Annotated in this window: 117 protein-coding genes (2 of these 117 running past the window's edge); 41 read left to right on the top strand and 76 right to left on the bottom strand. The window is 71.0% G+C overall.

Annotated features, from left to right (window positions below; translation table 11 throughout):
- The 5 genes from ligA to BLA60_RS25315 form a co-directional block, all read right to left on the bottom strand.
- On the bottom strand, positions 1-126 hold the beginning of the coding sequence (gene ligA / locus BLA60_RS25335) for an NAD-dependent DNA ligase LigA (protein ID WP_075135482.1). The gene continues 1,998 nt to the left of window position 1, outside the view; only the first 126 of its 2,124 coding nucleotides appear in the window; its start codon is at positions 124-126; the stop codon falls past the left edge of the window.
- A 9-nt stretch (positions 127-135) separates the two neighbouring features.
- Positions 136-831, bottom strand: coding sequence for a hypothetical protein (locus tag BLA60_RS25330; RefSeq protein WP_425427089.1), 696 nt, complete (start codon positions 829-831; stop codon positions 136-138).
- Positions 832-875: 44 nt separating this feature from the next.
- Positions 876-1,928, bottom strand: coding sequence for a methionine synthase (locus BLA60_RS25325; protein WP_281257478.1), 1,053 nt, complete (start codon positions 1,926-1,928; stop codon positions 876-878).
- A 20-nt stretch (positions 1,929-1,948) separates the two neighbouring features.
- Positions 1,949-2,335 carry a hypothetical protein gene (locus BLA60_RS25320; protein ID WP_075135481.1) on the bottom strand — a complete coding sequence of 129 codons (387 nt, stop codon included), beginning with the start codon at positions 2,333-2,335 and terminating at the stop codon, positions 1,949-1,951.
- 69 nt (positions 2,336-2,404) lie between these two features.
- Complete coding sequence (locus BLA60_RS25315) at positions 2,405-3,667, bottom strand: hypothetical protein (RefSeq protein WP_075135480.1); 1,263 nt, start codon at positions 3,665-3,667, stop codon at positions 2,405-2,407.
- Between the two features lie 32 nt (positions 3,668-3,699).
- Between BLA60_RS25315 and BLA60_RS25310 the strand changes: the two genes are divergently transcribed.
- On the top strand, positions 3,700-4,605 hold the full coding sequence (locus BLA60_RS25310; RefSeq protein ID WP_075135479.1) for a serine/threonine dehydratase: 906 nt from the start codon (positions 3,700-3,702) through the stop codon (positions 4,603-4,605).
- A gap of 10 nt (positions 4,606-4,615) precedes the next feature.
- Here BLA60_RS25310 and BLA60_RS25305 read toward each other — a convergent pair whose 3' ends face one another.
- A complete protein-coding gene (locus BLA60_RS25305; protein WP_075135522.1) occupies positions 4,616-5,506 on the bottom strand; it encodes an AraC family transcriptional regulator in 891 nt (296 codons plus the stop codon).
- Between the two features lie 196 nt (positions 5,507-5,702).
- Here BLA60_RS25305 and BLA60_RS25300 point away from each other — a divergent pair, with 196 nt between their 5' ends.
- Complete coding sequence (locus BLA60_RS25300) at positions 5,703-6,626, top strand: EamA family transporter (RefSeq protein WP_075135478.1); 924 nt, start codon at positions 5,703-5,705, stop codon at positions 6,624-6,626.
- Here BLA60_RS25300 and BLA60_RS25295 read toward each other — a convergent pair.
- Positions 6,541-7,173 (bottom strand): response regulator, encoded by a 633-nt coding sequence (locus tag BLA60_RS25295; protein ID WP_075135477.1) that lies wholly within the window; start codon positions 7,171-7,173, stop codon positions 6,541-6,543. The genes BLA60_RS25300 and BLA60_RS25295 overlap by 86 nt on opposite strands.
- Positions 7,166-8,332 carry a GAF domain-containing sensor histidine kinase gene (locus BLA60_RS25290; RefSeq protein WP_245812142.1) on the bottom strand — a complete coding sequence of 389 codons (1,167 nt, stop codon included), beginning with the start codon at positions 8,330-8,332 and terminating at the stop codon, positions 7,166-7,168. The genes BLA60_RS25295 and BLA60_RS25290 overlap by 8 nt, the downstream gene beginning before the upstream one ends.
- Before the next feature lie 146 nt (positions 8,333-8,478).
- Here BLA60_RS25290 and BLA60_RS25285 point away from each other — a divergent pair, with 146 nt between their 5' ends.
- Both BLA60_RS25285 and BLA60_RS25280 read left to right on the top strand, forming a co-directional pair.
- Positions 8,479-9,165, top strand: a complete 687-nt coding sequence (locus tag BLA60_RS25285; RefSeq protein WP_075135476.1) for an SDR family NAD(P)-dependent oxidoreductase — start codon at positions 8,479-8,481, stop codon at positions 9,163-9,165.
- On the top strand, positions 9,162-10,184 hold the full coding sequence (locus BLA60_RS25280; RefSeq protein ID WP_075135475.1) for an S-adenosylmethionine:tRNA ribosyltransferase-isomerase: 1,023 nt from the start codon (positions 9,162-9,164) through the stop codon (positions 10,182-10,184). Before BLA60_RS25285 ends, BLA60_RS25280 begins: the two co-directional genes overlap by 4 nt.
- Before the next feature lie 63 nt (positions 10,185-10,247).
- Here BLA60_RS25280 and BLA60_RS25275 read toward each other — a convergent pair whose 3' ends face one another.
- From BLA60_RS25275 to BLA60_RS25245, 7 genes are all read right to left on the bottom strand, one after another.
- Positions 10,248-11,570, bottom strand: coding sequence for a glycoside hydrolase family 10 protein (locus BLA60_RS25275; protein WP_075135474.1), 1,323 nt, complete (start codon positions 11,568-11,570; stop codon positions 10,248-10,250).
- 238 nt (positions 11,571-11,808) lie between these two features.
- Positions 11,809-13,365 carry a polyamine aminopropyltransferase gene (locus BLA60_RS25270; RefSeq protein WP_075135473.1) on the bottom strand — a complete coding sequence of 519 codons (1,557 nt, stop codon included), beginning with the start codon at positions 13,363-13,365 and terminating at the stop codon, positions 11,809-11,811.
- Positions 13,366-13,389: 24 nt separating this feature from the next.
- Positions 13,390-13,815: a DUF350 domain-containing protein gene (locus BLA60_RS25265; RefSeq protein ID WP_075135472.1), complete on the bottom strand. Its 426-nt coding sequence runs from the start codon at positions 13,813-13,815 to the stop codon at positions 13,390-13,392.
- 14 nt (positions 13,816-13,829) lie between these two features.
- Complete coding sequence (locus BLA60_RS25260) at positions 13,830-14,720, bottom strand: hypothetical protein (RefSeq protein WP_075135471.1); 891 nt, start codon at positions 14,718-14,720, stop codon at positions 13,830-13,832.
- Positions 14,717-15,136, bottom strand: coding sequence for a DUF4247 domain-containing protein (locus BLA60_RS25255; RefSeq protein WP_075135470.1), 420 nt, complete (start codon positions 15,134-15,136; stop codon positions 14,717-14,719). The genes BLA60_RS25260 and BLA60_RS25255 overlap by 4 nt, the downstream gene beginning before the upstream one ends.
- Positions 15,133-15,624, bottom strand: a complete 492-nt coding sequence (locus tag BLA60_RS25250) for a DUF2617 family protein (RefSeq protein ID WP_075135469.1) — start codon at positions 15,622-15,624, stop codon at positions 15,133-15,135. The genes BLA60_RS25255 and BLA60_RS25250 overlap by 4 nt, the downstream gene beginning before the upstream one ends.
- Positions 15,621-16,229, bottom strand: a complete 609-nt coding sequence (locus BLA60_RS25245; RefSeq protein WP_075135468.1) for a DUF4178 domain-containing protein — start codon at positions 16,227-16,229, stop codon at positions 15,621-15,623. The genes BLA60_RS25250 and BLA60_RS25245 overlap by 4 nt, the downstream gene beginning before the upstream one ends.
- A 65-nt stretch (positions 16,230-16,294) precedes the next feature.
- Here BLA60_RS25245 and BLA60_RS43565 point away from each other — a divergent pair, with 65 nt between their 5' ends.
- A complete protein-coding gene (locus tag BLA60_RS43565) occupies positions 16,295-16,438 on the top strand; it encodes a hypothetical protein (protein WP_154814567.1) in 144 nt (47 codons plus the stop codon).
- 14 nt (positions 16,439-16,452) lie between these two features.
- Here BLA60_RS43565 and mnmA read toward each other — a convergent pair whose 3' ends face one another.
- From mnmA to BLA60_RS25215, 6 genes are all read right to left on the bottom strand, one after another.
- A complete protein-coding gene (gene mnmA, locus BLA60_RS25240) occupies positions 16,453-17,541 on the bottom strand; it encodes a tRNA 2-thiouridine(34) synthase MnmA (RefSeq protein ID WP_075135520.1) in 1,089 nt (362 codons plus the stop codon).
- A gap of 94 nt (positions 17,542-17,635) precedes the next feature.
- Entirely contained in the window at positions 17,636-18,862 is a 1,227-nt protein-coding gene (locus BLA60_RS25235; protein WP_075135467.1) for a cysteine desulfurase family protein, read from the bottom strand.
- 126 nt (positions 18,863-18,988) lie between these two features.
- The gene (locus BLA60_RS25230; protein WP_075135466.1) at positions 18,989-19,864 is read right to left on the bottom strand and encodes a lysophospholipid acyltransferase family protein; all 876 of its coding nucleotides are present in this window, start codon (positions 19,862-19,864) and stop codon (positions 18,989-18,991) included.
- Entirely contained in the window at positions 19,861-20,634 is a 774-nt protein-coding gene (locus BLA60_RS25225; RefSeq protein WP_075135465.1) for a GNAT family N-acetyltransferase, read from the bottom strand. The genes BLA60_RS25230 and BLA60_RS25225 overlap by 4 nt, the downstream gene beginning before the upstream one ends.
- A 69-nt stretch (positions 20,635-20,703) precedes the next feature.
- The gene (locus BLA60_RS25220) at positions 20,704-21,669 is read right to left on the bottom strand and encodes an electron transfer flavoprotein subunit alpha/FixB family protein (RefSeq protein ID WP_075135464.1); all 966 of its coding nucleotides are present in this window, start codon (positions 21,667-21,669) and stop codon (positions 20,704-20,706) included.
- Between the two features lie 14 nt (positions 21,670-21,683).
- Positions 21,684-22,469 carry an electron transfer flavoprotein subunit beta/FixA family protein gene (locus tag BLA60_RS25215; RefSeq protein ID WP_075135463.1) on the bottom strand — a complete coding sequence of 262 codons (786 nt, stop codon included), beginning with the start codon at positions 22,467-22,469 and terminating at the stop codon, positions 21,684-21,686.
- 213 nt (positions 22,470-22,682) lie between these two features.
- Between BLA60_RS25215 and BLA60_RS25210 the strand changes: the two genes are divergently transcribed.
- The 5 genes from BLA60_RS25210 to BLA60_RS25190 all read left to right on the top strand — a co-directional run bounded on the left by BLA60_RS25210 (position 22,683) and on the right by BLA60_RS25190 (position 27,495).
- On the top strand, positions 22,683-23,522 hold the full coding sequence (locus BLA60_RS25210) for a DegV family protein (RefSeq protein ID WP_075135462.1): 840 nt from the start codon (positions 22,683-22,685) through the stop codon (positions 23,520-23,522).
- A gap of 34 nt (positions 23,523-23,556) precedes the next feature.
- Positions 23,557-24,321 carry a class I SAM-dependent methyltransferase gene (locus BLA60_RS25205; protein ID WP_075135461.1) on the top strand — a complete coding sequence of 255 codons (765 nt, stop codon included), beginning with the start codon at positions 23,557-23,559 and terminating at the stop codon, positions 24,319-24,321.
- A complete protein-coding gene (locus BLA60_RS25200) occupies positions 24,318-25,823 on the top strand; it encodes a 1,4-alpha-glucan branching protein domain-containing protein (protein ID WP_075135460.1) in 1,506 nt (501 codons plus the stop codon). Before BLA60_RS25205 ends, BLA60_RS25200 begins: the two co-directional genes overlap by 4 nt.
- A gap of 5 nt (positions 25,824-25,828) precedes the next feature.
- Positions 25,829-27,085 (top strand): glycosyltransferase family 4 protein, encoded by a 1,257-nt coding sequence (locus tag BLA60_RS25195; protein ID WP_075135519.1) that lies wholly within the window; start codon positions 25,829-25,831, stop codon positions 27,083-27,085.
- 65 nt (positions 27,086-27,150) lie between these two features.
- Positions 27,151-27,495, top strand: a complete 345-nt coding sequence (locus BLA60_RS25190) for a DUF4288 domain-containing protein (RefSeq protein WP_154814566.1) — start codon at positions 27,151-27,153, stop codon at positions 27,493-27,495.
- Here BLA60_RS25190 and BLA60_RS25185 read toward each other — a convergent pair.
- From BLA60_RS25185 to BLA60_RS25170, 4 genes are read right to left on the bottom strand one after another with little or no spacing between them, the layout of a single operon-like run.
- A complete protein-coding gene (locus BLA60_RS25185) occupies positions 27,465-27,770 on the bottom strand; it encodes a DUF6510 family protein (protein WP_075135458.1) in 306 nt (101 codons plus the stop codon). The two genes, BLA60_RS25190 and BLA60_RS25185, sit on opposite strands and share 31 nt — an antisense overlap.
- The gene (locus BLA60_RS25180; protein WP_075135457.1) at positions 27,767-28,480 is read right to left on the bottom strand and encodes an FAD-binding oxidoreductase; all 714 of its coding nucleotides are present in this window, start codon (positions 28,478-28,480) and stop codon (positions 27,767-27,769) included. Before BLA60_RS25180 ends, BLA60_RS25185 begins: the two co-directional genes overlap by 4 nt.
- Entirely contained in the window at positions 28,473-29,072 is a 600-nt protein-coding gene (locus BLA60_RS25175; protein WP_075135456.1) for a molybdopterin-dependent oxidoreductase, read from the bottom strand. The genes BLA60_RS25180 and BLA60_RS25175 overlap by 8 nt, the downstream gene beginning before the upstream one ends.
- A gap of 9 nt (positions 29,073-29,081) precedes the next feature.
- Positions 29,082-29,837 carry an acyltransferase gene (locus BLA60_RS25170; protein ID WP_075135455.1) on the bottom strand — a complete coding sequence of 252 codons (756 nt, stop codon included), beginning with the start codon at positions 29,835-29,837 and terminating at the stop codon, positions 29,082-29,084.
- Between the two features lie 69 nt (positions 29,838-29,906).
- Here BLA60_RS25170 and BLA60_RS25165 point away from each other — a divergent pair, with 69 nt between their 5' ends.
- A complete protein-coding gene (locus BLA60_RS25165; protein WP_075135454.1) occupies positions 29,907-30,866 on the top strand; it encodes a nucleoside hydrolase in 960 nt (319 codons plus the stop codon).
- On the opposite strand, the gene BLA60_RS25160 is transcribed toward BLA60_RS25165, so the two are convergent.
- From BLA60_RS25160 to BLA60_RS25145, 4 genes are read right to left on the bottom strand one after another with little or no spacing between them, the layout of a single operon-like run.
- Entirely contained in the window at positions 30,863-32,026 is a 1,164-nt protein-coding gene (locus BLA60_RS25160; protein WP_075135518.1) for a THUMP-like domain-containing protein, read from the bottom strand. The two genes, BLA60_RS25165 and BLA60_RS25160, sit on opposite strands and share 4 nt — an antisense overlap.
- Complete coding sequence (locus tag BLA60_RS25155; protein WP_075135453.1) at positions 32,023-32,973, bottom strand: class I SAM-dependent methyltransferase; 951 nt, start codon at positions 32,971-32,973, stop codon at positions 32,023-32,025. Before BLA60_RS25155 ends, BLA60_RS25160 begins: the two co-directional genes overlap by 4 nt.
- A 19-nt stretch (positions 32,974-32,992) precedes the next feature.
- Complete coding sequence (locus BLA60_RS25150) at positions 32,993-33,772, bottom strand: enoyl-CoA hydratase/isomerase family protein (protein WP_075135452.1); 780 nt, start codon at positions 33,770-33,772, stop codon at positions 32,993-32,995.
- A 42-nt stretch (positions 33,773-33,814) separates the two neighbouring features.
- Complete coding sequence (locus BLA60_RS25145) at positions 33,815-34,633, bottom strand: ABC transporter ATP-binding protein (RefSeq protein WP_075135451.1); 819 nt, start codon at positions 34,631-34,633, stop codon at positions 33,815-33,817.
- 84 nt (positions 34,634-34,717) lie between these two features.
- Between BLA60_RS25145 and glgX the strand changes: the two genes are divergently transcribed.
- Positions 34,718-36,826, top strand: a complete 2,109-nt coding sequence (gene glgX / locus BLA60_RS25140) for a glycogen debranching protein GlgX (RefSeq protein ID WP_075135450.1) — start codon at positions 34,718-34,720, stop codon at positions 36,824-36,826.
- Positions 36,827-36,842: 16 nt separating this feature from the next.
- Here glgX and glgP read toward each other — a convergent pair whose 3' ends face one another.
- Positions 36,843-39,398: an alpha-glucan family phosphorylase gene (gene glgP / locus BLA60_RS25135; protein WP_075135449.1), complete on the bottom strand. Its 2,556-nt coding sequence runs from the start codon at positions 39,396-39,398 to the stop codon at positions 36,843-36,845.
- Positions 39,399-39,539: 141 nt separating this feature from the next.
- On the opposite strand from glgP, the gene BLA60_RS25130 reads away from it, so the two are divergent.
- The 10 genes from BLA60_RS25130 to BLA60_RS25085 all read left to right on the top strand — a co-directional run bounded on the left by BLA60_RS25130 (position 39,540) and on the right by BLA60_RS25085 (position 53,288).
- The gene (locus BLA60_RS25130) at positions 39,540-41,507 is read left to right on the top strand and encodes an alpha-1,4-glucan--maltose-1-phosphate maltosyltransferase (protein ID WP_075135448.1); all 1,968 of its coding nucleotides are present in this window, start codon (positions 39,540-39,542) and stop codon (positions 41,505-41,507) included.
- Positions 41,508-42,088: 581 nt separating this feature from the next.
- A complete protein-coding gene (locus BLA60_RS25125) occupies positions 42,089-43,027 on the top strand; it encodes a zinc metalloprotease (RefSeq protein ID WP_075135447.1) in 939 nt (312 codons plus the stop codon).
- A gap of 159 nt (positions 43,028-43,186) precedes the next feature.
- Entirely contained in the window at positions 43,187-45,070 is a 1,884-nt protein-coding gene (treS, locus tag BLA60_RS25120; protein ID WP_075135446.1) for a maltose alpha-D-glucosyltransferase, read from the top strand.
- A complete protein-coding gene (locus tag BLA60_RS25115) occupies positions 45,067-46,380 on the top strand; it encodes a maltokinase N-terminal cap-like domain-containing protein (protein WP_075135445.1) in 1,314 nt (437 codons plus the stop codon). The genes treS and BLA60_RS25115 overlap by 4 nt, the downstream gene beginning before the upstream one ends.
- 67 nt (positions 46,381-46,447) lie before the next feature.
- Complete coding sequence (locus BLA60_RS25110) at positions 46,448-46,885, top strand: CBS domain-containing protein (RefSeq protein ID WP_075135444.1); 438 nt, start codon at positions 46,448-46,450, stop codon at positions 46,883-46,885.
- Positions 46,886-46,924: 39 nt separating this feature from the next.
- Complete coding sequence (locus tag BLA60_RS25105) at positions 46,925-47,215, top strand: ArsR/SmtB family transcription factor (RefSeq protein ID WP_075135443.1); 291 nt, start codon at positions 46,925-46,927, stop codon at positions 47,213-47,215.
- Positions 47,179-47,586: a VOC family protein gene (locus BLA60_RS25100; RefSeq protein ID WP_281257477.1), complete on the top strand. Its 408-nt coding sequence runs from the start codon at positions 47,179-47,181 to the stop codon at positions 47,584-47,586. The genes BLA60_RS25105 and BLA60_RS25100 overlap by 37 nt, the downstream gene beginning before the upstream one ends.
- Positions 47,587-48,089: 503 nt before the next feature.
- On the top strand, positions 48,090-50,282 hold the full coding sequence (gene glgB, locus BLA60_RS25095; protein ID WP_075135441.1) for a 1,4-alpha-glucan branching protein GlgB: 2,193 nt from the start codon (positions 48,090-48,092) through the stop codon (positions 50,280-50,282).
- A 60-nt stretch (positions 50,283-50,342) separates the two neighbouring features.
- Positions 50,343-51,746 (top strand): neutral zinc metallopeptidase, encoded by a 1,404-nt coding sequence (locus tag BLA60_RS25090; protein ID WP_075135440.1) that lies wholly within the window; start codon positions 50,343-50,345, stop codon positions 51,744-51,746.
- Positions 51,747-51,833: 87 nt separating this feature from the next.
- Complete coding sequence (locus BLA60_RS25085) at positions 51,834-53,288, top strand: neutral zinc metallopeptidase (protein ID WP_075135439.1); 1,455 nt, start codon at positions 51,834-51,836, stop codon at positions 53,286-53,288.
- Between the two features lie 24 nt (positions 53,289-53,312).
- On the opposite strand, the gene BLA60_RS25080 is transcribed toward BLA60_RS25085, so the two are convergent.
- Together BLA60_RS25080 and BLA60_RS25075 are read right to left on the bottom strand one after the other, a co-directional pair.
- Entirely contained in the window at positions 53,313-54,257 is a 945-nt protein-coding gene (locus tag BLA60_RS25080) for a tetratricopeptide repeat protein (protein ID WP_075135438.1), read from the bottom strand.
- Positions 54,258-54,316: 59 nt separating this feature from the next.
- Positions 54,317-54,613 (bottom strand): MTH1187 family thiamine-binding protein, encoded by a 297-nt coding sequence (locus BLA60_RS25075; protein WP_075135437.1) that lies wholly within the window; start codon positions 54,611-54,613, stop codon positions 54,317-54,319.
- A 78-nt stretch (positions 54,614-54,691) separates the two neighbouring features.
- Here BLA60_RS25075 and BLA60_RS25070 point away from each other — a divergent pair, with 78 nt between their 5' ends.
- On the top strand, positions 54,692-55,195 hold the full coding sequence (locus BLA60_RS25070) for a MarR family winged helix-turn-helix transcriptional regulator (protein ID WP_075135436.1): 504 nt from the start codon (positions 54,692-54,694) through the stop codon (positions 55,193-55,195).
- A gap of 46 nt (positions 55,196-55,241) precedes the next feature.
- Here the strand turns inward: BLA60_RS25070 and BLA60_RS25065 are convergent, their stop codons facing one another.
- Both BLA60_RS25065 and BLA60_RS25060 read right to left on the bottom strand, forming a co-directional pair.
- Positions 55,242-56,288 carry an ABC transporter permease gene (locus BLA60_RS25065; RefSeq protein WP_075135435.1) on the bottom strand — a complete coding sequence of 349 codons (1,047 nt, stop codon included), beginning with the start codon at positions 56,286-56,288 and terminating at the stop codon, positions 55,242-55,244.
- On the bottom strand, positions 56,285-57,199 hold the full coding sequence (locus tag BLA60_RS25060; protein WP_245812141.1) for an ABC transporter ATP-binding protein: 915 nt from the start codon (positions 57,197-57,199) through the stop codon (positions 56,285-56,287). The genes BLA60_RS25065 and BLA60_RS25060 overlap by 4 nt, the downstream gene beginning before the upstream one ends.
- Positions 57,200-57,236: 37 nt before the next feature.
- On the opposite strand from BLA60_RS25060, the gene pip reads away from it, so the two are divergent.
- The 3 genes from pip to BLA60_RS25045 all read left to right on the top strand — a co-directional run bounded on the left by pip (position 57,237) and on the right by BLA60_RS25045 (position 60,428).
- Positions 57,237-58,220 carry a prolyl aminopeptidase gene (gene pip, locus BLA60_RS25055; RefSeq protein WP_084735246.1) on the top strand — a complete coding sequence of 328 codons (984 nt, stop codon included), beginning with the start codon at positions 57,237-57,239 and terminating at the stop codon, positions 58,218-58,220.
- Positions 58,221-58,425: 205 nt separating this feature from the next.
- A complete protein-coding gene (locus tag BLA60_RS25050; protein WP_075135432.1) occupies positions 58,426-59,409 on the top strand; it encodes a LacI family DNA-binding transcriptional regulator in 984 nt (327 codons plus the stop codon).
- A complete protein-coding gene (locus BLA60_RS25045) occupies positions 59,406-60,428 on the top strand; it encodes a class I mannose-6-phosphate isomerase (protein WP_075135431.1) in 1,023 nt (340 codons plus the stop codon). The genes BLA60_RS25050 and BLA60_RS25045 overlap by 4 nt, the downstream gene beginning before the upstream one ends.
- A gap of 191 nt (positions 60,429-60,619) precedes the next feature.
- Here BLA60_RS25045 and BLA60_RS25040 read toward each other — a convergent pair whose 3' ends face one another.
- The 3 genes from BLA60_RS25040 to BLA60_RS25030 form a co-directional block, all read right to left on the bottom strand.
- Positions 60,620-61,198: a GrpB family protein gene (locus BLA60_RS25040; protein ID WP_084735245.1), complete on the bottom strand. Its 579-nt coding sequence runs from the start codon at positions 61,196-61,198 to the stop codon at positions 60,620-60,622.
- A gap of 386 nt (positions 61,199-61,584) precedes the next feature.
- Positions 61,585-62,529 carry a methylmalonyl Co-A mutase-associated GTPase MeaB gene (gene meaB / locus BLA60_RS25035; protein WP_084735244.1) on the bottom strand — a complete coding sequence of 315 codons (945 nt, stop codon included), beginning with the start codon at positions 62,527-62,529 and terminating at the stop codon, positions 61,585-61,587.
- Between the two features lies 1 nt (position 62,530).
- Positions 62,531-63,703 carry an acetyl-CoA C-acetyltransferase gene (locus BLA60_RS25030; RefSeq protein WP_075135429.1) on the bottom strand — a complete coding sequence of 391 codons (1,173 nt, stop codon included), beginning with the start codon at positions 63,701-63,703 and terminating at the stop codon, positions 62,531-62,533.
- Positions 63,704-63,828: 125 nt separating this feature from the next.
- Here BLA60_RS25030 and mce point away from each other — a divergent pair, with 125 nt between their 5' ends.
- Positions 63,829-64,272 (top strand): methylmalonyl-CoA epimerase, encoded by a 444-nt coding sequence (gene mce, locus BLA60_RS25025; RefSeq protein WP_075135428.1) that lies wholly within the window; start codon positions 63,829-63,831, stop codon positions 64,270-64,272.
- 540 nt (positions 64,273-64,812) lie between these two features.
- On the opposite strand, the gene BLA60_RS25020 is transcribed toward mce, so the two are convergent.
- Both BLA60_RS25020 and BLA60_RS25015 read right to left on the bottom strand, forming a co-directional pair.
- Positions 64,813-65,424, bottom strand: coding sequence for a TetR/AcrR family transcriptional regulator (locus BLA60_RS25020; RefSeq protein WP_075135427.1), 612 nt, complete (start codon positions 65,422-65,424; stop codon positions 64,813-64,815).
- A gap of 114 nt (positions 65,425-65,538) precedes the next feature.
- The gene (locus tag BLA60_RS25015) at positions 65,539-65,925 is read right to left on the bottom strand and encodes an SPW repeat protein (protein ID WP_075135516.1); all 387 of its coding nucleotides are present in this window, start codon (positions 65,923-65,925) and stop codon (positions 65,539-65,541) included.
- A 139-nt stretch (positions 65,926-66,064) separates the two neighbouring features.
- Between BLA60_RS25015 and ccrA the strand changes: the two genes are divergently transcribed.
- Positions 66,065-67,396: a crotonyl-CoA carboxylase/reductase gene (ccrA, locus tag BLA60_RS25010; RefSeq protein ID WP_211288837.1), complete on the top strand. Its 1,332-nt coding sequence runs from the start codon at positions 66,065-66,067 to the stop codon at positions 67,394-67,396.
- 56 nt (positions 67,397-67,452) lie between these two features.
- On the top strand, positions 67,453-68,517 hold the full coding sequence (locus tag BLA60_RS25005) for a coiled-coil domain-containing protein (protein ID WP_245812140.1): 1,065 nt from the start codon (positions 67,453-67,455) through the stop codon (positions 68,515-68,517).
- Between the two features lie 832 nt (positions 68,518-69,349).
- Here the strand turns inward: BLA60_RS25005 and BLA60_RS25000 are convergent.
- Genes BLA60_RS25000 through BLA60_RS24985 form a run of 4 tightly spaced genes read right to left on the bottom strand, consistent with a single transcriptional unit; the run spans position 69,350 to position 72,146 of the window.
- Positions 69,350-69,793, bottom strand: coding sequence for a nucleoside deaminase (locus BLA60_RS25000; protein ID WP_075135425.1), 444 nt, complete (start codon positions 69,791-69,793; stop codon positions 69,350-69,352).
- 18 nt (positions 69,794-69,811) lie between these two features.
- Positions 69,812-70,921, bottom strand: a complete 1,110-nt coding sequence (locus BLA60_RS24995) for an adenylate/guanylate cyclase domain-containing protein (protein ID WP_075135424.1) — start codon at positions 70,919-70,921, stop codon at positions 69,812-69,814.
- Positions 70,918-71,370 carry a universal stress protein gene (locus BLA60_RS24990; protein WP_075135423.1) on the bottom strand — a complete coding sequence of 151 codons (453 nt, stop codon included), beginning with the start codon at positions 71,368-71,370 and terminating at the stop codon, positions 70,918-70,920. The genes BLA60_RS24995 and BLA60_RS24990 overlap by 4 nt, the downstream gene beginning before the upstream one ends.
- 26 nt (positions 71,371-71,396) lie before the next feature.
- On the bottom strand, positions 71,397-72,146 hold the full coding sequence (locus tag BLA60_RS24985) for an alpha/beta fold hydrolase (protein WP_075135422.1): 750 nt from the start codon (positions 72,144-72,146) through the stop codon (positions 71,397-71,399).
- Positions 72,147-72,189: 43 nt separating this feature from the next.
- Between BLA60_RS24985 and hisC the strand changes: the two genes are divergently transcribed.
- Positions 72,190-73,242: a histidinol-phosphate transaminase gene (hisC, locus tag BLA60_RS24980; protein ID WP_075135421.1), complete on the top strand. Its 1,053-nt coding sequence runs from the start codon at positions 72,190-72,192 to the stop codon at positions 73,240-73,242.
- Between the two features lie 29 nt (positions 73,243-73,271).
- Here hisC and BLA60_RS24975 read toward each other — a convergent pair whose 3' ends face one another.
- Positions 73,272-73,565 carry a hypothetical protein gene (locus tag BLA60_RS24975; protein ID WP_075135420.1) on the bottom strand — a complete coding sequence of 98 codons (294 nt, stop codon included), beginning with the start codon at positions 73,563-73,565 and terminating at the stop codon, positions 73,272-73,274.
- A gap of 142 nt (positions 73,566-73,707) precedes the next feature.
- A complete protein-coding gene (locus tag BLA60_RS24970) occupies positions 73,708-74,016 on the bottom strand; it encodes a hypothetical protein (protein ID WP_075135419.1) in 309 nt (102 codons plus the stop codon).
- 35 nt (positions 74,017-74,051) lie between these two features.
- Between BLA60_RS24970 and BLA60_RS24965 the strand changes: the two genes are divergently transcribed.
- Positions 74,052-74,273: a zinc ribbon domain-containing protein gene (locus BLA60_RS24965; RefSeq protein WP_075135418.1), complete on the top strand. Its 222-nt coding sequence runs from the start codon at positions 74,052-74,054 to the stop codon at positions 74,271-74,273.
- A 35-nt stretch (positions 74,274-74,308) separates the two neighbouring features.
- On the opposite strand, the gene BLA60_RS24960 is transcribed toward BLA60_RS24965, so the two are convergent.
- Positions 74,309-76,087 (bottom strand): 3-hydroxyacyl-CoA dehydrogenase family protein, encoded by a 1,779-nt coding sequence (locus tag BLA60_RS24960; RefSeq protein ID WP_075135417.1) that lies wholly within the window; start codon positions 76,085-76,087, stop codon positions 74,309-74,311.
- 98 nt (positions 76,088-76,185) lie between these two features.
- Positions 76,186-77,166, bottom strand: coding sequence for a DUF3558 family protein (locus BLA60_RS24955; RefSeq protein ID WP_075135416.1), 981 nt, complete (start codon positions 77,164-77,166; stop codon positions 76,186-76,188).
- Between the two features lie 110 nt (positions 77,167-77,276).
- Here BLA60_RS24955 and BLA60_RS24950 point away from each other — a divergent pair, with 110 nt between their 5' ends.
- A complete protein-coding gene (locus BLA60_RS24950; RefSeq protein WP_075135415.1) occupies positions 77,277-77,903 on the top strand; it encodes a hypothetical protein in 627 nt (208 codons plus the stop codon).
- A 4-nt stretch (positions 77,904-77,907) separates the two neighbouring features.
- Here BLA60_RS24950 and nucS read toward each other — a convergent pair whose 3' ends face one another.
- From nucS to BLA60_RS24915, 7 genes are all read right to left on the bottom strand, one after another.
- Complete coding sequence (nucS, locus tag BLA60_RS24945) at positions 77,908-78,567, bottom strand: endonuclease NucS (protein ID WP_075135414.1); 660 nt, start codon at positions 78,565-78,567, stop codon at positions 77,908-77,910.
- 31 nt (positions 78,568-78,598) lie between these two features.
- Positions 78,599-79,366, bottom strand: a complete 768-nt coding sequence (locus tag BLA60_RS24940; protein WP_075135413.1) for an enoyl-CoA hydratase-related protein — start codon at positions 79,364-79,366, stop codon at positions 78,599-78,601.
- Between the two features lie 18 nt (positions 79,367-79,384).
- Positions 79,385-80,149, bottom strand: coding sequence for an ectoine/hydroxyectoine ABC transporter ATP-binding protein EhuA (gene ehuA, locus BLA60_RS24935; protein ID WP_075135412.1), 765 nt, complete (start codon positions 80,147-80,149; stop codon positions 79,385-79,387).
- Between the two features lies 1 nt (position 80,150).
- The gene (ehuD, locus tag BLA60_RS24930) at positions 80,151-80,810 is read right to left on the bottom strand and encodes an ectoine/hydroxyectoine ABC transporter permease subunit EhuD (protein WP_075135411.1); all 660 of its coding nucleotides are present in this window, start codon (positions 80,808-80,810) and stop codon (positions 80,151-80,153) included.
- The gene (gene ehuC / locus BLA60_RS24925; protein WP_075135410.1) at positions 80,807-81,589 is read right to left on the bottom strand and encodes an ectoine/hydroxyectoine ABC transporter permease subunit EhuC; all 783 of its coding nucleotides are present in this window, start codon (positions 81,587-81,589) and stop codon (positions 80,807-80,809) included. The genes ehuD and ehuC overlap by 4 nt, the downstream gene beginning before the upstream one ends.
- 12 nt (positions 81,590-81,601) lie before the next feature.
- Complete coding sequence (gene ehuB / locus BLA60_RS24920) at positions 81,602-82,498, bottom strand: ectoine/hydroxyectoine ABC transporter substrate-binding protein EhuB (RefSeq protein WP_075135409.1); 897 nt, start codon at positions 82,496-82,498, stop codon at positions 81,602-81,604.
- A 472-nt stretch (positions 82,499-82,970) separates the two neighbouring features.
- Positions 82,971-84,983 carry a protein meaA gene (locus BLA60_RS24915; RefSeq protein WP_075135408.1) on the bottom strand — a complete coding sequence of 671 codons (2,013 nt, stop codon included), beginning with the start codon at positions 84,981-84,983 and terminating at the stop codon, positions 82,971-82,973.
- 99 nt (positions 84,984-85,082) lie between these two features.
- On the opposite strand from BLA60_RS24915, the gene BLA60_RS24910 reads away from it, so the two are divergent.
- On the top strand, positions 85,083-85,364 hold the full coding sequence (locus BLA60_RS24910) for a hypothetical protein (protein WP_245812139.1): 282 nt from the start codon (positions 85,083-85,085) through the stop codon (positions 85,362-85,364).
- A gap of 168 nt (positions 85,365-85,532) precedes the next feature.
- Positions 85,533-86,063 carry a GNAT family N-acetyltransferase gene (locus BLA60_RS24905; protein WP_075135407.1) on the top strand — a complete coding sequence of 177 codons (531 nt, stop codon included), beginning with the start codon at positions 85,533-85,535 and terminating at the stop codon, positions 86,061-86,063.
- Positions 86,064-86,084: 21 nt separating this feature from the next.
- Here the strand turns inward: BLA60_RS24905 and BLA60_RS24900 are convergent, their stop codons facing one another.
- Both BLA60_RS24900 and BLA60_RS24895 read right to left on the bottom strand, forming a co-directional pair.
- Positions 86,085-86,729: a response regulator gene (locus BLA60_RS24900; RefSeq protein WP_075135406.1), complete on the bottom strand. Its 645-nt coding sequence runs from the start codon at positions 86,727-86,729 to the stop codon at positions 86,085-86,087.
- The gene (locus BLA60_RS24895) at positions 86,720-87,877 is read right to left on the bottom strand and encodes a sensor histidine kinase (protein WP_075135405.1); all 1,158 of its coding nucleotides are present in this window, start codon (positions 87,875-87,877) and stop codon (positions 86,720-86,722) included. Before BLA60_RS24895 ends, BLA60_RS24900 begins: the two co-directional genes overlap by 10 nt.
- 163 nt (positions 87,878-88,040) lie before the next feature.
- Between BLA60_RS24895 and BLA60_RS24890 the strand changes: the two genes are divergently transcribed.
- Entirely contained in the window at positions 88,041-88,706 is a 666-nt protein-coding gene (locus BLA60_RS24890; protein WP_154814565.1) for a DedA family protein, read from the top strand.
- A 3-nt stretch (positions 88,707-88,709) separates the two neighbouring features.
- Here the strand turns inward: BLA60_RS24890 and ggt are convergent, their stop codons facing one another.
- Entirely contained in the window at positions 88,710-90,551 is a 1,842-nt protein-coding gene (ggt, locus tag BLA60_RS24885; RefSeq protein ID WP_075135403.1) for a gamma-glutamyltransferase, read from the bottom strand.
- Between the two features lie 98 nt (positions 90,552-90,649).
- Positions 90,650-91,924, bottom strand: coding sequence for a UDP-N-acetylglucosamine 1-carboxyvinyltransferase (gene murA, locus BLA60_RS24880; protein WP_075135402.1), 1,275 nt, complete (start codon positions 91,922-91,924; stop codon positions 90,650-90,652).
- Between the two features lie 129 nt (positions 91,925-92,053).
- Between murA and BLA60_RS24875 the strand changes: the two genes are divergently transcribed.
- Both BLA60_RS24875 and BLA60_RS24870 read left to right on the top strand, forming a co-directional pair.
- Positions 92,054-93,010 (top strand): zinc-binding dehydrogenase, encoded by a 957-nt coding sequence (locus BLA60_RS24875; protein WP_075135401.1) that lies wholly within the window; start codon positions 92,054-92,056, stop codon positions 93,008-93,010.
- A 1,064-nt stretch (positions 93,011-94,074) separates the two neighbouring features.
- Positions 94,075-94,647, top strand: a complete 573-nt coding sequence (locus tag BLA60_RS24870) for a cob(I)yrinic acid a,c-diamide adenosyltransferase (protein ID WP_075135514.1) — start codon at positions 94,075-94,077, stop codon at positions 94,645-94,647.
- A gap of 13 nt (positions 94,648-94,660) precedes the next feature.
- Here the strand turns inward: BLA60_RS24870 and BLA60_RS24865 are convergent, their stop codons facing one another.
- Both BLA60_RS24865 and BLA60_RS24860 read right to left on the bottom strand, forming a co-directional pair.
- Positions 94,661-95,104 carry a DUF2550 domain-containing protein gene (locus BLA60_RS24865; RefSeq protein ID WP_075135400.1) on the bottom strand — a complete coding sequence of 148 codons (444 nt, stop codon included), beginning with the start codon at positions 95,102-95,104 and terminating at the stop codon, positions 94,661-94,663.
- Between the two features lie 19 nt (positions 95,105-95,123).
- Positions 95,124-95,486: a F0F1 ATP synthase subunit epsilon gene (locus tag BLA60_RS24860; protein WP_075135399.1), complete on the bottom strand. Its 363-nt coding sequence runs from the start codon at positions 95,484-95,486 to the stop codon at positions 95,124-95,126.
- Between the two features lie 119 nt (positions 95,487-95,605).
- Here BLA60_RS24860 and BLA60_RS24855 point away from each other — a divergent pair, with 119 nt between their 5' ends.
- Complete coding sequence (locus tag BLA60_RS24855; protein ID WP_075135398.1) at positions 95,606-96,127, top strand: SigE family RNA polymerase sigma factor; 522 nt, start codon at positions 95,606-95,608, stop codon at positions 96,125-96,127.
- Positions 96,114-97,433, top strand: a complete 1,320-nt coding sequence (locus BLA60_RS24850; protein ID WP_075135397.1) for a hypothetical protein — start codon at positions 96,114-96,116, stop codon at positions 97,431-97,433. The genes BLA60_RS24855 and BLA60_RS24850 overlap by 14 nt, the downstream gene beginning before the upstream one ends.
- Positions 97,434-97,501: 68 nt before the next feature.
- On the opposite strand, the gene atpD is transcribed toward BLA60_RS24850, so the two are convergent.
- The 13 genes from atpD to BLA60_RS42370 form a co-directional block, all read right to left on the bottom strand.
- Positions 97,502-98,926: a F0F1 ATP synthase subunit beta gene (atpD, locus tag BLA60_RS24845; protein WP_075135396.1), complete on the bottom strand. Its 1,425-nt coding sequence runs from the start codon at positions 98,924-98,926 to the stop codon at positions 97,502-97,504.
- Positions 98,926-99,879, bottom strand: coding sequence for a F0F1 ATP synthase subunit gamma (locus BLA60_RS24840; protein ID WP_075135395.1), 954 nt, complete (start codon positions 99,877-99,879; stop codon positions 98,926-98,928). The genes atpD and BLA60_RS24840 overlap by 1 nt, the downstream gene beginning before the upstream one ends.
- A gap of 16 nt (positions 99,880-99,895) precedes the next feature.
- On the bottom strand, positions 99,896-101,533 hold the full coding sequence (atpA, locus tag BLA60_RS24835; protein ID WP_075135394.1) for a F0F1 ATP synthase subunit alpha: 1,638 nt from the start codon (positions 101,531-101,533) through the stop codon (positions 99,896-99,898).
- 53 nt (positions 101,534-101,586) lie between these two features.
- Positions 101,587-102,483, bottom strand: coding sequence for a F0F1 ATP synthase subunit delta (locus BLA60_RS24830; protein WP_075135393.1), 897 nt, complete (start codon positions 102,481-102,483; stop codon positions 101,587-101,589).
- Positions 102,484-102,492: 9 nt separating this feature from the next.
- Positions 102,493-103,041, bottom strand: coding sequence for a F0F1 ATP synthase subunit B (locus tag BLA60_RS24825; protein WP_245812137.1), 549 nt, complete (start codon positions 103,039-103,041; stop codon positions 102,493-102,495).
- Positions 103,042-103,069: 28 nt separating this feature from the next.
- A complete protein-coding gene (locus BLA60_RS24820) occupies positions 103,070-103,318 on the bottom strand; it encodes an ATP synthase subunit c family protein (RefSeq protein ID WP_075135392.1) in 249 nt (82 codons plus the stop codon).
- 86 nt (positions 103,319-103,404) lie between these two features.
- Entirely contained in the window at positions 103,405-104,187 is a 783-nt protein-coding gene (gene atpB / locus BLA60_RS24815; RefSeq protein ID WP_075135391.1) for a F0F1 ATP synthase subunit A, read from the bottom strand.
- A gap of 242 nt (positions 104,188-104,429) precedes the next feature.
- A complete protein-coding gene (locus BLA60_RS24810; protein ID WP_245812136.1) occupies positions 104,430-104,912 on the bottom strand; it encodes a Cg1360 family ATP-synthase-associated protein in 483 nt (160 codons plus the stop codon).
- Positions 104,909-106,054 (bottom strand): glycosyltransferase family 4 protein, encoded by a 1,146-nt coding sequence (locus BLA60_RS24805; RefSeq protein ID WP_075135390.1) that lies wholly within the window; start codon positions 106,052-106,054, stop codon positions 104,909-104,911. The genes BLA60_RS24810 and BLA60_RS24805 overlap by 4 nt, the downstream gene beginning before the upstream one ends.
- Positions 106,051-107,340 (bottom strand): serine hydroxymethyltransferase, encoded by a 1,290-nt coding sequence (locus tag BLA60_RS24800; RefSeq protein ID WP_075135389.1) that lies wholly within the window; start codon positions 107,338-107,340, stop codon positions 106,051-106,053. The genes BLA60_RS24805 and BLA60_RS24800 overlap by 4 nt, the downstream gene beginning before the upstream one ends.
- Positions 107,341-107,422: 82 nt before the next feature.
- Positions 107,423-107,863 (bottom strand): GNAT family N-acetyltransferase, encoded by a 441-nt coding sequence (locus BLA60_RS24795; protein WP_075135388.1) that lies wholly within the window; start codon positions 107,861-107,863, stop codon positions 107,423-107,425.
- On the bottom strand, positions 107,863-108,513 hold the full coding sequence (locus BLA60_RS24790; protein WP_075135387.1) for an L-threonylcarbamoyladenylate synthase: 651 nt from the start codon (positions 108,511-108,513) through the stop codon (positions 107,863-107,865). The genes BLA60_RS24795 and BLA60_RS24790 overlap by 1 nt, the downstream gene beginning before the upstream one ends.
- An 11-nt stretch (positions 108,514-108,524) precedes the next feature.
- Positions 108,525-109,346, bottom strand: a complete 822-nt coding sequence (locus BLA60_RS42370) for a tetratricopeptide repeat protein (protein ID WP_084735242.1) — start codon at positions 109,344-109,346, stop codon at positions 108,525-108,527.
- Positions 109,347-109,433: 87 nt separating this feature from the next.
- Here BLA60_RS42370 and BLA60_RS24780 point away from each other — a divergent pair, with 87 nt between their 5' ends.
- Positions 109,434-110,054 carry a hypothetical protein gene (locus tag BLA60_RS24780; RefSeq protein WP_154814564.1) on the top strand — a complete coding sequence of 207 codons (621 nt, stop codon included), beginning with the start codon at positions 109,434-109,436 and terminating at the stop codon, positions 110,052-110,054.
- A 5-nt stretch (positions 110,055-110,059) separates the two neighbouring features.
- Here BLA60_RS24780 and prmC read toward each other — a convergent pair whose 3' ends face one another.
- The 3 genes from prmC to rpmE form a co-directional block, all read right to left on the bottom strand.
- Entirely contained in the window at positions 110,060-110,953 is an 894-nt protein-coding gene (gene prmC, locus BLA60_RS24775) for a peptide chain release factor N(5)-glutamine methyltransferase (RefSeq protein WP_245812135.1), read from the bottom strand.
- A gap of 1 nt (position 110,954) precedes the next feature.
- Positions 110,955-112,028 carry a peptide chain release factor 1 gene (gene prfA / locus BLA60_RS24770; RefSeq protein WP_075135385.1) on the bottom strand — a complete coding sequence of 358 codons (1,074 nt, stop codon included), beginning with the start codon at positions 112,026-112,028 and terminating at the stop codon, positions 110,955-110,957.
- Positions 112,029-112,123: 95 nt separating this feature from the next.
- Positions 112,124-112,342: a 50S ribosomal protein L31 gene (rpmE, locus tag BLA60_RS24765; protein ID WP_075135384.1), complete on the bottom strand. Its 219-nt coding sequence runs from the start codon at positions 112,340-112,342 to the stop codon at positions 112,124-112,126.
- 277 nt (positions 112,343-112,619) lie between these two features.
- On the opposite strand from rpmE, the gene BLA60_RS24760 reads away from it, so the two are divergent.
- On the top strand, positions 112,620-112,773 hold the 5' portion of the coding sequence (locus tag BLA60_RS24760) for a hypothetical protein (RefSeq protein ID WP_075135383.1). The gene runs 212 nt beyond the window's last position; 154 of the gene's 366 nt are visible here — the first part of the coding sequence; the start codon lies at positions 112,620-112,622; the stop codon falls past the right edge of the window.

The following is a 112,773-nucleotide window of genomic DNA, read 5'->3' as shown; positions in this document are numbered from 1 at the left end:
GTCGAGCACGTAGTAGCGGAAACGGTGGCCGTTGATCTCCTCCGCGAGGGCGGCGTGCCGCTGTCGGACCGCCGGCGGGACGTCCTCGATACCCTGCTGACGCTGGTTGTCGTTCGCGCTGGTCACATAGGCAGACTAGTCGGCGGGTCCGACATTTTCGGGGGTCGCCGGGGGCGGTTCGAGACCCGCCAGCTCGTGCACCAGATCGCGTAGTTCAATCAACCCGATCGTGTCCTGGGGCTCACCGCTCGCGGTCTCCACCCGCCGCAACCGCTCCCCCGCGAGCCGCTCGCCGAGCGCCGCGTCCAGCGGCAGGTAGGTCATCGCCGAGCGGGCGGCCTCGGCCAGCTCGGCCATCACCGGGTGGTGCACGGCGACGTCGACGACGCCCTCCGCCCGGTCGACCTGGGCCACCACCCGCACGTCGGCCAGCCGGATCCGGTGCTGGCCGAGGTTGACGGTGACCAGCGTCGGGTCGGGCACCGGCGGCACGGCGTCGTGGTACTCCCAGAGGGCGTCCTCCGGCGGGGCGGCCGCGCGCCAGGCGTCGGTGTACTCCCTCAGCCGGGGGTCCTCCTGTCCGGTGACGACCAGGGCGTAGATGGCCCGCTGCCCGCGTTCCAGGGAGAAGTGCAGGTCCGGGTGCAGGTCGGCGACCAGGCGGCAGAGCCCGTTCTCCACCCGGTTGGGCTCCCGGTCGCCCAGCGCGGCGGCGATCTCGGGCAGCATCTCCTGCCAGCCGTACCAGAACCGTTCGGCCAGGGCCCTGGTGTCGGGCCGGTGGGCAACCTCGGCGGGGGCGACGGGACGTCGGCGGCGCAACCATCTCACGCCACCATGGTGCCCGTTCGCCGCGACCGGCGGGCGGGGACCGCTCAGTCCGTCGCGCCCTTCGCCCACGACTCGGGCGGTTCGACGAACGCCTTGCCGAGGTCGCGGACGTGGGTCAGGGCGCGGCGGGCCCACTCCTGGGTCGCGCCGGCCAGGCCGCAGGTCGGGGTGGGGACGGCACGCTCGGCGAGCAGCGCGCGGGGAAAACCGAGCCGGTCGAGCAGGTCCAGCGCGGGCCGGGCGAGCTGGACGAGCGTGGGCGGGCTGGCCGGTTCGGTGCTGGGCACCAGCCCGAGGAACAGCACACAGCCCTCGTCGAACGCCTCGCCGAGCTGGTCGGTGAACGCCGCCGGGGTGCCGGCCAGCAGGGTGGCGTCCAGGGCGACCGCGTCCGCGCCGGCCGAGCGCAGCAGCGCCACCGGCGGGCGCGGCGCGCAGCAGTGCACGACCACCGGCTGGCCGGTGGCCGCGCGGGCCGCCTCGACCACGGTGGCGAGGATGTCCCGCGCCTCCGGGGCGGCGACGGCCGCCACGGTCCCCAGCTTCGAGGGCGTCGGCAGCGTGCCGGCCAGCACGGCGGGCAGCGACGGCTCGTCGAGCTGGACCAGCACGTCGCCGCCGGTGCGTTTGACCAGTTCGGCGACGTGCGCGGTGAGGCCCTCGGCCAGCGAGGCGGTGAAGTCGCGCAGCGCGCCGGGGTCGGTCAGTACCCGGTGCCCGCGCACCAGCTCGACCTCCGAGGCGAGCGTCCACGGCCCGGCGACCTGCACCTTCACCAGCGGCGGCCGGGTGCCGGCCCGGTCCAGCGCCTGCTCGAAGGCATCCAGGTCGCGGCGCAGGTGGTCGCTGGCGCGGCGGTGGTCGCCGCCGGGCCGCGCGGTCACCCGGTAGCCGGAGGGCACGACCTCGACCGCGAGGTCGACCAGCAGCCCGGCCGTGCGGCCGATGGTGTCCGCACCCAGCCCCCTGGCCGGCAGCTCGGGCAGGTACGGCAGGTCCGGCAGTTCGCCGAGGACGACGGTCGACGCCTCCAGCGGGTCGACCCCCGGCATGGAACCGATCGCGGTCGCCGCGCCGAGCGGCCAGGGTTGAGTCACCCGCACAGTCTGGCGCACGCTCAGCGCCGCCGGAGCCCCAGGACCTGGAGCGCGGCCAGCCCGGCGATCGCCACCCCGAGCGCGACCAGCACGACCGCGCCGAGCGTGGTGGCCCCGGCGAGCACGGCGACCGCCACACAGGCCAGCGCCGACACCGAGTTGGCGGCCACCACCGCCCACGCGCCGCGCCGGTCGGTGACCGGCCGGGTGCCCAGGTACAGCACGGCCAAGCCGTAGCAGGCGAAGAACACTCCGGCCGCCAGCAGCGCCGCCGCGGGCAGTCCGAGCGGGCCGGCGAGGGTCCAGGCGAGCGGGGCGAGCGCCACACCCGAGGCGGTGGTGACGACGCCGTCGAAGGTGAGGGCGCCGCGCAGGAAGGAGGTGGTGTTCGATGCGGTGATGGTCATGGCCCGACCGTGCGTCGGCCGACGCTGCCACGGCCACACCAACCGCTGCCAAACACTGCCAGCGCGGCGTCAGCGCAGGTCGGCGCGCAGTTCTCCGGCGATGACGCGGGCGGCGGCAGCCTGCCAGTTGTGCAGGGTGCGCTCCGGGACGTGGTCGGCGAACCAGGACAGCGCCCGCCGCGCCACCGGGTCGGGGTCGGTCAGCTTGGTGCGCACGCTGTAGGGCCGCAGCCCGACGACGTAGTAGAAGTACAGGGCGTTGTAGTGCCGCCACTCCTCGCTGGTGCCGAACTCGCCGTCACGGGGCTTGAGCCGGGTGATGGCCTCCCGCAGCAGCGCCTTGAGCTCCCGGGCGCGTTCCAGCGGCGCGCCCTCGCGCTCGCCAAGGCGTGTGTCGATCGCCGGCAGCGCGATCAGCGGGCTGGACACGAGCTTGCCGAGGTCCCCGTAGTGGCTCAGGGCCCGCCGGGTGAGCCGGACGAACTCGGTGTCGGCCAGCGACGCCAGGGCGAGCGTCTCGTCGCGGCGGGGCAGGGCGTCGGCGACCTCCCGCAGTTCGGCGCGGGTCGCCCGCATGGCCGGTGGCAGCACGACCCGGTCGGCGGCCCGTTGCAGTGGCCTGGCCAGCACCTGCACGGCGATCGCCGCCGCGACGACCCCGTAACACAGCGGCGCCAGTCCGTCATCGCCGGTGAGCGCCATCGCCAGCGCCACCTGCCCGCCGAACACCACGGCCGTGGCGCCGGCCAGCAGCAGCGAGTGCGCCATGTCCCGGCGCAGTGTCTCGCCCTCGTCGAACCCGTCGAACACGGCGACGAACACGCCCAGCGCCACCAGGTCCACGCCGATGCCGACGAGCAGCCAGGTCCGCGCCAGCACGTCCAGCCCCAGCCCCAGCAGTCCGGCCGCCAACCCGACCAGCAGCACCGCCACCAGAACGGTTCCGCGCACCGGGGCGCGGACCAGCCGCACCAGCCCCCAGCACAGCGGCACCAGCACGACGACGGCCAGCACCGCCAGCGCCGCCCCGCCGACCGCGCCGGCGACGACCGCGAGCCCGACGGTCACCGGCAGCGCGACGGTGCGCCACCACCGGTCCACACCGGTCAGCCGGATCAGCACCCCGGTCCACAGCACGGCCGGCAGGCTCAACAGGACGGCGTGCACGGCGCCGAGGACCGTCCCGTGCGGACGGAACCCGTCGAGCACGATCGCCAGCGCGTAGGCGAGCAGCCCCGCGCCGGTGCGGCGTAGGGTCGGCTTGGTGGGGTCGCGGGTGATCAGGTAGAGCCCGAGCCACCAGGCGACCCCGAACGCGACCACGTCGACCACCCCGCCACCTCCTGTGCCCCGAGGATGTCACGATGCTCTCCGTCCAGACGCCGGTACCGGCTGACGTCGACCGGGCCGCCGCCCGGATCCGTCCCCACGCGCGCCGCACCCCGGTGCTGCGGGCGCGGGTCGACGGCCGGCCGGTGGTGTTCAAGCTGGAGCAGCTCCAGGTCACCGGGTCGTTCAAGTTCCGGGGCGCGCTCAACGCGCTGCTCGCCGGCCCGCGCCCGGACCTGGTCGTCACCGCGTCCGGCGGCAACCACGGCCTGGCGGTGGCCACGGCGGCGGCCGTGCTCGACCTGCCGGCGACGGTGTACGTGCCGGAGTCGGTGCCCTCGGCGAAGGCCAGGCGGATCGAGGCGACCGGGGCGCGGCTCGTGCGCCACGGCGCGACGTACGCCGAGGCGGCGCGGGCGGCGCTGGCCGCCGCCGGATCCCCGGGCCGGCGGTACGTGCCGGCCTACGACGACCCGTTCGTGATCGCCGGTCAGGGAACGTGCGCGGCCGAGATCGTCGCCGAGGCGTCCGATGTGGACACCGTGGTGGTGGCCGTCGGAGGCGGTGGGCTGGCCGCCGGTACCGCCCTGGGCGCCGGTGGCCGGCGGGTGGTGGCGGTCGAACCGGTGGGGTGCTCGGCGTTCCACCACGCCGTCGCCGCCGGCCGGCCCGTTGACTCCACTGTGGACTCCGTAGCCAGCTCGGCGCTGGGCGCGACCCGGGTCGGCGAGTTGCCCTTCGCGCTGCTGGGGGACGCGGCGTCGGTGGTGGTGACCGACGAGCAGATCGTCGCCGCCCGCGACCGGCTGTGGGAGGAGTTCCGGCTGGCGGTGGAGCTGGCCGGGGCCGTGCCGTTCGCCGCCTGGCTCAACGGCGCGGTCCCCGGGGAGAACGCCTGCCTGGTTCTCTGCGGCGCCAACACCGACTGGGTCCCGGCGTGAGGTCCCGAGTTCAGCCAAGGCCCCGGCGCACCACGGCGGGAGACCGCCCGGTCACCCGCTTGAACGCCCGGGAGAACGCGGCGACGGAGTCGTAACCGGCCCGGGCGGCGACCTGTCCCGGCGCCAGCCCGTCGGCCAGCAGGGCGGTCGCCAGCCGCATCCGGATCTCCGTCAGGTACGCCATCGGCGTGCGCCCCACGGTGGCGGTGAACCGTTCGGCGAACACCGAGCGCGACAACCCGGCGGTGGCTGCCAGCGTCGACACCGACCAGGCGAACCCGGGATCGCGGTGCATCCTGGCCAGGACCGGCCCCAGATGCGGGTCCCGTAACGCCCCCAGGTACCCGTCGGCCGGCGCGGAACGCAGCCACCGCCGAATCACCGACACCACCAGAACGTCGACCAGCCGGCACACCACGGTCTCCACCCCGGCGGCCCCGTCGGCCACCTCCTGGGCCAGCGCCCCCGCCACGCCCGACTGTCCAGACAGGACCAACAGCCCGGGCAGCTGCGCCACCAGCGGCTCGTCGGGCTGGTCCAGCGCCACCTCCCCGCACACCATCAGCGTCGCCGCCCCACCCCCGCCGTGGCGCAGCGACGAGGACCGCCGGCCGAACTGGCGGCGGCGCAACGCACCGAACGGATCGGCCGGTCGGCCCGGCTGGTCGGCGATCCGGCACGTGCCGCCACGCGGCACGAACGCGAAGTCACCGGGCAGCAGCCACCGGTCCTCCCCCAGCCAACACCGGCCGGACGCCACGAACAGGAACGACGGCCCGACCGACGGCGGCAGCTCCACCCCCCACGGCGCGGTCAGCTCGGCACGCAGGAACCGTGTCGTCGACGGGCGCACACCGGCCAGCACCTCGGCCAGCGGGTCGGCCGAACGGACAACGGTCACGGTCAACGGATCATAGACGGCCGCAACCTCCTGTGGGACAACTCATCCACAGCGTGACCGGGATGGCGCAGCGAGGACGACCACAGGGTCACCGACCGCCACCCCGCGCCCACTGGTGGCCTAACGAGTCCACAGTGGCGCGCACGGACGGTCGCCGGGCTTGTGCCCGGCGACCCGGGTCCGGTGAGGTGAGGGCATGGCGCCTCGACACCTGCTGCTCGCGCTGGGCCTCGCCGCCGTGTGGGGCGTCAACTTCGTCGTCATCAAGGTCGGGCTGGACCACTTCCCGCCGCTGCTGTTCTCGGCGCTGCGGTTCCTGGTGTCGGCCGTGCCGGCGATCCTGTTCCTGCGCCACCCCGGGGTGGGCTGGCGGTGGGTGGCGGCGGTCGCGTTCGCGCTGGGGATCCTGCAGTTCAGCCTGCTGTTCATCGGCATGTCGGCGGGAATGCCGCCTGGCCTGTCCTCGCTGGTGCTCCAGACCCAGGCGGTGTTCACCGCGTTGTTCGCCGTGGCGCTGATCGGCGAGCGGCTCGGGTGGCGGCAGGTGCTGGGGCTGGTGGTCGCGCTCGGCGGGGTGGGGCTGATCGCGTTCGACCTCGGGGCCGCCAGCCCGGTCGGGGCGTTCCTGCTGGTGCTGGGGGCGGCCGCCGGCTGGGGGCTGTCCAACGTCGCCACCCGGGTCGCCAGCCCGCCGAACATGCTGGCGTTCATGGTGTGGGTCAGCGCGCTGGCGACCCCGCCGCTGTTCGCGCTCTCGGCGCTGGTCGAGGGCCCGGCACGGGGACTGGCGGCGCTGCGCACGGTCACCTGGCCGGCGGTCGGGGCCGTGGTCTTCGTGGGACTGCTGGCCACCGTCGCCGGGTTCGGGGTGTGGGGCTACCTGATCCGGACCTACTCCGCCTCGACCGTCGCGCCGGTCTCGCTGCTGGTGCCGGTGTTCGGGACGGCGGCGGCCGCGGTGTTCCTCGGCGAGCGGATCACCGCGGTACAACTGGGCGCCGGGGTGCTGATCATCGCCGGGGTGCTCGCCGGGCTCACGGCTCCACGAGCCCGGTCCGCACCGCGTGCAGCGCCGCCTGCGTCCGATCCTGTACCCCCAGTTTCCCGAGGATCGCGCTGACGTGGGTCTTCACCGTCTTCTCCGACAGGGACAGCGCCCGGGCGATCTCCCGGTTCGACCGGCCCCTGGCCACCTCGGTCAGCACATCCCGCTCGCGCGGGGTCAGCGCGGCCGGCCCGGGGCGCGCGTCGCCGGCGGCCAGCAGCGCGGCGACGTCGGGGTGCAGCAGCACGTGGCCGGCGTGCACCGAGCGGATCGCGGCGGCCAGCGCCGGCGGGTCGACGTCCTTGTACACGTAGCCGCTCGCGCCGGCCCGCACGGCCGGCAGCACGGCCGTCGGCTCGGTGAAGCTGGTGATCACCAGGACCCGCGCGGGGTTGCCGGCCGCCCGCAGCCCGCGCAGCGCGGTGACGCCGTCGGCGCCCGGCATCCGCAGGTCGAGCAGGACCACGTCCGGGCGCAGCGCCTCGGCGTCGGCCACACACGCCCGGCCGTCGGCCGACTCGCCGACCACCTCCAGGTCCTCCTGCAGGTCCAGGAACGTGCGCAGTCCTTGGCGCACAACGGGATGGTCGTCCACCACGAGCACCCTGATCCGGTCAGCCACCGGTGGGCACCACCAGCCGCACGGTCGTGCCGGCTCCCGGTTCGGAGCGCACCGTGAGCACCCCGCCGGTCGCGCGGGCCCGCTCCCGCATCGACGCCAGCCCGAGACGGCGGCCGGCGCCGTGCGCCGACCTCGGGTCGAAGCCGGAGCCGTCGTCGCTGACGGTCAGCTCGACGGAACCGTTGTGCACCACCATCCGCACCGCCACCCTGGTCGCGTCGGCGTGCCGCAGCGCGTTGTGCGTCGCCTCCTGCGCCACCCGGTAGACCGCCCGCTGCCGGGCCTCGGTGAGTGTGGGCACACAGTCGCAGGCGGTGTAGCTGACCGTCGCCGTGTGCACCCGGTCGAGCAGCTCGGCCTGTTTGCGCAGGGCGATGTCCAGGCCGTCGCCGGCCAGGTCGGCCGGCCGCTGGCCGTCGACGATGGCCCGCAGCTCCTCGGTGGCCGCCCCCGCCAGCCGGCGCACGGTCGCCAGCTCGGTGGCCGCGCGCGCCGGGTCGCGCTCCAGCAGCGCGGCGGCGGCGTCGACGGTCAGCCGCAGGCTGAACAGCTTCTGGGTCACCGCGTCGTGCAGTTCCCTGGCGATCCGGTTCCGTTCCTCCATGATGGACAGTTCGCGGGCGCGTTCGTAGAGCCGGGCGTTGACGATGGCGATCGCGGCGTGCGCGCCCAGCAGCCGCATCAGCTCCTCGTCGTCGGCGGTGAACCCGCCCTCGTGGCAGCTGTTGGCCAGGAACAGCTCGCCGACGAACTCGTCGCCGTCGAGGATCGGCACGCCGAGGAAGTCGGTCAGGTCGGGGTGCGCGGCCGGCCACCATCGGAAGTTCGGGTGCGCGCGGATGTCGGCCAGCCGGATCGGGTGCGGTTCGCGCAGCAGTTGGCCCAGCAGGCCGTGGGTGCGTGGCAGCGGGCCGATCGCCGACCACTGCTCGTCGGTGACGCCGTCGGCGATGAACTCGGCGAAACCGCCGGCGCCGTCGGGGATTCCGAGCGCGGCGTAGCGGGCACCGACGAGCTTGCGGGCCGAGGTGAGGATCGTGCGCAGCACGTCGTGCACGGAGCGGTGGGCGGTCACCGCGAGCACGGCGGCGCTCACCGCACGCAGCTCCTCCCTGTCGAATCCGGGACCGTCGAATCCGGGACTGTCGAATCCGGGCACGTCACCACGGTACCCACGTCCCGCGCGGCCCGGATCGGCCACGAGACCTAGGTCCATCGGCCTACCCGGCGCCCGGCCCGCGCCCGATGGCGCGGCGCCCGCCCGCTCCTAGCGTCGGCGGTGAGCCGAACAGAAGGAGTGCGAAGATGCCTGTCGCGATCGTCACCGGAGCGTCCCGTGGGCTGGGACTCGCCCTGTCCGCCGGTCTGGCCGGGGCCGGCTGGCGGCTGGTCGTCGACGCCCGGGACGCCACGGCGCTGGCCGAGGCCGCCGACCGTCTTGGCGAGGCCGCCGTCACGGTCGCCGGGGACGTCACCGACCCCGAACACCGGGCCGCGCTGGTCGAGCACGCCCGCCGGCTCGGTGGCCCGGACCTGCTGGTCAACAACGCCGGGATCCTCGGGCCCAGCCCGCAGCCCCGGCTGGCCGACTACCCGCTCGACGCGCTGCGCGCCGTGTACGAGGTCAACACCGTGGCGCCGCTGGCGCTGGTCCAGGCCGCGCTGCCGGACCTGCGGGCACGCGCCGGGGCGGTCGTCACGGTCACCTCCGACGCCGCGCTGGAGGCCTACGAGGGCTGGGGCGGCTACGGCTCGGCGAAGGCCGGCGCCGAGCAGTGGAGCGCGGTGCTCGCCCAGGAGGAGCCGGCGCTGCGGGTGTGGCGGGTCGACCCCGGCGACCTGCGGACCCGGATGCACCAGGAGGCGTTCCCCGGCGAGGACATCAGCGACCGGCCGCTGCCCGAGACCGTGGTCGCCGCGTTCCTGCGGCTGGTCGACACGCGGCCGGAGTCGGGCCGGGTGCGGCTGGCCGACCTGGCCGTGCCGGCATGACCGCCGTCATGGACTTCACGCTGCCGGCCGAGCTGGAGGCCCACGAGCCGCCGGAGGCACGGGGCCTGCGCCGCGACGAGGTGCGGCTGCTGGTCGGCGACCAGGGGCGGGTGGCCCACCACCGGTTCACCGACCTGCCGGCGCTGCTGCGGGCCGGGGACGTGCTGGTGGTGAACACGTCGGCGACCATGCCGGCGGCCGTGCCGGTCGAGGGAGCCGCCCTCGCGGTGCACTTCTCCACCGAGCTGTCGTCCGGGCGGTGGCTGGTGGAGCCGCGCCGGGTGCGCGGCCCGGCGACCGAGCGGGCCACCGATGTCGTTGCCGGACAACGGTTCCCGCTGCCCGGCGGGGGCCGGGTGACGGTGCGCGTCCCGTTCTCGGCCGGCCGTCTCTGGGAGTCCGACGTGGACATCGGGGGCCGCGACGTGCCGGACTACCTGGCCGCCCACGGCGAGCCGGTGCGGTACTCGTACGTGCCGTCGCGCTGGCCGCTGTCCTACTACCAGACGGTGTTCGGCACGACGCCGGGCAGCGCCGAGATGCCCAGTGCGTCGCGGCCGTTCACCGACCGGCTGGTCAGCCGGCTGGTGTCGGCGGGGGTGCAGTTCGCGCCGGTGCTGCTGCACACCGGGCTGGCGTCCCCGGAGTCCCACGAGCGGCCCTACCCGGAGCGGTTCGCGGTGCCCGAGCAGTCCGCCCGGCTGGTCACGGCGGCCCGCGCGCAGGGCCGCCGGGTGATCGCCGTCGGCACGACGGCCGTGCGGGCGTTGGAGACCGCCGCCGACGAGGACGGGACGGTGTCGGCGGCGTCCGGGTGGACCGACCTGGTGGTCACCCCCGAACGCGGGGTGCGGGTGGTGTCCGGTCTGCTGACGGGGTTCCACGAGCCCCGGGCGTCCCACCTGGACATGCTGGCGGCGATCGCCGGCACCGACGCGCTCGACGAGACCTACGCGGCGGCGGTCAACGCCGACTACCTGTGGCACGAGTTCGGGGACGTGAACCTGCTGCTGGCCTGACGTGGGGTCCGCCGCCGGCACGGGCGGGAGTCGTGCCGGCGGCGGAGTATTCGGGGGCGGACCTCAGGACGCGGTGCAGGCGCCGAGCCGGGGTGCCGTCCAGTTCCCGTTGGCCATCACGGTGAACCCGAAGCTGGTCGACGCGCCGGGCGCGAGGTTGCCGTTCCCGTTGGGGCGCATGGTCATCACCGTCCCGGAGGAGTCCCACGACGGTGTGCCGTTCCAGGTCGTGGACACCCGCTGCGGGGAGGTGATGGTGACCGTCGTGGACCACGTGCTGATGGCGCTCGTCCCGGCCCGCACGGTGACCTGCCCGTTGAACCGGTCCCCCCAGCGGTTGGTCTCCTGGTAGGTGACGGTGCACGAGCCGGGCCCCGGTTCCCCGGTCCCGCCGTTGAGGGTGGCGAGCACCGCGTCGTAGGCCGGCTTCTTGTTGTAGTTGCCGTCGAACAGCAGCGGGGTGTCGCCGGGGCGCCAGGAGTACTTGTCGGTCACGCCCCACACGGTGATCCCGTTGCACCGCGCCACCGCCAGGCACGCCTGGGTGACGCCCCGGAACTGCTCGGCCTGGGTCTGCCCCGAGCCGGCGATGTCCAGTTCGGTGATCTGCACGTCGACGCCGAGGCTCGCGAAGTTGCCCAGCGTCGTGTGGTAGTTGGACGGCAGCGGGTTGCCGCTGTTGAAGTGCCCCTGGAAACCGACGCAGTCGATCGGCACGCCCCGGGCCGTGAAGTCCTGCACCATCCGGTACACGGCCTGGGTCTTGGCGTAGTCCCAGCGGTCGATGTTGTAGTCGTTGTAGCAGAGCTTGGCGTTGGGGTCGGCGGCGCGGGCCGCGCGGAACGCCTCCTCGATGTAGCCGTCGCCCAGCCGCTGCTGGAACACCGAGTTCCGTCGGCTGCCGTTCTCCTCGAACGCCTCGTTGACCACGTCCCAGGCGGTGATCTGGCCGCGCCAGTGGCCCATGACCTGGTTGATGTGGTTGACCATCGCCGAGCGGAGGTTGCTGGTGTCCAGCCCGCCCACCCAGCCCGGCAGCTGCGAGTGCCACACCAGCGTGTGGCCGCGCACGGCCATCCCCTGGCCCCGGGCGTGGTTGAAGATCCGGTCGGCGTTGCCCCAGTTGAACTGGTTGCGGTTGGGTTCCAGCGCGTCCCACTTCATCTCGTTCTCGGCGGTGACGCTGCGGAACTCGCGGTTGAGGGTCGCGGTGTAGTCGGACTCGCCGAGGTGGCCGGCCGCCACGGCGACCCCGAAGTACTTGCCGCGTTCGGCGGCCGCGGCCCCCAGGGTCGTCGCCGCGCTGGCCGGCGTGGCGGCGGTGACCAGTGCCGCCGCGCTCAACGCCGCCACCACGCCGGCTGTCAGTGCCCTCCGACCGATCATGGCTGTTCCTTTCCTGCGCCACACTGCGCGATAGGCCCCGTACGAACAGCGATGCTGGGCGGAGTATGCGGGTGTGGTGCGGGCTAGGTCAACAAGCCAATTCCCGAAAGTTCACTGACTCTGAAACAAGCCCTGAAAACATTCTGACCAGCCTGAATCGTGTTCAGTTGACGCCGATTCACCGGTCGCTGTCGATCAACTTCCGCGAGTTTTCCGAGAATGGACCGGAAAACCGACCCTAGTACTGCTGCCACTCCTCGGTGGTCAGCCGCAGCACCCGTGGATCGTCCAGAGTGGACGGCTGGGCCGACGGATCGGGCAGCCGGTCGGCGGGGAACACGGTCGCCGCCGCCACCCCCGCCTCGTCCAGGAACCGCAGCTTCCCCGGCGGGTCGATGCTCAGCTCCGGCGCCTCGGTCCCCTCCCGCACCAGCGTGAAACCCCAGTCCCCGAACGTCGGGACGTACACGTGGTACGGCGTGGCCCCCAGCCCGGCGGCCCGGATCGACGCCACGACACAGTCGAACGTCCGGGGCGCGAAGTAGGGCGAGCCGGACTGGACGACCATCTGCCCGCCCTCGGCCATCGCCCGCCGCGTCAGCAGGTAGAACTCCTGCGAGTACAGCTTGGCCGTGGCGGTGGAGTCCGGATCCGGCATGTCCACGATGATCGCGTCGAACCGGTCGGTGTTGCCCCGCAGCCAGGAGAACGCGTCGTCGGCCACCACCCGCACCCGAGGGTCGTCCAGCGAGTGCCCGTTCAGCTCGGTCAGCCGGGGATCCTGTCTGGCCAGCCGCAGCACCGCCGGGTCGAGCTCGACCTCGACGACCTCCCGCACGTCCGGGTACCGCAGCACCTCGCGCAGCGCCAGCCCGTCCCCACCGCCCAGGATCAGCACCCGGTCACGCCGGCCCGACAACGCCGGGTGCACCAGCGCCTCGTGGTACCGGTACTCGTCGATCGAGGAGAACTGCAGGTCCCCGTTGAGGAACAGCCGGGTGTCCGGCTGCCCCTTGGCGATCGGCGACGACCGGGTCAGCACGATCTCCTGGTACGACGAGGTCTCGGCGTGCACCACCGGGTCGTCGTAGAGCACGTCCCGGGAGTACCGCAGGAACGCGTCGCTGCCGGCGAAGGCCACCCCGAGCACCGCCAGCACGGCCAGCGTGCCGCCCGCCACGGCCGCCCGGCGGCGACGCGAGACCGTCCTGGCGAACAGGAACAGCACCACACACGCCCCGGCCACCGCGTTGACCATGCCGACGACCAGCGCCCCCCTGGTCTGCCCCAGCAGCGGCAGCAGCAGGAACGGGAACGCCAGACCACCGACCAGCGCCCCCACGTAGTCGGCGGCGAACAGGTCGGCGGTCGCCGAGCCGGCGTCCTGGCGGCGGATGCGCTGCAGCAGCGTCATCAGCAGCGGGATCTCGGCGCCGATCAGCAGACCGACCAGCGTCGAGATGAGGATCAGCGCCGGCCAGTACAGGTCGAGCCAGGTGAACGCGGCGTGCAGGCCGAGCACCGACAGCCCGCCGACCAGCGCGAGCACCGCCTCGACCACCGCGAAACTCGCCAACGCCCTGCGCTGCAACGGTTTCGCCGCCAGCGAACCGATCCCCATGGCGAACACCATGGTGGCGATGACCACCGACGCCTGGGTGACCGAGTCGCCGAGCAGGTACGAGCCCTGGGCCACCAGGGCGAGTTCGTAGACCAGGCCGCAGGCCGCGCAGACGAACGTGGCGAACAACAGCCCGGCGCGCATCGCGCGGGTGCGCTGGTCGGGCCTGGTCATGAGCTGGGTGATCCGTGATGCGTCTCAGACGATCGCGACGGCCACGATCGCCGAGACCGCCAGGTGCGAGGCGCCGCTGACGTAGACCGCCGGGTGGTCGGCCTCCTCCATCAGCAGCTCACCCAGCCGTCCCGGCGTCACCGCGTCGATGACCACGAAGGACAGTCCCATGAGGACCAGACCGAGCAGGCCGTAGGCCAGGGTGGACACGATGCCCACCCCCCAGTCGTCCTCGCTGGCCACGATCGCCGTCGCCACGATGATGCCGACGCCGAGCAGGTTGCTCGACAGCAGGATGGCGGCGTTGCGGTGGCGCTGCACCCACACCTGCTCACGCAGGTTGCCCGGGGTGAGCAGGTCGACCAGCACGAAGCCGACCGCCATCAGCACCAGGCCGACCAGGCCGTAGGTCGCGGCGATGCCGACTTCGGAGAAGACGTCGGACAACATGGGTGGGTGGCTCCTTATGTTTCGGGCCGGGAATCGGGATTCGGGGAGTCATCGGGCCGGTCACCCGGCGGGGTCGCGGGCGGCGGACCATCCGGCTGCCCCGCCCCCGGCGGACCGGCGCCCGGCCGACCGGGCTGGCGGGTGGGACGGGTCGGCTGGTCGCCGCCGACGGACCACTCCGGCGGGACGTAGGCCGGTGTCTCGGGCTTCGACGTCGGCCCGGTGCGTCGCCGGGCCGCCGGTGAGCGCAGCGCCCAGAACGCGAACACCCCGCCGCCCACCAGCAGCACCGCGCTGAACAGCACCGCACCTCCGGCCTCGCGCCAGAAGTCCGAGCCGGGCGAGTTCGTCGGCGCCCCGCCGGCGGACTCGGCCGCGGTCTCGGGCGCCGGACTGGCCTCCATCGGCTCGGCCACCCCGGCGTCGGCGGCCAGCAGCGGCAGCGCCGACACCGCCTTGTACACGTCAACGTCCACGTCGTCGCTGACCAGGCCATCCTCGCTGACCAGCTCCAGACTGTCCAGGTCGGCGGTGGTCGGGCCCGAAGGCAGGCTGTCCACCCGGTAGCTCGCCGAGTCCTCGATCTCCGACGACTCGCTGGTCCACCGGATGTCGGCCTGGAACTCGATCCGCGCGTCGCACCGGCTGATGTCGTCGGCCTCACTCAGGGCGACGCCGGCACCGAAGTTCGAACCGGTGCTGTACTCGTTCATCCCGACGTTGTCCACGTTGATCTGCCAGCCGTAGCACACGCCCTGCGCCTGGAACGCCTCGTCGAGGGTCGCGGCGAGGTCGTCGGCGTCGGCCTGGTCGAAGATCACGTCGGCGGTGGCGGTGGCCGGCGCGGCGAGGAGCACGATCGCGGACACCACCGCGATCCCGGCACCCGCCAGCGCCCGCCTCACTTCCCGGCTCCCGGTCCGCCGCCGCGAATACCCTCGCCGTAGCCGCCGCCGGTCCCCCAGTAGCCGGCCACGAACGGGAACCAGTGCGCGTAGCCGCGCCGCTCGTCGTCGATGTAGATCCGTGACCCGGTGCCGCTGGCGGTCACCGCGACGATGTCGCTGGAGTAACGCATGAAGTAACCCTGGGGGTCGACCTGCACGTCCGCCGGTTTGACCGCCGAGCGGATCGACTCGTACACCGCCTTGGGCTTGCTGGAGGACGTGTAGACGATCGAGTCGCCGTTGGACGAGACCCGCTGGTAGTTGTCCTGCAGGTGCCCGCGCACGCCGCCGGTGCCCAGGATCGCCACCAGCAGCACGATCAGCCCGACCCCGCCGAGCCCACCGGCGACGAAAAACTTGGTGCGCCTGTTCATGCCGCCCTCACCACGCTCCGCGTCTCGACCAACTCTCCCGCCTGGGGGTAGGCGTGCCAGGTCCGCCAGGCCGCGCCGCCGTCCACCGGCCACGCGCGCAGCGCGGTCACCGCGAGCGGCGAGCCGGGAAACTCGCCGACCAGCGCGTACTCGTCGGCCTCGCACCCGGCCACGATCGCGGTGACCCGCTCGGCCAGCGCCGCCGGGTCGAGCCGGTGGCAGTGTGCCTCGAACGTCGTGTGCAGGCCGGCGGTCACCGAGGTGTCCCGCGCCGGCAGGGCGCCCGTGCGGTCGGGCAGGCACGCGACGGTCTCCGACCAGCCGCCGACCACCACCTGGTGGGAGGCGCCGAGCACCCGCAGCTCCAGGTCGATCCCGGGCAGCGCCACGACGTGGGTGCCCAGGGCCGGTAACGGGCGCAGGCCGTAGGCCAGGCTCAGGTCAGCGGCCCGCGAGTCGGCGAACCGGGTGTCCAGACGTGCTCTCACGTGCGATCACTGCCGGCCGGGTAGACGCGCAGCGCGGGCAGTGGGATCTCCTCGCCGAGACCGGCCTCCCAGCGTCCGCCGTCGAACCGCTCGAAGCTCAGCGCCTTGCCGCCGGGGCCCTCGTAGTCGACGTAGTCGACGCTGCCGCGCTCGGCGACGGTCGTGGTCCCCTCGGAGGTGTAGCGGGCGGTGCCGTCCTCCTCCTTGGTGTAGGTGACGCCGCCGACCTCCATGGTCTTGCCGCCCGGCGCGTCGACCAGGTCGGTCTCGTGCCAGAAGTACACCTCGAGGTCGGGGTCCTCCTCGACCGACACCCACACGCGGTCGCCGCGCGCGTCGTCCAGGAAGTGCTCCGACCAGCTGTAACCGCTCTCGGTCAGCCGCAGCGACCCGCGCACGAAGTACAGCTTGTCGGCGTACTCGATCATGTCGCCGGCCCGGACGGTGCGGATGTCGGTGACACCCTGGTGGTCGGCCAGCGGATCGACGGGCTTGCCCGGCGTCTCGGCGGCGACGGGTTTGCGGTCGGCGCGTGAACGCTGCCACACCAGCACTCCCACCACGACCACCGCGAGCAGGATCAGCACAAGCAGGAGCTCGGGCACGACCGGTCCCTCCCCACTAGACGGCGACGCCGCGAGCATAGTCGTCGCGAAGTTCACCCGAACGGATGACTCCGGACTTTGCGGACACCGAACACCCGTCAGCCGGCGCCCAGACGGCCGAACGGCCGGTGGAACGGGTCATCGGCGACCGGTGCCGGCAGCTCGTCGGGGCCGGCGCGTCACGGTCGATGATCGGCCTCGCGGCGTGACCCCTCGCGCCGGGTCAGCTGGTGGCGGCGATCATCGCGCTGCCGAGCACGACGTCGCCGGCACCGTCCTGTCGGTAGAGCACAACGGCCTGACCAGGGGCGACACCGCGCAGCTCGCCGGAAAGGCGCACCACCAGCCGGTCGTCCACCACGGACGCCACAGCCGGCGCGGTACCCCCGTGGGCACGCACCTGGGCGACACAGTCGACCTCGCCGGCCAGCGCGTCGCCCGAGGGCCAGACCGGCCGCTCGGCGACGATCTCGCGCACCGCCAGCCGCTCGGCGGCGCCGACGCGCACCGCGCCGCTGACCGGTTCCAGCGACAGCACGTAGCGCGGGCGGCCGTCCGGCGCGGGGACCCGCAGGCCAAGCCCGTGTCGCTGGCCGACGGTGAACCCGTGGACACCGGTGTGCGCGCCGAGAACCTCACCGGTCTCGTCGTCGACCAGCTCACCGGGACGCTGCCCGAGCCGGCGGTCCAGGAAGGCCCGGGTGTCGCCGTCGGGGATGAAGCAGATGTCGTGGCTGTCGGGCTTGTCGGCGACCGCGAGGCCACGGCTGGCCGCCTCGGCGCGCACGTCGGCCTTCACCGAGCCGCCGAGCGGGAACATCGCGTGCCGCAGCTGGTCGGGGCGCAGCGAGGCGAGCACATAGGACTGGTCCTTGCCGTCGTCGGCGCTGCGCCGCAGCTCGGCGCGACCGTCCACGACCGACAGCCGGGCGTAGTGCCCGGTGCACACCGCGTCGAACCCGAGCGCGACGGCCTTGTCCAGCAGCGCGGCGAACTTGATCCGCTCGTTGCACTTGAGGCACGGGTTGGGGGTGCGGCCGGCGGCGTACTCGGCGACGAAGTCGGCCACCACGTCCTCGTCGAAGCGCTGCGCGAAGTCCCACACGTAGAACGGGATCCCCAGCAGGTCGGCGACCCGGCGCGCGTCGTTGGCGTCCTCGACCGTGCAGCAGCCGCGCGCCCCGGTCCGCAACGTGCCGGGTTTGGCCGACAGCGCCAGGTGCACCCCGGTCACGTCGTGCCCGGCGGCCACCGCCCGCGCGGCCGCCACCGCCGAGTCGACCCCGCCGCTCATCGCCGCCAACACCCGCACAGCCGTCATCCCCTCCGCCACCGGCCGGCGCACCGCTGCCCTGCCGCGAGTCCACATCGTCGCTCATCGCGGGCGCGCCACCCGCGCCCCACCCTCACCGGGCGGAGACCTCCACCCGGCGGCGCGCGCCGACCAGCCCGGCGTTGCGGGCGCGTTCGACCACCGGCCCGATGGCCTCGGCCACCGCGCGCACGTCGGCGCGGGTGGAGGTGTGGCCGAAGGAGAAGCGCAGCGAGCCCCGGGCGAGGTCGGTGTCGACGTCCATGGCCAGCAGTACGTGGCTGGGCTGGGCGACCCCGGCGGTGCAGGCCGAGCCGGTGGAGCACTCGATGCCCCTGGCGTCCAGCAGCATCAGCAGGCTGTCACCGGCGCAGCCGGGAAAGGTGAAGTGCGCGTTGCCCGGCAGCCGCGACGGCGCTCCGTCCACATCGGACTGTCCGGGGTCGCCGTTGAGGATGACGTCGGGCACCACCGCCCGCACCGCCTCGACCAGCTCGTCCCGCAGCCCGGCCAGCCGCTCGGCCTGCTCGGCCCGCCCGGCCACCGACACCCGGACCGCCGCCGCCGTGGCGACGATGCCGGTCACGTCCAGCGTGCCCGACCGGACCTCGCGCTCCTGGCCGCCGCCGTGCAGCACCGGCTGACACGGCACGTCCCGACCCAGCAGCAGCACCCCGACGCCGAACGGCCCGCCGAGCTTGTGCCCGGACAGGGTCAGCGCGCTGGCCCGCGAGGCGGCGAAGTCCACCGGGATCGCCCCGACGGCCTGCACCGCGTCGGTGTGGAACGGGATGCCGTGCTCGGCGCAGGTCGTCGCCAGCTCACGGACCGGGTTGACCGTGCCGACCTCGTTGTTCGCCCACATGACGCTCACCAGCGCGACCGAGCCCGGGTCGCCGGCGATGGCCGCGCGCAGCGTGTCGTCGTGCACCCGGCCGAACGCGTCGACCTCCAGCAGGGTCAGCTCCGCGCCCTCGTGCTCGACCAGCCACTGGGCGGTCTCCAGCACGGCGTGGTGCTCCACCGCCGAGACCAGGACCCGCCGCCGCTGGGGCGTTCGTCTGGCCAGGTAGATGCCCGTGACGGCCAGGTTGTCGCTCTCGGTGCCGCCGGCGGTGAACACGACCTCGGAGGGCCGCGCGCCCAGGGCAGCGGCGATCTCCTCACGGGACTCCTCCACCAGCCTCCTGGCTCGCCGGCCGGAGGTGTGCAGGGAGGAGGCGTTGCCCCTGGCATGCAACGCCTCGTTCAGGTGCGTGGTCATCGCCGTCACCGCGTCGGGCAGCATCGGCGTCGTGGCCGCGTGGTCGAGATAGGTCATCGGGAACCAAGGGTAGTCCGCCCGGGGTGAAATCCGGTCACGAGCTTGCCGCCGCCGACCGGTGGGTGCCCGGCGCACCGTTCTACCTGCGGCGGAGGCGACGCGCCGGCGGGAACGTGGTGAGGATCACTCGCCGACCGGCAGCGGTCGTGCCTCACCGGTCGCGTGCACCGGTGTGTGGCGCGTCGTTGACCCGAACGTGTGACCCGCGACGGCCGCCTCGGCCAGCGCCGCCAGTTCGCCCCGGCCGGCGGCCCGCCCGGGCGGCAGTTCCGGCAGGACCCGCAGTTCCACCACCAGCCCGCGCAGCCGGGCGGTGCGGCGCACCGACTCCACAATGGTCTCGTCGCCGACGAACGCGGGGGCCGTGGTCCGGGTGCGGTCACCCAGCCGGTACTCCAGGGCGATCGGCAGCACCGGGACACCGGCGTCGATGGCCGCCTGGAACACCGCCGGCCGGAACCGCCCGCCGGCCCGACCGCACCAGGTGGTGCCCTCGGGACAGGCGTTGACCAGCGACCCGCCACGCAGCACCGTGGCCAGTTCGGCGACCGTCGCCGGCAGGGTGCGCAGCCGGTCGCGGTCCACGTAGACCGAGCCGGCGGCGGTGACCAGCCGGCCGAGCACCGGCCAGCCGGCGATGTCCGACTTGGCCAGCGCGCGCATCGGCCGCACGGCGTTGACCGCCACGACGTCCAGCCAGGAGACGTGGTTGGTGACCACCAGCACGCCCCGGCCCCGGGTGCTCAGGCCGTCCGAACCGGACACCGCCAGCCGCACCCCGACGGCCGCGAGCACCGACCGGAACACCGTGCGCACGGCCGCCTCCCGGCCGCGCCGGCCCACCAGCGGCAGCAGCGCCACCACCAGCACACAGCCCAGCACCACCGCCACCAGCGCGGTGAGCCGCCAGAGATACCGCGCGCGGGACACCGCCGGCTCCCGGCCGCTGTGACAGCCGGGCCCGCACGGCGAGCGCGGGAACCACGCGTGGGTGGTCACGGTGCCTGCTCGCCGAGCAGGTAGCTCAGGTACCGCTGGTCGACCTGGTCGAGGCCGAGCAGCACGAACAGGTCGGCCACCCCGAAGTCGGTGTCGACGGCCGGTGGCCCGCACACCCAGGCCCCCAGCCGCAGGTAGCCCTTGAGCAGCGGCGGCAGCACCACCCGCGCCGGCGGCACGACCCCGGCCGGGTCCCACGGGCGCAGCGGCCGCACCTGGTAGCGGGCCGGCGCCAGGTGCTTGTGCCGCACGGTCTCCCACACCCCGGCGGCCAGCGATCCGCCGTCGGACAGCGACACCGAGGCGCAGCCGGCCAGCCAGCGGTGCCCGGACAGCAGCAGGTAGCGCGCGATTCCGGCCCACACGAGGCTCACGACGGCACCGGTGCGGTGGTCGGGGTGGACGCACGAGCGGCCGGTCTCCACCAGCGCGCCGCGCAGCGGGGCGAGTGCCCGCAGATCGAACTCGGTCTCCGAGTAGAGCATTCCGGCGGCGGCGACCCGTTCGGGCGGCAGCATCCGGTAGCAGCCGACGATCTCGCCGGTGCGGTCCTCGCGCACGACGAGGTGGTCGCAGTGTTCGTCGAACGCGTCGATGTCGAGGCCGGGGTGCTCGGTGCGCAGTCGCGCACCGAGTTCCCCGGCGAACACCTGATAGCGAAGTCGTTGCGCGGCAACGACTTCCTCGCCGTCGCGGGCCACGAGCAGGGAGTACCGGGGCCGCGTCGATCCGTCGTCGGTGGAGCTGACCAGCAACTGGGCCTGCGTCATGCCCACCTGTGTACGCGGCCTCCGGCAAACCTCACGTGCTGATTACCGTGACGCGACGGTGAACCTTGGTCATCCCTTGCGCTTCGCGACTTCCTCGGTCAGCTGCGGGGCGACCTTGAACAGGTCACCGACCACGCCGTAGTCGGCGATCTCGAAGATCGGCGCCTCGGCGTCCTTGTTGACGGCGATGATCGTCTTGGAGGTCTGCATGCCGGCCCGGTGCTGGATGGCGCCGGAGATGCCCAGGGCGATGTAGAGCTGCGGCGAGACCGTCTTACCGGTCTGCCCGACCTGGAACTGCGCCGGGTAGTAGCCCGAGTCGACCGCCGCGCGGGAGGCGCCGACGGCCGCGCCGAGCACGTCGGCGAGCTTCTCGACGACCTCGAAGCTCTCCGCGCTGCCCACGCCGCGCCCGCCGGATACCACGACCGAGGCCTCGGTCAGCTCCGGGCGGTCGCCGCCCACGATCGGCTCGCGGCCGGTGATCTTCGCCGACTTCGCCGGGTCGACGGCCGGGACCTCGACCGCCTCCTCGGTGGCGGCGCCCTGCGCCGCCTGCGCCTCCAGCCCACCCGGACGCACCGAGATGACCGGCAAGCCCTTGGCCGCCTTGGCCTTCACCACGAACGCGCCACCGAACACCGACTGCGTGACGGTGATCCCGTCGCCGCCGTCGACGTCGATCGCGTCCACCAGCAGCGCGCCGCCGATCCGCGCGGCGAGCCGGCCGGAGACCTCCTTGCCCTCGGTGCTGGCGGCGACCAGCACCGCGGCCGGGGACGTGGTCGCGACCAGCGCGGCCAGCACATCGACCTTGGGGGTGACCAGGTAGCCGGCGGCGTCGTCGGACTCGGCGACGTAGACCTTCGCCGCGCCGTAGGCGGCCAGCGACTCGCGCAGCTTCGCGGCGTCGCCGGGGGCGCCGACCACGACCGCGCTGGGCTCGCCGAGCGCACGGCCCGCGGTGAGCAGTTCGTTGGTGACCTTCTTGACCTCGCCGTCCACGTGATCGACGAGGACCAGGACCTCAGCCATAGGTTCGTTTCCTCTCAGATCAGTTTCTGGCCGACGAGGTACTCGGCGATCCTGCTGCCGCCGTCACCGTCGTCCTCGACGCGCTGGCCGGCCTCGCGGGGCGGCTTGGGCGCGGCCTCGACCACGGTGGACCAGGCGTTGGCCAGGCCGACGTCGCCGGCGTCGACCCCGAGGTCGGACACGTCCAGCGTCTCCACCGGCTTCTTCTTCGCGGCCATGATCCCCTTGAAGGAGGGGTACCTCGGCTCGTTGATCTTCTCGCCGACGCTGATCACGGCGGGCAGGCTCGCCTCGAGGTGGGTCAGGCCCTCCTCGGTCTCGCGGGTGACCTTGACGGTGGAGCCGTCGACGGTGACCTCGCGGACGTGGGTGAGCTGCGGGTAGCCGAGCAGTTCGGCCAGGATCGCGGGGACCGCGCCGCCACTGCCGTCGCTGGACTCGTTGCCGGCGATGACCAGGTCAACGTCCTCGACGGTGCCGATCGCGGCGGCCAGGACCTTGGCGGTCTGCAGGATGTCCGAGCCGTGCAGCGCGTCGTCCACGACGTGCACCGCCTTGTCGGCACCCATCGACAGGGCCTTGCGGATGGCGTCGGTCGCCCGGTCGGGGCCGACGCTCAGGACGGTGACCTCGCCGTCGTGGGCCTCCTTGATCTGGAGGGCCTCCTCGATGGCGCGCTCGTTGATCTCGTCGAGCACGGCGTCGGCCGAGTCACGGTCGAGTGTGTGGTCAGTGTCGCTGAGCTTGCGTTCCGAATAGGTGTCCGGCACTTGTTTCACCAAGACGACGATGTTTGGCATGGGTCTGCTCCGACCTCCCGATGACGAGCCCATCCGGCTAAGGCGACCTGACGTGGGTGCTGACATTGCCATGCCGGCCTCCTGTTGGCACGGCATTGGCACGGTGTCGTTGACCACCCGTCATGTTACTCACCAGTAGCATAATTCGCTACACAGAGTCGCCCCAGTTGTCGTGACTGCCATCACCCGAATGGCTGAGTTACGCTCGATCACATGTCGGGGCGCGTTGCTTTGGTCACGGATTCGACCTCCTCCCTACCGGAGTCACTGGCGGCGCAGTGGGGGATCATGGTGGTGCCGATGCGGATCCGCATCGGCAGCCAGGAACGAGCGGAACCCGCTGTACCCAAGGAGATCCTGGTCAAGGCGTTGCAGCGGGACCTGGAGGTGACCACCGCACCGCCGGAGGAGGCCTCCTTCGCCTGGGCCTACGAGCACGTCGGGCGCACCGCCGACGAGGTCGTCTCGGTGCACATCTCCGGCCGCCAGTCGCAGACCTGCGAGATCGCCCGGCAGGCCGCCGAGAAGGCGCGGGTCCCGGTGCACGTCATCGACTCCGGCACCACCGGCATGAGCCTGGGCTACGCGGTGCTCGCCGCCGCGCGGACCGCCGGCGCGGGCGGCGGCGCCCGCCGGGTGATCAACACCCTGGCCAAGCGCCTGGAGCACAGCGCCGAACTGATGTACGTCGACACCCTGGAGTACCTGCGCCGCGGCGGGCGGATCGGCGCGGCGGCGGCCATGCTCGGCAGCGCGCTGTCGCTCAAACCACTGCTCACCATGACCGACGGGCAGGTCGCGCCGCTGGACCGGGTACTGGGCGCCGAGCGCGCGCTGCGCCGACTGGTCGACACGGCGGTCAAGCGCGCCGACGGCCGCCAGGTCGACGTGGCCATCGAGCACTTCGGCGCCCTCGCCCGCGCCAACCGTGTCCTGACCCGGCTCAGGCAGCGCCTGCCGGGCACCCGGGAGGTCACGTTCACGGAGGTGAGCTCCACGATCGGCGTACACCTGGGGCCGGGCGCGGTCGGCATCACGATCTCGCCCGCGTAGCCGGGGGGCTACCGCGTAGTAGCCTGCCGCGGTGGTGTCCGAGCCAGCTGTTGAACCCGTAACCCCCCTCCCCCTGACCGGTGAACGCACCGTTCCCGGCGTGCCGGAGGAGAACTACTGGTTCCGGCGGCACGAGGCCGCCTACCTCGCGCTGGCCGAACACTGCGCCGGCGCTGTCGTGCTGGAGGCCGGCTGCGGCGAGGGCTACGGCGCCGACCTGCTGGCCGCGCGGGCGCGGGTGGTGCTCGGTCTGGACTACGACGCGCTGACCGCCGCGCACGTCGCGCGGGCCTACCCGAGGGTGCGCGCGGTCCGCGGCAACCTCGCCAGCCTGCCGGTCCGAACGTCCACTGTGGACGTCGTGGCCAACCTCCAGGTGATCGAGCACCTGTGGGACCAGGCCGGCTTCCTCACCGAGTGCCACCGGGTGCTGGTGCCCGGCGGCCGGCTGCTGATCACCACACCGAACCGGATCACCTTCTCCCCCGGCCGGGACACCCCGCTCAACCCGTTCCACACCAGGGAACTGTCCCCCGAGGAGCTGGCGGACCTGGTGGCGGACAACGGTTTCGACGTCACGTATCTCGGCGTGCTGCGGCACGGCCCCGCCCTGCGCGCGACCGAGGCCCGGCTCGGCGGGTCGATCGTGGACGCCCAGGTGGCGGTCGCGGTCGCCGGCACCCCGTGGCCGGCCGACCTCGCCGAGGCCGTCGCCGGCGTCGGCGCGGCCGACTTCGAACTGGGCACCGACGCGCTGGCCGAAGGACTCGACGTCGTGGCCGTGGCGGTCCGCCGATGACCGACGAGGGCACCTTCTGCCTGGTGCTGCACAGCCACCTGCCCTGGCTGCCGCACCACGGCGCCTGGCCGGTCGGCGAGGAATGGCTCTACCAGGCCTGCGCCCACTCCTACCTGCCGGTCGTCGACCTCGTCCGCCGGCTGGCCGAGCGGGGCCACCGCGACGTGCTCACCCTCGGCGTCACCCCCGTCCTGGCCGCCCAGCTCGACGACCCGTACGCGCTGCGCGGACTGCACGACTGGCTGGGCAACTGGGCGCTGCGCGCGCAGTACGCCGCCGGCCGCTGGCGCGGCGCCGACCCGCTGCTGCGCGAGGTCGCCTCGGCCGAGTACCGCGCGGCCACCGGCGCCATCGAGGAGTTCGAGACCCGCTGGCGGCACGGCTTCTCCCCCGTGCTGCGCGAACTGGTCGACGGCGGGGCGATCGAACTGCTCGGCGGCCCGGCCACCCACCCGTTCCAGCCGCTGCTGCGCGAGCCGGTGCGCCGCTTCGCGTTGCGCGCGGGCCTGGACGACACCCGGCTGCGCACCGGCCACACCCCGGCCGGCATCTGGGCGCCGGAGTGCGGCTACGCCCCCGGCATGGAACACGGCTACGCGGCGGCCGGCGTGCGCCGCTTCCTCGTCGACGGCCCGGCCCTGCACGGCGACACGCACGCCGCCCGCCCGGTCGGCGACTCCGGCGTGCTCTGCTTCGGCCGCGACCTGGAGGTCACCTACCGCGTGTGGTCCCCGAAGGCCGGCTACCCCGGCGATCCCGCCTACCGCGACTTCCACACCTTCGACCACCCGACCGGCCTGAAACCCTCGCGGGTCACCGGAAAACAGGTCCCGCCGGAGAGCAAACGGCCCTACGAACCGGAACTGGCGGCCGGCGCGGTCGCCCGGCACGCCGCCGACTTCGTCGCGACGGTCCTCGCGCGGCTGCGCGCGCTGCGCGAGCGGCACGGCGCGCCCGGTCTGGTCGTCGCCGCCTACGACACCGAGCTGTTCGGCCACTGGTGGCACGAGGGCCCGGCGTGGCTGGCGGCGGTGCTGGACGCGCTGCCGGGCGCCGGTGTGCGGGTCACCACCCTGCGCGGGGCGATCGAGGCCGGGCACGTCGGCGCCCCGGTGGAACTGCCGGCCTCCTCGTGGGGGTCGGGCAAGGACTGGCGGGTGTGGGACGGCGAGCAGGTCTCGGACCTGGTGTCGGCGGGCGCCGCGCTCCAGGACGAGCTGCTGGCGCTGCCCGCCGGACCCGGTGACGTCCGGGACCCGGCGCGCGACCAGCTGGTGCGCGAGGCGCTGCTGGCGCTGTCCAGCGACTGGGCGTTCATGGTCACCAAGGACTCCGCCGCGGACTACGCCCGCCGCCGGGCGAAGATCCACGGCGACCGTGCCGGCGAACTGGCCGGCCTGCTGCGCTCCGGCCAGCACGAGCGGGCACGGCGCCGCGCCGCCGAACTGCGCGCCACCGACGGCCCGTTCGGCCGCCTCGACGCCAGGGAGTTGTGGTCATGAGCGGTCTGCGGGTCCTGATGCTGTCCTGGGAGTACCCGCCGGTGGTCGTCGGCGGGCTCGGCCGGCACGTGCACGCGCTGGCCCGCCACCTCACCGGGCTCGGGCACGAGGTCGTGGTGCTGTGCCGCCAGGAGGCGGGCACCGACGCGCTGACCCACCCGACGACCGACACCGTCGTCGAGGGCGTGCGGGTGGTGCGGGTCGCCGAGGACCCGACACACCTGCTGTTCGAGCACGACCTGGTGGCCTGGACGCTGGCCATGGGTCACGCCATGATCCGCGCCGGCCTGGCGCTGCTGGACCGGGGATGGCGACCGGACGTGGTGCACGCCCACGACTGGCTGGTCACCCATCCGGCGATCACCCTCGCCGAGCACACCGGTGTACCGCTGGTCGCGACCGTGCACGCCACCGAGGCCGGTCGGCACAGTGGGTGGTTGTCCCAACGGCTGAACCAACAAGTTCACTCCGTCGAGTGGTGGCTGGCGAACCGGGCCGACAAGTTGATCACCTGTTCGGCCGCGATGGCCACCGAGGTCGCCCAGCTGTTCGAGGTCGACCAGGACGACGTCACCGTGATCCACAACGGCATCGAGCCGCGCGGCTGGCGGGTCCCGCCGGCCGCCGTGCGCGCCGCCCGCGAGCGGCACCGGCCCGACGGCGCCCCGCTGGTCGTCTACTTCGGCCGGCTCGAATGGGAGAAGGGCGTGCTGGACCTGCTGGCCGCGCTGCCCCGGCTGCGCCGCCACCACCCCGGCGCCCGGCTGGTCGTCGCCGGCCGGGGCGTGCAGGCCCAGGCACTGGTCGAGCAGGCCCGCAAGCTGCGGGTTCGCCGTTCGGTGGACTTCGTCGGGCACCTGCCCGACCGCTCCCTGGTGGCCCTGCTCGCGGCGGCGGACGTCGTCGTCCTGCCCAGCCGTTACGAGCCGTTCGGCATCGCCGCGCTGGAGGCGGCGGCCGTCGGCGCGCCGCTGGTCGCCTCCACCGCCGGTGGTCTGGCGGAGTTGGTGGTGGACGGCGAGACGGGGGTGTCGATCGAGCCGGGCGACGTCGCCGGGATCGTGACCGGGGTGCGGACCGTCCTGGCCGACCCGGCCGCCGCCGCCCGCCGGGCACGCGCGGCGAAGGCTCGTCTGGCGCTGGAGTTCGACTGGACCAGGATCGCCGAAGCCACCGCATCGGTGTACCGCTGCGCTACCGTCCGTACACATCCTGTGCTTGGTCGCCCCAAGATCGCCACCGGAAACGCGTTCCACGGCTAGGTTTCTGGTCAACTAGGGGTGTTTCCCGATGGCCCGGAGGTGCGTTTCGGCCTACGGTCTTGGTCGTGACCGATCGGGGGAAGGGGACGACGACGATGTCGAGAATGTTCGCCGCGGTGCTCATGTACGAGGTGCGGAGCTCACGGCCCGACCACGCGCCGCTGTTCGAGGAGACCGTGACGCTGCTGGCCGCCGACTCGGCCGAGCACGCCGCCGAACGGGCCCGCGAACACGCCGAGTCCCGCGAGACCACCTTCCCCGACCACACCGGCGACCTGATCACCTGGAGCTTCCGCCACCTCGTCGACGTGACCGAGGTCGACGGCCCGCTCGGTGACGGCGCCGACGTCTACACCCGCCACTTCAGCGACTACCGCGCCTACCTGGCCGTCGAGCCGCTCGCCAGCTGACCCGCCAGCGGCATCCGCAGCGACCGGGCGCCGCGCAGGTCCAACCACGCGTCGGTCGGCGTGCGCACCAGCCTGGCCACCACGGCGCCGCAGCACCGGCAGCGGGCGACCGCGCCCGGGCCCCGGTCGTGCACGGTCGTCTCGGCGAACCGGCCGGCGTCCCCGCACGCCGCGCAGGTGATCACCGCGACCGTCACGTCCACGCCGAACGCCTCGGCGAACAGCCCGGCCATCGCGTTGCCGTCCACCGTGCTCGTGCTCGTGCTCGTGCTCATGGCTGGCCTCCGAATCGTTCGCTCCTGATGTCGGCCGCGTCGTGGCCGGCGGCCAGCAGCAGCGCGATCGCCGCGTCGACGAAACCCGTCGGCCCGCACACGTAGACGCGCGCGCCGAGCGCCACGTCCAGGTCCGCCGGCCCGATCCGCCCCGGCGGCCGGCCGTTCGGCCCGGCCTCCCGGGTGTGCACCATCCGCAGGTCCAGGCCGTCGACCCGGTCGAGTTCCTCGGCGTAGTACCGCTGCGCCGGCCCGCGCACCGAGTACACCAGGGTGAACGGCGCCGTGCTGGCCGCCGCCGCGCGGGCGCGCACCATCGCCATCAGCGGCACGATCCCCGAGCCGCCGGCCACCAGCAGCACCGGCCCCGGCCGGTCCGGGTCCCAGCTGAACCAGCCGCCGACCGGGCCGCGCAGCTCCACCTGCTCGGTCGGCAGCACCACGTCGACCAGGTACGGCGACACCTCACCGTCCTCGATCAGCTGCACGGTCAGCTCCACCCGCTGCCCGTCGGCCGGCGCGGCCAGCGAGTAGGAACGCACCGCCTGGTAGCCGTCGGGGGCGGTCAGCCGCAGGTCGACGTGCTGGCCGGCGAGATGCCCCGGCCAGCCAGGCACGTCGAGCACGATGCTCCGCGCGGTCGCGGTCTCCGACCGTACCGAGTGGACGGTTCCGACCAGCCACCGCACGCGGACCGCCGGCTCAGTCATCGGTGTACCGCTGCTCCCGCCACGGGTCGCCGTACTCGTGGTAGCCCAGCGACTCCCAGAACCCCGGCTCGTCGTCGTGGTGCAGGTCGATGCCGCTGACCCACTTGGCCGACTTCCAGAAGTACAGATGCGGCACCAGCAGCCGCGCCGGGCCGCCGTGCGCCGGCGCCAGTTCCTCGCCGTCGTAGCCGAAGGCGATCCACGCCTGGCCGTCGAGCAGGTCGGCCAGCGGCAGGTTGGTGGTGTAGCCGCCGTGCGAGCGCACCAGCGCGTAGTCGGCGACCGTCTCCACCTCGGCGAACAGGGTGTCCAGCGAGACGCCCTCCCAGGTGGTGGCCAGCTTCGACCAGCGGGTCACGCAGTGGATGTCCACCGTCGGCCGCTCGCGCGGCAGCGCCAGCAGCTGCGGCCACGTCCAGGCCCACTCGGCGCCGGTCTCCGCGCGGACGGTGAACCGCCACTGGTCCAGCGGCACCGACGGGGTCGGGCCCGCCTGGAGCACCGGGAAGTCCCGGGTGAGGTACTGGCCGGGCGGCAGTTCGACCCGCTCCGGGTCCCGCCGGCCGAGGAAACCCCTGTTCACGACGTTCACCAGGTCAAACTAATGGCTCTCCAGGGTCTTGCGCAGCGCGGCGGCGGCCTTGCGGGACATGTCGGCGACCGCCGCGCGGCGTTGCGCGTCGGCCTCGTAGGCACTGCGCCGGTCGCGCACGACCTTGGCCGGGATGCCGGCGGCCACCGCGTAGTCGGGGACGTCGCCCTTCACCACGGCGTGCGCGCCCACGACGCTGCCCCGGCCGATCCGGGTGCCCTTGGTGACGGTGACCTTCGTGCACAGCCAGGTGTCCGGGCCGATGCGCACCGGCGACTTCACGATGCCCTGGTCCTTGATCGGCTGGTTGATGTCGGTCGTCACGTGGTCGAAGTCACAGATGTAGACCCAGTCGGCGACCAGGGCGGCCTCGCCGAGTTCGATGTCGAGGTAGCAGTTGACCACGTTCTGCCGGCCGAAGACGGCCTTGTCGCCGATGCGCAGCGAGCCCTCGTGGCAGCGGATCGCGTTGCCGTCGCCGATGTGCACCCAGCGGCCGATCTCCATCCGGCCGTAGCCGGGACGGCAGTGCACGTCCAGGTCCTTGCCGAAAAACACCATGCCGCGCAGCACCACGTGCGGGTTGACGAGCCGGAACTTCAGCAGCCGCCAGTAGCGCACCAGGTACCAGGGGGTCCACGCGCGGTGGCGGATCACCCAGCGCAGCGAGTCGAGGGTGAGGAACCTGGCCTGGTTCGGGTCCCGCCGGGAACGGCGCCAGCCCCGGACGCGGTCGGCGACCGGTGAGCCCCACATCGACGTCATGGCAGCGACGTTAGCCGACGGGAGCCGACGGGCAGGGTGGGGATTGCGGTGCCCGATAGCGTTCGACAGGTGAGCGCACTGATCATCGACACCGACCCGGGCATCGACGACGCGTACGCGATCGCGTGTGCCTGTGCCAGCCCCGAGGTGGACCTGCTGGGCGTGACGACCGTGTTCGGCAACGTCGGCCTCCCCCTGACCACCCGCAACGCGCTGCGGATCCTGGCGCTCTACGGCCGCGAGGACGTGCCGGTGGCCGCCGGCGCCGACCGGCCGCTGGCGTTCCCGCACCCGCACCGGGCGCCGGAGGTGCACGGCGCGGATGGCCTGTCCGGCATGGCGGGCTCGCTGCCCGAGCGGTCCCGCGGCCTGGAGGTGGTGGACGCGGTGACCCTGATGGCGCGGCTGCTGACCGAGGCGGACTCGCCGGTGACGCTGGTGCCGATCGGCCCGCTGACCAACATCGCGCTGCTGCTGGCCGCGCATCCCTCGCTCAAGCCCAAGATCGAGCGGATCGTCGTCATGGGCGGCGCGCTGACCGGCGGCAACGTCACCGCCGCCGCCGAGTTCAACACCTGGAGCGACCCGGAGGCTGCCCGGCGGGTGCTGGTCGAGGAGGACGTGCCGACGGTGCTGGTGCCGCTGGACCTGACCCACCGGTGCGCGATCGGCCCGGAGTGGCTCGACGCGCTGGCCGCCAGCGGCGAGCGCGGCGCCGCGCTGGTCGGGCTGACCTCCGTGTACCGCGAGCACTACCGGGAGGCGTTCGGCAGCGACCAGACGGTCCTGCACGACGCGGTCGCGATGGCCGAGGCGATCAGCCCCGGCATCCTGCGCACGACCGCGCTGCCGCTGGAGGTGGACTGCGGTCAGGGTCCCGGGCGGGGCATGGTGGTCGCCGACCGGCGCAGTGCCGCGGTCCGCGAGGTGACGACCGGCGCGGTCGGCCCCCGCACGGTCGAGGTCGCGCTGGACGCCGACCTGGACGCGGTGCGCGCGTTCCTGCTGACCAGGCTCAGTTCCCGCTAAGGGGTCTCGGCGACGCAGACGAACATCGTCGGGGTGCGGCCAAGGCGGGTCAGCACGGCGGTGGCCTCGTGCGGGCCGCGCAGTTTCAGCCGGGGCCGCAGGGTGTTCGGGTCGACATCGAGGCCGCGCACGAGGATCTCCAGCCGGCCGACCTCGCGGCGGCGCAGCACGCCACGTAGTTGTTTCTCGTTGTAGTGGCCGAACTCCAGGACCCGGAACGCCCGTACGCCCGGCGGGGGCTCCTGGCCGGTCAGGTAGGCGATCCGTTCGTCCAGTTGGGACAGACCGTGCCGGGCGGCGTAGTGGCGGACCAGGCCGGCCCGGACCACCGCGCCGTCCGGGTCGACGAGCCACTGCGCCGGTTCGGTCACCGGGCAGTCGTCCGGGTCGGCGTCCGTGACAGTCCACTCGGGACGGTTGGCGCGCAGGACGGTCGCCCGCCGGCGCACGCCGGGCGTGGCCAGCGCCCCGGTCCACAGGCAGGCCTCGCGCACCTGGCCGTCCAGCGACACCAGCTCCACCTCGCCCGGCCAGCCCAGGGCGTCGAAGTCCATGCCCGGCGCGCATTTCACGGCCAGGTCGCGGCCGGCCCAGGCCGCCGCCAGCTCGTCCAGCGGCGGCGCGAAGTCACCCGCCCGCCAGCGGCGCCGGCCGGCGGAGTCGCGGCGGGCGGGGTCGGCGAACACGGCCGTTCCCCTGGTCACCGGGGTCAGCGCGTCGGCGCGGACCAGGGTCGCGCCGGGCACGTTGTGCCGGGCCATCGCCAGGCGCACCGGGTCGAGGTCCGAGCCGACGCACCGGTCGGCGACCGGCACCATGGCGGCCAGGTCGGCGCCGACCGAGCAGGTCACGTCGTGCACGTCGCGGCCGGCGAAGCGCCGGGCGCGCAGCGCGGCGACCGGCGCCGGGGTGGCCTGCTGCACCGCCGTGTCGGTGAACAGCCACCGCCCCGGATCGTCCACTTTGGACACCGCGCGGCGGCGGAGCAGCACGGTCTCCAGGACCGCGCCCGCCCGCTCGCCGAGCAGCCGCCGGGCGGTGGCCACGTCGGCCAGGTACGAGCCGCCGGCCAGCGGCAGCCGCCCGACCTCGGCCAGGGCCCGCTCCCCCGCCGGTGAGCCGAGGTGGGCGACGTCGGTGACGGTGAACTCGTAGGTCAGGGCTTGGTCCCGGTCACCAGCACGTTGTAGAACAGGTCCCGGGGCGCCACCCTGGCCAGCACGTTCTCGTCCAGCCAGGACAGCCGCAGCCACGCCTTGTAGGCGAACAGCCGCCAGCCCAGCGTCAGCTTCTCCTGCGGCACGGCCGCCTCGAAGGTGCGCACCGGCCAGCCGAACAGCGCCGCCGCCAGCTCCTCGGTGACCGCCCGCACGTCCCGCGCCCCGGCCGCGCGGGCCACGCCCTCCAACTCGGTGGGGTCGAAGGTGTGCAGGTCGACGATCGCCTCCAGCGCCGCCGCGCGGGAGGACTCGTCCAGCTCGGTCTGCGGACGCCGCCAGGCCCGCAGCGGGCCCAGCTTGGTGAGGTTGGTGGTCAGCCACCAGGTCAGCTGACCCAGCTTGCGCGCGTAGCGGTCACCGATCTTCGTCGGCTCACCGGCGAAGACGAACCGCCCGCCCGGCTTGAGCACCCGCAGCACCTCGGCGAACGCGGCCGGCACGTCCGGGATGTGGTGCAGCACCGCGTGCCCGACGACCAGGTCGAAGGTGTTGTCGTCGTAGGGGATCCGCTCGGCGTCGGCGACCCGGCCGTCCACGTCCAGGCCCAGCTGCTCGGCGTTGCGCAGCGCGACCTCGACCATGCCCGGGGACAGGTCGGTCACCGAACCCTGCTTGATGACCCCGCCCTGCATGAGGTTCAGCAGGAAGAAACCGGTGCCGCTGCCGAGCTCCATCGCCTTGGGGTAAGGCCATTCCCGGTCACCGGCGACCGCGCGGAACCGGCCGGTGGCGTAGTCGATGCACCGCTCGTCGTAGGAGATCGACCACTTCTCGTCGTAGGTGCCGGCCTCCCAGTCGTGGTAGAGGACGTTGGCCAGCTTCGGGTCCGACCGCGCGGCCTCGACCTCGGCCTCGCTCGCGTGCGGGTTGGGCGCGGGATCCGCCACCGAGTCACCTGACACTGAGTCACTTGCCACTGAAGGTCGCCTTTCCCGGGCCGTTCTCGATGAACGAGCGCATGCCGGCGGTGCGGTCCTCGGTCGCGAACAGCGCCGCGAACAGCTCGCTCTCCAGCCGCAGCCCGCTGTCCAGGTCACCGTCCAGACCGCTGTCGACCGCGGTCTTGGCGGCGGCGAGCGCGCGCGCCGGGCCGTTGACGAACTGCTCGGCCCAACGCCGCGCGGCGGCGTAGACCTCGTCGGGCGCCACGACCTCGTCGGCCAGGCCGATCGCCAGCGCCTCGGCGGCGGCGACGAACCGGCCGGTGTAGAGCAGGTCCTTGGCCTTGCTCGGCCCCACCAGGCGGGCCAGGCGCTGGGTGCCGCCGGCGCCGGGGATGACGCCCAGCAGGATCTCCGGCTGGCCGACCTTGGCGTTGTCGCCCAGGACCCGCCGGTCACAGCACAGCGCCAGCTCCAGCCCGCCCCCCAGCGCGTAGCCGGTCACCGCGGCGACCGTCGGCTTGGCGATCCTGGCGACCGAGGTGAACGACGAGGACAGCCGGCCGGCGCGCTTGGCCATGTCCACATAGGACATGTCGGCCATCTCCTTGATGTCCGCCCCGGCGGCGAAGACCTTCTCGCCGCCGTAGACGATCACCGCGCGCACGTCGTCGTTCTGCCCGGCCTCGAAGGCGACGGCCCGGATCTCCTCCTGGACCTGCCGGTTGAGCGCGTTCATCGGGGGGCGATCCAACCGGATGGTGCCGACACCACCATCCACCTCGAGCCTGACGAACTCACCCACGGCCAACGCCTCCCTACTGGTCAGTACCCATTGGAGGACAACCTAGCCTCCAGCGCGCCGCCGTGCGAAGTACCGGTCGCCCAGCCGGTCCAGCTCCAGATCCTGACCGAACGTGGCCGACAGGTTCTCGCTGGTCAGAACGTCGTCGAGCAGGCCGTGGGCGACCACACCGCCGTCGGAGACCAGCAACACGTGGGTGAACCCCGGCGGGATCTCCTCGACGTGGTGGGTCACCAGGATGGTCGTCGGCGCGTCCGGGTCGCGGGCCAGCTCCGACAGGCGCGCCACCAGGTCCTCCCGCCCACCCAGGTCCAGCCCGGCGGCCGGCTCGTCGAGCAGCAGCAACTCCGGGTCGGTCATCAGCGCCCTGGCGATCATCGTGCGCTTGCGCTCGCCCTCGGACAGGGTGCCGAACTCACGTTCGGTGAGATGCGCGATGCCCAGGGACTTGCACAGCTCGGTCGCGCGGGCGGTGTCGAGCGGGTCGTACTCCTCGCGCCATCGCCCGACCACCGCGTAGCCGGCGCTGACCACCACGTCCAGCACCCGCTCCTGGGGCGGCACCCTGGCGAGCACCGCCGCGGAGCAGAAACCGATCCTCGGGCGCAGCTCGAACACGTCGACGCGACCCAGGCGTTCGCCGAGCACGTGGACCTGCCCGGTCGTCGGGTGCAGCTCGGCGGCGGCCAGCCGGAGCAAGGTGGTCTTGCCGGCCCCGTTGGCGCCGAGGATCACCCAGCGCTCGTCGACCTCGACGTTCCAGCTCACCCCCGACAGGAGGTGGGTGTCGCCGCGGCGGACCCCGACATCGGACAGGCGCACGACCAGGTCGTCCAGTTCGTCTACCGTCACGGTGCCCATTCAACAGCAGCCGCCGGCGCGCCGTGAGCCTGGCCGGGGGTCGACAACTACCGGGTTTGCGCAGGCATTGGGCAAGATGGACAGATGCCCGCGTCCCAGGTGCACCCCGGCCACCCGCTCCCCCTCGGCGCGCACCCCGAGGCCGGCGGGACGCGGTTCGCGGTGGCCTCGTCGGTCGCGCGGGCCGTGGACCTGTGCCTGGTGTCCGAGGACGGCACCGAGCAGCGCATCGGCCTGACCGAGCGCACGTTCGGCATCTGGCACGGCCTGGTGCCCGGGGTGACGCCCGGCCAGCGCTACGGCTACCGCGTGCACGGCCCCTACGACCCGGCCGCCGGCCTGCGCGCCAACCCGGCGAAGATCCTGCTCGACCCGTACGCGCGGCGGATCACCGGGCGCCTCACCGACCTCGACGCCACCCTCGGCCACCGGGGTGACCCGATGCACACCGCCCGGTCGCACGTCGACTCGCTCGGTCACGTTCCGCTGTCGGTGGTGACCTCCGCCGGCGGCCCGGACACCGGTGTGAAACCGATGACACCGTTCGAGGAGACGGTGATCTACGAGCTGCACGTGCGCGGCTTCACCAAGCTGCACCCCGACGTGCCGGAGCACCAGCGCGGCACCTACCTCGGCCTGACCCACCCGTCGGTGATCGACTACCTGCAACGACTCGGGGTGAGCGCGGTCGAGCTGATGCCGGTGCACACGTTCGTCGACGAGCCGCCGCTGCTGCGGTCCGGGCGGCACAACTACTGGGGTTACGCGTCGGTGGGGTTCCTGGCCCCGCACGAGGGCTACGCCAGCGAGCCAGGGCGCGAGGTGGCCGAGTTCCGGACGATGGTCGCCGCGCTGCACGCCGCCGGCATCGAAGTGATCATGGACGTGGTGTTCAACCACACCGGCGAGGGCGGGGTGGGCGGGCCGACCCTGTCGATGCGCGGACTGGACGCGCCCGCCTACTACCTGCTCGACGACCAGGGCCGGGACATCGACATCACCGGGTGCGGCAACACGGTGAACCCGACGTCGCCGACGGTCGTACGGCTGGTGACCGACTCGCTGCGGTACTTCGCGACCGAACTGGGCGTCGACGGTTTCCGCCTGGACCTCGCCAGTGCCCTCGGCCGGCCCGGCGGCGGCCCGTTCGATCCGCACGCGCCGCTGCTGACGGCGATCAGCACCGACCCGGTGCTGTCGCAGTGCAAACTGATCGCCGAACCGTGGGACGCCACCGGCGAGGGCTACCGGGTGGGCGGATTCGGGCCCCAGTGGACCGAGTGGAACGGCCGTTTCCGGGACGGGGTACGGGATTTCTGGCGCGGCGCGGTGGGAGTTCGGGACCTCGCGTACCGGCTGTCGGGCTCGGAGGACCTGTACGCGACGAACGCCCGGCGGCCCTGGGCGTCGATCAACTTCGTCACGGCGCACGACGGGTTCACGGTACGGGACCTGGTGTCCTACAACGACAAGCACAACGAGGCCAACGGGGAGGACAACCGGGACGGCACCGACGACAACCGGTCATGGAACTGCGGGGTCGAGGGCGGGACCGACGACCGTGCGGTGCTGGCGCTGCGCGACCGCCAGGCCCGTAACCTGATGGCCACGTTGCTGCTGTCCACCGGAACACCGATGCTGTGCGCCGGCGACGAGAGGTGGCGGACCCAGGGCGGCAACAACAATCCCTACTGCCTGGACGATCCGACGTCGTGGGTCGACTGGTCCCCGTCCGAGGACGCGTCGGACATGGTGGCGTTCACCCGCCGGCTCATCGCCCTGCGGGCGCACTCACCGGCGTTGCGCCAGCCGGAGTTCTTCGACGGGCGGCCCAGCGGCACCGGACATCCCGACCTGGTGTGGTTCACGCCCTCGGGAAAACCCATGACCGAAGCCGACTGGTTCGACGACGGGCGACGGTCGGTGGGGATGTGGATCGACGGGTCCACCTCGCTGTCGCGGGACCGGGACGGCGACGTGGTCGCCGATGACACGTGGTTGCTGTTGCTGCACTCCGGGGGGTTGGAGGTGGAGATGACGCTGCCGGGGGGTGAGTACGGGGCCGTCTACGTACCGGTGCTGGACAGTGGGGCGCGGAAGGGGATTCCTGACTCGGTGATTCCGTTGGGGGCCGGGGATGTCGTCCCTGTTCGGCCTCGGACGTTCCTGGTGTTTCGGGTTCCTCGGGAGTGACGGGGCGGAGTTGGGCTCAGGTCGCCACGACGACCCGCCCCAGTTCGACCGGGGTGGCCAGCAGTTCGTGGCTCGGGAGCACCCGGGCGGTGGCACCGAGGGTTCCCGTGTGCGGCAGAGACACCTCCGCCGAGTACTCGCCCTGCTCCCCCATCACCATGGGCACGGTCACGACGTCGTACAGCTCGTCGTTGTCGGACACGCGGCCCACGACGACCTCCACCCGGACGTCCGAGTCCGCCAGGCCGGCCAGCTCCACCGACGCCCGCACCCGCACCCGGTCCCCCAGTACCGGCGTTCGCGCGTCGGCGTCCAGGTCGACCTCGCAGTGCAGCACCCTGACGTGCTGCCACGACGATCCCAGGCGGGTGCGGTAGGCGGCCAGCTCCCGCGCGGCGCGGAAGCCGTCGGCGTTGGCCAGCTCGACCGCTGTCCCCGCCGGGCGGTAGGCCGACTCGACGTACTCGCGCACCATGCGTGAGGCCTGCACCTGGGGGCCCAGGGACGTCAGCGTGTGGCGGACCATGGCCAGCCAGTGGGCCGGCACGCCGTCGGCCCGGTCGTAGAACAGCGGCGCCACCTGGGCACCCAGCAGCTCGTAGAGGGCGGCTGCCTCCAGGTCGTCGCGGCGCAGGGGGTCGCCGACGCCGTCGGCGGTGGGGATGGCCCAGCCGTTGCTGCCGTCGTAGAACTCGTCCCACCAGCCGTCCCTGATGGACAGGTTGAGGCCGCCGTTGAGAGCCGACTTCATCCCGGACGTGCCGCAGGCCTCCAGCGGACGGGTGGGGTTGTTCAGCCACACGTCGCAGCCCCAGTACAGATACCTGGCCATCGACATGTCGTAGTCCGGCAGGAACACGATCCGGTGCCGCACGGCCGGGTCGTCGGCGAAGCGCACGATCTGCTGGATCAGCGCCTTGCCGCCGTCGTCGGCCGGGTGGGACTTGCCGGCCACCACCAGCTGCACCGGGCGCCGCGGGTCGAGCAGCAGCGCGCGCAGCCGCTCCGCGTCCCGCAGCATCAGGGTGAGGCGCTTGTAGGTCGGCACCCGACGGGCGAAACCGACGGTCAGCACGTCAGGGTCGAACACCGTGTCGGTCCAGGCCAGTTCCAGGGAGGACGCGCCGCGCTGGAGCCACGCGTCCCGCACCCGCCGCCGGACCTCGGTCACCAGCCGGCGGCGCAGGGTGGCACGCAGGTCCCACAGCTGGGCGTCGCTGACCTGGTCGAGCCGGGGCGCGGACGGCTCGCCGATCGACTCGGTCACCTCGCGGGCGGTCCAGGTCGGGCCGTGCACACCGTTGGTCACCGACGTGATCGGCACCTCCTCGGTGTCGAACCCGGCCCACAGCCCACCGAACATGTGCCGGCTGACCTCGCCGTGCAGCTTCGACACCCCGTTCGCCCGCTGCGCCAGCCGCAGGCCCATGTGCGCCATGTTGAACATGCCGGGGTTGTCCTCGGCCCCCAACGCCAGCACCCGCCGGATGTCCACGTCCGGCAGCAGCGCCCCGTCACCGAAGTAGTGCTGCACCAGGTCCACCGGGAACCGGTCGATGCCGGCCGGCACCGGCGTGTGGGTGGTGAACACCGTGCCGGCACGCACCGCCGACAGCGCCTCGTCGAACGACAGGTGCTGGCCGGACATCAGCTCCCGCAGCCGCTCCAGACCCAGGAAACCCGCGTGTCCCTCGTTCGTGTGGAAAACCTCGGGCTGCGGGTGACCGGTCAGCTCACAGTACGTACGCACGGCCCGCACACCGCCGACCCCCGCTAGGATCTCCTGCCGGATGCGGTGGTTCTGGTCGCCGCCGTAGAGACGGTCGGTGACCCCGCGCAGGTCCTCGTCGTTGCCGTCCACGTCGGAGTCGAGCAGCAGCAGCGGAACCCGCCCGACCCGCGCCTGCCACACCCGCGCGCGCAGCACCCGCCCACCGGGCATCGCCACGTGCACCAGGATCGGCGCCCCGGACGGCTCGACCAGCGGCTCCAGCGGCAGCCCGTTCGGGTCGATCACCGGGTAGTGCTCCACCTGCCAGCCGTCCAGCGACAGCGACTGGCGGAAGTAGCCCGACCGGTAGAGCAGCCCGACGCCGATCAGCGGCACCCCCAGGTCCGACGCGGCCTTGAGGTGGTCACCGGCCAGCACCCCCAGACCACCGGAGTAGTTCGGCAGCGCCTCGGTGACGCCGAACTCCATCGAGAAGTACGCGATCGAGGTCGGCAGGTGGTCGCCCCGGCCGTTGCCGCCCGGGTCGCCGGCGCCCAGTTCGGCGCGGCGGCGCTGGTACCAGCGCTGCCCGGTCAGGTAGTCGCGCAGGTCGGCCGACAGCGCGTTGGTCCTGGCGAGGAACTCCTCGTCGGTCGCGAGGTGCTCGAGCCGGTTGGCCGGCACCTCGGCCAGCAGGCGCAGCGGGTCGCCCACCCTGGTCCAGGTGCCCGGGTCGATGGCCGCGAACAGCTCCTGCGTTGGCGGATGCCAGGTCCACCGCAGGTTGGTGGCCAGGGTGCTCAGTTCGGCGAGAGGCTCGGGGAGCCCGGCGCGGACGGTAAAGCGACGCACAGCTTTCACGTCGACCGACTTTATCGGTCTCACGTTCGGCAAAATCAAGCCGGCAGGCGGTGTACCGGTCAGGCTGACCGGGCAGACTGCGGTGGACGGGGGGACGATCTTCAGGTATCGCTGAGGCACGCGCGCGGGAGGACGGGACCGGTGAGCGGTCGACTGGGCATCGACGACGTGACCCCGATGGTGAGCTGCGGCCGCTATCCGGCGAAGGCCGTCGTCGGCGAACTCGTGCCCGTTCGGGTGACGGTCTGGCGGGAAGGTCACGACGCCGCCGGCGCCACCGTCGTGTGGCGTGGCCCACACGACGACGTGGAGCGCCAGACGCGGATGGTCCTCGACGACCCGAACGACGACCGGTGGAGCGCCACGTTCTCGCCGGACACCACCGGGATGTGGACCTACCGGGTCGACGCGTGGAGCGACCCGTGGGCGACCTGGCGGCACGCCGTCGAGGTCAAGGTCGGTGCCGCCCAGGGCGCCGACGAGTTGGCCAACGACCTGGAGACCGGCGCGCGGCTGCTGGACCGGGCCGCGCGGCGCTTCCCGCACAACGGCGAGAAGACGATGCTGGTGTCGGCCGCGGCGGCGCTGCGGGACGTGACCAGCCCGCTGCCGGCGCGCATCGCCGAGGCGCTCGACGAGCCGATCCAGCGGTACATGTGGGCCAACCCGCTGCGCGACCTGGTCACCAGGGGCCGCAAGTACCAGCTGTGGGTCGACCGGCCCCGGGCGCTGTTCGGGTCGTGGTACGAGCTGTTCCCGAGGTCGACCGGTGGCGTCGACGCCGCCGGCCGGCCGGTGCACGGCACGTTCGGCACGGCCGCCGCCGCCCTGGACCGGGTCGCCGCGATGGGGTTCGACGTCGTGTACCTGCCACCAGTGCACCCGATCGGGGAAGTGAACCGCAAGGGTCCGAACAACAGCGTGCTGTCCGCGCCGGGCGACGTCGGCTCGACGTGGGCGATCGGCTCGGCGGCCGGCGGCCACGACGCGATCCACCCCGAGCTGGGCACGATCGAGGACTTCGACGCGTTCGTCGCCCGGGCGGCCGAGCTGGGGCTGGAGGTGGCGCTGGATCTCGCGTTGCAGTGCGCCCCGGACCACCCGTGGGTGGCTGACCACCCCGAATGGTTCACCACCAAGCCGGACGGCTCCATCGCGTACGCGGAGAACCCTCCGAAGAAGTACCAGGACATCTATCCGGTGAACTTCGACAACGATCCGGAGGGGATCTACGCCGAGGTACTGCGGGTCGTCCTCTACTGGGTGAGCCACGGGGTGCGGATCTTCCGGGTGGACAACCCGCACACCAAGCCGCCGAACTTCTGGCACTGGCTGATCAACCAGGTGAAGAACGTCGAGCCGGACGTGCTGTTCCTGGCCGAGGCGTTCACCCGCCGCGCGCGGCTCTACGGTCTGGCGCGCCTGGGCTTCACCCAGTCGTACACGTACTTCACCTGGCGGACCTACAAACACGAACTGGTGGAGTTCGGCCAGGAGATCGTCGCCCACTGCGACGAGGCCCGGCCGAACCTGTTCGTCAACACCCCCGACATCCTGCACGCGTCCCTCCAGACCGGCGGCCCGGCGATGTTCGCGCTGCGCGCGGCGCTGGCCGCGACGATGTCACCCACCTGGGGGGTGTACTCGGGGTACGAGCTGTTCGAGCACGAGCCGGTGCGCGAGGGCAGCGAGGAGTACCTGAACTCGGAGAAGTACGAACTACGCCCCCGCGACTTCACCAAGGCCCTCGCCGACGGCCGGTCCCTGGAACCGTGGCTGACGAGGCTCAACGCCATCCGCCAGGCCCACCCGGCCCTGCACCAACTCCGCACCCTGCGCTTCCACCACGCCGACAACGACGCCGTCCTCGTCTACTCCAAGACCGACCCCACCGGCCGCGACGCGGTGATCGTCGTGGTGAACCTCGACTCCCACCACGCCCAGGAGTCGACCGTGCGCCTCAACCTGCCCGAACTCGGCCTCGACTGGCACGACCGCTTCGCCGTCCGCGACGAGGTCAGCGGCCAGACCTGGGACTGGGGCCAGGCCAACTACGTCCGCCTGGAACCCACCGACGCCGTCTGCCACATCCTCGCGGTCATCCGCTGAGGCGGCTCGCCCGCTCTCGCCGGTCGTTCCTCGGCGATCGGCCGCACACCGCCGCGCCAACCACCCCACCGACCACCGCTCACCGGACTGCGACGCCAACAGCTACCAGCCGACCGCTTTCCGCAGCCGCGCGCCAACCCTCAGACACCGGCCGCGCTGTCAACCACCGCTCACCCATTCCCCCGCTGCCCGCCGACCACGACTCACCGGCCAACCGCCACTCGCGCACCACTACCCACCAACCGCCATCCCGCCCAGCCAACCCACCCACCAACAACCCCCGTCGACCACTGTTCGCCGAGAGCGACAACCCCTGGGTAAACACCCACCCTCCCGGGGGCACCCCTCAGGGCCATTCTATTCGGTGGTGCGGTGGGGGATTCATCTTCCGGGCGGGGATGTGGACAACTCGGGGCGTGGTTGGTGGGGTGGCGAGCCGGTCCCGGTTTCGCCCCGCAGCCCGTCGCCGCTGAGGATCTTGGTGGGACACAAGGACTTCCGCTGCGGTGAGCCGGCGAAGTACCTTCCAAGGACGGGCACGGCACGGACCGTGACCCGCCCTGCACGGAAGGTACCCGCACATGTCCCGGTTATCCCCCGGCGGCCGTCGTGTCGCCGCCGCGTTCGTGTTCGCGCTGTCGGCCTCCGCGTTCGCCGTCCTGCCGGCCTCGACGGTCGCCGCCTCGCCGGTTCCCACGCCGAGTCACGGCACCGAGTGCGCCGAGTCCAACACCCGTCCCCAGGCCGGTCACCAGCATGAACTCGACCGCAATGACGTCACCAAGGCCGAGGCCGATGCCGTCGAGCGGCAGTTGGCCTCCCGGCTGGCCGGCAAGGTCCGCCCGGCCCAGGTCACCGTTCCGGTGGTGTTCCACGTCGTGTACGCCACCAACGGCACGGGCAACGTCTCCAACGCGGCGATCAACGCCCAGATCGCCGAGATGAACCAGAACTTCGCGGGCGGCGAGTCCTCGGCTGCGGCCGACACCGAGTTCACCTTCACTCTCCAGGCGGTGCGCCGACATCAGAACAACTCCTGGTTCAACGACCCGGACTCGGCCGCCGGCGAGGCCGCGTTGAAGACCGCGACCCACGAGGGTGACTCGCGCACCCTCAACATCTGGTCGACCAACACCGGCTACCTCGGCTACGCGACCTTCCCCTGGTGGTACGCGGGCGACCCGGAGCTCGACGGCATCGTCATCCAGTGGGGTTCGCTGCCCGGCGGCCCGATCGCCGACTACAACCTGGGCAAGACGGCCTCGCACGAGACCGGGCACTGGTTGGGGCTCTACCACACCTTCCAGGGCGGGTGTTCCTCGACGAACGACGAGGTGGCCGACACCCCGGCGATGAACTCGCCGACGTCGGGCTGCCCCGCGGGCAAGGACACCTGTTCGTCGGCGGGCCTGGACCCGATCCACAACTACATGGACTACTCCGTCGACAGTTGTTACAACCAGTTCACCCCGGGACAGGCCGACAGGATGCAGGATTCCTGGGCGGCGTACCGGGCCTGACGTTCGCTCCACAGGGGACGGTGCTCGTCGCGCCGTCCCCTGTGCGGGAACGCCCCGCGCCGGTAACCATGGACACGGGTGCCGGGGCCAACCTGGCACCATGATCACCACCATCCGGCAACGGCGCCGGATGCCGATCCTGTAGGTGAGGGTGCGGGAATGACCGAAGCTCCCGAGACGACGCGTCCGGACGCCAACCTTGGCCTGGACGGTGTTCCGCATACCGGCGAGACCGTGACCACCGACGGCCATCTCGTCGAACCCCAGGCCGACGAGTTCTCCCATGCGAGGTCAGCGCCCAAGGCGTTGCAGTGGTACAAGACCGCGGTCTTCTACGAGGTGCTGGTCCGCGCGTTCAACGACTTCACCAACGACGGTACCGGTGACCTGCGTGGTCTGGCCGACAAGCTCGACTACCTGCAGTGGCTCGGCGTGGACTGCCTCTGGCTGCCGCCGTTCTACGCGTCCCCGCTGCGTGACGGTGGCTACGACATCTCCGATTTCCGGGCGGTGCTGCCGGAGTTCGGCACGGTCGAGGATTTCGTGCATCTGCTCGACCAGGCGCACAAGCGGGGAATTCGGGTGATCACGGATCTGGTGCTCAACCACACCAGTGACGCCCATCCGTGGTTCCAGGAGTCGCGCAACAACCCGACCGGCCCCTACGGCGACTACTACGTCTGGTCCGACACCGACGAGCGTTACCCCGAGGCGCGGATCATCTTCGTCGACACCGAGTCGTCGAACTGGACGTATGACCCGGTGCGCGGCCAGTTCTACTGGCATCGGTTCTTCTCCCACCAGCCCGACCTCAACTACGAGAACCCCGAGGTCGCCGACGCGATGATCGACGTGCTGCGGTTCTGGCTGGACCTGGGCATCGACGGTTTCCGGCTCGACGCGGTGCCCTACCTGTTCGAGGAGGAGGGCACCAACTGCGAGAACCTGCCGCGCACCCACGAGTTCCTGCGGCGCTGCCGCAAGGTCGTCGACGACGAGTTCCCCGGGCGGGTGCTGCTGGCCGAGGCGAACCAGTGGCCGGCCGACGTGGTCGCCTACTTCGGCGACGCGGACTCCGGCGGGGACGAGTGCCACATGGCGTTCCACTTCCCGCTGATGCCGCGCATCTTCATGGCCGTGCGCCGCGAGTCCCGCTTCCCGATCTCGGAGATCCTGGCGCAGACCCCACCGATCCCGTCGGGCGCGCAGTGGGGGATCTTCCTGCGCAACCACGACGAGCTGACCCTCGAAATGGTCACCGACGACGAACGCGACTACATGTACGCCGAGTACGCCAAGGACCCGAGGATGAAGGCCAACATCGGGATCCGCCGCCGCCTCGCCCCGCTGCTGGACAACGACGCCAACCAGATGGAGCTGTTCACCGCCCTGCTGCTGTCCCTGCCCGGCTCCCCGGTCCTGTACTACGGCGACGAGATCGGCATGGGCGACAACATCTGGCTCGGTGACCGCGACGCCGTCCGCACCCCGATGCAGTGGTCGCCCGACCGCAACGCCGGTTTCTCCCGCTGCGATCCCGGCCGCATCTACCTGCCGGTGATCGCCGACCCGGTGTACGGCTACCAGGCGGTGAACGTCGAGGCACAGTTGAACAACAGTTCCTCGCTGCTGCACTGGACCCGCCGCATGCTCCAGGTGCGCCGGGAGCACCCCGCGTTCGGCCTCGGCGAGTACGTGGAGCTGGGTTCGTCGAACCCGAGCGTGCTGGCCTACCTGCGTCACCTGCCCGCCGACCCCGACAGCGACGTCGAGGAGGACCTGGTGATCTGTGTGAACAACCTGTCGCGTTTCCCGCAGCCGGTGGAGCTGAACCTGGCCGAGCACGAGGGCCGGGTGCCGGTCGAGCTGACCGGCGGCGTGCGGTTCCCCCCGGTCGGCGAGTGGCCCTACCTGCTGACGCTGCCCGGCCACGGCTTCTACTGGTTCCAGCTCACCGACGCCCCGGACGGGATCACGGACGGGGGCTCCGACGAACGCTCCGACGCGGGGTCCGCGATTCCGGACGAGGGCGAGGCGCCGTGATCCGAGCGGAGGATCTCGGCGAGCTGCTGCTCCCCTGGCTGGTCGACCAGCGGTGGTACCGGGCCAAGGCACGCGGCGCGCGGACGCTGCGCACCGTGTCGGCGACCCCGCTGGCCGACGGCCTGCAGCACACGATGGTCGAGGTCGACTCCGAGCTGTACCAGCTGCCGCTGGGCACCCGCGACGCGTTCGCCGACCCGGGCGCGGTCATCGCGGTCGACGGCGGCACCCAGGTCTACGACGCGACGCTGGACCCCGAGCTGATGGGCCACCTGCTGACGCTGATCGCGCGCGGCGCGGTGATCGGCGGGTTGACGTTCAGCACCGAGCCGGGCGTCACGCTGCGTACCGGCCTGCGGGCCAGGCCGATCGGCGTGGAGCAGAGCAACACCTCGATCGTGTACGGCACGGAGTACATCCTCAAGCTGTACCGCCAGCCCGATCCCGGGCCGAACCGGGACGTGCGACTGCACCGGGCGTTGCGTTCGGTGGGCAGCCGGCACATCGCCGCGCCGTTGGGGGTGATCGCCGAGGAGGGTCTGGTCCTCGGCTTCCTGCAACGGTTCCTGCCCGACGCGGTCGAGGGGTGGGCGACGGCCACGGCCAGTGTGCGTGACCTGCTGGCCGAGGCCGACCTGTACGCCAACGAGGTCGGCGGCGACTTCGCCGGCGAGGCCAGGCGGTTGGGCGCGGCGGTGGCGCAGGTGCACGCGTCGCTGGCCGACGCGCTGGGCACCGCGCGGGCCGGCGCGGGCGCCGTCGAGACCGAAGTGGACGCCATGCACGCCAGACTGGACACCGCCCTGGCCGAGGTCCCCGACCTGCGTGGCGAGGAACGCACGATCCGGGAGGCGTTCGACCGGGTTCGCGCGCTCGGCGGTGGGCTGACCGTCCAACAGGTCCACGGTGACCTGCATCTGGGCCAGACCCTGCGCACCACCAACGGTTGGGTGCTCATCGACTTCGAGGGTGAGCCGGCGGCCACCCCCCAGCAGCGCCGCACGCCGCGCTCGCCGCTGGTCGACGTGGCGGGGATGCTGCGGTCGTTCGACTATGCGGCGTTCCACTTACTGGCCGGCGAGGAGGCGGACCGGCAGTTGACCGCGCGGGCCCAGGAGTGGTCCGACCGCAACCGGGGCGCGTTCTGCGACGGGTATGCCGAGGTGGCGGGGGATCCGCGGGACCAGGAGGTGCTGCTGCGCGCGCTGGAGCTGGACAAGGCGGTGTACGAGGTGCGCTACGAGCACCACAACCGCCCGGAGTGGCGGCCGATCCCGCTCGCGGCGATCCGCCGCTGGAGCTTCCTCTAGCGGGGCGCGGGCCCCGAAGTTAGCCTGGTAACACGGAGTGCGTCGACGATGGAATCGGGGTGTCCACGTGCGGATTTCGGATCTGTTGCGGCACAAGGGTTCTGAGGTGGTCACGGCGACTCCCGGGCTGTCGGTGACCGGCCTGTTGGATGACCTCGCCCGGCACAACATCGGCGCGGTGGTCGTGGTGGACGATGCCGGCGCGCTGGTCGGCATCGTGACCGAGCGCGACGTCGTGCGCCGGCTCAACGACCGTGGGGCGCAGCTGCTGCACGCCCCGGTCGCCGAGATCATGACGACGCGGGTGGTGACCTGCGAGCGGGGTGACGACGTCACGGCGATCGCGAAGATCATGACCGAGCGCCGGGTCCGGCACATGCCGGTGGTGGCGGACGGGTCGCTGGTCGGGCTGGTGAGCATCGGTGACGTGGTGCGTGGCCGGATCGAGCAGTTGGAGTCGCAGAGCGAGCAGCTGGAGCGCTACATCGTCCGGGGTTCGAGCTGACTTGACAGGCAAGCGTTCACTTGCCTAACGTGGCGTCCCGTGGGTGACGTCTTCAAAGCGCTCGCCGACCCCACGCGCCGGACGATCCTCGACGAGCTGACCGCCCGCGACGGCCAGACGCTCTTCGAGATCTGTGGTCGCCTGACGACCAACCACGGGTTGACCTCGTCGCGCCAGGCCGTCTCCCAGCACCTGGACGTGCTGGAGCGGGCCGGCCTGGTCGAGACCAGGCGCGAGGGCCGGTACAAGTTCCACCACATCAACACCGACCCGCTCGAACCCATCATCGAGCGATGGCTGAGGAGGAGGACGACGTGCGGATCAGACTGACCAGCGTCCTGGTCGACGACCAGGACAGGGCGCTGCGCTTCTACACGGAGATCCTGGGCTTCGAGAAGAAACACGACGTGCCACTCGGCGAGGACCGCTGGCTGACCGTCGTGTCCCCCGACGACCCCGACGGCGTCGAACTGCTGCTGGAACCCAGCGGCCACCCCGCCGCCAAACCCTTCAAGGACGCCCTGGTCGCCGACGGCATCCCGTTCACCCAGTTCGCCGTCGACGACGTGCGCAAGGAGTACGACCGCCTGCGCGACCTGGGCGTGCGCTTCACCCAGGAACCCACCACCATGGGCCAGACCACCACCGCCGTCCTCGACGACACCTGCGGCAACCTGATCCAGCTGGCCCACCAGTCCTGACCAGGGCCCGCCCGGCGCGCGACGGGCAGCCCCCGGCCCCCACCCAGCACCCCCCATCCGGCCCCGCTCCCCACGTCGACGCCCGTGCCTGGTGCCCACGCCCACGCCACGTGCCCCCCGACACCTCGTCCCCACGCCCACGCCCACGCTCGCGCCGGTGCCGGTGCCGGTGCCGGTGCCGGTGCCGGTGCCGGTGCCGGTGCCGGTGCCGGTGCCGGTGCCGGTGCGAACGCAAATCCCGCCGCCACACCCCATCGCACCCGGCCAGGGGGACCCCTCTTTCAAGGATACGAGCCGACACCGACAGAACCGTGCGCTCCATCCACAGGTACCGGCCCTGGTCGACCAGCCAGTGGCACCTCACGACGGCACCCCACGAAAGCACCCCACGAAAGCACCCCAGGACGGCACACCCCAGGGACGCCGGACCTGCCCACACCGAAACCACCATGTAACGAGGGACGTTGGGCATCCCGCACCGCGCGGCGGCACAATGAAGACCGATGAACCTCAACCCACCGGCCGACCCGAGCGTCATGCCGCCCGACGACCTGCGGCGGCTGGTCACCGGCGCCCATCACGACCCCCATTCGGTCCTCGGCGTGCATTCCGACCACGCCGGGACCACCGTCGTGCGGGCCTACCGGCCCGGCGCGAAGTCGGTGACCCTGTTGGCCGGCGAGCAGCGGCATCCGCTCGCGGAGTCGGCCGAGGGCATGTTCACCGCCGTGTTGCCCGAGCCGCCGGGCAACTACCTGTACGAAGTGGACTACGACGGCGATCCGGTCCTGGTCGACGACCCGTTCCGGTGGCTGCCGACCCTGGGCGAGCTGGACCAGCACCTGATCCGGGAGGGCCGCCACGAGCGCCTCTGGCAGGTCCTTGGCGCGCACGTGCGCTCCTACGACACCCCCACCGGCGTCGTCGAGGGCACGTCGTTCGCGGTGTGGGCGCCGAACGCGAGCGGTGTGCGGGTGGCCGGCGACTTCGACGGCTGGGACGGGCGGGCCAATCCGCTGCGTTCGTTGGGCGCGTCGGGGGTCTGGGAGCTGTTCGTCCCTGGTCTGCCGGCCGGCACCCACTACAAGTTCCGCGTCCTGGGTCCGGACGGCACCTGGCACGAGAAGGCCGACCCGATGGCGTTCGCCACGGAGGTGCCGCCGGCGACGGCGTCGAAGGTCACGGTCTCGACCTACGAGTGGGCCGACGACGTCTGGCTCGCCCGCCGCGACTCCACTGCCTGGCACGACGCGCCGATGAGTGTCTACGAGGTGCATCTGGGCTCGTGGCGTCCCGGTCTGGGTTACCGCGAGCTGGCGACCGAGCTGGCGGACTACGTTGCCGCGCAGGGGTTCACGCATGTGGAGCTGCTGCCGGTGGCCGAGCACCCGTTCGGCGGTTCGTGGGGCTACCAGGTCACCTCCTACTACGCGCCGACCGCCCGGTTCGGGTCGCCGGACGAGTTCCGGCACCTGGTCGACGCGCTGCACGCCCGAGACGTCGGCGTGATCATGGACTGGGTGCCGGCGCACTTCCCGCGTGACTCGTGGGCGCTGGCGCGGTTCGACGGCACCCCGCTCTACGAGCACGCGGATCCGCGCCGGGGCGAGCACCCCGACTGGGGGACGCTGGTGTTCGACTTCGGCCGCACGGAGGTCCGCAACTTCCTGGTCGCCAACGCGCTCTACTGGATCGAGGAGTTCCACATCGACGGCCTGCGGGTCGACGCGGTGGCCTCGATGCTCTACCTGGACTACTCCCGCGAGGAGGGCCAGTGGGCGCCCAACGAGCACGGCGGCCGGGAGAACCTGGACGCGGTGCGGTTCCTGCAGGAGCTCAACGCCACCGTCTACAAGCATCATCCGGGCGCGATCATGGCGGCGGAGGAGTCGACGGCGTGGCCGGGGGTGACCCGGCCGACGCACCTGGGTGGTCTCGGGTTCGGTTTCAAGTGGAACATGGGCTGGATGCACGACACGCTCAGTTACGTCGCCCACGATCCGGTGCACCGCTCCTATCACCACAACGAGCTGACGTTCTCGCTGATGTATGCGTGGAGTGAGAACTTCGTGTTGCCGCTGTCCCACGACGAGGTGGTGCACGGCAAGGGCTCGCTGTGGGCGCGGATGCCGGGCGACGAGTGGAACAAGGCCGCCGCGCTGCGCTCGCTGCTGGCCTACATGTGGGCCCATCCCGGCAAGCAGCTGCTGTTCATGGGCGGCGAGTTCGGCCAGACCGAGGAGTGGTCGGAGAACCGTTCGCTGGACTGGCACCTGCTGGAGTACCCGCGCCACAGCGGCCTGCAGTCGCTGGTCCGCGACCTGAACCGGCACTACCGCGACCACCCGGCCCTGTACGCGGCGGACGTGCGCCAGGAGGGCTTCGCGTGGATCGACGCCAACGACTCGGCCAACAACGTCGCGAGCTTCCTGCGCCGCGACCCCGCTGACGAGCGCGCCGTGCTGGCCTGTGTCGCGAACTTCGCCGGTCACCCGCACCGAGACTACCGCGTCGGCCTGCCGTTGCCAGGGCACTGGCACGAGCTGCTCAACACCGACGCCCACGACTACGGCGGTTCCGGCTGGGGCAACCTGGGCGGCGTCGAGGCGACCGACGAACCGTGGCACGGCCAGCCGGCGTCGGCGGTGCTCCAGCTCCCGCCGCAGGGCGTGACCTGGCTGGTCCCCGAGTCCTGAGCTGTGAACGATCGGGCCGGACTCACCCACCGGACACACCGGATTCGGCACACTGGACGGGTGCGTACCTCCTCCGCGTCCGCCGTTCGCCTGACCATTCCGCTGTTGTTGCTGGTGGTGGTGTCCGCCTGCACGACGGCGGTGGCCGGTGAACCGGTCGGCACCGGCGCGGTGGTCACCAACCCCGATCCGGGCACCGGCGGCGTCGACCCGTCGTTCATCAAGAACAGCGACGGCGGCGAGATCGATCAGTTGGCCGCGGCGGTGCTCACCGACGTCCGCGGTTACTGGACCGAGACTTTTCCCGCGACGTTCGACGGTCGGGACTGGGAGGAGTTGTCCGGCGGCTACTTCTCGGTGGACACCGCCTCGGCCGACGCGCCGGCCCCGCCGTGTGTGGACAAGGCCGCCGACGTGGAGGGCAACGCATTCTACTGCCCGTCGGAGGACGTCATCGCCTGGGACCGGGCCGCGCTGCTGCCGGTGCTCCGGGAGCGGTTCGGCGAGGCGGCGGTGATGCTGGTGCTGGCGCACGAGATGGGCCACGCGGTGCAGCGCAGGGCCGGGATCTCGGTCGAGGAGCAGCGCACCGACCCCGAGCGCTACCCGACGATCCTGGTCGAGGCGCAGGCCGACTGCTACGCCGGCTCGTTCGTCCGCTGGGTCGCCGAGGGCAACGCCGAGCATCTGAGCATCGCCGAGGACCGGCTGGACTCCGCCCTGGAATCCTTGATCACCTTTCGTGATCCGATCGGTACGGAGCAAACCGACGCCGGGGCTCACGGCGACGCGTTCGACCGGGTGTCGGCCTTCCAGGACGGCTACGACTCCGGCGCGGGGCTGTGCGCCGACATCAGCGTGGACAACCGCCGCTTCACCCAGCGCGGCTTCCGCCAGGCCGCCGACGCCGAACGCGGCGGCAACCTACGTTTCGACGACCTGGTGCAGAACATGACCGACGACCTCGGCGAGTACTTCGACACGGTGGTCACCGACGCCGGCGCGACCTGGACGGCGCCGTCGCTGGCGCCGGTCGAGAACGACCCGGAATGTGACCGGGACCAGGGCCCGATCGCGTTCTGCCCCGACGACGACGAGATCGAGATCTCCACCGAGGGTGAGCTGCCGCAGCTGCACCAGCAGGTCGGCGACTACGCCACCGGCATCATCCTGGCCGGCCGCTACGGCATGGCGGCGCTGGACGCGCTGGACAAACCGCTGGAGGGTGAGCAGACGCAGCGTCAGCTGCTGTGCCTGTCCGGCTCGTACACGGGGATGCTGCTGGACCGCACCAACGGCTTCACCCTGTCCCCCGGCGACCTCGACGAGGCGATCCAGGTGCTGCTGCGCTACGACTACCCTGGCCGCGACGGCGCCGGTGGCGCGATCGACACCGGCTACGAGCGGGTGTCGGTGTTCCGGGCGGGCACGCTGGAGGGTGTGACGGCCTGCGAGCTGTCCTGAATGCCCGATTGTCGGTTCCCCGCACGGCGGTCTGAGCAGGCCAGTACTGTGCCCAGCAGCGTGACAGTCGCACGGAGGGGAACAGCGATGCGAGGTGTGCTGCGGGTGGGCCTGGCACTCACCGTGGTGGGGGCGACGGTGGCGTCGCTGGTGTCCTGCACCCAGACGGTCACCGGGTCGCCCGCGCCGACCGGTGGCATCGACACCGCCAGCGTCGGTGGGCTGCCGATCACCGACGGCCCCAGCGGCCCCCGGGAGGGCGCCCAGGACGCGAAACTGGACGTCGAGGGCACGGACAGGGGCGAGATGGACCGCCTGGCCACCAACGCGATCGCCGACCTGTACGAGTACTGGGGCGACCAGTTACCGAAACACTTCGACCAGGAGTTCGAGCCCCTGGACCGGCTGGTGTCCTACGACGCCGACGGCGAGGGTGCCGAGATCTGCGGCGAGAGCACCGCCGGCCTGGTCAACGCGTTCTACTGCGGCGGTGGCGGCGAGGACGCCATCGCCTGGGACCGGGGCCAGCTGCTGCCCGGCCTGGACGAGATGTTCGGCTCGATGTCGGTGGTCGGCGTGCTCGCCCACGAGATGGGTCACGCCGTGCAGTTCCGCCTGGGTGAGAAGAGCAACATCAACCAGGCCACCCCCACGATCCTGCGTGAACAACAGGCCGACTGTTACATGGGCAACTTCTTCCGGCACGTGGCGGAGGACCAGGCACCGCATTTCCAGATCAACACTGGTCAGGGTCTCAACCAGATCCTCGCGACCCTGTTCTTCATCCGCGACCCGGCCGGCCTCGACCACCGCACGCAGGGTGCCCACGGTCTGGCGTTCGACCGCGTGTTCGCCTTCCAGCAGGGCTTCACGAACCCGCCCACCCGCTGCGCGGAAATGGACACCGACGAGATCTCCGAACGCATCACCGAGAAGGAACGCAGCGAACAGGACAACCAGGTCGAGGGCGACATCGACCCAACGGAGAACATCGACAAGCTGCAGGAAAGCCTCGACGGCGCGTTCGCCGAGAACGGCTCCGAACAGCCCCAGATCGTCGACAACGGCTCGACGTGCGAGAACGGCAACGCGACGACTCCGGTGACGTACTGCCCGGACGAGAACATCGTCGGCTACGACGCCGACGCCCTGCGTGAACTGGCCGCGAAGCCCGACGCCAACGCGTCACCCGGCGAGACCGGCAGCGGCGGGCTGGGAGACTTCGCGGCGTTCGCCGAGGTCGCGTCCCGCTACGCGCTGTCGATCCAGAAGTCGATGGGCGTGTCGTTGGACGACGAGAAGGCCGGGCTGCGGACGGCCTGCCTGACCGGGGCGTGGGCCGGATACACGAACCAGGACGACCGGATACTGCGGCTGGCCATCGGGGACCTGGACGAGGCTGTCGCCGAACTCCTCCAGGAGGAGTCGTTGATCGCGGCTGACGTCAACGGGCGGCAGATCCCTTCCGGTTTCGCCAGGGTCGAGGCCTTCCGGCGAGGGTTCCTTGAGGGTTGGACTCCCTGCTCCAAGGATTTCTCCTGATCGTCCTGGGTGCTGGGCCCAGAACTAGAACAAGGCACTCGCGAGATCACGCCGCGCCTTGGCGACACCCGCGTCCTCGGCCGGGAACAACCCGAACAGCTCCACCAGATGAGTGCGGGCCCGGTCCCGGTCCCCGCCCGACGTCCGCCGAATCAGCTCGATCAGCCGCGCGAACGCCGCCTCGGGACGCTGCCCGGCCACCTCGACGTCGGCCGCCGCCAGCTGCGCGTCGACGTCGTCCGGTGCGGCGTCGGCGCGTTCCACGGCCGACGGGTCGGCCGCCTCGGCGCGCGCGTTGAACCGGACCTGGGCCAGCGCCTCCTTGGCCAGCTCGTTGGCCGGCTCGGCGTCGAGGATCTTCTGGTAGGCGGCCTCGGCGGCCGCGTAGTCGCCCTGTTCGAAGGCCTCCTCGGCGGCGGTGAACCGGGGGTCCTCCGGCTCGGGCTCCGGCTCGACGTCGGCGGCCGGCGCGCCTTCCTCGGCGGCCCGGATGCCGGGCAGCCGGTCGCGCAGCGCGTCGAGCAGGCTGGCCAGCCACTCCTTGACCTGCGGTTCGGGCTGCGCCCCCTGGAACGCCTCCACCGGCTGCCCGCCGGCGATCGCCACGACGGTCGGGATCGACTGGACGCCGAACAGTTGTGCGATCCGCGGGTTGGTGTCGACGTCGACCTTCGCGAGGATCCAGGCGCCGTTGGCGGCCTGGGCCAGGCGTTCGAGCAACGGTGACAGTTGCTTGCACGGGCCGCACCATTCGGCCCACAGGTCCACGATGACCGGGACCTGCAGGGACCGTTCGACGACGTCGGACTGGAACGTTTCCTCCGTCACCTCGATCACGAAGGAGCCGTTGGTACTGGGCGCGCCCTGCGGTGCGGGCCCGGCGCCGGGCGCGGCGGGGGCCTTGCCGGCAGCCTCCGCCCGTGCCTTGAGTGCGGAAAGGTCCACCGCCCCGGAGAGGGCGGCGGACATGGCTGCGGTCTGGCGTGGATCTGGCCTCGTCACACTTCTATCCTGGCACGCCCGCCGGACTAGTCCGCCAGGTGCTGCTCCACGCGCTCCACCTTGGCCACGAGCTGGTTGGTGTGACCGGGCCGGATGTCGGCCTTGAGCACCAGACTCACCCTCGGCGCCCGCGCCCCCACGACCTCCACCGCCCGCTTGACGACGGCCATCACCTCGTCCCACTCGCCCTCGACGGTGGTGAACATGCTGGTGGTCTCCGACGGCAGCCCTGACTCCCGCACCACCCGCACCGCCTCGGCAACGGCCTCGCTCACACTGTCCGACCCGCCACCCGCCGGGGCGACGCTGAACGCGACAAGCACACCGATCTCCTCTCCGTCGCAACCCGCTGAACTGTGCGAAGGCACCCTGGCTGGTACCGACTGGTAACTTCAACCGCCATGAACCCGCGTGTGCTCCCGTTCGACCCGATCGCCCGCGCCGCGGAGCTGTGGGAGGAGCGGGTCGGCCCGTCCGGGACGATGGCCGCGGTGACCAGCGTCATGCGCGTCCAGCAGGTGCTGCAGTCGGCTGTGGACGCCGCGCTCAAGCCCCACGGTCTGACGTTCGCCCGCTACGAGGCCCTGGTCCTGTTGACGTTCGCCAAACGCGGCAGTCTGCCGATGCGGGTCATGGGTGAACGTCTACAGCTGCATCCGACCAGCGTGACCAACATCGTCGACCGTCTCGAGGGTGACGGGCTGGTCCGTCGGCTGCCGCATCCGACCGACCGGCGCACCACGCTCGCCGAGATCACCGAGGCCGGTCTGCGGCGGCGTGCGGAGGCCACGGCGGCGGTCACCGACATCGACTTCGGGCTTCGTGGGTTGACCGAGCGGCAGACCGCGCAGCTGACCGAGCTTCTGGCCAAGGTACGCAAGGCTGTCGGCGACTTCGAGGACTGAGGGTCCACCGGCGACGCCCCGGCCGGGCCGGGGCGTCGTCGATCGGTCAGCTGTCCTCCCACTGGAAGACCTTCGCGGCGATGCCGCCGACCACGATGGTGAACCCGGCGAGGACCAGGCAGGGGACGACCAGCGCACTCGCGCCCTGGTCACGCACCAGGAAGTCCATGATGCCGTCGTTCATGTGGCGCAGGGGGAACGCGTTCGAGATCGACTGCATCCACGGTGGGGCCTGGTCGATCGGGAAGAACGTGCCGGACAGGAAGGCCATCGGCAGCACCACGATGTTCGCGGCGCCGGTCGCGGCCTCCTCGGTCTTGCAGAACGCGCCGACGAGCATGCCGATCGCGAAGAACGCCAGCACGCCGAGGAAGAACACCGGTATGGCCAGTGCCCAGGTGCCCACCAGCTGTAAGCCGAACACGGGCAGCGCGCCGATGCCGAGGAAGATCACCGCCTGGACGATCGCCACGCCGATGGTCACCACGACCCGGGAGCTCAGGACCGTGGACGCGTGGATCGGGGCCAGCCGGATCCGGCGCAGGACCTGCTTCTTGCGCCAGCTCACCAGGGTCAGCGCCGCACCGAACACCGCGGTCGTCGCCACACCCCAGGACATGATGCCGGGAGTGATGTACTGGATCGGTTTGAGTGACGCGTCCTCCACGTTGGACACGTCGAGCTGGTATCGCAGCGGCTGGTTCGTCACGATCAGGTTGAGCTTGTCGACCACGCCGACGACGATGCCGCGCACCGTCCCGGCCTGGGTCTGGTCGCTGGCGGCGAACCGCAGCACGACCTCGTTGCCGTTCTGGGCGACCACGGCCGGCAGATCACCGTCGCTGACCTTGGCGACGGCCTCGTCGAGGGTGTCGAAGTGCTCCAGGTCCAGGATGCCGGTCTCGCCGAGGGCGGTGACCACCGGACCCTCGCCGACCGCGCCGATGGTGATCTTGTCGGTTCCGGCGTCGCGGAACAACAATCCGAACACGATCAGGAACATCAACGGGAACACGAAGGTGAAGAACAGGGTCGCCTTGTCGCGGTAGAACCCCTTGAGCATGGCGAGTGAGAGGCTCCTGAACGCGGTCACGCCCGGTACTCCCGTCCGGTCAGGTCGAGGAAGACGTCCTCGAGGGTGGCGGTGCGGACCTGCAGGCCGGACAGGGCCCCCCGGTCGGCGAGGGCGGACAGCGTGTCGGCGGGTCGCCGGGTGGTGATGGTCAGCGACAGCTCGTCCTCGGTGACGTCCTCGGCCGCGGGCAGCGCCGTCGCGTCCGAAACGGACAGTGAGCCGAGTTCGAGGATGACGTGGGTGGGCGCGTCCAGGCCGCGCACGAGCGCCGCCGGCCGATCCATGGCGAGGATGCGGCCCTTGTCCATGATGGCGACGCGGTCGCAGAGGATCTCGGCCTCGTCGAGGTAGTGGGTGGTGTAGACGATCGTCTTGCCGCGGGCCTGGATGGCGCGCAGCACGTCCCACAGGTTGCGCCGCGCCTGCGGGTCGAGCGCGGCGGTCGGTTCGTCGAGGAAGACCACGTCCGGGTCGTGCACCAGCGCGCAGGCGATCGACAGGCGTTGGCGCTGGCCGCCGGAGAGCTTGTCCTCGCGGGTGTCGGCCTTGTCGGCCAACCCGACCAGCTCCAGCATTTCGTTGGCCCGCACCGCGTTCACACCGTACAGTGACGCGAACGTCTCCAGTTGCTCACGAGCAGTGAGCTTCTCGAAGAACGACGACGACTGCAGTTGGACACCGATCCGTGGCAGCAGCGATACCCTGCGTGGCCACGGTGACTCGCCGAGCAGACGCACCGATCCGGAGTCGGGTTGCCGTAAGCCTTCGATGATCTCCAACGTCGTGGTCTTGCCCGCCCCGTTGGGGCCGAGGATGCCGAAGAACTCCCCTTCGGTGACTGACAGCGACACGCCGTCCACCGCTTTGAGATCCCCATACGCCTTGCGGATGTCCTCGACCACAACCGCGGCGTTCCCTGTGCCGTTCACCTGCGTGAACATAGCCGAGCACGAAATGGAGAGGCGAATGTATCCCGAGATCGAGCCCTACGAACACGGCATGGTGGATGTCGGTGGCGGGAATGCCGTGTACTGGGAGCAATGCGGCAATCCCGATGGCCTGCCGGCCGTGGTGCTCCACGGTGGCCCCGGTTCGGGCTGCACACCGGGACACCGCCGCTGGTTCGACCCCCGGCGCTACCGGATCGTGCTCCTGGACCAACGCAACTGTGGTCGGTCGACCCCGCACGCCGCCGACCACGACACCGACCTGTCCGAGAACACCACCACGAACCTGGTGGCCGACCTGGAACTGTTGCGCGCCACCTTGTCCATCGACCGCTGGCTGGTGTTCGGCGGCTCGTTCGGCTCGGTCCTGGCCCTGGCCTACGCCGAACGCTTCCCGGAGCGGGTGTCGGCGCTGGTGCTGTTCGGCGTGGCCACCGGCCGCCAGTCCGAAGTAGACCTGCTGCTGCGCGGCCTGGCCCCCCTGTTCCCCCAGCAATGGACCCGCTTCCGCCAGGCCGCCGGCGACGACGACCTGGCAGCCGGCTATGCCAGGCGACTCAACTCCCCCTCCCCCGAGGAACGCGCCGACGCGGCGGCCGAATGGTGCCGCTGGGAGGACGCGATCTCCCCGACCACCGGCCCCAGTGTCCGTTTCCAGGACGCCCGCTTCCGCCTGGGTTTCGCCCGGATCGTGACGCACTACTGGAGCAACGGCCACTTCCTTCCCGAGGACGACATCCTGATCCGCGAGGCAGGCCGCCTGGCCGAGGTCCCCGGCGTGATCGTCCAGGGCCGCCTGGACTTCGGAAACCTCGCCGGCACCCCCTGGGAACTGGCCAACGCCTGGCCCCACTGTGACCTCATCGTCGTGGACGAAGGCGCCCACGAGACCTCGACCCCAGGCATGACAACGACCCTCTTGTCCACTGTGGACAGATTCGCCAGCGAGATCCGAACCCCGCCCGGACCGCCGGCCCGGCCGCGAAGCCCCCACGGCCAATGACCCCGACCCGGGGCACCCACAACCACGAACGACACGTCAACCAGCGTCCGGTCACCCCAACGTTGACAACCTTGTCAACCCCGCAGCGACCCCCTTGCGGAAACACCCTCACCACGTCAGGATGTTCAAGTCCCCTGACCGCGACCCCTCCCCCACCATCACCATGACAACGTTGTCCACCCCGCGCAAACCCCGCAGGGCCACCATGAACGACGTGGCCCGCCTGGCCGGCGTGAGCATCAAGACCGTCTCCCGCGTGGTCAACGACGAACCCGGCGTCCACAACGAAACCGCCGAGCGCGTCCTGGCCGCCATCGAACGACTCGGCTTCCGCCGCAACATCGGCGCGCTCAACCTGCGCCGCGGCTCGTCGACGGGAACGATCGGCATCGTCCTGGAGGACGTCGCGAACCCGTTCTACTCGGGTCTGGCCAGGGCCGCCGAGGAGGTCGCGCGCCGGCACGGCCGGCAGGTCCTCACGGGGTCCTCGGACGAGGACGCGGTCCGGGAGCGCGAACTGTCGCTGGAGTTCTGTGCGCGCCGGGTCGACGGGCTGATCGTCGTGCCGGCGGGGCGGCGGCACGCCTACCTGGTGCCGGAGATCACCTCGGGGCTACCGGTGGTGTTCGTCGACCGGCCGCCGGGGGACGTGGTGGCCGACACGGTGCTGGTGGACAACCTGGACGGCACCTCGACCGCCGTCACCCATCTCGCTCGGCACGGGCACCGGCGGATCGCGTTCCTCGGTGACTCGCCCGAGATCTTCACCGCCGGCGAACGGCTGCGCGGGTTCCGTGAGGGGTACGCGCGGGCCGGGTTGCCGTTCGACGAGCGGCTCGTCGCGATGGGCCCGCACACCCCGGGCGACCTGCCTGAGGTGCTCGGCGAGCTCCTGGGCGGCGCGTCGGGGGCCACCGCGGTGGTGACCGGCAACAACCGGATCACGGTGCTGGCGCTGCGGGCGCTCGCCGGCGCGGCGCACCGCCCCGCCCTGGTCGGTTTCGACGACTTCGAACTCGCCGACCTGCTCGACCCGCCGGTGAGCGTGGTCGCCGTCGACCCTGGTCTGCTCGGGCAGACCGCCGCCGAACTGCTGTTCGCACGCATGGCCGGTGACAGTGCGCCGCCGCGCCGTATCGTGCTGCCGGTTCGGCTCGTACCACGAGGATCCGGAGAGGTTGGACCGTGACCGATACCGAGGGACGCCGCCCTGTCCTGCTCCCGGCGAACCAGCCGGAGCGGTTCTACCGGGGCGGCGCGGCGATCGCCGAGCTGCGTGGGGACGGTGCGCCGCTGGCGTTCGGCCCGGAGGACTGGGTGGGGTCGTGCACGACGCTGCACGGCCAGCGCGATGTCGGGCTGTCGCGCCTGCCGTCCGGAACGCTGCTGCGGGAGGCGATCGCCGAGCACGCCGACAACTGGCTCGGTGCCGCGCACCTGGCCAACTACGGTGCGGATTCCGCGCTGCTGGTGAAGCTCCTCGACGCGGGCCAGCGCCTGCCGGTGCACTGTCATCCCTCCGACGAGTTCGCCGCCACGCATTTCGGCTCCCGCTTCGGCAAGACCGAGGCGTGGATCGTGGTCGGCACCGCGACCGAGAACCCGAGTGTCTACCTGGGATTCGCGCAGGACCAGTCCCCCGCCACGGTCGCCGACTGGGTGGCCCGCCAGGACTCGACCGCGATGCTCGGCGCGCTCAACGAGGTCACCGTCCGCCCCGGCGACACGGTGTTCGTGCCGGCGGGCGTGCCACATGCGATCGGCGCCGGCGTGTTCATCGTCGAGCTGCAACAGCCAACGGACCTCTCCGTCACCCTCGAATGGAAGAACTTCCTCGACGACGAAGCCGGCGGCCACCTCGGCATCGGCTTCGACACCGCCCTGAACTGCGTGGACCGCCAGTCCTGGGGCGGCGAACGCCTGGGCGAACTGGTCCGCCACCAGGACGACACCGGCGCCCCGGCACGTGACCTGTTCGGCCAGCCCGCGCAGTCCTTCTTCCGCGCGGAACGGGTACGGGCGGGCGCGGAGCTGGCGCCGTCGTTCGCCGTCCTGGTCGCCCTGGCCGGCAAAGGTGTCGTACACACCGAACACGCCGGACCGGTGGAGATCACCAAGGGCGAGACCTACGTTCTCCCCCACGCCGCCGGCACCACCACCATCGAAGGCGACCTGTCGGCGATCCGCTGCCTCCCGCCAACCACCTGACCCTGGGCCCCGACAAGAACCCACCCCGGACCGGCGCGGCGTCCTCGGCCACCGCCACCCACACAGTGAGCCGCCCCGCGCGGGGATCCCCCCGATTTCCAGTTTAGTCGCGTCGGCCGGGGATGTGGACCTGTCGAAACGCGGCTGTGGACAACCGCGGTCGCGAATGGTCGAGCTGTGCCGAGGTGCGGTCACGCCGTTCGCTCAACGCTCCAACCGGTCTGGGTGGCCCATCGTTGCGCCGCCCTCATCAGTACCTGCGTGGCGGGGACCTTGATCTGGCCGAAGTCCACCAGGTCCGGCACGTTCACGGCCAGCCGTTGCTTGAAGTCCCCCCACGCCCGGCGGGCGGTGTCGTCCGCGCGCAGGTAGTCCCGGAACAACAGTGCGAAGCGGGCGTTGGGTCCGGTGCTCTCCCGCAGGTGGACGTTGCACGTGCGCGCACCGACCGGCGGCGCGACAACGAGTTTGTGGCACCGCTGACCGCTGGAGACCTCGACGCGGTTCCACGGCTCGGGTCGGCACCGGAACCCGATCGCCGCGAGCAACGGGACGTCCCGCGCCTCGTCGAGCGAACTCATCCGCACCTGGACGTCGAGGCAGTCCTTGGACGGCAGACCCGGTACCGACGTGGAGCCCACATGGTCGATCCGCAACGCCAGGTCGCCCAACGCCGCATGTAACACCCCGGCCAGGTGCTCGAACTCCTCCGGCCACTGGGACCGGTACTCAACCAGGACAACCTGACCGCGCTCATCGGAAAACGGCACGTCCCCAGACGCTCCAGTCCGAAAACCTCCCCACCACTGAAGAGATGTCCGACCACCGCACCGGTGGACAACCTCGCCCGCGAGCGGGACGCCGAACGCACTCGCGTCCTTACCCCACCGCGCGGAGGCCGAGCCTCCTCCGCCAACTCCCCGATCCCACAACCCGCCAGCCAGGCCGACACCCAGTTCGTTGCCACACAAGAAGCCCGAAGACCGCTCCCGCCCAACCACCGATCTCCCTCGCGCGGGGGTCCCCCCGATTTCCAGTCTAGTCGTGTGCGGCGACGACAATGGCTGGTCGGCGGCCGCCTGTGGACAACTCGGGTCGCGAGTGGACAACGAGCAGACACCCGGCGGGATCCACGGCGAACGTCAGGGCGACGACGTCAGCCAGGACCGATGAGGTCGTCGGCGGCCGCGTAGGGGTCGAGTTCGCCGGCGGCGACCTGTGTGGCCAACCGGTCCAGGGTGTCACCGCCACTGATGTTGGTGAGGCGGGCGCGCAGTTCCCGCACCGCGATCTCCTCCACCTCGCGGCGGGCGCGGCGGCGTCGTCCGGTCTCCAGTTCGCCGTGGGTGGTCAGCCAGTCGTGGTGGGAGTCGAGGGCGGACATCAGGTCGTCGGAGCCCGCCCCGGTTGTCGCCACGGTGCGGACGATCGGTTGGCGCCAGGACGGGCCGGTTCCGCGCCGGCCCAGGGCGATCATGGTGCGCAGGTCCCGCACGGTCTGGTCGGTGCCGTCGCGGTCGGCCTTGTTGACCACCAGGACGTCGGCGATCTCGAGGATTCCCGCCTTCACCGCCTGGATTCCGTCGCCCATGCCGGGAGCCAGCAGGACCACGGTGGTGTCAGCCAGCGCCACGATGTCTACTTCGGACTGTCCAACTCCGACGGTCTCCACCAGGACCACGTCGAAGCCGGCGGCGTCGAGCACGCGCAGCGCCTGCGGGGTCGCGGTCGCCAGACCACCGAGGTGACCTCGGGTCGCCATCGAGCGGATGAACACCCCGGGGTCGGTCGTGTGGTCGTGCAGCCGGATCCGGTCGCCGAGCAGCGCCCCGCCGGAGAACGGCGAGGACGGGTCGATCGCCAGGACACCGACCCGCTGGCCCCGTTCGCGCAACGCCGTGATCAGCATCGACGTCGAGGTGGACTTGCCGACGCCGGGCGGGCCGGTCAGGCCGAGCACCCGCGCGCGGCCGGTGTGCGGCGTCAACGCCGCGGCGACCGCGCGCAGGTGCGGGCTCTCGTCCTCGACGAGGGAGATCAGTCGCGCGATCGCGCGCTGCCGGCCGGCCCGTGCGTCCGCGACGAGCCCCGGAATGTGCACACTAGACACTCAGCAGCAGCGCGTCGCCCTGTCCGCCGCCGCCGCAGAGGGCTGCCGCGCCGAGGCCGCCGCCCCGCCGCTTCAGCTCGTAGGCGAGGTGGACGACCAGACGCGCGCCGGATGCGCCGATCGGGTGACCGAGGGCGATCGCGCCACCGTTGACGTTCACGATGTCCTCGCTGATGCCCAGCGACCTGGTCGACACGATGCCGACGGCGGCGAACGCCTCGTTGATCTCCACCAGGGTCAGGTCCTCGACCGTGCGGCCCGCCTTGGCCAGCGCCGCGCTGATCGCGTTCGCCGGCTGCTCGTGCAGGCTGGCGTCCGGGCCGGCGACGACGCCGTGCGCGCCGATCTCGGCCAGCCACGTCAACCCCAGCTCCCGCGCCTTGGCCTGACTCATCACCACGACCGCGGCGGCGCCGTCGGAGATCTGCGAGGCCGACCCCGCGGTGATCGTCCCGTCGGAGGCGAACGCCGGGCGCAGTTTGGCGAGCCCTTCGGCGGTGGTGTCCGCGCGCACGCCCTCGTCGGTGTCGAACACGACCGGGTCGCCCTTGCGCTGCGGGATGCTCACCGGCGCGATCTCCTCGGCGAACCGCTCCCGCGCGGCGGCCGCGAGCTGGTGGGACCGCGCGGAGAACGCGTCCTGCTCCTCGCGGGTCACGCCGTAGCGGGAGTTGTACTTCTCCGTCGACGCCCCCATCGCGACCTGGTCGAACGCGCAGAACAGCCCGTCGTGGGCCATGTGGTCGATCATCGTCACGTCGCCGTACTTGAAACCGGAGCGGGACTTGGGCAGCAGGTGCGGCGCCTGGGTCATCGACTCCTGCCCACCGGCGACGACGATGTCGAACTCGCCGGCGCGGATGAGCTGGTCGGCGAGCGCGATCGCGTCCAGCCCCGACAGGCACACCTTGTTGATCGTCAACGCCGGCACGCTCATCGGGATGCCGGCGGCGACCGCCGCCTGCCGGGCGGGGATCTGCCCGGCGCCCGCCGTCAGCACCTGGCCCATGATCGTGTATTGCACCTGCTCGGGCGCGACCCCGGCGCGTTCGAGCGCCGCCCTGATCGCGATCCCACCGAGTTGCGCCCCGGTGAAGTCCTTGAGCGAACCCAGCAGTCGCCCGATCGGCGTACGCGCCCCGGCGACGATGACGGAACCCGACACTTGGTGCCTCCCAGAAGATGCTAGCGGCCGTTAACATGACCATACTCGGCCCAGGCCTGCCCGTCCGGGCACGATGTGAGTAGCCGCACAGCCACCGGCCACCCGGCCGAGTTACGTTGTCAGGCATGGACGAGCTCACGTCGTACATCACCGCCATCGACCACGTCGGTATCGCCGTGGCGGACCTGGACGAGGCGATCGCCTTCTACCGCGACGTCATGGGCCTGGAGCTCTACCACCAGGAGATCAACGACCGCCAGGGCGTGCGCGAGGCGATGATGCGCCCGCCCGGCAACACCGGCGGGGCCGCCATCCAGTTGCTCGCACCGCTGACGCCGGAGTCGACGATCGCCAAGTTCCTCTCCCGAGGCGGGCCGGGGATGCAGCAGCTCGCCTACCGGGTCAGCGACCTGGACGCCGTGTCGGAGACGTTGCGCGCCAAGGGTTTGCGCCTGATCTACGACGAGGCCATCGCCGGCACCGCCAACAGCCGGGTGAACTTCATCCACCCCAAGGACGCGGGCGGCGTCCTGGTCGAACTGGTCGAGGCCGCCGACACGGGGCACTGACCAGGCCCTGAACCGGCGGGAGCAAACTGGGCCGGCCGGACCTGCGACCTGGTGAATCACCCACGGTCGACAGCGCAGCCAGCCCCAGCCGTGCCCGCAGCAGCAACGCCAGGATCTCCCCGCGCGCTTCCCCGCCGCCAGGATCCCCACACCGCCACGTCACCCAGGGGCCGCTCGCCTCATTCCCCATTCGAGCACGGCGCAGAACACGGCCTCATCGAGGACCCTGGCCCGGCACCATCGCATCGCACCCTCGCGCGGGGGGTCCCCCCGATTTCCAGCTTAGTCGCGTTGGGCGGGGAATTCGGCCTGTCCCGGGGCGGCTGTGGACAACTTCGGCCGCGAGTGGAAGACCTGTGGAGTCTGCCTGGTCGAGCCGGTCGGTGGGGCGCCGGAACGTCCGGTCGGCGAGCCTGCCACACCGCGTCCGTGCCTGGTCGAACCGCATCGCCGTCGAGGCGGCGGCCAAGGACCGTCGAGCGCGAGGCCTGGCCAACCCGGCTCGCGAGACGAACGCCTCCCCGGTGCCACCGCACCAGGTCAGACCGGACCGGCTGGGGCCGCCACGCCGGTCAACGCGCCGGCGATGAAGTCCACCTCGCGGTCGATCGACTCGGCGCTGGCGACGCCGTCGGCCACACCGTGGCGGGCCACGGAGTGCCGGTAGCTCACGGCGAGCGCGAGCAGCCCGGCGGCGGTGTCGACCATCGCCAGCGGGAGGGTGCCGGTCGACGCGGCAAGGATCACCGCCCGGACCTGGTCAACCATGTGGGTGAACCGCTGTTGCAGGGCGTCACGAACGGCGGTGTGGGTGTCGGCCTCCCGCCACAGCAGGTGGGACAGCAGGTACGACGCCCGCAGCCGCGCGTCCAACTCGGCGACCAGCCGGCGCAGGCTGGCGGCGACGTCGCCCGGCACCACCACCCCCGACGGCTCGACGTGCTCGTCCGGCAGGCTCTGGACCAGCGCCGTCAGCAGGTCCTCCTTGCGCCGGAAGTAGTAGTGCACCAGCCCCTTGGGCACCCCGGCGCGCTCGGCGATCCGGGACGTCGGGGTGGCGTCGAAGCCTGATTCGGCGAACAGTTCCTCCGCGGCGGCCAGGATCCGTTCACGGGCCGACGGGTCGGCGCTCTTCCTCTTGGTCAGACGCATGTCGTGTCCCCTTCTCGACAGCACGCGGCCCACAACGTAACCCGTTGGGGGCACGTCGCGGACCACGTTCTGTCGTTGGATCGATCGAAGGGGCGGTCAGCCCTCAGTGCTCGGTCAGTGCTGGCCGGCCATTCGGCCGCTCGCCCGCTGCGCGGCCTGGGCGGCCGGGAGCGCGGCCGCGCCGGCGATCACCGTCAGCGCGCCGATGATCCACGAGGACCAGGAGATCCCGGTGAACTCGGTGTAGCCCATCACCCAGGGGGAGATGAACATGAGCACGCCGAGCACGATCTGGATCCCCTCGCCGTAGACCTGGCCGGGCGCGGCGAGCGACGCGAGGCCATCCAGGGCGACCAGCGCACCCAGGATGATCATCGTCCACATCGCGGCGTTGTTGGTGTCCATCCACAGGAACGACAGCACCGCCACGACGCCCAGTACCACTTCAGCCCAGTCGTAGGGCCGGGTCCACGGCCGGACCGTTGCTGATTCATTCGTCATCGAGACCACCTCCGTGTTCAGGAGCCGTTGAGAAAGCCTCGTCTCCATCATGCGCTTGGTTGGCCGGCCGGTCAAACGCTGTGACACGCCGCTCACCTTGCTTCTTCTGTACCGTTACTGGCCGGTAGCGTCGGTGGGCATGCGGAAGATCATCGACGCCATCATCGCTGGCGACCTCGCGGCGCTCGGTTCACTTCCGGTCCCCACGACCTACCGGGGCGTGACCGTCCACGCCGACGAGGTCGACATGTTCACCGACCTGCCGACCGCCGACAAGGACCCCCGAAGGTCCCTGCACGTCGACGAGGTCCCCACGCCCGAGCTGGCCGCCGGCGAGGCGCTCGTCGCGGTCATGGCCAGCGCCATCAACTACAACACCGTGTGGACCTCGATCTTCGAGCCCATGGACACCTTCGGCTTCCTGCGCCGCTACGGCAGGACATCGCCGCTGGCCAAGCGGCACGACCAGCCCTACCACGTCGTCGGCTCCGACCTCGCCGGCGTCGTGCTGCGCACCGGCCCCGGCGTGAACGCCTGGAAACCCGGCGACCAGGTCGTCGCGCACTGCCTGAACGTGGAGCTGGAACACCCCGACGGGCACAACGACACCATGCTCGACCCCGAGCAGCGGATCTGGGGTTTCGAGACGAACTTCGGCGGCCTGGCCGAGCTGGCGCTGGTGAAGTCCAACCAGCTGATGCCCAAGCCGGCCCACCTGACCTGGGAGGAGGCCGCCAGCCCCGGCCTGGTCAACTCGACGGCCTACCGGCAGCTGGTCTCGACCAACGGCGCCGACATGAAACAGGGCGACACCGTGCTCATCTGGGGCGCCTCCGGCGGCCTCGGCTCCTACGCCACCCAGTTCGCGCTCAACGGCGGTGCGACACCGGTGTGCGTGGTCTCCAGCGAACGCAAGGCCGAGATCTGCCGGCGGATGGGCGCCGAGCTGATCATCGACCGCAACGCCGAGGACTACCGGTTCTGGAGTGACGAGCACACCCAGGACCCGCAGGAGTGGAAACGCCTCGGCGCGCGGATCCGCGAACTGACCGGCGGGGACGATCCGGACATCGTGTTCGAACACCCCGGGCGGGAGACCTTCGGCGCCAGCGTGTTCGTCGCCCGGCGCGGCGGCACGATCGTCACCTGCGCGTCAACGAGCGGGTTCACCCATCAGTATGACAACCGGTACCTGTGGATGAATCTGAAGCGCATTGTCGGCTCACATTTCGCGAACTACCGCGAGGCGTGGGAGGCCAACCGCCTGATCGCGCGCGGACGGATTCACCCGACACTGTCCAGTGTGTACCCGTTGGAGCAGACCGGACAGGCCGCCTACGACGTGCATCGCAACGCACACCAGGGAAAGGTCGGCGTGCTGTGCCTGGCGCCGGAGGAGGGTCTCGGGGTCACCGACCACCAGATGCGTGAGCGGTACCTGCCCCAGATCAACCGCTTTCGTGGTGTCTGACCCACGAACGCGCCTGTCACCCGACGTGGACGAGCGGCGCAAGGTAGCGTGGGCGCATGGCGTTAGGTGAGGAGCGCGATCTCGTACCGCTGGGAGCCGGCTTCGACATCACCAAGCGGGGCTACAGCCGCGCACAGGTGGAGGAGCACCTCGAACAGCTGGACGGACAACTGAAGCTGCTGGCCGCCGACCGCAACGCGGCCGCAGGGCAGGCGGCCGAGCTCACCGCGCAGCTCGAGGTGGCCCGCTCGACCATCGACGACCTGCGCGGTCAGGTCGAGCGCCTGTCGCTGCCGCCGACGACGATGGCCGGCCTGAGCGAGCGGCTGCAGCGCATGCTGCGCCTCGCCCAGGAAGAACGCGACGAGACCAAGGCGAAGGCCGATGTCGAGGCCGAACACATCAAGGCCAAGGCCGAGGCCGACGCCGACCAGCGGCGCAAGCAGTACGACAAGCGGTTGGCCGAGCTCGAGGAACGCCGCCAGGCGATGGAGGCCGAGCACAAGAGCGTCCTGGAGAAGGCCCGCGCCGAGGCCGCCGAGCTGAAGTCCGCCGCCGAGGCGGAACGCACCCGGCTCGACACCGAGGCCGAGCAACGCCGCACCGCCGTCGAGGAGGACTTCGAGATCGCGATGGCCTCGCGCCGCACCGAGTCGATGCGCGCCCTCGCGACCCAGGAGGCCACCAGCAAGTCCGAGGCCGAACGCCGCGTCCGCGAAGCCACGGAGGAGGCGAACCGCCGCCGCCACGAGGCCAGGACCGAAGCCACCGCCCGCCTCCAGGAAGCCACCGACGAGGCCCACCGACGCGTCCGCGAGGCGACCGAGGAGGCCAACCGGCGCATCGCCCACGCCGCGCAGCGCGTCAACGCGCTGCGTCAGCTGCGCGCCAAGGTCTCCCACCAGCTCAAAACCGCCCGCGACCTGGTCACCGACGCCCACGAGAGCCTGGAGTTGGCGGCCCCGGCGTTCGAACCACTCCCCGAGGAACAGGCCGACAAGCCCACGCCCGGGCCGCGCCCGGGACCTGGACCGGCCAAGGAGCCGTGGGAGTCGGGATTCGACCGCATCCCGGAGGACGTCGCACACGCCAAGACGAGGCGGATCGCCAAGCAGCCCTGACCAGGTCGTCCGAGGGTGGATCCGCGGGTAACGCGGCGGCGCCACCGTCGCGAACCTGAAGCCGCACCTTCGCGGCTTTCACCACCTGGGCCCGGCTCCGGATTGGCGCCGGGCCGGGGCGACAACAGCGCTGGAATGTCCACCGGCTCGGCGGGTTCGCGACAATCACGCGGATCAGCCCGGGCGGCAGCAGTAGTACGTTCCTGGCGTACCGGTTTGCCAGCCCGGCACAGAGAGCCGCGCCCAACGCACCAGTTGCCAACCCAGGACAGCCGCCGATCTCAACACACCACTGTGCCAATCGACGGCAAAGCCACTCTCGGCACACCAGCCCGGCCGCTCCCCACAAGCCCAGGACAGCGGAACCGTTCCCAACGCGCCGGCTACCAACCGATCCGCAGAGTCACTCCTGGCGCAACGATTGCGGACCAGCCCGAGCCGGCAGGGCCACCTCCGGCGCACCGGTTTTGTCGGTGTCGATCGCTATCCTTGAAAGAGGGGTCCCCCTGGCGATGAGTGAGCGAAGTCGGGCGCGGGATTTGCATTCGCATCCGTCGGGCGGGTATCTCCTGGAGCATCGAGGTTTCTCCCGTTTGGTCCGTGATCGAGTGGATCTTCGGCTGCCGTGATCACGACAGTCAGGCATATGGGAGGAAAAACGTGGGAATCCGCAACGGCTGACAGCCGTGGTCGATTCGCGGGTCTGAGGGTGACCCTTTCAGGGCTTGCCGGGGAAGTCCGGCCGGTCCGACATTTGTCCTTGGTATCGCCGCTTCGGGCTTGACTTCCGGACCGGGTCGTCCTGGGCTCAGGCCCGTTCCACGCCGGCGGGCTACTCGCCGATGTCCTCGAACCACAGGTCAGGACGAGTGGCGATGAAGTCGCGCATGAGGGCGATGCAGCGTTGGTCGTCGAGAATGGTGATCTGGACGCCGTGGGCTGTGAGCCAGTCGTGGCCGCCGTGGAAGGTGGTGGATTCGCCGATGATCACGTGGCCGATGGCGAACTGGCGGACCAGCCCGCTGCAGTACCAGCACGGGGACAGGGTCGTGACCATCGTCGTGTCGCGGTAGTGGCGGCGGCGGCCGGCGTTGCGGAAGGCCGCGGTTTCGGCGTGGGTTGACGGGTCGTCGTCCTGGACCCGGCGGTTGTGGCCCCGGCCGAGGACGGTGCCGTCCGGGCCGAAGAGGGCGGCGCCGATGGGAATGCCGCCCTCGGCGAGGCCCTGACGTGCCTCGTCCACCGCGATGTCGAGCATGGTCGCCGCGTCGGTCATGGGGTCGAGCCAACCATGTCAGCGGCGTCGACGGCGTGGTCTGGGCGGCGGGTCGTCGTCGGGGTGCAGGGGGATGTGTGGGTCCTCCTCGCCGAGCATGCCGAGGAACTCGGCGGCGATGCGCTGGGCCGACTCGGCGACGGTCGGTGGCTCGTCGCCGGCGCGGCGCAGGTTCGCTGACCGGAGGCGGGCGTAGCCGCGCACCGACGTGGGCCGGCGGTGACGCACCGCGAACACCGGCTCGTCGGCCAGGGACTCGGCCAGTTCGCGGTCGATCAGGACCGTGCCGGGGCGGGCGATCGAGGTCAGCCTCGCGGCGATGTTCACCACCGAGCCGAAGACGTCGCCGTAGCGGTTCAGCACCCGGCCCAACGCCAGCCCGGCCCGCAGCGACGGAACCCCGGCGGTCGCCTCGGCCCGTTCCAGCAGGGTCAGTGCGATCTCGGCGCCGTCGGCCGGGGACTCGGCGACGAACAGGACCTCGTCGCCGAGCATCTTGACGATGCGACCGTGGTTGTCGGCGACGACCTCGGCGGCGATGGCCTCGAACTCGTCGACCACCGCCTCCAGCTCGGTCTCGGTGGAGCGGCGGGTCAGGCTGGTGAAACCGACCATGTCGGCGAACCCGACGACCTGGCGCCGCTCCTCAAGGTCCTCCTCCTGGGTGACGAGCATGCGGACCGAGTACGCGGCAAGATGCCGGCGCCACACGTAGTTCAGCAGCTGCTCGAGCCGGGGTGTCATCTGCTCCACGAGCTGCGCCAGCTGGCGTTCCCCGGCCAGTTCCGGGTTGGCCGACACCAGGTCACGCAGCTGCAGGACCTGTGACTCGGCCAGCCGCGACAGGTGCTGGCCGATCATGCGGGTACTGGCGAGCGCGACACCGGGCTCGACCAGACCGGCCTGGATCAGCTCGGTGACGATCCGCAGCGCCTCGACGTCACCGTCGGTGAACACCTCCGCGTCGTCGCTGACGGTGGCGAAACCCAGGGCCCGCCACATCGCCGTCGCACGATCGGGTGGCACGCCGGTACGGTCCGCGACCTCGGCGCGGGTGTACCGACGCGGGCCGCCGAGCAGGATGCGTTCGAGGTGCTGCTGGGTCGCCTCGAGGTCGGGCTCGGTCACGTGGTGTGCACGATGAGCACGTCGACGTCGGACTTGCGCGCGACCTCGGAGGGCACCGAGCCGAGCAGCCGGCCGGCGAGCGTGTTCAGCCCTCGGTTGCCGACGACCAGCAGGTCCGCGTCGCGGTCCCGGACCACGGTGGCCAACGTGGACACCGGTTCGCCGTCGACGACGACGGTGTCGACGTTGGTGGCGCCGGCCGCGCGGGCCCGCTCGGCGGCGGCGCGCACCGAGTCCTCGGCGGGGGTCGAGCCGACGACCTTGTAGGCGACGTCGTCGCCGAGTTCGTCCTGGGCGCGGGCCACGTCCTGCGGCCGGGCGGGGTGGTACGCGCACACGATCACCAGCGTCGCGCCGCTGTCCACGGCGATGCGGGCCGCGCGGTCCACCGCGAGGTACGAGGAGTCCGAGCCGTCCGTGCCGACGACCACGGTCTGGTATGCCGCCATCTGTCCTCCCGGAGAGGGGCCGTTACCTACTCGCGGGTAAACCTACCGTGCTTGTCGAGCCATCGGGACACGGTCGCGGCGACGGCCGCCGGATCCTCCAGCGGGGCGAGGTGACCGAGGCCGGGAAGGTCCACCCGCTCGGCACCGGGCAGCGCGCCGGCCATCGCGTCCGCCTCCTCGGCCGGGATCATCGTGTCCTCCTCGCCGCGCACGACCAGGGCGGGCAGACCCGAGGCGGCCAGCAGACCCACCGAGTCGGGACGGGCGGCCATCGCGCGCTGGGCCCAGGCCACCGCCGCCGGTGACTGCCCGGCGATCAACGCCCGCAGCTCCTGCTCGACGTGCGGGCGCCGCGCCAGGGTGGTCGCGCCGAGCAGGCCGGCCAGCATGGTGTCGGCGAGCCAGCCGATGCCCTCGCTCTCGGCCCGGGCGGCCATCGCGTGACGGTGGTCGCGGGCCGGGCCGGTGTCGGCGGAGGCCTTGGTGTTGATCAGGACCAGGCCGCTGACGCGCTCGGGTGCCGCGCGCAGCACGGCCAGCGTGACGTAGCCGCCCATCGAACAGCCGCCGAACACCGCCCGTGACACCCCTTGCTCGTCGAGGGTCGCCAGAACGGCTGAGGCAGCCGCGTCCAGTGACGGCTCGGACACCGGCGCCGCCGAGCCGAAGCCGGGGAGATCCGGCGTGACCAGTCGCGATCCCAGCACGGGCCGTAGGCCGTCCCACAGGCGGGAGTCAAGGGGAAAGGCGTGCAACAACACGATCGGGTCACTCATGTGCACGTCACCATCCACCACCGCCGAATGACATGATGCGGGCATGGCCCTCACCGTCCGAGCTGACCTCGCCAACCTCCCGGACTACGTCCCGGGACGCAAGATCCCCGGCGCGGTCATCCTGTCGAGCAACGAAGTCTCGACCCCAGCACCGCCCTCCGTGCTCGCCGCGATCGCGGACGCCGCCACCGAGGTCAACCGCTACCCGCAGATGGCCAACGACGACCTCATGGCCCGGACGAGCGCCTACCTCGGCGTGCCCGAGGAGCGGATCGCGATCGGGTGCGGGTCGGTCAGCCTGTGCCAGCAGCTGATCCAGGCCATGTGCACCGAGGGCCAGGAGGTCGTGTTCGCCTGGCGGTCGTTCGAGGCGTACCCGATCGTCACCCACATCGCCGGCGCGCGGGGCGTGCGGGTACCGCTGACCAGCGACTACCGCCACGACCTCGACGCGATGCTCGCCGCGGTCAACGACAACACCCGCGTCATGTTCGTCGCCAACCCCAACAACCCCACCGGCTCCGCGCTGCACACCGAGGAGCTCACCAGGTTCCTCGACGCCGTGCCCGACCACGTGCTGGTCGTGCTGGACGAGGCCTACCGCGAGTTCGTCACCGACCCCGACCTGCCCGACGGACTCACGCTCACCGCGAACCGGGACAACCTCGCCGTCGTGCGGACCCTGTCCAAGGCCTACGGCCTGGCGGGGCTACGGGTCGGCTACGCGGTGGCCTCCCCCGAGGTGGCGGGGGCGGTACGCAAGGTCGGTATCCCGTTCTCGGTCAGCCGCGTTGCGCAGGCCGCGGCGATCGCCGCGATGGACGCCGCAGACGAGTTGCTGGCCCGCTGCGAGCTGATCGCCGTCGAACGTCAGCGGGTGCGCGCCGAGCTGCTGGCGATGGGCTACGAGGTGCCCGAGACACAGGCGAACTTCGTCTGGCTGCCACTGGGTGAGCGAACCGCCGCGTTCAACGAGCACCTGCTCGGGCAGAAGATCGTCGTCCGCGCGTTCGTCGGCGAAGGGGCCAGGGTGACCGTCGCACAGCCGGAGGAGAACGACGCGTTCCTCGCCGCCGCCCGCACGTTCGAACGCTGAGGCGTCCCCTCAGAACGGTCTTCGGCGCCTCATGCCGCCACCGCGTAGGCCGGCTGCTCACCGTCGGCCGCGCGGACCCGTTCGGCGAAGCGGCGCCGTGCGACGACGACCCGGCGCCAGTGCTCGGCACGCGTGAGGTCCACCGGCTCGGACACGCTGACGAGCACCTCCGCGGCCCGCGCCGCGGAGTCGATCTCGACGGCGGCCGCCGAGTACTGGCCGGCGTCGAGCAGCGAGTACGCCCGGCGCATCTCCGACTGGGCAGTCGCGTAGATGGCGTAGGCGGTCAGGTTGTGGGCGAGGGGGCCGAGCGGGTGCGACATGACGTCCTCCGGTGCTGTGTTTCTGTCCTCGGTTTCCGTGTCCTCACTGACACGTCGAAACGAAGACGATCCGGTCGACCGTTCTGCCCATGATTTTCGCCACCTTTCTCCGAACGTCACCCGATCGGAGTACAGGAGGCTCTCACCAGCGCCGGGACGTCGGTCCCCGGCGGTGGCGCGCCCGCCAGCACGACTCGTGCCAGTGGCGCCGGTCGGCCACCCCGCCGGTCTCGTCCGCCGGCCACACCACCACGTGCGCCGTCCCCGGCTGGATCTCGTGGTCGCAGCCGGGACAGCGGTAGACCTTGGTCGTCTGGGTGCCGGTCACCCGGCGTACCAGCCAGTCGCCGTCGGTGGCCGTCTCCAGCTGCTGCCAGCCACCGGTCAGCGGCTTGGGCTGCGGGGTGGGCGGCACCGCGGCGCGGCGCCGGTCGCGGTTGCGGCGAGGCACGACAGGTCACCGTAGTGGCAGGGCACAATACGTACGTGCCGACCTACGAGTACCGCTGCCACGAATGCGCGACGACCTTCGACGTCCAGCGGCCGATGAGCGCCTCCGGCGACCCCGCGCCCTGCCCGCACGGCCACGCCGACACCGTCAAGCTGCTGTCCACGGTCGCCCTGACCGGCGGCGCCAGCGCACCCGCCGGCGGCGGTGGCGGCGGTGGCGGCGGGGGCTGCTGCGGCGGAGGGTGCGGCTGCGGCTGAGCGGTCAGGCGGCGCGTCGACCGGGCCGTGAGCCGTCAGCTGTAGTCGCGGAAGCCCTTGCCGGTCTTGCGGCCGAGCCGCCCCGCCGTCACCAGGTGCTCGAGCAACGGCGCCGGGGCGAACCCGGCGTCGCGGAACTCGTAGTACAGCGTCCGCTCGATCGCCAGCGACACGTCCAACCCGACCACGTCGAGCAGCTCGAACGGGCCCATCGGCAGACCACAGCCGACCTTCATCGCCGTGTCGATGTCGTCGGCCTCCGCGTAGTGCGCCTCCAGCATCTTCACCGCGTCGTTCAGGTACGGGAACAGCAGCGCGTTCACGATGAACCCGGCCCGGTCGGCGCAGTCCACCGGATGCTTGCCGACCCGCTGGCACACCGCACGCACGGTCGCCACGACCTCGTCAGACGTCGCGATCGTCGACACGACCTCGACCAGCTTCATCACCGGCGCCGGGTTGAAGAAGTGCAACCCGATGACGTCACCCGGACGGGTGGTCGCCGCCGCGCACTCGATCACCGGCAGCGACGAGGTCGTGGTCGCCAGCACCGCGCCCGGCTTCACCACCTCGTCCAGCGCGCCGAACACCGCCCGCTTGACCGACAGGTCCTCGGCCACCGCCTCGATCACCAGGTCGCAGTCGGCCAACTCGTCGAACTCGACGACCCCGCGCACCCGGCCGAGCACCGCCTCACGGTCCTGCTCGGACAGCCGACCCTTCACCACCTGACGGTCCAGCGACCGGCGCATCGCCGCCAGCGCGGCCAACGCCTTGTCCTGCGCCCTGGCCCGCAACACCACGTCGAAACCGTTGCGGGCGAAGACCTCCGCGATGCCGGTGGCCATCGTCCCGGTGCCCACCACGCCGACCCGGGTCACCTCGCGGACGGCCACCTCGCCGGTCGCCGCCGGCCGGGGCGTGAGCACGTCCGGCACGACCACCGGCGAGTCGAGGCCGTCGTAGGTGTAGAAACCGCGCCCGCTCTTGCGGCCGAGCAGCCCGGCAGTGATCATCTGCCGCAGGATCGGCGCCGGCGCGTGCAACCGGTTGCGCGACTGGCGGTACATCGTCTCGAGGATCTCGTAGGCGGTGTCCAGGCCGATCAGGTCCAGCAGCGCCAGCGGCCCCATCGGGTAGCCGCAGCCGAACCGCATCGCCGCGTCCAGGTCCTCGCGGGTGGCGTAGCGCGACTCGTACATCGACACCGCGTGGTTCAGGTAGCCGAACAGCAGCGCGTTGGCGATGAACCCGGCGCGGTCGCCGATCACCACCGGCTCCTTGCCCAGCCCGCGCGCGAACTCCGCGACGTCGGCGACCACGTCCGGTTCGGTCACCACCGTGCGCACGATCTCCACGAACTTCAACACCGGCGCCGGGTTGAAGAAGTGCAGGCCGACGACCTTGCCGGGGCGTCCGGTGTGCACGCTGATCTCGGTGACCGACAGCGACGAGGTGTTGGACGCGAGCACCACGTCCGGCCGGCACACCCGGTCCAGCTCGGCGAACACCCGGGTCTTGAGCTCCAGGCTCTCCGGGATCGCCTCGACGACCAGGTCGGCGTCGGCGAGGTCGGCCAGCGAGGTGGTGAGGGTGATCCGGTCCAGCAGCGCCGCTCGGGCCGGCTCGTCGAGCTTGCCGCCGGCCAGCGCGCGTTCGGTCGAGTGCGCCAGGTGCCCACGGGCGCGGGCGACGCCCTCGGCGTCGCGCTCCACGCCGATCACCCGGATCCCGGACCGGGCGAGGACCTCCGCGATGCCCGCGCCCATCGTGCCCAGCCCGACCACACCGACACATCCGAACTCGCGTGCCATCGCCACCTCCGCCAGACCCCGACGACCGGTACGCCGGACACTACCTGCCGGTAACAAGATTGGCCGGACGGTCGTGGCTCAGCTCACGGACACGGCGCTCAGGCCTTCGGCAACGCCGAGACGAGCGACTTCGCGAGCTCCATCGCCGGCACGCACGGGTCCTCGTCGGCCGCCGGGGACCGCTTCTCGAACCTGAGCGAGACGATCTCCGCCTCGTCGCCGGCGTAGACCCGGTGCTTCCACTCCACGTCGCAGGTCGCGGTCGAGGAGACCGTCTTCTCCTGGTACCCCTTGAGCCCGCCGCCCAGGTCGACCGGGCTGCCGCTGCTGCCCTTGTCGGGGTCGAACCCGATGCGCATCCGCACGTCCAGCTTGCCCGCCTGGCTCGACCAGCTGCACTGGTGCAGGTCGAAGGGCTTGGGGTCGGCCTTGCCACCCAGCGGCGCGGTCAGCGTCTCCGGCGGATACAGGGTGCACGGGTCGACCTCGGCCAGCGTGCCCTTGACCTGGTCGTAGACCGGCGGGTCGGTCCGGATCCGGTCGACGACCGAACCCATCAGGGTGCGGCCGGCCTCGCACAGCTCCTCGGACTTGCCGCCGACCTGGACCACGATGCCCAGGTTCGGCGAGGTCGAGGTGATGACGGTGACGAAACACGCGTCGCCCGTGTCGAGCGTGTTCTCCATCGCCGGCAGGCCACCGATGTTCTCGTCGGCGTCGACCGCGTTGCCGATCGAGTCGCCCAGGGTCACCGTGAGGTTGAGCTCCTGGCCCTTCTTGTCGCGCATGTAGTTCGAGCATTCGTCGAACCCGCCCCGGTTGACCTCGGCCGGTTGACCGAGCTCCTCCAGGACGTCCTCGTCCAGCAGCTCGCACGGGTCGGTGGCGCGCAGCTTCTCCGGGGTGAACGCGGGATCGTTGGCCTTGGCGACCGGCTGCTCGGTGCCGCTGGAGGTCACGGTGGGCGCCTGACCGGCGGGCACCGTCGTCCGCGGGTAGGTGACCTTGGACGTGTCGACCTGCGTACCGCAGCCAGCGACCAGTAACAGCGCGGCGACGACTGACAGGATCCCCTTCACACGTGCACCGTAGCCAGTGGACTCGCGCCGCGTGCGAGGAACCTCGGGTTAGCTGTCACATCGATGGCCGAGAGTACGACTACCTCGGAAAGTCGCGGAAAGGTCCGACCATGGCGAAGCTCCTCCCGACGCTCACGATCGTCACCACGGCACTGGTGGCGTTGGCGGGGTGCGCGACCACGACCAGCGGCCAGCCGGTCGCCGTCAACCGGGCCGAGGCGGTGGCGCCGTCGCGGCCCACGATCGAGCCGCCGTCGGTCGACCCACCGACCAGGCAGCGGGACCGGCCCCGGGACAACCTGCCGAAGAAGGTCGGTGAGATGGCCGCGCTGTGCGCCGACGACCCCTGCACGGTCACCGCACTGGAGTTCACCGTCGACCGGATCCAGGTGGATCCGACCTGCACCGAGCCCTACGCACCGCCACCGGACAACGGCCACTACATCGCCCTGTCGATGACCATCACCACGACCGAGGCCTTCACCGAGGACATGTCCTACGTCGTCGACTTCTCGCCGTTCTCGTTCGAGGTCATCGGACCCGATGGGGTGACAGAGGTGGGCGACCCCGGCTATGGCGTGTACGGGTGCCTCGCCGGGTCGGACTTCGTCCCGCTGGACGGCCTGGCGGCGGAGTCGCGCTACGTCGGCGTGGTCGTGCTCGACACCCGCTACACCGCGGGCCGGATCGTGCTGCGCATGCCCGGCGACCCCGCCGGCTGGGAGTGGACGTTCTGAACGCTCAGAACAGCCGGAACTCGTCGGAGTCCATGCCGCGCAGCGCCTCGTAGTCCAGCGTGACGCAGCGGATCCCCCGGTCCTCGGCCAGCGTGCGGGCCTGCGGCTTGATCTGCTGGGCGGCGAACACGCCGTGCACCGGCGCCAGCAGCGTGTCCCGGTTGAGCAGCTCGAGGTAGCGGGTGAGCTGCTCGACGCCGTCCATCTCGCCACGCCGCTTGATCTCCACGGCCACCGTGTCGCCGTCGGAGTCCCGGCACAGGATGTCCACCGGGCCGATCGCCGTCGGGTACTCGCGGCGGATCAGCACGTACCCGTCGCCCAGGGTGGTGATGTGCTCGGCCAGCAGCGCCTGCAGGTGCGCCTCGACACCGTCCTTGACCAGGCCCGGTTCCGCGCCCAACTCGTGCTTCGAGTCGTGCAGGATCTCCTCCAGGCTAATGATCAACTTCTCACCGGCCTTGTTCTGGACCGTCCACGTCCCCGGCTCCTCGGTCAGCCAGCACGGCGGGCTCATCCAGTTCAACGGCTTGTAGGCACGGTCGTCGGAGTGCACCGACACCGAGCCGTCCGCCTTCACCAGCAGCAACCTGGTGGCCATCGGGAGGTGGGCGGTCAACCGGCCGGCGTAGTCGACCTGGCAACGAGCGATCACAAGACGCACGCAAGGCAGGCTAGCCGACCACTCCCCCGGCTCAGTCAGGCCATTGTGGCCTGCGCTTCTCCAGGAATGCGGCCATTCCCTCGCGTGCGCCGGGCAGCTGGGAGGCCGAGGCCATCACCTCCAGCGCGATCGCGTAGGCGTCGACCTCCGGCCGGTCCAGCTGGGCGTAGACGGTCTGCTTGCCGATGGCCTTGCTGGCGCGACTGCCCCGGGTGGCCCTGACGAGCAGGGCGTTCACGGCGTCGTCGAGGTCGCCGTCGGGCACCACCCGGTTGACCAGGCCCCAGTCCAGCGCGGTCGCGGCGTCGACGGTGTCACCGGTGAGTACGAGTTCCATCAGCCGCTTGCGGCCCACCGAGCGGGCGACCGGCACGGCCGGCGTGTGGCAGAACCAGCCACCCTTGCCGCCGGGCAGCGCGAACCCGGCCGACTCGCCGGCCACCGCGAGATCGCAGGAGGCGACCAGCTGGCAGCCGGCGGCCGTGGCCAGGCCGTGCACCCTGGCGACGACCACCTGCGGCGCGGACTGGATCGCGCGCATCACGTCCGTGCAGCGCGCCAACAGCTCGCGGACGCCGGTGAGGTCACGTTCGGCGACGTCACCGAAGTCGTGGCCGGCGGAGAAGACCGGGCCCTCCCCGGCGAGCACGATCCCGGTGGCGTCGCCGCTGGCCGCCTCCCGGAAGGCGGCCAGCAGCTCGGTCAGGTGGTCGAAGGACAGCGAGTTGCGTCGCGCGGGCCGGTTCATCGTGATCCGGACCGTGTCGCCGTCCCTGGTCACCAGCAGGTGCTCGTACATACCCCGAGCCTAGGCCGGTCAGCCGCGCTCCAGCACCGCGCGCAGGAACGTGCGGGTCCGTTCGTGGTCCGGTTCGCTGAACAGCTTGTCCGGCACCGCGTCCTCGACGATCTGGCCGTGGTCGAACATCAGCACCCGGTCGGAGACGTCACGAGCGAAGTTCATCTCGTGGGTCACGCACAGGAACGTGATGTCGGTGCTGCTCGCGATGTCCTTGAGCAGCGCCAGCACGCCCGCCACCAGCTCCGGGTCCAGCGCCGAGGTCACCTCGTCGAGCAGCAGCATGTCCGGGCGCATCGCCAGCGCCCTGGCGATCGCGACCCGCTGCTGCTGGCCACCGGAGAGCTGGGACGGGTGGGCGTTGACCTTCTCGGTGAGCCCGACCAGCTCCAGCAGCTCCAGCGCCCGTTCCTCCGCCTCGGCCCGGGACAGGCCAAGCGAACGGATCGGCGCCTCGGTGAGGTTCTGCAGCACCTTCATGTTCGGGAACAGGTTGAACTGCTGGAACACCATCCCGATCCGCTGGCGGACCTTGCGCTGGTACTTCTCGTCGGCGGGGACCAGGCGGGAGCCGCGCTGCATGTGGCTCAGGCACTCGCCGTCGACGAAGATCTGGCCGCTGGTGACCTTCTCGAGAGTCATCAGCAAGCGCAGGATCGTCGTCTTGCCCGAGCCGCTGGGGCCGATGAGCGTGACGAACTCGCCCGGCGCCACCGAGAAGTTCAGCTCGTCGAGCACCACGACGTCGCCGAACCTCTTGACGACGTCGTCGAATCGGATCATGTCAGTTGCGGTATCGGACACGCCGCTCCAACCATCGAACCAGTAGGGACGCTGCGAGACTCAGGACCAGGAACAGCACGCCGGCGATCGTGACCGGCTCGACGTACCGGAACGCCCGCGAGCCGACCTGACGAGCCACTCCGGCGATTTCCAGCACGCCGATCATGAGCAGCAGCGGTGTCTCCTTGAGCATCGAGATCGTGTAGTTGCCCAGCGCGGGCAGCACACGCGGAACGGCCTGCGGCAGGATCACCGCGGTCCACGTGCGGCGCCGGGGCAGGTTCAGCGCGGTCGCCGCCTCCCACTGCCCTGGCGGCACGGCCTCGATACCCGCCCGGTACACCTCGGCGGTGTAGGTGGCGTAGTGCAACCCGAGCGCGATGACGCCGGTGGTCATCGGGTCGAGGGTCAGCCCGATGTCCGGCAGCACGAAGAAGAGGAAGAAGATCTGCACCAGCAGCGGCGTGCTGCGGATGAACTCGATGAACGCCCAGGTGATCCCGCTGACGACCCGGATCGGTGACCGGCGCAGCAGCGCGAGTACCAGCCCGAGGGTGTAGGCGACCAGTGAGCCGAGCACGGTGGCCACGACGGCGGTCCGCAGCCCGTCCCCGACGATCTTGGGGAAGACCTCCCAGGCGTAGTCCCAGTCCCAGATCATCGGTCACCTCCTGACCGGTCGCTGGTGTGACCGATCCCGGCGACGGCGGCGTCGGTGATCGCGGCCGCTCTGCCGCGCCGGGACCTGAGGGCCGAGAGCAGTCCCCGTTGCGGTGGTTTCCGGCCGACGAGCCGGCCGGCCCAGAGTTCGAGCAACCGCATACCGAAGGTGATCAGGATCGCCAGTACCAAGTAGAACAGCAGGACGATGGTCCAGATCGTGGCCGCCTGCGAGACGTGTCTGGTGATCAGGACCTCGCGGGCCTGGTACGTCATCTCGTGAACGGTGATCATGGTCAGCAGGGCGCTGCCCTTGAGCAGTTGGATGAACAGGTTGTTGAACGGCGGGACCATCTCCACCAGTGACTGCGGCAGGATCACCCGGCGCATCCGCTGCGCCGGCGTGAGATTCAGCGCGATGCAGCCCTCGTACTGGGCCTTCGGCACGGACTGGACGGCGCCCCGGACGATCTCCGCGCCGTAGGCGCCGAAGTTCAGCCCGAGGACCACGATGCCGGCGACCAGCGGCATGATCTGGTAGCCGATCAGCACCGGCAGCGCGAAGTAGATCCAGAGGAGCTGGACCACCTCGGACGTGCCGCGCCAGAACTCCACGTAGATCCTGGCGATCGCCCGGACCAGCCGCAGGCGCGAGAGCATCGCCAGACCGAAGACGAACGACAGGATGGTGGCGATCACGATGCCACCGAGGGTCGCCTCGACGGTCAGCAGCAGGCCCTTGGAGATGGTCTCGACGAACAACCCGATGTTGTCGAACATGACCGCCTACTCTCAGGCGGCCTCGCAGAGCTTCTCGGTGGTGACGTCGTCGGGCACCTGGTTGTCCTCGGTGAACCCGAACGGCGTGACGATGCGCAGCCACTCGCCGCTGTCCTGGAGCTTCTTCAACTCGGTGTTGAACTCCGTGACGAGGTCGTTGTCATCGGGACGGAAGACGAAGCCGCCGGCCTGGATCTGCTCCTTGCCGTCGACGACCGGGGTGAAGCCCTCGGTGACCTCGAGCGGGGCCTCCGGGTTGTCCTCGACCATCCGGCGCAGCGAGATGTCGGTCAGCGCGCCGCAGTAGGCCCGCTTGTCGAGCAGCGCCTGGAGCATCTCGGGCTGACCCTCGTAGGGCTGGATCTTGTCGGCCCCGATCCCGAGCGCCTCGGCGACCTGCTCCTCGACGGTGCCGGAGAGCACGGCGACGGCGGCGCCCTTGGCCTTCAGGTCGTCGAAGTTGTTGATCTGCTCGGGGTTGCCCTTCGGCACCAGGAACGCGGTGGGCGTGACGTAGTCCACGGCGGAGAACTGGGCGTTCTCGCAGCGCTTCGGCAGGATCGCCATCCCGGCGGCGACCATGTCGTACTGGCCGGCGATGAGTGCCTGGATCAGCTGGTCGAACTCGACCTGGGTGGCCTCGATCTTGTCGATGCCCATGGCCTTGAACACGGCCTTGGCGACCTCCGGAGCCTCGCCGGTGACCTCGTCGTCCTGGGTGTAGCCGTAGGGCACCTCGCCCGCGATGCCGACCTTGATGGTCCCCGCGTCCCTGATTCGCTGCAGTGTGCCGCCCTCACCGGCCTGCGGCACCTCCGAGCAACCCGCGAGCAGCGCGGGTCCGCCCAGGGCGACCGCCCCGGTGAGTCCGCCAACCCTGAAGAAGTCCCGCCGTGTCCAATTAGCCATGTCAGTCCTTTTCGTACACACGTTCACGTTCGCCACACCGAATGAAAAAGAAACGTAGGGGCATCGTCCGAACGGGTCAAAGGCAGGCGAAGGATCAAGGAATGCTGTTAGCAAAAAGAGATGTAGTGATCACATCCCGTGTCGGTGGGTATGCCGCGCAGCGGCACTGGTAGCCGCAGGTCAGAGTAATCGTCGTCACCAGGAGTTCGCACGGGATCCCGGGCCGTGACGCCTGGACGAGGGAACTGCCGGCCGGCAGCGACGTACGGTGTCGCCACGGCGCCGCCGGGGCGGACGTCCCCTCGGCAGGACTCGTTGCAGGCGTATTTCCGCTGTTCCTGACGGTTTCCTGACGGTTTCAGCGCGCCGTGCCAGATCAGCGACGCCTTCCCTCGCAGGCCAGAAACGTGAGAAATCCGACGTGATTTCCGGGGTGTTCCGGTCCTCGGGGAGCCCTCCACACCCTTCTGGGTCAGGCCAGCCCGTGCGCCTGCCGGACGACGTCCACGATCTCGCTCATGATCTCGGTGAGCTCGTAATCCTTCGGGGTGAACACCCGGGCGACCCCACGCTCCCGCAAGACCTGTGCGTCATCGGGCGGCACGATGCCACCCACGACGACCGGTACGTCGGTCGCGCCGGCCGCGCGCAGCCCGTCCACGACCTCGGGCACCACGGCGAGGTGCGACCCGGAGAGGATCGACAGGCCGACCACGTGCACGCCCTCCTGCACGGCCGCCGCCACGATCTGTTCGGGGGTGAGCCGGATGCCCTGGTAGACGACCTCGAACCCGACATCCCGGGCACGAACAGCGATCTGCTCGGCCCCGTTGGAGTGCCCGTCGAGCCCCGGCTTGCCGACGAGCATGCGCAGCCGCCCGCCGAGCGCTTCCCCGGTGGCCAGCACCCGCTCCCGTACGGCCGCGAGCCCACCGCCGCCGTCATGCCCGGACGACGCCCCGGCGACCCCGGTCGGCGCCCGGTACTCACCGAAGACCTCCCGCAGGGCACCGGCCCACTCCCCCGTCGTCACGCCGGCCCGCGCGCATTCGAGAGTGGACTCCATGAGGTTGGCATCGGTGCGGGCAGCGGCGGTCAGCAGTTCCAACGCCTTGTCCACTTCGGACCCGTTGCGCTGCGCCCGCCAAGCCGTGATCGCCGCGACGGCCTCGCTCTCCGCCTCCGGCTTGATCGTCTCGATGGCCCCGTCCCCGCCCAGCGGGCTGGGTTCGGTGGTGTCGAACCGGTTGACGCCGACGACGACCTCCTCGCCCGTCTCGATCCGCCGGCGCCGCTCGGCGAGCGAGGCGACGAGCTGGGTCTTCATGTAGCCGCTCTCCACCGCGGCCACCGCCCCGCCGAGGTCGAGCACCCGGTCGATCTCCGCCTTCGCACCGGCGACGATCTCGTCCACCTTGGCCTGGATCACCGGTGAGCCGTCGAAGATGTCCTCGTACTCGAGCAGGTCGGTCTCATAGGCGAGGACCTGCTGCATGCGCAGCGCCCACTGCTGGTCCCACGGGCGAGGCAGGCCCAGTGCCTCGTTCCAGGCCGGGAGCTGGATGGCCCTGGCCCGCGCACCCCGGGACAGCGTGACAGCGAGCATCTCGAGCACGATGCGCTGGACGTTGTTCTCGGGCTGGGCCTCGGTCAGCCCGAGCGAGTTCACCTGGACGCCGTACCGGAAGCGGCGGTGCTTGGGGTTGCGGACGCCGTAGCGTTCCCGGGTGATCTCGTCCCACAGCGCGGCGAAGGCCCGCAGCTTGCACATCTCCTCGACGAACCGCACCCCGGCGTTGACGAAGAAGGAGATCCGCGCGACGACGTCCCCCATCTTGTCCTGCGGCACCTGCCCGGAGTCGCGGACCGCGTCGAGGACCGCGATCGCCGTGCACAGGGCGTAGGCGACCTCCTGGACCGGCGTGGCACCGGCCTCCTGCAGGTGGTAGCTGCAGATGTTGGTCGGGTTCCACCTCGGGACGTTCGCGACGGTCCAGGCGACCATGTCGGTGATCAGCCGCAGGCTCGGACCGGGCGGGAAGACGTAGGTCCCCCGGGACAGGTACTCCTTGATGATGTCGTTCTGCGTGGTGCCGGTGAGCTTGCCGACGACCTCGTGCCAGTCCTCGCCCTGCTCGTCGGCCTGCTCCTTGGCCAGCGACACGTAGAGGGCGAACAGCCACATGGCAGTGGCGTTGATCGTCATCGAGGTGTTGGCCTCGGCCAGCGGGATGCCCTCGAAGAGCTGACGCATGTCACCGAGGTGACTGACCGGCACCCCGACCTTGCCGACCTCACCCCGGGCCAGGACGTGGTCCGGGTCGTAGCCGGTCTGGGTCGGCAGGTCGAACGCGACCGACAGCCCGGTCTGTCCCTTGGCCAGGTTGCGCCGGTAGAGCTGGTTCGACGCCGCGGCGGAGGAATGACCGGCGTAGGTGCGCATCACCCACGGACGATCCCGCTCGTCATCGGTCGGATACGGCATCGGACACCTCCCGTCGACCCGGATCACCCGAGGGTACTGGCCAGTAACCCTGTCAGCAGATGTTGTGGTGAACGCCGCACGGAGGAGAATGGGTGTGTGGTGTACACCCTGTTGATCCCGCTGGCCGTGATGGGCCTGCTGGCACTGGTGTTGTGGTGGGCCTCGAACCTCGACACGGACAAGGCCCACCAGAAGGACTACGGCCTGCTGCGCGAGGTGGCCACGGTCCCGTCGACGACCGCCGCCCGCTTCGTCGAACAGCGACTCCACGACGTTGGAGTAGCGGCCACGACAGTCCCCACCGAGGACGGCGAACGTTTGCGCGTCCTGGTGTTCCCGGCCGACCAGGAAACAGCCGTACGAACCCTGCTGAAGGACTGACCCAGTCCACAGTGGACCGGCCCGCGGTGGACAGGCTGGCGGTGGATCGGCTGGCAGTGATCGGCCGGCAGAGGATCGGCTGGCAGTGATCGGCTGGCAGTGATCGGCTGGCAGTGGATCGCCCAGGCCCGTGGACGGGCGGCAACCACCCGGCGGCATCATCGGGCCATGGAGATCACCACCTGGTACCTGCAACAGACCGCAGCCGACCAACTGCGGTCAGCCACTCCCGCCTCCGTGACCTGCATCCGGTCCGAACTGGTCAGCCCCGAGTTCAACCGCTTCCTGTACACCGCCGTCGGCGGCGAGTGGCACTGGACGGACCGACTCGGCTGGTCCTGGCGGCAGTGGCAGAAGTGGCTGGACCGACCAGGTGTGGAGACCTGGGTGGCCTACCTGCGCGGCACCCCCGTCGGGTACACCGAGTTGGACGGCGCCACTGGCGATGGCGTCGAGATCGCCTACTTCGGCCTGCTGCCGTCCTATGTCGGCAAGGGCATCGGCGGCCACCTGCTGACCGTGGCCCTACGCCGCGCCTGGGAACTGACCAGCGAACGGGTGTGGGTGCACACCTGCTCACTGGACGGCCCAGCCGCGTTGAAGAACTACCAGTCACGCGGCATGACTCTCTACCGCACGGAAACCACCGACGAGGAGGTGGCGGCCACCTCCCCCGGACCATGGCCCGGAGCCCGCTGACACCTCACCTCTGGGTCATGGTCAGGAACCCAGGTAGCGCAGGATGGCCAGGACGCGCCGGCTGTATCCCATCTGTGGGACCAGCATTAATTTTTCAAAGATCGAGTTCACGTGTTTCTCAACGGAACTCAGCGAGATACACAGGACCTGAGCGACGTTCGCGTTGGTCCGGCCTTCCGCCATCTTCTCCAGCACCGCACGCTCTCGCGCGGTGAGTTTCGCCAACGGATCGGTGTGCGTCGTTCTCGCCACCAACCCCCGCACCACCTCCGGATCGAACGCGGTTCCACCCGCGCCCACTCGTTCCAATGCCTCCAGGAAGTCGCCTACCTGAGCCACCCGGTCCTTGAGGAGGTAGCCGACTCGTCCAGCGTCGCTACTGATCAGCTCGGCCGTGTACCGTTTCTCGACGTACTGGGACAGCACCAGCAGCCCCACCTCCGGCCATCGGGAACGCACCTCCAGCGCGGCGCGAATCCCCTCGTCGGAATGGCTGGGCGGCATGCGGACGTCGGTGACCACCACGTCGGGTTGGTCCCGATCAACCGCCTCGAGCAACGCGTCGGCGTCCCTGACCGACGCGATCACCTCATGCCCCTCGGCGACGAGCATTCGCCGAAGAGACTCGAGAAGCAGGACGTGGTCCTCGGCCAGGATCAGGCGCACGGCAGCCTCGCGGATACCACGGTCGGCCCACCAGGCGGACTGTCCACATCGAACTCACCATCCGCCGCGGCCACTCGCCTGGCCAATCCCGACAGACCTGTCCCGCTCTGTTGCGCTCCCCCGCCTCCGTCGTCACGTACGCTCACCGTGAGCCAGAGGTCCTCCTTTCGCACTGAAATATCGATGCCGTCGGGCTGCGCATGCTTGACCGCGTTGGTCACCGCCTCCGACACGACGAAGTACGCCACGGTCTCGGTGGCCGCGTCAGGCCGCTCGGCCAGGTCGAAGTCCAGCCGAACCGGCACGCTGGACCGTTCCGCGACCGATTCCAATGCGGGTACCAGTCCACCCTGGTCAAGTGCGATCGGATAAATCCGCCATGTGACCTCCCTCAGGTCCTTCAACGTCTGTTGCGCCTCGAGATGTGCCAGCTCCATCAACTCGTCGACGCTGCCCTGACCCGTGGCTCGCCTGGCCCTGCCGAGCAGCATGCCCAGCGCGACCAGCCGCTGCTGCACCCCGTCGTGCAGGTCACGCTCGATGCGTCGACGCTCCTCGTTGACCGCCTCGACCACGCCCGCGCGGGTGGTCGCCAGCTCGGCCACCCGACGACGCAGCAACTCCTCCTCGCGCGGACCGAGGAAGTACTTGATGGCCATGCGTTCCAGGTTGACGGCACCCGCTACGCCACAGGCGAGGATGACCATCACCAGGGCGCCGACCCCGAGGACGCCGAGCGTGGTCAGCACGGTCGGTGGAACCTCGTCGTCACCGCTGATGGGCGAACCCGTGACCAGTTGCCGGACCACGTACGTCGCGAGGATCAACCCGAGACCGAGGCCGAGCATGTTGATCACGCCGAACAGGCCGAGCGCGGCGCGCACCACCAGGAACCTCAGGACCCGTCCGCCGCCGAAATCACCGGTCTCCTCCGGATTGCCGTAGCACCAGGCCACCCTCGCACAGTGGATCTCCGTGAGCCGGCACCCGACCGCGTACACGCGCTGACGAGCGGCCGGCACCGCGAGCGCCGGTAGCGTGACGACGAGGTAGACCACCTCGACGACGGCGCCGACACCGCCCAGCCCGACCCCGAGGAGGGCGCAGCACGCCCGCTCGACGAGGTTTCGGCGATTGGATGAGGACATGGGGCCACATTAGGTGAGCACGCCGAGGAGCACATTGCGGTTTCCCGCATGTTTTACCTGCGGTTTTTACCCACGGAATCGTGCGGTCAACCACGTGGTCGTCACCCGTCCACATGCCTAGCGTGGAGATCGACAACAGCCCGATCGACCCGGAAGGCCCTTGATGAACCTGTCTCTCGCCGCCCCGACCGAGCCGGTGGACGGCATCGCCGGCCTCGCCGTGGACCTGATGGACAGGTTGGGCGGGCCAGGAGCCGCCCTGCTCGTCGGCATCGACAACGTGTTTCCGCCGGTACCGAGCGAGCTGGTGCTCCCCCTGGCCGGCTTCGCCGCCAGCCAGGGCACCCTGACCCTGCTCAGCGCGCTGATCTGGACCACCGTCGGCTCGGTCGCCGGCGCCCTGGTCACCTACTACCTCGGTGCGCTGCTCGGGCGTGACCGAACCCGAGCCCTGATCATCCGCGTCCCGCTGCTCAAGGCATCCGACTTCGACCGAACGGAGAGATGGTTCCAGCGACACGGCACCAAGGCGGTGTTCTTCGGCCGCATGGTGCCGCTGTTCCGGAGCCTGATCTCCTTACCCGCAGGCGTGGAACGCATGCCGGTCTGGAAGTTCCTCGCCCTGACCACAGCAGGCAGTCTGATCTGGAACACCGGTTTCGTCGTCGCCGGCTACCTTCTCGGCGCCAACTGGCAGGTTGTCGACCGGTACGCGGGCGCCTTCCAGATGGTGGTCATCGGGCTGGTCGTGCTGGTCATCGTCCTGTTCGTCGTTCGTCGGGTCCGCGAACGCCGCCAGGACAAGCTCCAACAGACCAGCCTCGACTGACCGTCAACGCGCTGGACGAACCACCGCCGCGGACGTCCCCCCGTGACGGACCGGTTCGCCCGCCGCGATGACCGCCCCGTCCCGGCGGAACTCGAGGCCTGCGGCGATGCCGATACCGGTACTGGTGTCGAACTCGTGGCCCAGTGCCCTGAGCGCCGCGCCCGTCGGAGCGTTGATGAACGTGGACTCGGCCAGGGTGCGTGCCGTGTTGCGTTGAGTGGCCCGAGGCGCGGCGATCGCGTCCGGCAGGGACATTCCGAAGTCCAGCCGGTTGACGATGATCTGCAGCACCGTCGTGATGATCGTCGTCCCGCCCGGGGAGCCGACCGCGAAGAACGGCTTGCCGTGGTGGAGCACGATCGTGGGCGACATGCTCGACCGGGGCCGCTTGCCCGGCTCAGGCAGGTTCGGATCCGGGGCGTCGCCCTGGGTCGGCGCGAAGTTGAAGTCGGTCAGCTCGTTGTTCAGCAGGAAGCCGCGACCCGGCACGACGATCCCGCTGCCTCCGAGCTGCTCGATGGTGTTGGTGTAGGAAACGACGTTGCCCCACCGGTCGCTGACCACGAAGTGGTTGGTGTGCGTGCCTTCGAGACCACCTGGAGTGGCCTTCCCCGCTGCCTGGCACGTGCCGGGGCCGAACGGGTTGCCAGGTGCGACCGGGCTGGTGCCGGCCGCCTCGGGGTCGATCTGGCAGGCACGCTGGGTAGCGAAACGATCAGAAAGGAGTTGCCGCTGCGGAACGTCCACATAGTCAGCGTCGCCGATGTAGCGGTTCCGGTCGGCGAAGGCGAGCCTGCTGGCCTCCAGGTAGTGGTGCAGGGCCTGTGCCCGGTCCATGTCGGACATGTCGAACCGCTCGAGGATGTTCAGAGCCTCGCCAACCGTGATACCACCACTGGAAGGAGGAGCCATGCCGTAGACGTCATAGCCTCGATACTGCATGTGGGTCGGCTGACGGTCGATCGCGCGATAGGCCTCGACGTCGTCCATCGTCATCAGCCCGGCCGGCGGGTCGATGGTCGCGTCAGGCGCGAGCGGTGGTTCCTGGACAGCGTCGACCATGTCACGGCCGACGGAACCTTCGTAGAAGGCGTCGGTGCCGTGCCGGGCGATCTGTCGGTAGGTGTCGGCGAGGTCGGGGTTGCGCATGAGCGTCCCGACCTCGGGGACCTCGCCGCCGGGCAGGAACAGCTCCGCGCTGGAGGTGAACTGCGACAGGCGGTCGGCGTTCGACGCGATCTGGCCACGGACGGCCGCGTCCAGGGGGAAACCCCTGTCGGCGACCCGGATCGCGGGCTGCAGCATCTCGTCGAGGTCGAAACGGCCCCATCGCTGGAGCGCCCGTTCCCAGGTGGCCAGCATGCCGGGTACACCGACCGACAGACCGCTGGTCACGGCGGTGGAGAACGGGTAGGGCTCGCCGGTGGCGGGGTCGATGAACATCGTCTCGCCGCCAGCGGCCGGCGTGGTCTCCCGGCCGTCGATGGTGGAGACCTTCCGGGTGCGGGCGTCGTAATAGACGATGAAGCCGCCACCGCCCAGGCCGGCGACGAACGGATCGGTGACCCCGAGAGTGGCCGCGACGGCGACAGCGGCGTCGGCGGCCTTGCCGCCCCGGCGCAGGACCTCGATGCCGGCTTCGGTCGACTCGAGGGTGTCGGACGCGACCGCGCCGCCGTAGCCGACCGCTACCGGCTGCTCGACCGATCGGCCAGATGACCCGGTCGTCCCGTCCGGTGCTCGATCGAGGGCCTCATCGGCTCCCGCGGTCGCGCTGCCGGCCGTGAGCGCAGTGGCCAGCAGGAGTCCAACCGACAGTGCCGAACCGAACCGACCTCCGCGCATGCCGACCTCATCTCCCAAGTTGACCTTCCCGCACTGTTTACTCGTCTGCGCGGCGAGACACAACGCCTCGTGGTCAACTGAGTACGATCAGCTCAGCGTCAGGCGCGGTCTGGCGCAGCGTTGACCCGGCGGACGTCCGCACCGAGGCTCACCATGTTCTCGACCAGCCCTGGGTAGCCACGGTCGATGTGGAAGACGTCCCACACCTCGGTGACACCGTCGGCGCGCAGGCCGGCGAGCACCAGGCCGACACCGGCGCGGATGTCCGAGGCCCACACCGGGGCGCTGGACAGCCGCTCCACGCCTCGGACCACGGCGTGGTGTCCGTCGGTTCGGGCGTCGGCGCCGAGGCGGACCATCTCCTCGATGAACCGGAACCGCGCCTCGAACAGGTTCTCGGTGATCATCGAGGTGCCGTCGGCGATGGCGCTCAGGGCGATCGCGAACGGCTGGAGGTCGGTGGCGAAACCCGGGTAGGGCAGCGTCACGAAATCCACGGCGGTGGGGCGTTCGGTCTGGACGACCCGGAACGCGTGACCGTCGATGATCGTGACGTCGGCTCCGGCCGTGCGCAGCTTCTCCAGCACCAGGTCGAGGTGGTGGGGGTCGACGCCACGGACAGTCACGTCGCCCTGGGTCATCGCGGCGGCGAAGGCCCAGGTCGCGCCGACGATCCGGTCGCCGATCACCCGGTGCTCGGTCGGCTGAAGTGCCTCCACCCCGTTCACGGTCAACGTCGACGTGCCGGCGCCTTCGATCTTGCCGCCCATCTGCTGGAGCATCGTGCAGAGGTCGACGATCTCGGGTTCGCGGGCGGCGTTGTCGATCACGGTCGTGCCGTTGGCGAGCACGGCGGCCATCAGGATGTTCTCGGTGGCGCCGACGCTGGGGAAGTCGAGCCAGATCTGGGCGCCGTGCAGGCCCTCGGCCTCGGCGACGACGCAACCGTGTTCGATCTCACTGTGGGCGCCGAGCTGGCGGAGACCGTTCTGGTGCATGTCGAGCGGACGGGACCCGATCGCGTCGCCACCGGGCATGGCGACCACGGCGCGCTTGCACCGGCCGACCAGCGGGCCGAGCACGCACACCGAGGCACGCAGCTTGCCCATGGACGCGGAGTCGGCGCGGTGGTTGAGGTCCGCGGGCGTGGTGATGGTGACCGTGTCACCGACGATGGTCACCGAGCAGCCGAGGCTGCGCAGGACCTCGGCCATCAGCGGCACGTCCAGAATCTCTGGGCAGTTGGTCAGCGTGGTGGTGCCCTCCGCGAGCAGTGCGGCGGCCATCAGCTTCAACACGCTGTTCTTGGCGCCCACGACCTGGACCTCGCCGGAAAGTCGTGCGCCACCGTGAACCTGGAAGTGCTCTGTCACGAGCGCCCATCATGCCCGAGTCCACCGGCTGCGCCACGAACCCCCCGGTCGACCGCGAGCCGCGCCCGTTGACCTCGACTTTGCTCGAGATTGCAGGCTGTCATCGATACAGCGTCGAGCGGAGGACCTATGCGTGCGGTGTGGTTGACGAAATTCGGAAGCCCCGAAGTGCTGGTTGCGAGGGATTCTCCCGAGCCGGTCGTCGGGCCGGGGCAGGCTCTGGTCGACGTGACGTTCGGGAACATCACGTTCGTGGAGACGCAGGTCCGGGCCGGGAACGGGCCCTACCGGCCGGAGTTGCCGATGATTCTCGGCAACGGTGTCGGCGGTGTCGTCCGGGCGGCCGAGGACCCCAAGCTGGTTGGGGCCACGGTCGTCACCAGCACCGGCGGATCCGGCGGGTACGCCGAACGGGTCGCGGTGGACGCCGCCGGGTTGTTCGTCGTGCCGCGCGGGCTGGCGCTGGACGACGCGGTGGCGCTGCTCGCCGACGGCCGGACGGCCACGATGCTCACGGACGCCGCCGGGCTGCGACGCGGCGACCGGGTGCTGGTCGAGGCGGCCGCGGGTGGGGTGGGTGGCCTGCTGGTCCAGCTGGCCAGGGCCGCCGGGGCGTACGTCATCGCGGCGGCGGGTGGGGCACGCAAGGTCGCCGTCGCTCTCGACCGGGGCGCTGACCTCGCGGTGGACTACCTGAGGCCGGGCTGGACTGACCAGGTCGGCGAGGTCGACGTGGTGTTCGACGGTGTCGGCGGCGACATCGGCCGCGCGGCGTTCGGCGCGCTGCGTGTCGGCGGGCGGCTGGTGGTCTACGGGCTGGCCAGCGGGACGTGGAACGACGTGACCGTGGACGAGGCGTCGGCGCGGGGTGTGACGCTGGTTCGGCCCTCCCCCGCCCCGGCTGAGCTGCGCGGGTTCACCGAGGCGGCGCTCGCCGACGGTGCGGCTGGCCGTCTTCGGCCGCTGATCGGGCAGCGGTTTCCGCTGTCGGCGGCCGCTGACGCGCATGCGGCCATCGAGGCGAGGGTGACGGTGGGTAAGACACTGCTCGAAACGTCGCCCGTGGTGGGTCATCGGGGAAGTTGACCGGGTCGCTCCTGGTGGTGGCCGGCGGCGGCAAGGCGGGCAGAGATAGTTCGGGGCGGGACCTCGCGTGCCGTGGCAGGCGGGGTCACAACCGGCGAACACGGAGCTTGTCGGTGTAGGGACACGGTCGCGACGTGAGTGCCTGTGGTCCCGAGGTCACGCCGGTTGGCGAGGCCTGTTCGGCGGAGTGGTTGGTGGGTTGAGCGCGCGCCGGTGCTCGTGGTGGCCGGCGAGAACGACCCGGTGGCGATCGGCAGATCGACAACCACCTCGACCGGCTCGGCGCCCGCAGCGCCGACTTCCAGGTGTACCGCTACGACGGCGGCCACGGCTCGCTGGTGCGGCCAGATCGTGTTGGAGCTGGGCACTGGGCTGCGGCTCGACTGCCTGCGACTCCGGCGTTCGGGCTCCCGGGTTCGGCTCCCGGCTTCGGCTTCGGCTTCGGCTTCGGCTTCGGCCCAGGGTGGGGGGCAGTTCGGCGGTGAGGACGGCGAGAGGTGTGGTGAGGAGAAGGGAGCTGGGCGGTGGCGGTGAGGAGATGGAGCGGCCAGACAGCTGAGCGGCAGAGGTGAGGCGGTGAGGAAGCGGTGAGGAAGCGGTAGCGAGGTGCGGAGTTCAGGGTCAGGGCAGCGAGGGAAGCGGGCGGCAACGACAAGCAGGCCGGGACGGCAAGCCAGGCACACAGCACGACAAGCAGACCCGAGCACCAAGCCACGCACACAGCACGACAAGCAGACCCAAGCACCAAGCCACGCACACAGCACGACAAGCAGACCCAAGCACCAAGCCACGCACACAGCACGACAAGCAGACCCAAGCACCAAGCCACGCACACAGCACGACAAGCAGACCCAAGCACCAAGCCACGCACACAGCACGACAAGCAGACCCAAGCACCAAGCCACGCACACAGCACGACAAGCAGACCCAAGCACCAAGCCACGCACACAGCACGACACGCAGACCCGAGCACCAAGCCACGCAGACGGCGAGGGTCAGGGGGTCAGGGCTTCGGGAAGTGGTGGCGGTGTGGGTGACGTGGGGGAATGGGTATCGTTCGGGGTATGGCGGTTCATATCACGCGCGTGTACACGAAGGTCGGGGACAACGGGACCACCGCGCTGGGGGACGGGCGGCGGGTGTCCAAGACCGACTCTCGCCTCGCCGCTTATGCGGATGTGGATGAGGCCAATGCGGCTATTGGTGTCGCCGTCGCCATGGGCGGTCTGGGGGACGAGATCGTCGGGGTTTTGCGGCGGGTGCAGAACGATCTGTTCGATGTGGGCGCGGATTTGTGTTCGCCCGTTGTGGAGGACCCCAAATATCCGCCGTTGCGGATTACCGAGAGTTATCTTGAGCGGCTTGAGGGGTGGTGTGACGAGTTCAATGAACGGTTGGAGAAGTTGAACTCATTCATTCTGCCTGGGGGAACAGCGGGCGCCGCGCTGCTGCACGTGGCTCGAACCGTCACCCGCCGAGCCGAGCGGAGTGCCTGGCAGTTGCTGGAGACCGAGGCCGAGCAGAGCAACCCGCTGGCGGCCCGGTATCTCAATCGGCTGTCCGACCTGTTGTTCGTCCTGTCCCGGGCGGCCAACCCGGACGGCGACATCCTGTGGAAGCCGGGCGGCGAGCGCTGACCACACGGGCTCCTCAGGACGCCCAGGGCAGCCGACCGGGCGGGGCCGACTCCAGCCACGACAGGAAGCCGGTGAGGGCGTCCGGGCCCATGGCGATCTCGACGTCGGGCTCCGGTGCGCTGGTGGCGGGAGCCCGGAAGCGGAGCACCCGGGACGCGGGCGGCATGCTGTACAGCTCCGCCCCCAGGGGCTCGCGGCGATCAGCTATCTCCAGACCGCTGCGGTGGATCACCCGGTCGGGCCCGGGACGCAGGCTCAGCACCCTGAACCACACGAACTCGTCGCCCTGGTAGCGGCCCACGCCCAGATGCCAGCCCTTGCCGGTGTCGTCCAGACGCGTTCTCAGCGCCGCGTGCACACCACCCGAACGCAGGGCCCTCAGACGCCGCACCGCCAGCCAGGCGAGCACGACAGTGACCAGGAAGAGGACCGCTACGACGACGACAGTGATGTCCACGACGGCCCGCTGCCTGCCGTCAGTCCGTCTGTCCCGCTGCGCGGAGGCGAGCGAGGGCTCTCGCTCGCGTGTGCTCGTCGGCGTCGAGGTCCGCCCTCGCCTGGGCGATGTCGATCTCATCGGCCAGATCGGCGGACTCGGCCAGGACACTGACCGTGTCGGCGGTCACCGAGAGGAAACCTCCGTGTACCGCGGCGGTCACGGTCTCACCGTCAGTCGTGCGGACGGTCACCACGCCACCCTCGACCAACTGGCCGAGCACAGGCTCGTGACCGGGCATGATACCGATTTCGCCCTCGGTGGTCTGGGCTACGACAAACGTGGCGGTACCCGACCACAGGCGTCGTTCCACGGCGACCAGCTGGACGGACATCTCGGCCACGCGGTACCTCCCTCAATGAGCTTGTGCCGAAGTCTAATTGACCTGCTCGCAACCTCTCCCACCAGCCCGGTGTCATTACGGGTGAAACGAGTCACCCGACCGAAACACTGGGGCACCCCATGAGAGACGCGGAGTTCACCGACTTCGTGACACACCGCTCCCCCACGCTGCTGCGCTCCGCCTACCTGCTCTGCGGCGGCGACCACGCCGCGGCCGAGGACCTGCTCCAGGAGGTCCTCGAACGGGTCTTCCCCCGCTGGCGGCGCATCCGCGACAACCCCGAGGCCTACGTCCGCGCCGCCCTCGTCAACGCCGCCACCAACCGCTGGCGACATCGCTCCCGCCGGGTCACCGAGGCGCCGCTGGCCATCGACGTCCCCGCCCCGCCGGTCGCCGGGCCCGAGCAGCACATCCTCACCCACGACCTCGTGGTCCGCGCGCTGGCCACCCTGCCGACCAGGATGCGGGCCGTGCTGGTCCTGCGTTTCTTCGACGACCTGTCCGCCGCCGACACCGCCGCCGTCTTACGCTGCGGGGTCGGCACCGTCAAGAGCCAGACCTCCCGCGGCCTCGCCCGCCTGCGCGAACACCTCACCCCGTCGGCGACAGCCACCACCGGAGCAGCAGATGGACAGCCGTGACCTCACCCAGGCCCTGCGGGACGCCACCGAGGACCTCACCCCACGGGACGGGTTCGCCGGTGACGTCGTCGCCGGCGGGCGGCGCCGCCGCCGGCGCAACCGGGTCGCGATGGCCTCCGCGGTCGTCGGGACGGCCGCCGTCGCCGCCATCGCCATGACCGGGCCGACCCCGTTGTCCGCGCCGCCGGCGCCCGGCGCCTCCCAGCAGACCGAGCCGTCGCGGGACTGGCGCATGTCCTACCAGGGCGGCGAGCACGTCGACGACCCTCTGCGGGTCACCGAGATCATCGAGGCGTGGACCACCGGGCTGCGGACCGGCCGGCCCGCCAACCAGAACGGCACCTTCGACGACCGGCCGGGCGACCCGCACGTGTACTGGGCCGGCGACACCATCAACGGCTACGGCGAGGCCGCGATCGTCATGGAAGTGGTCCGGCTCTCGCCCGACGACGAGCGGATCCTCACCGGCGTGGTCGCGACCCCGCCGAACACCACCGCGCCCCGCCTGCTGGGCCTGCAGCTCGACGGCCCCGGCGAGCAGGGCCAGTTCGTCCTGCCCGACAACCGGACCGTCGTGGCCGTCGCCCGTCCCGGCACCGAGCTGTGGCTCTCCCGTGAGATCACCTACACCGACGAGGGATCGCAGCGTCACTGGATGCCGTACGAGGCGACCGACGGCGTGATCGTCCAGGACCTCTACGACAACAGCAACAAGCTCAACGTCCGCCTCGTCGCCGGAGCCGAGCCGACCCCGGAGAACATGGACCCCGACCGGATCCGGCCGCTCGTGATGACCGGCCGGGACGCCGTCCCGACGGCCCGCGGCCTGCCCTGGGACCGCACGGTCGACCTCGGCGCCAACGACGCCGCCAGCAGTGTCGGCGACCGGTTCGACGCCTCCGCCGAGTTCACGAAGGCCCTGCGTGACAGCGGCCAGCTCGACCCGTGGTCCTACCAGGAGCGCCGGTCACCGTGGCTGGTCATGGCGAGGGTCCAGGACGGCGTGCTGATGATCGGCGAGCACCAGGAACTCGACGAGGCCGCGTACGTCTACGTCGCGATGCCCCGGGGCGACGGCGGCTACGACGTGCGCCGCGCGGGCACCACCGACCATTCCCTGCCGGTGGCCGTGCGGCTGCCGGACAACGGTGGCTATGTGGTGGCCGCGTTCGGCGAGGAGCTGACCTACCGGACCGGGTGGGACGGTGCCTGGTCCGCGCCCTTCCGCGACGCTGGCCTGCTGCCCCCGGAGGCGACCCACGTACAGGCCGGCGACCACTTCCTGGACCTGGCCAACGCCAAGTGAGACGCCACTGAGAGACGACGAACGGCGCCCCCGGTCGGACCGGGGGCGCCGTTCGTGTCGGTCAGGCGTTACTTCTTGGTGATCTCGCGGTACTTCTTCTCCAGGTCGTCCAGGCCACCGATGCCCAGGAACGCCTGCTCCGGGTAGGAGTCGAAGTCGCCCTTGGTGATCCGGTCGAAGGCCTCGACGGTCTCCTCGCGGGGCACGGTCGAACCCGGCTGGCCGGTGAACTGCTCGGCGACCAGCATGTTCTGCGACAGGAAGCGCTCGATGCGACGCGCCCGCTGCACCGTCACCTTGTCCTCCTCGGACAGTTCGTCCATACCGAGGATGGCGATGATGTCCTGCAGCTCCTTGTACTTCTGCAGGATCCGGATGACCTCGGACGCCACCGCGTAGTGCTTCTCGCCGACGATCGCCGGGTCGAGGATGGTGGAGGTGGAGGCCAGCGGGTCGACCGCCGGGAAGATGCCCTTCTGGAACACGCCACGGGACAGCTCGGTGGTGGCGTCCAGGTGGGCGAAGGTCGTCGCCGGGGCCGGGTCGGTGTAGTCGTCGGCGGGGACGTAGATCGCCTGCATCGAGGTGATCGAGCGGCCCTTGGTCGAGGTGATGCGCTCCTGCAGCTCGCCCATCTCGTCAGCCAGGGTCGGCTGGTAGCCCACCGCGGAGGGCATCCGGCCGAGCAGCGTCGACACCTCCGAGCCCGCCTGGGTGAACCGGAAGATGTTGTCGATGAACAGCAGCACGTCCTGGTTCTGCACGTCGCGGAAGTACTCCGCCATCGTCAGCGCGGACAGCGCGACCCGCATACGGGTGCCGGGCGGCTCGTCCATCTGCCCGAACACGAGCGCGGTGTCGTTGATGACGCCGTCCTCGCTCATCTCCAGGAACAGGTCGGTGCCCTCACGGGTGCGCTCGCCGACCCCGGCGAACACCGAGGTGCCACCGAAGTTGCGGGCGACACGGGTGATCATCTCCTTGATGAGCACCGTCTTGCCGACGCCGGCACCGCCGAACAGGCCGATCTTGCCGCCGAGCACGTACGGGGTCAGCAGGTCGATGACCTTGAGGCCGGTCTCCAGCATCTGGGTGCGGCCCTCGAGCTGGTCGAACGCCGGGGGCTTGCGGTGGATCTCCCACTTCTCGAGGTCCTCGCCGTAGCCCGGCTTGTCCAGGCACTCGCCCAAGGCGTTGTAGACGTGGCCCTTGACCTCCTTGCCGACCGGCACGGTGATCGCGGCGCCGGTGTCGCGGACCGGGGCGCCACGCACCAGACCGTCCTGCGGCTGCAGGGAGATCGTGCGGACGAGGTTGTCGCCGAGGTGCTGGGCGACCTCGAGGGTCACCGTCTTCTTCAGCTCCTCGAAGTCGATCTCGACCTTGAGGGCGTTGAACAGCTCGGGGATCGCGCCGCGGGGGAACTCGACGTCGACCACGGGCCCGGTCACCGACACGATGCGGCCCTGGGCTGCGTTCTCGGTTGTCGTCATCAGTCTTCACTTCCTACCGAGGCGAGCGCATCCGCTCCACCGACGATTTCGCTGATCTCCTGGGTGATCTGGGCCTGCCGAGCCTGGTTCGCGAGGCGCGTGTAGGTCTGCACCAGATCGCTGGCGTTGTCCGACGCCGACTTCATGGCGTTGCGCTGCGCGGCGAGCTGGGAGGCCGCCGACTCGAGCAGAGCGGCGTAGATCCGGGTGTTGATGTACTTGGGCAGCAGCGCCGAGAGGAGGGTCTCCGCGTTGGGCTCGAACTCGTACGCCGGGGCGATCACGTCGCTGGCCGGCGCCGGGGTCTCCGCCGCGTCGGTGTACTCGACCTCCAGTGGCGCGATGCGCTTGGCCACCGGGACCTGGGAGAGCATCGACCGGAACTCGGTGTACACGATGTGCAGCTCGTCCAGGCCGAGGACTCCGTCGGCGCCGGGCTGGTCGCCCTCGTCGTCCTGGCCCTCCATGAACGACTGGACCAGCGCGTTGCCGATCTCGGCCGCGTTCTCGTAGCGCGGCACCTGCGTGAAGCCGGTCCAGCTGTCGGACACGTCGCGGCCACGGAACTTGTAGTAGCCGACGCCCTTGCTGCCGATCACGTACAGCACCGGGTTCTTGCCCTGCTCACGCAGCAGCGAGAGCAGCTCCTCGGCCGCGCGCAGCACGTTGCTGTTGTAGCCGCCGCACAGGCCCTTGTCGCTGGTCACCACCAGCACCCCGACCCGGTTGGGGTTGTCCCGCTCGGTCAGCAGCGGGTCGTCCAGGGTGGACGCCGCGCTGGCCAGCGCGGAGAGCACCTTGGTGATCTCCGCGGTGTACGGCCGGGACGCGTCCACCCTGGCCTGCGCCTTGCTGATGCGCGAGGTCGCGATGAGCTCCATCGCCTTGGTGATCTTTCCGATCGACTTGGTCGACCGGATCTTCTGCCGTAGCTCGCGAAGTTGTGCCGCCATGCGGTTCTCGTCCCGGTCAGCTCGTGGCGGGGCGGGTGACCTTCACGGTCTCCTGCCCGACCTCGTTGGCGTCCATGGCCTCGGCCTCGGCCTCCACCAGGGTCTTGCCCTCGGAGGTGGTGAAGCCCTTCTTGAACTCGCCGGTGGCCTCGATGATCCGCTCGGCGATCTCGTCGGTCCACGGGGCGCCGGAGCGGATCTCGGCGAGGATGCCCTCGTGCCGGTGCCGCAGGTTCTCCAGCAGTTCCCGGTTGAACCGCGCGACGTCCTCGACCGGCACCTCGTCGTAGTGGCCGTTGGTGCCGAGGAACACGGTCACCACCTGCTGCTCGACCGGCACCGGCGAGTACTGCGGCTGCTTGAGCAGCTCGTAGAGCCGGCCGCCCCGGTCCAGCTGGGCGCGGGAGGTGGCGTCCAGGTCGGAGGCGAAGGCGGCGAACGCCTTCAGCTCCTCGTACTGCGACAGGTCGATGCGCAGCGAGCCGGAGACCTTGCGCATGGCCTTGACCTGGGCGGAGCCACCGACCCGGGACACCGAGGTGGTCACGTCGACCGCCGGGCGCTGACCGGAGTTGAACAGGTCGGACTGGAAGAAGCACTGCCCGTCGGTGATCGAGATGACGTTCGTCGGGATGTAGGCCGAGATGTCGTTGGCCTTCGTCTCGATGACCGGCAGACCGGTCAGCGACCCGGCGCCGAGCTCGTCGGACAGCTTCGCGCAGCGCTCCAGCAGACGGGAGTGCAAGTAGAAGACGTCGCCGGGGAACGCCTCGCGGCCCGGCGGGCGGCGCAGCAGCAGCGACAGCGCGCGGTAGGCCTCGGCCTGCTTGGTGAGGTCGTCGAACACGATCAGCACGTGCTTGCCCTGGTACATCCAGTGCTGGCCGATGGCCGAACCGGTGTAGGGGGCCAGCCACTTGAAGCCGGCGGAGTCGGACGCGGGGGCCGCGACGATCGTCGTGTACTCCAGCGCGCCGTGCTCCTCCAGCGCCGCGCGGACCGAGGCGATCGTGGAGCCCTTCTGGCCGACGGCGACGTAGATGCAGCGGACCTGCTGCTTCGGGTCGCCGGTCTCCCAGTTGGCGCGCTGGTTGATGATCGTGTCGACGCAGACGGCGGTCTTGCCGGTCTTGCGGTCGCCGATGATCAGCTGGCGCTGACCGCGGCCGATCGGGGTCATCGCGTCGATCGCGGTGATCCCGGTCTGCAGCGGCTCGCCGACCGGCTGGCGCTGCACGACCGACGCGGCCTGCAGTTCCAGGGCGCGGCGCTCGGAGGAGTCGATGTCACCGAGGCCGTCCAGCGGCTTGCCGAGCGGGTCGACGACCCGGCCGAGGAAGCCCTCGCCGACCGGGACCGAGAGGATCCGGCCGGTCCGCTTGACCTCCTGGCCCTCCTCGATCTGCTCGTAGTTGCCCAGGATCACGACACCGATCCGGCGCGGCTCCAGGTTCTGGGCGACGCCGAGGATGCCACCGGGGAACTCCAGCAGCTCGTTGGCCATGGTCGAGGGCAGGCCCTCGACGTGCGCGACGCCGTCACCGGTGTCGACGACGAGGCCGACCTCCTCCCGACTGACGTCGGGCGAGTAACTGGACACGTAGTTGTCGATCGCACTGCGAATCTCGTCCGACGAGATCGTCAGCTCCGCCATGGCGTTCCCGCTCCTACCGTCTTGTACTTCAATGTCTGGGGGTCCAATACCGCTCAGCCGGCCAGGCGGCGACGCAGTTCGTCGATTCGGGCGACGGCGCTGCCGTCGATGACCTCGTCGCCGACCTTGATGACCAGGCCGCCCTGGATCCGCGGGTCGACCTCGACGTGCAGCGCGATCGGACGCGCGTAGATGCGGTCCAGCGCCGAGGCCAGCCGCTGCTGCTGCTGGGCGGTCAGCGGGCCGGCGGAGACCACGTAGGCCACCGACCGTTCCCGCCGCTTGGCCGCCTCGGCGGCCAGGTCGGCGAGCCCGGGGACCAGCGCCCTGCCCTGCGGGGCGACCACCAGCTGTTCGACCAGCGCCACGGTGACCGGCTCGGACCTGTCCGCGATCAGCGAGCGCACCAGCTCCGACTTGGCCGACGCCGGTGCCGACCGGTCGGTCAGCGCCTGCTCGAGGTCGGTGTCGGCGGCGACGATCCGGCCGAACCGGAACAGCTCGTCCTCCACCGCGTCGAGCCGGCCCTCGCGCTCGGCCCGCACCAGCAGCGCGGTCCGCCCGAGGTGGTCGAGGCCGTCGACCAGCTCACGCGGTGTCGACCACCGCTCCCGGACCGCCGCGGCCAGCACCCGGAGGGTCTGGTCGCCGACCTTGCCGGACAGCAGGCCGGTGAGCAGCTGCTCGCGACGTTCCGGCGCGGCCGAGGAGTCGCCGAGTGCCCGGCGCAGGCCGATCTGGGCGTCCAGCAGCCGGACCACCGAGAACAGCTCGTCGCCGAGCTGGTCGGGGGCCCCGGCGGCTGCCTTGCGCGTCCGGGCGGGCTTGGCCTTGGCGGTGTCCGACGCCTTGGCGGTGTCCGAGGCCTTCGCGGCGTCCGAGCCGAGCACGTCGAGCAGGGTGAGCTCGGCGGCGGCCAGGGCGTCGCGACTAGCGGCGTGGAATGTCATCAGCGGGTCCTAGTTGTTGGCGGGCGCCGACACCGCGTCGAGCTCGTCGAGGAACCGGTCGACCGTGCCGCTGCGCCGTGCCTGGTCCTCCAGGGACTCGCCGACGATGCGGCTGGCCAGCTCGACCGCGGTCCGGCCGAGGTCGGCCCGCAGCTCGGCCACGATCTGGGCTCGCTGGGCCTCCAGCTGCGCCTGCCCCTGGGCCACGATACGCGCGGCCTCCTCCTGGGCCTGGACGCGCAGCTCCTCCTTGATCTGCTCCGCCTCCAGCCGGGCGTCGTCCCGGATGCGCGCCGACTCGGCGCGGGCCTCGGCCAGCTGCGCGGTGTAGGTCTGCAGCGCCTTCTCGGCCTCGGCCTGGGCGATCTCGGCCTTCTTGATCCCGCCTTCGATCTTCTCCGACCGCTCCTTGTACGCGGCCTCGAAGCGCGGGACAGCGAACTTCCACAGCACGAAGAGCAGGAGCAGGAAGGCGACCAGCCCGAGGATGATCTCGGACGTGTGCGGCAGAACCGGGTTCGGTTCTCCCTCGGCGGCCAGCACGATGGTGTTCAGCACGGCGTCTCCTTACCCAGCGGAACGTAGGTCAGGCGGCGTAGGCGATGAAGAAGAGCACCAGACCGATCAGAGCCAGCACCTCGGTCAGCACGAAGGTGGTCCAGGCGATGTTCATCAGCTTGCCCTGGGCCTCCGGCTGCCGGGCGGTGCCGTTGATGACCGCTGCCCAGATGATGCCCACACCGATACCGGGGCCGATCGCGCCGAGGCCGTACCCGATGAGCGCGAGGCCCGGGTTGATGTTGGCGGCCTCCTGCGCAAGAACAAGGTTGCTCACGTGTTTCCCTTTCAAACTCGGTCCGCGCGTCACACGGATCGGGTGTCTGTGTCTGTTGTTACGAGTTGGTCGTCTTCAGCTGGCCGTCAGTGGTCCGAGGACATCGCCTGGCCGATGTAGTTGGCGGACAGCAACGCGAAGATGTACGCCTGGATCACCATGATCAGTGCCTCGACGAACGTCATCGCGATGTTGAAGGCGAAGGCCACCACCGACACGCCCTTGAGCGCTCCGCTGCCCTCGATCAACAGGAACTCGCCGGCGATGGCGAACACCATGAGAATGAGGTGTCCGGCGAACATCGCCGCGAAAACCCGGATCGCCAGCGTGATCGGGTTCATGATGAACTTCGTGAACAGCTCGATCGGCGTCAGCAGGATGTAGATGGGCTTCGGCACGTTGGGCGGGAACAGCTGGTGCTTGAAGTACCCGATGAACCCGTGCCGCTTGAAGCCCATCCCGTGGTACACGGGGTAGACGACCAGCAACGACAACGCCAGTGGGAACCCGATGTGCGAGAACGACGGGAACTGGATGATCGGGATGATCCCGAAGATGTTGTTCACCAGCACGAAGGTGAACAACGCCAGGATCAGCGGCACGAAGGGCAGGAAGTCCTTCGATCCGATCTGCTCCCGAGCGATATTGTTCCGGCCGAAGTCGTAGACCGACTCGGCGAAGTACTGGAACCTGCCCGGGACGATCTGCATCCGGCGGGACGCCAGGAGGAAGAACGCCGAGATGATGACGACCGACAGGACGATCAACACCATCGGCTTCGTCACCGAGCCGAAAATGGGCGGCAGGAAGAAATCACCCGCGCCAGGGGGAACGAACTCGCCACCCTCTGCTAGCCACAGCGCCCGCAACTGGGCTCCTTCCGGTTCTCCCGGCCGGCAGATTGTCCCGCCGGGGGAATCGTCACGATCAGGACTTAACGTACCTCAGCGACATCGGGCACCTGGCAGCGGCACCCCTGCTCCCGAGGGGTGCCCCAAGGCCCTGCCGCGCACCATATCAGCCGCTCTCGGGCTAGAAGGACGCGCGTACTACTTGGTAGGAACATCACACCTGCCAGCGCTGATCCCGGCCCGGTGATCGACCCGAAGATCTACTGGTCACCGCTGTCGATGATCAAGGTCGGGATCTTCGTGCGGCGGAAGGCGATCATGTCCATCGCCGCCCAGACCACCACCACGGCCAGCATGGTGAACGCCAACGACTCGGTGTGCAGAAAGCTCACGTTGCCCAACAGCAACATGACCAACAGCAGGATCAGCATCTTGCCGATGAACCCGCCCAGCGCGGCACCCATGACCAGCATGGGGTTGAACGCGGCGGTCCGTCTCATCAGCCACAACGTGGCGAACGACGAGCCGAAGGCCACGATCCCGCCGACCAACGCGCCGAGGGAACCCTCGACACCCGCGACCAGGGTGCTGATCGTGATACCCGCCACCACGACCGCGACCGCCGGCCACAACGCATAACGCAACATGGCGTCGGCCAGCTTGTGCACCGACTCCGCGTGCGTACGCGGCATGTCGGTCAGCAGACCGAGGTCCAGCTCTTGTTTGTCCGTCTTGTCTGTCATCGCGCCCTCAGTCTAGGTACGGCCGAAACGATCAACGCGATCAGGAGGCCGAAACCCATGACCCAGACCACCGCGTACCCCTCGAACAGGGTCAGCGCGACCGTGCCGAACGCCAGCACCGCGGCCCACAGGTAGATCAGCAGCACCGCACGACGCTGGGAGTGACCGATCTCCAACAACCGGTGGTGCAGGTGCATCTTGTCGGCGTGGAACGGGCTCAGGCCCTTGCGGGTGCGCCGCACCACGGCCATCAGCAGGTCCAGCAGCGGCACGAACAGCACCGCCGCGACCACCAGCAGTGGCGAGAGCAACGCCACGGTGTCGGTGCCGTCCGGCCCCAGCACGCGCCCGGACGCCGAGGTGCTCGCCGCGGCCATCATCAGGCCGATCAGCATCGAGCCGGAGTCACCCATGAAGATCTTGGCCGGCTGGAAGTTGTGTGGCAGGAAACCAAGGCACGCGCCGGCCAGGGTGGCCGCGATCATCGCCGGCGCGTAGTTGTTCACGTCACCGCCCGACTCGTTGAGCAGGTGCAGCGAGAACGCGCACGTGGCCGCCGCCGAGATGAACCCGACGCCGGCGGCCAGCCCGTCGAGACCGTCGACGAAGTTCATCGCGTTGACCATCGTCAACACCAGCAACACGGTCAGGATCGCGCCCTGGTTCTGGTCGAGGATCAGCGTCGAGCCGACGCTGTCGTCCCCGCCCCACGGAACCCAGACGATGATCCACTGGAGCCCGAACAGCACCAGGATGCCCGCGCAGGTGGTCTGGCCGGCGAGCTTGGTCAGCGAGTCCAGCTCGAACCGGTCGTCGAGCATGCCGATGAGCACGATCATCCCGCCGCCGATCATCACCGCGGTCGGGTCGAAGGTGTACTCGAACCCGCGGCGCAGCGCCGGGAGCTGGTGGGCCAGCAGCATGCCGCCGCACACGCCCAGGTACATCGCCACGCCGCCAAGGCGCGGGATGGGCACGGTGTGCACGTCGCGCTGGCGGGGGTGGGCGACCGCGCCCCAGCGCAGCGCGAAGCGCCGGATCAGGCCGGTGAACAGGAACGTCAGCACGGCGGCGGTCAGGCCGACGAGCAGGTACTCCCGGATCGGGAGACCGTGGGGCTGGAAGTCCTGGGCGAGGTTCATCGCGGATACGCGGGGTGGGCGGCGGTCAACTGGCGCACGGCCTCGCGGACCTCGGCGTGCTCGGCGTCCCCGGCGGCGGTGCCCGGCACGGCCCGCACCGCGCGGCCGATGAGGCCCGCGATCCGCGTCATCGCCGGTTCGGCCATGCCCTGGGTGGTCACGCACGGCGAGCCGACGCGGATCCCGGAGGCCACGGCCGGCGGCGCCGGGTCGAACGGCACGGCGTTCTTGTTCAGCGTGATGCCGGCGGCCTCGCAGCGGCGTTCGGCCTCGGTCCCGGTGACGCCGCCGGTGACCGCCACGTCACGCAGGTCCAGCAGCGCGAGGTGGGTGTCGGTGCCGCCGGAGACCGGGCGCATGCCCTCGGCGGCCAGGCCGTCGGCCAGGGCGGCGGCGTTGGCCACGACCTGGGTGGCGTAGCCGGCGAACTCCGGGGTGGCCGCCTCCCGCAGGGCGACGGCCTTGGCCGCGACGGTGTGCATCAGCGGCCCGCCCTGGGCGAACGGGAACACGGCCTTGTCGATGGCCTTCGCGTGGTCGGCACGGCTCAGGATCATGCCGCCCCTCGGCCCGCGCAGCACCTTGTGCGTGGAGAAGGTGACCACGTCGGCGAAGGGCACCGGCGAGGGGATGACGCCACCGGCGACCAGGCCGATGAAGTGCGCGGCGTCGACCATGAGGATCGCGCCGACCTCGTCGGCGATCGCCCGGAACGCGGCGAAGTCGATGAGCCGGGGGTAGGCGGTGGCCCCGGCGATGATCATCCTCGGCTCGTGCGCGCGGGCGAGGTCGCGGACCTGGTCGTAGTCGATCAGTTCGGTGTCCGCGCGCACACCGTAGGCGACCGGCTCGAACCAGCGACCGGAGAAGTTGACCTTCGAGCCGTGGGTGAGGTGGCCGCCCTGCTTGAGGTCCATGGCCAGTACCCGGTCACCCGGCTCGCAGAACGCGGCGTAGGCGGCGAGGTTGGCGCTGGCCCCGGAGTGCGGCTGGAGGTTGGCGTGCTCGGCGCCGAACAGCGCCTTGGCGCGCAGCACTCCGAGGTCCTCGGCCTCGTCGACCCGCGAGCAGCCGCCGTAGTAGCGGCGGCCGGGGTAGCCCTCGGCGTACTTGTTGGACAGCGTCGACCCCAGCGCGGCCAGGACGGCCGGGCTGGTCAGGTTCTCGCTGGCGATCAGCTGGAGGCCGCCTCTGAGCCGACCGAGCTCACCGAGGACGACGTCGGCGATCTCGGGGTCCGTACTGGCCAGGGCCGCGAAGTCCGGGCCCCAGAACGGCGTATCCAAGCGCGTTGCTTCTTCCACGAGGCTGCAGTGGCGTCAGGTTACCGCGAGTGCGGACCGTCACCGTTCCGTGGTGACCGGGCGGCTACCGGGCGGCTACCGGGCGGCTCAGGAAGATCAGCTGACCGATCGCGCGGCTGACCGTGAAGCCGTTGGCGGCGTAGAGCGCGCGGGCCCTTGTGTTGTCCGCCTTGACATCCAGCCACACCTCGGTCGCACCGTGGACGGTCGCGGCGCGGGCCAGCAGCGCGCGCAGCAGCGCCCGGCCGTGACCGCTGCCCCGGTGCTCGGCGGCGAGCACGACGCGGCGCAGCTCGACCGACGGGCCGGGAACCCGGGCCAGCACGGCGAAGCCGACCGGGACGCCCGCGCGCAGGGCGATGAGGTGTTCCTGGGTGGGGTCGCTCAGGGCGTGGTCGTGCCAGGCGGGACCGGTGTCGCCGAGCCAGCACGCGGTGTCCGGTTCGGCCTCCCACGCGATGACCGCCGCGAGGTCCGCGCGGGCGGTGGCCCGCAGGGCGAGCATCAGGCGGGGCTCTGTACCTCGGTGCCGAGGACCTCGGCGACGGCCGCGACGCTGACCGCGCCCTCGCGCAGCACCGCCGGCTCGTCCCCGGTCAGGTCGACGATCGTGGAGGGCACCGGCTCGCCGGAGGGACCGCCGTCCAGGTACACCGCCACCGAGTCGCCGAGCTGCTCGCGGGCGTCGGCGGCGTTGGCGGCCGGCGGCTGGCCGGAGCGGTTGGCGCTGGAGACGGCCATCGGGCCGACCTCGCGCAGCAGTTCGATGGCCACCGGGTGCAGCGGCATACGCAGCATGACGGTGCCGCCGGAGCGGCCGAGGTCCCAGGACAGCGACGGCGCGTGCGGCAGCACGATCGACAGGTCACCCGGCCAGAACGCCTCGATCAGCAGCCGGGCGGTCCTGGGCACCGACAGCACCAGGCCGTCGATCGTCGACCAGGACCCGACCAGCACGCCGACCGGCATGTCCGGGCCCCGGTTCTTCGCCGCCAGCAGCGAGGACACCGCCGAGGAGGAGAACGCGTCGGCGCCGATGCCGTAGACCGTGTCGGTCGGCAGCACCACCAGACGTCCCGCGCGGACCGCGCTCGCCGCGGCGGCCAGACCGTCCGCGCGGTCCTGCTCGACCGCGCAGTCGTAGACGACACTCACGGGGTCAGACCCTATACGCCCGGCCTGGTGATCTGTTCGGCCATCTCGTCGGCGCGGCGTCGCCAGGTCTGGCGGCGGAAGCGGAACACGATCGCGAACAGCAGCCCGGCGCCGGCCAGGATGCCGACGACCACCAGCAGCGGGTTGGCGGTCAGGCCGCCGGCGACCACGGTGATCAGCCCGAGCGCGACGGTCAGGATGGCCAGGCTGACCGCGATGCCCTCGGGCGCCCACGTCCAGCGCCGGCCAAGCGCCACCTCGCGCAGCAGGTGGTCGGCGCCCCGGTCGAGCTCGTCGTCGCCGGTCCGCAGCGACAGGATGCGTTCGGCGGCCTGCTCGCAGATCAGCAGCTGCTGCTCGCTGGTGATCACCAGCGTGTCGTCGTCGGTGCGCGCGCGGCACTGCTCGGCGACCGAGAACCAGGTACTGGCCAGGTAGTAGCGCAGGACCGGGTCGGCCGGCCGGTCGGCGACCAGGTTCTCCAGGTCGGCGACGGCCGCGGCGGCACGGTCCTGGCCGACCAGCACCTGGGTGAGGCCGAGGCGGGCCAGCAGCGCGGCGAGACCGCCGTGGGCCAGCGCCCGCCCGTAGTGGTCCTCGGCGCTGCGCCACCGGCCCCTGGCCAGCGACACGTCGCCGAGGCCGATCTGGTCGAGGGGGTCGTCGCGGCGGGCGGCGGCCTCGGTGAACCCGTCGAACGCGGCGTCGAGCCTGCCGGCGAGCAGCGCGGACCTGGCGGCGTCGGCGTGCTCGCGGCCGGCCGGGGCACCGCCCGGCAGGTCGTCGGGCACCAGTCGCCACTTCACGATCACGTCCTGCCACGCACGAAGCATTGGATCACCCCGGCCGGCACGTTACTCTCGGTACACCCGTGTCGGGGGGTTGTTGTCGAGGTGAATGACGTGCCGAGCATCCGGTCGTTGAGCTCGAGGTCGCTCGCGGTGTCCTGTGCCGCGCTGTACCTCGTGGTCAGCGCCGTGGTCGGGGTGGCACTGCTGGCCACCCCGCAGCCGGTGCCGCCCGCGGTGGCGGTGAGCGACGGCCCGACGTCGGTGGCCGAGCGGAACGCCGGAGAGCCACCGATGCCGCCCACGCCTCCCAGACCCCCCAACGGTTTCCAGCGGGTGACCGGTCCGCAGATGGTGCAGACGGTGATCCCGCTCGGCTGGCGGGTGGCCAGGGGCGGCGCGCCCGGCGCGATGCGCGCGACCGACCCGGCCGACGGCGGCCGGTTCGTGGCGTTCGGCGGCGCGCCGGCCCCCGACCAGGACCTGGCGACGACCCGGGTGACCAACGAGTCGAAGCTGGCCGCGCGGACCGACGACTACGAGCGCATCGACCTGATCCGCGCGACCTACGCCGGGCACCCGGCGGTCGAGTGGGAGTACCAGCACGACGACGGCAGCGGGCCCCAGCACGTGCGCGCGTTGTTCTGGCAGGTGGACGATGTGGAGTACTTCATCGTGGCGTCCGGCCCAGTGGAGCACTGGCAGCGGATGCAACCGATCTACGACCAGATGGTGGCCAATTCCCGGCCCTGACCCGGTCAGCCGGTGCGGCGGGCGGTGACGAACCTCGGCCGGCCGGTCAGGTCGTCCAGCGCGGTGCCGCCGGTGAACCCGCCCCGGGCGGCGAGCAGGGCGAGGACCTGGTCGCGGTGGGTGTCGTCGTGCTCCATGGCGAACGCGCCGCCGGGGCGCAGCAGACGGGCGGCGGTGCGCACGACGTGCGGGATGACCGACAGCCCGTCCTCGCCGCCGAACACCGCGCGAGCCGGGTCGTGCCCGGCGACCTCCGGCGGTACCGGGGTGGCGAGCGGGACGTAGGGCGGGTTGCACACCACCAGGTCGACCCGCCCGTCGAGGTCGGCGAGCAGGGTCGGGTCGGTGACGTCACCGGCGTGCAGCACCACCGGGCGGTCGCCGTCGGCGGCGCGCTCCTCGGCGTTGCGGCGGGCCCAGGCCAGCGCGTCGGGGTCGAGTTCGACGGCGTGCACGGTGGCGTCGCGGCGGGCGGCGGCCAGGGCCAGCGCGAGCGCGCCCGAGCCGGTGCACAGGTCGACGACCAGCGGTTCGCTGACGCCGCGCAGCGCGGCGAGGCCCCATTCGTGGAGCAGTTCGGTCTCCGGGCGTGGCACGAACACGCCCGGCCCGACGGCCAGGGTGAGCGGGCCGAACGCGGCGTGGCCGAGCAGGTGTTGCAGCGGCACCCGGGTGGCCCGGCGCGCGACCAGCCCGTCGATCCGCGCGACGGTCCGGTCGTCGAGGGGCCCCACCAGCGGCAGCCGGCCCCGGTCGACGTCGAGCACGTGCGCGGCGATCAGCTCCGCGTCGACCCTCGGGGACGCGACACCGGCTCGCGCCAGGACGCGCTGGGCCTGGCGCAGGACCACGCGCAGCGGGTGCCGCCCGGTCTCGTCCACGTCGACGTCCAGGTCCACGTCAGGCGGGCTGGTGGGCGGCGAGGCGTTCGGCGCGGTCGGCGGTGGCCAGCGCGTCCAGCACGCCGTCGAGGTCGCCGTTCATCACCTGGTCGAGGTTGTAGGCCTTGTAGTTGACCCGGTGGTCGGAGATCCGGTTCTCCGGGAAGTTGTAGGTGCGTACCCGCTCGGAGCGGTCGACCGTGCGGACCTGGCTGCGCCGGTTGTCGGCGGCCTGTTTGGCGGCCTCCTCCTCGGCGGCGGCGACCAGCCGGGCGCGCAGGACCTGCATCGCGCGGGTCTTGTTCTGCAGCTGGGAGCGTTCGTTCTGGCAGGACACCACGATGCCGGTGGGCAGGTGGGTGATCCGCACGGCCGAGTCGGTGGTGTTGACGCTCTGCCCGCCCTTGCCCGACGAGCGGAACACGTCGATGCGCAGGTCCTTCTCGTCGATCTCCACCTCGACGTCCTCGATGTCGGGGATGACGAGCACTCCGGCGGCCGAGGTGTGGATGCGGCCCTGGGACTCGGTGACCGGCACCCGCTGCACGCGGTGCACGCCGCCCTCGAACTTCAGCCGCGACCACACGCCGTCGGCGGTGGGTACCTTGCTCTTGATGGCGACGGTGACGTCCTTGTAGCCGCCGAGCTCGGTGTCGGTGCCGTCGAGGACCTCGGCCTGCCAGCCGTGCCGTTCGGCGTAGCGCAGGTACATCCGCAGCAGGTCGCCGGCGAACAGCGCGGACTCGTCGCCGCCCTCCCCCGACTTGATCTCCAGCAGCAGGTCGGAGCCGTCGTGCGGGTCGCGTGGCAGCAGCAGTTCGGTGAGCCGGGCCTCGAGCACCGGGACGCGTTCGGCGAGGGTCTGCGCCTCGGCGGCGAACGAGTCGTCCTCGGCGGCGAGCTCCCGGGCGGCGGCGAGGTCCTCGCGCGCGGTCTCCAGCTCACGCAGCGTCTTCACCGTCGGGGTCAGCTGGGCGTAGCGGCGCCCGAGCCGGCGGGCACGGTTCTGGTCGCCGTGCACCGACGGGTCGGCCAGCGACCGCTCCAGCTCGTCGTACTCGGTGAGCAGTTCCCTCAGCGACGCCGAGTCCACGGACGACCCCCTTCTGTGCTGCGCGCCTGAACACGAACTCCTGAACATGACAACGGCGCCCACCCGCACGTGCGGGATGGGCGCCGTGGGCGAAGCTACTTGGTCTTCTGCCGCTTGCCGTAGCGGGCCTCGAAGCGCGCGACCCGGCCGCCGGTGTCGAGGATCTTCTGCTTGCCCGTGTAGAACGGGTGGCAGTTCGAGCAGACCTCGACGTGGATGCTGCCCGACTTCTTCGTGCTGCGCGTGGTGAACGTGTTCCCACAGCCGCAGACGACCTCGGTCACGACGTACTCGGGGTGGATACCGGTCTTCACAGATCTTGCCCTTTCTCAGGTGGCCGCCGGGTCCCCGACGAGACGTGACGAGACGTCGAGGTGAACCGGTGCCGGGACTCGACCAGACAGTTTGCCAGATGTCCTGGCGATTCGTTCAACATCCCCCGATCAGGGGGTATTCCATACCAGTCGCGCTGACAGCGCGCCCGATGAAGCCCGACCGCTCATCGCGCGGCAACTGCCACCCACCGCAACCACTCCCGCACTCACCGACGTCAGCCGACAGTGGTGGTGACCCGAGGACACACTTTTCCGTGTGTCCGAACCGTGGGGCCAGCCGCTGTCCGTGCAGGCGTGGCTGGCCATTCCCGTGCTGTTCGCCGCCGCCGTCCTCGGCCTGGTCGCGGTGCTCGGGATCGTCATCGACGCCGACTGGCAGGCGACGCTGTCCAGCGCGCTGTGCGGCGCCG

It is taken from the genome of Actinophytocola xinjiangensis, assembly GCF_001921215.1.
In the GTDB taxonomy this organism is placed as follows: domain Bacteria; phylum Actinomycetota; class Actinomycetes; order Mycobacteriales; family Pseudonocardiaceae; genus Actinophytocola; species Actinophytocola xinjiangensis.
Note: the sequence above shows the minus strand (reverse complement) of the source record. Positions and strands in the feature narration are given on the sequence as shown.

Coding starts and splice junctions, on each gene's coding strand:
- BLA60_RS25320 (WP_075135481.1), bottom strand. CDS start 2,335: ATGACCATCACCGCATCGAACACCACCTCCTTCCTGCGCGGCGCCCTC.
- BLA60_RS25310 (WP_075135479.1), top strand. CDS start 3,700: ATGCTCTCCGTCCAGACGCCGGTACCGGCTGACGTCGACCGGGCCGCC.
- BLA60_RS25300 (WP_075135478.1), top strand. CDS start 5,703: ATGGCGCCTCGACACCTGCTGCTCGCGCTGGGCCTCGCCGCCGTGTGG.
- BLA60_RS25285 (WP_075135476.1), top strand. CDS start 8,479: ATGCCTGTCGCGATCGTCACCGGAGCGTCCCGTGGGCTGGGACTCGCC.
- BLA60_RS25280 (WP_075135475.1), top strand. CDS start 9,162: ATGACCGCCGTCATGGACTTCACGCTGCCGGCCGAGCTGGAGGCCCAC.
- BLA60_RS25275 (WP_075135474.1), bottom strand. CDS start 11,570: ATGATCGGTCGGAGGGCACTGACAGCCGGCGTGGTGGCGGCGTTGAGC.
- BLA60_RS25270 (WP_075135473.1), bottom strand. CDS start 13,365: ATGACCAGGCCCGACCAGCGCACCCGCGCGATGCGCGCCGGGCTGTTG.
- BLA60_RS25265 (WP_075135472.1), bottom strand. CDS start 13,815: ATGTTGTCCGACGTCTTCTCCGAAGTCGGCATCGCCGCGACCTACGGC.
- BLA60_RS25255 (WP_075135470.1), bottom strand. CDS start 15,136: ATGAACAGGCGCACCAAGTTTTTCGTCGCCGGTGGGCTCGGCGGGGTC.
- BLA60_RS43565 (WP_154814567.1), top strand. CDS start 16,295: ATGACTCCGGACTTTGCGGACACCGAACACCCGTCAGCCGGCGCCCAG.
- BLA60_RS25235 (WP_075135467.1), bottom strand. CDS start 18,862: ATGACCTATCTCGACCACGCGGCCACGACGCCGATGCTGCCCGACGCG.
- BLA60_RS25225 (WP_075135465.1), bottom strand. CDS start 20,634: ATGACGCAGGCCCAGTTGCTGGTCAGCTCCACCGACGACGGATCGACG.
- BLA60_RS25220 (WP_075135464.1), bottom strand. CDS start 21,669: ATGGCTGAGGTCCTGGTCCTCGTCGATCACGTGGACGGCGAGGTCAAG.
- BLA60_RS25215 (WP_075135463.1), bottom strand. CDS start 22,469: ATGCCAAACATCGTCGTCTTGGTGAAACAAGTGCCGGACACCTATTCG.
- BLA60_RS25210 (WP_075135462.1), top strand. CDS start 22,683: ATGTCGGGGCGCGTTGCTTTGGTCACGGATTCGACCTCCTCCCTACCG.
- BLA60_RS25200 (WP_075135460.1), top strand. CDS start 24,318: ATGACCGACGAGGGCACCTTCTGCCTGGTGCTGCACAGCCACCTGCCC.
- BLA60_RS25185 (WP_075135458.1), bottom strand. CDS start 27,770: ATGAGCACGAGCACGAGCACGAGCACGGTGGACGGCAACGCGATGGCC.
- BLA60_RS25180 (WP_075135457.1), bottom strand. CDS start 28,480: ATGACTGAGCCGGCGGTCCGCGTGCGGTGGCTGGTCGGAACCGTCCAC.
- BLA60_RS25170 (WP_075135455.1), bottom strand. CDS start 29,837: ATGACGTCGATGTGGGGCTCACCGGTCGCCGACCGCGTCCGGGGCTGG.
- BLA60_RS25145 (WP_075135451.1), bottom strand. CDS start 34,633: ATGGGCACCGTGACGGTAGACGAACTGGACGACCTGGTCGTGCGCCTG.
- glgX (WP_075135450.1), top strand. CDS start 34,718: ATGCCCGCGTCCCAGGTGCACCCCGGCCACCCGCTCCCCCTCGGCGCG.
- BLA60_RS25125 (WP_075135447.1), top strand. CDS start 42,089: ATGTCCCGGTTATCCCCCGGCGGCCGTCGTGTCGCCGCCGCGTTCGTG.
- treS (WP_075135446.1), top strand. CDS start 43,187: ATGACCGAAGCTCCCGAGACGACGCGTCCGGACGCCAACCTTGGCCTG.
- BLA60_RS25100 (WP_281257477.1), top strand. CDS start 47,179: ATGGCTGAGGAGGAGGACGACGTGCGGATCAGACTGACCAGCGTCCTG.
- glgB (WP_075135441.1), top strand. CDS start 48,090: ATGAACCTCAACCCACCGGCCGACCCGAGCGTCATGCCGCCCGACGAC.
- BLA60_RS25085 (WP_075135439.1), top strand. CDS start 51,834: ATGCGAGGTGTGCTGCGGGTGGGCCTGGCACTCACCGTGGTGGGGGCG.
- BLA60_RS25080 (WP_075135438.1), bottom strand. CDS start 54,257: ATGTCCGCCGCCCTCTCCGGGGCGGTGGACCTTTCCGCACTCAAGGCA.
- BLA60_RS25070 (WP_075135436.1), top strand. CDS start 54,692: ATGAACCCGCGTGTGCTCCCGTTCGACCCGATCGCCCGCGCCGCGGAG.
- pip (WP_084735246.1), top strand. CDS start 57,237: ATGTATCCCGAGATCGAGCCCTACGAACACGGCATGGTGGATGTCGGT.
- BLA60_RS25050 (WP_075135432.1), top strand. CDS start 58,426: ATGAACGACGTGGCCCGCCTGGCCGGCGTGAGCATCAAGACCGTCTCC.
- mce (WP_075135428.1), top strand. CDS start 63,829: ATGGACGAGCTCACGTCGTACATCACCGCCATCGACCACGTCGGTATC.
- BLA60_RS25020 (WP_075135427.1), bottom strand. CDS start 65,424: ATGCGTCTGACCAAGAGGAAGAGCGCCGACCCGTCGGCCCGTGAACGG.
- BLA60_RS25015 (WP_075135516.1), bottom strand. CDS start 65,925: ATGACGAATGAATCAGCAACGGTCCGGCCGTGGACCCGGCCCTACGAC.
- ccrA (WP_211288837.1), top strand. CDS start 66,065: ATGCGGAAGATCATCGACGCCATCATCGCTGGCGACCTCGCGGCGCTC.
- BLA60_RS25005 (WP_245812140.1), top strand. CDS start 67,453: ATGGCGTTAGGTGAGGAGCGCGATCTCGTACCGCTGGGAGCCGGCTTC.
- BLA60_RS25000 (WP_075135425.1), bottom strand. CDS start 69,793: ATGACCGACGCGGCGACCATGCTCGACATCGCGGTGGACGAGGCACGT.
- BLA60_RS24990 (WP_075135423.1), bottom strand. CDS start 71,370: ATGGCGGCATACCAGACCGTGGTCGTCGGCACGGACGGCTCGGACTCC.
- BLA60_RS24985 (WP_075135422.1), bottom strand. CDS start 72,146: ATGAGTGACCCGATCGTGTTGTTGCACGCCTTTCCCCTTGACTCCCGC.
- hisC (WP_075135421.1), top strand. CDS start 72,190: ATGGCCCTCACCGTCCGAGCTGACCTCGCCAACCTCCCGGACTACGTC.
- BLA60_RS24975 (WP_075135420.1), bottom strand. CDS start 73,565: ATGTCGCACCCGCTCGGCCCCCTCGCCCACAACCTGACCGCCTACGCC.
- BLA60_RS24960 (WP_075135417.1), bottom strand. CDS start 76,087: ATGGCACGCGAGTTCGGATGTGTCGGTGTGGTCGGGCTGGGCACGATG.
- BLA60_RS24950 (WP_075135415.1), top strand. CDS start 77,277: ATGGCGAAGCTCCTCCCGACGCTCACGATCGTCACCACGGCACTGGTG.
- BLA60_RS24940 (WP_075135413.1), bottom strand. CDS start 79,366: ATGTACGAGCACCTGCTGGTGACCAGGGACGGCGACACGGTCCGGATC.
- ehuA (WP_075135412.1), bottom strand. CDS start 80,149: ATGATCCGATTCGACGACGTCGTCAAGAGGTTCGGCGACGTCGTGGTG.
- ehuD (WP_075135411.1), bottom strand. CDS start 80,810: ATGATCTGGGACTGGGACTACGCCTGGGAGGTCTTCCCCAAGATCGTC.
- ehuC (WP_075135410.1), bottom strand. CDS start 81,589: ATGTTCGACAACATCGGGTTGTTCGTCGAGACCATCTCCAAGGGCCTG.
- ehuB (WP_075135409.1), bottom strand. CDS start 82,498: ATGGCTAATTGGACACGGCGGGACTTCTTCAGGGTTGGCGGACTCACC.
- BLA60_RS24915 (WP_075135408.1), bottom strand. CDS start 84,983: ATGCCGTATCCGACCGATGACGAGCGGGATCGTCCGTGGGTGATGCGC.
- BLA60_RS24905 (WP_075135407.1), top strand. CDS start 85,533: ATGGAGATCACCACCTGGTACCTGCAACAGACCGCAGCCGACCAACTG.
- BLA60_RS24895 (WP_075135405.1), bottom strand. CDS start 87,877: ATGTCCTCATCCAATCGCCGAAACCTCGTCGAGCGGGCGTGCTGCGCC.
- BLA60_RS24890 (WP_154814565.1), top strand. CDS start 88,041: ATGAACCTGTCTCTCGCCGCCCCGACCGAGCCGGTGGACGGCATCGCC.
- ggt (WP_075135403.1), bottom strand. CDS start 90,551: ATGCGCGGAGGTCGGTTCGGTTCGGCACTGTCGGTTGGACTCCTGCTG.
- BLA60_RS24875 (WP_075135401.1), top strand. CDS start 92,054: ATGCGTGCGGTGTGGTTGACGAAATTCGGAAGCCCCGAAGTGCTGGTT.
- BLA60_RS24870 (WP_075135514.1), top strand. CDS start 94,075: ATGGCGGTTCATATCACGCGCGTGTACACGAAGGTCGGGGACAACGGG.
- BLA60_RS24855 (WP_075135398.1), top strand. CDS start 95,606: ATGAGAGACGCGGAGTTCACCGACTTCGTGACACACCGCTCCCCCACG.
- BLA60_RS24850 (WP_075135397.1), top strand. CDS start 96,114: ATGGACAGCCGTGACCTCACCCAGGCCCTGCGGGACGCCACCGAGGAC.
- atpD (WP_075135396.1), bottom strand. CDS start 98,926: ATGACGACAACCGAGAACGCAGCCCAGGGCCGCATCGTGTCGGTGACC.
- BLA60_RS24840 (WP_075135395.1), bottom strand. CDS start 99,879: ATGGCGGCACAACTTCGCGAGCTACGGCAGAAGATCCGGTCGACCAAG.
- atpA (WP_075135394.1), bottom strand. CDS start 101,533: ATGGCGGAGCTGACGATCTCGTCGGACGAGATTCGCAGTGCGATCGAC.
- BLA60_RS24830 (WP_075135393.1), bottom strand. CDS start 102,483: ATGACATTCCACGCCGCTAGTCGCGACGCCCTGGCCGCCGCCGAGCTC.
- BLA60_RS24810 (WP_245812136.1), bottom strand. CDS start 104,912: ATGACAGACAAGACGGACAAACAAGAGCTGGACCTCGGTCTGCTGACC.
- BLA60_RS24805 (WP_075135390.1), bottom strand. CDS start 106,054: ATGAACCTCGCCCAGGACTTCCAGCCCCACGGTCTCCCGATCCGGGAG.
- BLA60_RS24795 (WP_075135388.1), bottom strand. CDS start 107,863: ATGCTCGCCCTGCGGGCCACCGCCCGCGCGGACCTCGCGGCGGTCATC.
- BLA60_RS42370 (WP_084735242.1), bottom strand. CDS start 109,346: ATGCTTCGTGCGTGGCAGGACGTGATCGTGAAGTGGCGACTGGTGCCC.